Raw genomic sequence first — 110,443 nt, 5'->3', positions numbered from 1 at the left:
CAGTGGTTTGCGGCGTTCAAGGCTCCCAGACGGCGGGATTACGCAGGGACTGGCGATCAATCGTGTACGAATGTGGCGGGTTCGTGTGCAGACCCGCGCGTTAAGAGTAATGACGTTATGGCGGTATTGCCGCGGGGATGCAATGTCCTGCTATCCTACGTGTGAACGAGCTGGAGTGGTTTGGAACGGTGGTCATGAACGATGCGACGGGGGTCGACCCCGAGCTTGAGGTGATTTTTACCCCAGAGGACATCGGCCGGCGGCTCAAGGAGCTGGCCAAGGAGATTTCGAGCGAGAAGCTCGACAACCTCCTGGTGGTCGCGATCCTGAAGGGCAGCTTCGTCTTTGCGGCCGACTTGATCCGGGCGCTGCATGCTGCCGGGCTCGCGCCGGAAGTCGATTTCATGACGCTGTCGAGCTACAAGAAAGCGCGCATCTCGTCGGGGCAGGTGTCGATCCTGCGCGACATGGATCTCGATGTGCGCGGGCGTAATGTGCTCGTCATCGATGATGTGCTGGATTCGGGGCGCACGCTCGCTTTCGCGAAGGATTTGCTGGCGGCTCGGGGAGCGGCGTCGATCCGGACATGCGTGCTGCTAGACAAGCAATTGCCGCGCGCGGTCAATCTCGAGCCTGACTATTACGCTTTCCTTTGTCCCAACGAGTTCGTTGTCGGATACGGTATGGATGTGGCGCACCGTTATCGCGAGTTGCCGTTCGTGGGGCGCGTCGTGCGCCAATAGGCAGAGCATGCCAGTAGGCAAGAGCATGGGGGCACGAGATGGCGAGGATACTGCTTGCCGACGACGACGCCGCGACGCGTGATCTCGTGAGGCGCGCGCTGGAGGCCGACGGGCATAGTGTTCACGTCACGCAGGACGGCAGCGAGGCGCTGGACTGCGTTGAGGGTGCCGGTGCGCAGAAGTTCGATGTGCTGGTGACCGATGTCGAGATGCCGCTGCTCGATGGCGTAGCGCTCGCCGAGCGGGCGCTGAAGCAACCTTCGCTCAGGGTGCTGCTGATGTCGGGCTTCTCCGAGCAGCTCGAGCGAGCCAAGGCGCTGAAGAGCGCACAGGTGGCGGTGATCTCGAAGCCATTCACACTGGAAGACGTGCGCGCCAGCGTTCGCCGGCTCATTGCCTAGTGCGGCGCAGTCGTTGATGCAGGCACTGGTGGAGCCGGGGCAGGTCCCGGCGCGTTCACGGCTCCAGTAACGGGAGCTGCCGCTGACGGAAGCGCTGGCGGCTCGGGCGGGCGGGTGCAGTTCGCCTTGATATTTACTTCGGCCAGACGCTTGCGCTCCGTTCGCGCCCTGGAAAATGGCGAGAACGAAAGCTTCGTCAGCTTATAGAGCTCGTCGGTGAACGTGGCTCCGCAATCGAGCACGAACTGGTGCATCCGGGCCATGCGGCACGCGTCGAGGATCGGCACCACATCCTCGCCCGCGAGCTTACGGTCATAGGCTTTGGTGAGACAGCGGTCGATATCGGCCATGGTGGCAACGAGGTCGTCCTCGAACGATCTTTCGAGCGCGCTGAATTTCAGATCGCCGCCGACCTCTCGGATCACGAAGAGGTTGAGAAGGATATTCTTGTTCCAGTCGACGTATGCTTCGTCATAGGCGCGCTTGCGGAACTGGATCTCGTCCATCGGTGCATTGCGGCGCATCGAAGAGACCACCATGCCGGCGCGAGTGCGGCGGTCGTAGATCATGTTCGCAAGGGTCTCGACTGATTTCCGGCGCGTCTGCTGCGTAGCGTAGGTCTGCGCCAACCAGGCGCCGACGCAGGCGGTGACGATGCCGTTGAGAACCGCCGAAGCGAGCGCGAAGACGATCAGCTGGCGGCGGGTCAGCCTCGCCGCGCGCACCAGCCCGAATCCATACTTGGACATGCCACCCCTCCCGTCACCCCACGGGTGGAGGGAGTATAGCAGACTATCCGCCGGTGACGCTCATGTGGCGTGAAAGCGCTGGGCGGTTGGCGCCGCGATCGATGACGAAGTCGTGGCCCTTGGGCTTCAAAAGCATGCCTTCGTCGATGGCGGCCTGGAGGGCTGCATCGGAGGCGCCGGCGCGCAACGGCTCGCGCAAATCGACGGCGTCCTCTTGGCCAAGGCACATGTAAAGCGTGCCGGTGCAGGTGACACGCACGCGATTGCAGCTCTCGCAGAAATTGTGCGTCATCGGCGTGATGAAGCCGAGGCGCCCACCGGTTTCGCGCACGCGGACATAGCGCGCCGGTCCGCCGCTGTTGTGGTCGATGTCGTCGAGCGTCCAGCGATCGAGCAGGCGCGCGCGGACGATGGACAGAGGCAGATACTGATCGAGGCGGCCACCATCGATCTCGCCGAGCGGCATGGTCTCGATGAAGGTGATGTCATAGCCGCGATCGTGGCTGAAGCGGATGAGATCGTCGATCTCGTCCTCGTTGGTGCCCTTCAGTGCGACGGCGTTGATCTTCACCTTGAGGCCGGCGGCGTCGGCTGCGTCGAGGCCGCGCATCACGGTGGCGAGGTCGCCCCAGCGGGTGATGGCGCGGAAGCGGTCCGGCTTGAGCGTGTCGAGCGATACATTGATGCGCTCGACGCCAGCATTCTTGAGATCAGCCGCAAAGCGCTTCAGCTGACTGCCGTTGGTGGTCAGCGTCAGCTCGTCGAGGCGGCCGGACTGCAGATGGCGCGAGAGCGCCTGGAACAACCAGATGATGTTCTTGCGCACCAGCGGCTCGCCGCCGGTGATACGCAGCTTGCGCACGCCACGATCGACGAAGGCCGAGCAGAGGCGATCCAGCTCCTCGAGAGTCAGGAGATCCCGCCGCGGCAGGAAGCTCATGTTCTCGGCCATGCAGTAGACACACCTCAGGTCGCAGCGGTCGGTCACGGACACCCTGAGGTAGGTGACAGAACGACCATAACGATCCACGAGCGCCGTTTGCGGCTGCTGATTTTGACGGACGCTCACGATTGGCGCGTGCTCCCTGTGCCGACGTGTCATAGATGGTGCGGCAGTTGGCGCTAAGCTAGCGTCCGCTGCCAGCGGTTCAAGGGGATTGTAGCGTTCAGCGCCATTCATTCGGCGGCGCGGGGCCGGAGTGCCGGGCGTTTGCTCCCAAGAATAGGCAGGAGCAGGCAAACATGGCCGCTAGCCCGATGTTTCGCTTGTTAGAATGGCTCGCGAGCCGGGCGGGTGCAAGTCTTGGAGCCGATGCCGGGGGCAGACCCTGGGAGGCCCCTAGCACGGCAGATCGGGCGGGCCGACTGATACCGGCACCGCAGGACGGCCTGGAGCCGGAGGTCGGTCGGTGGTTCAGCGCGTGGGCATTGTGGCTCGCGGTGGGGCTGATCGTGCTGATCCTGCTGGCCGGGTACGTGCGCCGGCGCTGGCGTGGGGCGGGCGAGGAGAGCCCCGGCTGGCTCACCTGGCGATGGCGGCGATGAAGGTGGCGATCTCCTCGGTGTTGTCGAGCGCGAACGAGGGAAGCTCGTCCACCGCCTCCGCGTTATCGGAGGCTATGGCGACGATACGCGTGTCGTTCGCTGCCAGCGGCCTATGCATCTCGGCGGACTGGCGGCGCAGCTCGATCTTGGGGATCGGGGCATCCTTGAAGCCTTCGACGATGACGAGATCGGCATTGGCGACGTGCGCGCTCAGCTCACAGAGAGAGGGCGGCGGTCCGATCTGGCGGCAGCCGGAAATCTCCCAGGCATCGGGCGCAATGACGATGGCTTTCAGGGCGCCGGCGCGCTGGTGTCGCTCGCCGTCGGTCGAGCCGTTGAGCGGTCCGAGGTCGTGATGGGTGTGCTTGACCGTCATGACCTTCAGGCCGCGGCGCGCGAGCAGCGGGATCAGGCGTTCGACGAGCGTCGTCTTACCGGAGTTCTTCCAGCCGACGATGCCGATGAATGCGGGTGGCCTAATCACGGTGTGCCTCCGCCAGGAAAAGAGCGCGTGCCGTTTCAAGATCGGCTGGCGCGTTGACGTTGAAGAAGGGATCGACCTTGGCCGTGCCGACTTCGACGGGTTCGAAATCGGCGACAGCGCAGTCGTGGGAATCGGCGAAGCGGTGCAGCGCACGAATGTCATTTTTCAGCGACTGCAGGACCGAGGGCAGAAGATCGACACGCCACAGGCCAGCGACGGGGTGGCGCTCGCCCGCGGATGCGGCGATCGCGCATGGAGCGCCCTTAGCGATCAGTGCCGCTTTCAGACGAGCAACGAGATCGAGCGGGAGAAACGGTGAATCGGATGGCGCGCTGACGATGAACTGTGCTTCGGGCGTCTCGGATCGCGCCCATTCGATGCCGGCGGCGAGACCGGCCAAGGGGCCGACGTATCCTTCGATGCTGTCGGCGACGACGGGAAGGCAGTAGCCGGAGAAACGGGCGGGATCGCCATTGGCATTAATGACGATGCGTCCGACCTGCGGGCGCAGGCGATGCAGCACGTGCAGCAGCATCGGCTTTCCGGCGATATCCAGTAGGGCCTTTTCACGGCCGTCCATGCGCGATGATCGTCCGCCGGCAAGCAGAACGCCTGTGACCTCACCTTCGGTTTCCATTGTGCGCATCAAAACGATTTAGGATGCGGGCATGGCGCCCGCAAGCCTTGGTGCAGCGCACACCGTTGTGACTGGCAGGCTGGGCGGGATATAAGGGCTTGATCGGACATGGAGAGCCCTCGTGGCGGCAAGAGTCGACCGGCGAAAATTTTTGACAGTGGCCACCGCCGGTGCGGGTGCGGGTATCGCGGCACCCGCCATCGCCCAATCGAAACCGACGATCGAATGGCGGCTGGTTTCGAGCTTTCCCAAGTCGCTCGATACCATCCATGGCGCGGCGGACACGTTCGCGAAGGCGCTGTCCGAGATGTCGGATGGAAATTTTCGCGTGCGTGTGTTCGCGCCGGGAGAGCTGGTCCCCGGTCTCAACGCGGCGGATGCGGTGACGAACGGCAGCGTCGAGGCTGCGCATACCGCGTCGTATTATTATTGGGGCAAGGATCCGACGTTCGCGTTCGGAACCGCGGTTCCGTTCGGTCTCAACTACCGCATGCAGAACGCGTGGATGCATCAGGGCGGCGGCATCGACCTGATGAACGCGTTCTATGCGCGCTACAAGATCGTCGCCTTTCCTGGCGGCAACACCGGTACGCAGATGGGCGGCTGGTATCGGCGCGAGGTGAACACGCCGGAGGATTGGCGCGGCCTAAAGATGCGTATCAGCGGCCTTGCGGGTGCGGTGATCTCGCGCCTGGGCGGCATCCCGCAGCAGATTGCGGGCGGCGATACCTATCCGGCGCTCGAGAAGGGGACGATCGACGCGGCCGAGTGGGTCGGGCCGTATGACGATGAAAAGCTCGGGTTCTCCAGGGTCGCGCGGTATTACTACTACCCGGGTTGGTGGGAAGGGCAGGCGATGCTGCACTTCTTCATCAACCTCGATAAATGGAACGGACTGCCGAAGAACTATCAGGCGATGATCCGCGCGGCAGCGTCGATTGCCGACATCAACATGATGGCGCGCTATGATCTGCAGAACCCGGCGGCGATCCGCCGGCTCGCGATCGGCGGGGCTGAGCCGCGCCCGTTTTCGGAGGCTGTGCTGGACGCTTGTTTCAAGGCTTCGAACGAGGTGTTCGCGGAGCTTTGTGCGTCGAACGCGGACTTCAAGAAAGTGTATGACGCTACGCTCGCGGTGCGCGGCGAGGACTACTTATGGTTCCAGCTTGCCGAGCATACGTACGATACATTCATGATGATCCAGCAGCGCAAGGGCTTGGTCTGAAGATGGGCGCTCCGCCTGTCTCCCAATGGCGCGGCGAAACGCCTGATTAAGGCTCTCGCAGACTTTGTCGGGGTACGCCGGCCGTCGCCGCGTTGCGTAGCGCTTTGCTAATCGATTGGCTGCTAGCTCGTACGGTTCCAAGATGGGGGCCGGGCGTGCGAAGCGAGTATGTGACTTACGATGAAGCGTTGACGGCAACGCCGTTTGTGTTGGCTGTGCCATGATCGCTTCCGGCTTCGCGCACGATTTGACGGTGCTGGGTTCGCTTGGAGCAGCATGCCTCCTCAGTCCCGAGGTGTTTCTGCTCGGCCTGGTGCTGGCAGGCGATGACGCGGGAGCGAAGTCGAAGTCGATTTCCTATTTCATCGGCACCGCGACGGGCATTGCCGCAGCGATGACGATCGGCTTGTCTATCTCGGGAGACGGGCTGCATTTGCGGCATCATCCCTCGTGGCATGCCTTCATCATTCGCGCCGGACTTGGGATCGCGTTGCTGTGGCTCGGCATCGAGCGGGCGCGCGAATACTGGAGACAGTTGCGCGAGCTTGCACCATCGGTCGAAAAGCAGGCGGGGATGCTGAAGCAGGCTCTCGCGCATTGGATGCCGGTCGGCGGAAACAGTCCGCTCAGCCGGGGGCGGGCGCTGTGGCGCTGCTTTGAACTCGGGGCGTTTGTGGGGGCGGTGAACCCGAAGCGGCTACCGATCTGCATTGCTGCGGGGCATCAGATGTCGGCAATGACACCGGCCAGCGCGCAAGTGAGCGGGGCTGTGATTTTTCTGGTGCTGGCCCTGTTGCCGAGCTTCCTGCCGGCGGCTATGGCCGTGTCGGGGCCGGCAGCGGCGCGGCGGCTGCGCGCAAAGTTCGACGCGGTGGTGGAACGTCACGGATTGGCAATCGTGGCGCTGATCCTGATCATTCTCGGGGTGCACTTTCTGCACACGAGTATCGGCGTCTACTCAGCATAGTTATTGGTCAGACCGCTAACCAGTGGCAACCTGGTCTCTTGCGTCGTTATATCTACATAGATATAACGTGCGGGAACTAAGGAGAATGCGGGAGTGGTCGGCTCATCCATGCGTGCCGCGAAGCCGCTTGCCATCGTGCTTGGACTGAACGAGGTCGCTTCGGCGATTGCGGTCGGCCTGCACCATGCGGGCTACGCGGTTTTGATGGCGCACGATCCGGCATTTCCGGTGATCCGGCGGGGCATGTCGTTCTTTGACGCCTTGTTCGACGGCAACGGTTCACTGGGCGGAGTGACCGCAGTCAGCGTCGACAATGTGCTTGCCGCGCGCGCGCAGGTGCGCACCCTGGATCAGATCACGGTCACGCGCCTGGAGCTGTCGGAACTGCTGATCATCGGCGGGATCGATGTGCTGGTCGACGCTCGTATGCATTCCGACGCGGTGACGCCGCAGCTGCGCAAGCTCGCCCGCTTCACCATTGGGGTGGGAAAAGGGTTCGTGTCGGGCGAGGACTGCGATGCAGTGGTGGGGGCGCGCGTTACCGTTGAGGTGGCGCAACGGGAGCGGCGCCACGCGCAGCAGATGCTGCTGATGCGCTCGCCGGAAGCGGGCCGCTGGCATACGCCGCTCGATGTCGGCACGCGCATCTACAAAGGCTTTGCGCTGGGGTATCTGGGGTCGAACATCGTGAAAGCGCCGGTCGACGGCGTTTTGCGCGGCATCGCGCGTGATGACACGAGCGTGCCGGTCGGGGCCGAGCTGGTCGAGATCACGACAGGGCAGGGGACGCGACGCTGGTGGGGGCTCGACGCGCGCGGGGTGCGCATCTGCGAAGAGGTCCTGGGTGCGCTGTCGGTGCTCGGCGCGCTGCGACCGGCACCCTCGCCGTCGAAGCTGAGGCTGGTGCATTCGCGCTAGCCCGCGTCTGGGAGGACATGGGACGCTTGCTGTGCGCCCTGTCAGCTTTTTCCTCAGTACACAAAGGAAAAAGCTCGATATGCTGGCGGGTGAACAAAGCCTCCGGGTAACGGGGCTGGAGCCTGGAGGCGACGTGACAATCGGAGCTTTGCATTCCCTCGCGCTTCGTGGGCTGATTACGGGTGCAGCCCTGCTTTTGCCGCTAACCGTCGAAGACGGATGGTCTTTCGGCTATCCGGCGGCAAATGCCCAAGCTGCGGGTGGGGATTCCGCGACGAGCGAGAAGCAAGCATTCGATGAGGCCAAGGAGCTTGGCACAGTCGAGGCTTGGGACGCGTTCCTGACCAACTACCCGACCGGTTTCCGCGCCGACCTGGCGCGCGCCTACGTTAAGAAGCTGGCCGGTCCTGCGGCGCCCCCAGCTACGCCTCCGTCAGCCTCAGCCGTCGTTGTTTCGCCGGCGCCGGAGCAGCCCGCCGAGGAGCGGTCGTGTTCGGATGTTAGAAAGCTGAAGTCGCAGAAGTCGAAGACCCCGGCGAAGGTACATTTCATCAATCAGTCAGCCGGCACGCTCATCATCCAGTGGATAGACTTCGATGGTGCTCTCAAAGAGTACAGCCAGTTACAGCCCGGCGCGGAAATAGTGCAGGAGACGTTCCTGACGCATCCTTGGATCGCCGCGTACGAGGAAGGCAGCTGCCGGCAGGTGTTCCTGCCTCGAGATGGCACTTCGGTCGCGCGCTTGCTGCCAGAGGATCAGTTGTCAAAGGCCCCATCGCCCAAAGGCACGTCCAAGTCGTCGGATGACGACGATGACGAAGATCGACCGAAGAAGAAATCCGCCAAACCTTCGAAGGCGACCATCGAGCGCCGCGCCAAGGCGGCGTGCGTCGACATGGGAATGGTCTATCTCAACGGCCAATGTGCGCCGAAGACCAAGACCGAGCAAAAGAAGGCAGCGAAGAACAAAAACAAGGCATGCCCAGCGGGCATGTACCGCAATCCATATGGCCAGTGCCAGCCGAACGAGACCGGCGGCTGATCCGAGTACCGGTCGCCGTCGGGCGACGTGCCAGAGCGTGGCTTGCCACGGGCGCTAAGTGATCTTCTTCGCCGTCAGCTGGGCGATGGCCGCGTCGGCGTAAGGTTCGAGCTCGGGCAGTAGGACGACGCTTTCCTGCTCGTTCGGATCGGTACGTGCGATGACGGCGGATATCGGCCGGTCGGAAATGTTGATCGGCAGGTGCGGGACGCCGGCGGGAATGTAGAACAGGTCTCCCGCCTTGGTGATGGCCTGATGCTGCAGCTTGTCGCCGTAGAGCGCGATGGCCTCGCCGTCGAGCACGTAGATCGCTGTTTCGTGGCTCTCATGCATGTGCGCTTTGGCGCGGCCGCCGGGTGGGATCGTGAGCAGGTGCATGCAGATGCCCTTCGAGCCCACCGTTTCGGCGGCGATGCCGTTGAAGTAGGTGAGCCCCTGCTTGCCGTCGTAGGTGTCATCGGGCCGGATCAGCCGGCACGTCGGTTCGGAAGGATCGGTCATGGGGGGCCTCCTCAGAATCTTCTGGCCGGAGTCTAGCGCAATCCGTCTATGGCTTCACGATCACCGGTGGCACGGACATGTCGAGGGTCGGTGCACCGGGACCAGAGCGGTCGGGCGGGGGGGCGCCAGGGATCTGCGGCGGATAAGGCGGCAGCGAGAAGCCCTGCTTCTCGAAAACGCCAGCGGGTGAATGCGGCACGCCGATGCCTTGCTGCGCGCGCGCCGGCGTCGGTGCCGCCTCGTGGCGCACGAGCCCGGGGAAAGTGATCAGCACGCCGACCATGATGAGCTGGATGATCAGGTAGGGGACTGCGCCCCAATAGATCTGTGCCGACGTAACCGGCGGCATGGTGCGGCCGGTGACGCGGTCGACGTAAGGGGAGCGTGGCGCGACCGAGCGCAGATAGAACAGCGCGAAGCCGAACGGAGGATGCATGAAGCTCGTCTGCATGTTCACGGCAAGGATGACGCCGAACCAGACGAGGTCGATGCCGAGCGCCTGCGCTGCCGGCGCGAGCAGAGGAACGATGATGAAGGCGAGCTCGAAGAAGTCGAGGAAGAAGGCGAGGAAGAATACCAGCACGTTGACGAAGATGAGGAAGCCGATCTCGCCGCCGGGCAGCGAGACGAGCAGGTGCTCGACCCAGAGGTGGCCGTTCACGCCATAGAAGGTGAGCGAGAAAATGCGCGCACCGATGAGGATGAACATCACGAAGGCAGACAGCTTGGCCGTGGCCTGGGCCGCCGAGCGCACGATGCCGATGCTGAAGCGTTGCGGGTTGTTCTCGCTGAGGCGCTTGGCGAGTGCGAGCAGCATGGCGCCAACTGCGCCCATTGCGCCGCCTTCGGTCGGAGTGGCGACGCCGATGAAAATGGTGCCGAGCACGAGGAAGATGAGCAGCAGCGGCGGCACCATGACGAAGACCACTTGCTCGGCAAGCGCGGATAGCAGGCGCGGCCCGCCGAAGCGACGGATCAACCAGCTCGCGGCAGCGGTGACGATCGCGAGGCAGATGGCGATCGTCACGGTCAGGATGACGTAGTTGGCGCCCGTGTAGATCGAGCCGCGCATGGAGATCCAGGCGAGAGCGCCGCACAAGGCAGTCAGGACGACCAGTGACGTGTAGCCACGCGAGCCGTCATCCGCCCGGTGACTTATCGCTTCGGCTGGGAGACCGGGTGCGGCGTCCTTCCAGACGAGTGTGACGACAAATACGAACAGCACATAGAGGCCGGTGAGCATCAATCCGGGGATGAGCGCGCCGGTATACATGGCGCCGACGGAGCGGCCGAGCTGATCGGCGAGGACGATGAGCACCAGGGACGGCGGTATGATCTGTGCGAGCGTGCCCGAGGCGGCGATGGTGCCGGTGGCGAAGCGAGGGTCATAGCCATACCGCAGCATGATGGGTAGCGAGATGAGGCCCATCGAAATGACGGAGGCGGCGACGACGCCGGTTGTGGCTGCGAGCATCGCGCCGACGAAGATCACGGCGTAGGCAAGGCCGCCGCGGACGCTGCCGAAAAGCTGCCCGACGGTTTCCAGCAGATCCTCGGCCATGCCGGAGCGTTCGAGAATGAGCCCCATGAAGGCGAAGAAGGGTATCGCCACGAGCGTGTCGTTTGTCATCACGCCGTAGATGCGCTCGGGCAGCGTGCCGAGCAGCGGCCAGGAAAGATTGATGGCGCCGCCGGAATAGGGCGCGAGTTCAACGCCGACGACAAAGAAGATGAGACCGACTGCCGAAAGCGAGAAGGCTGCCGGGTAGCCGAGCAGGAGAAAGGCAATCAGCGCCGCGAACATGATCGGCGCGAGGTTCTGTGCGATCAGCTCAAGCATCCCCCGTTCCCCCCATCCAGCTAGCGCTTTGGCTGCGGGGGAGCATCTGCTGCGATGCTGCGGGCTTCGAGGTGCCCCGCATCGAGCGCCGCGGCGGGGTGACCGACGTCGAGCCGGTCGTCCGGCAGGTCGCCGCGCATAATGGCGATGCGTTTGGTCAGTTCGGAGAGGCCTTGGATGAAGAGGATCGCGAACGCCAGGGGAATGAGGAATTTCACCGGCCACTGCGGCAGGCCGCCGTAATTAGAGGATTGCTCGTTCTGCTCCCACGACGAGAGGAAGAAACTCCAGGACGTGTAGGCGACGAGCGCTGCGGTCGGCAGCAGGAAGAAGAGGTGTCCGACGATCTCTATGGCGTCACGCACGCGGCGCGGCATGCGCTCGTTGATGATGTCGATGCGGATGTGCTCGTTGAGCGCGAGGGTCCAAGGGGCGGCCAGCAGGAACACGGCGGCAAATAGCCACCACTGCAACTCGAGCCAGGCGTTGGAGCTGATGTCGAAGAGTTTGCGGACGACGGCGTTGCCCGCGCTGATGAGCGCGGCGGCGACGATCAGCCAGGCCACCCATTGGCCGATGAGGCGCGTTGCGGCATCAATCGCTCGGCTGAGAGCCAGCAGCGCCTGCATGATGGACGGCTTCCCTAGACTTTTGCGTCTTTTGCGCGGCAGTATCCGGTTTCCGCCGTTGGTCCGATAAACCCGTATATCGAGGCTTACCAGCGACTTCCAGGGTAATGCGCGGCCACGTGACCCGGTAGCGGCCGGGCTGACCGCGCGACCCCATGCAGCTACACGTGAGCGGTTTCTGTGCGCTAAGCAATCTGCCGCTATCTGGCACGGTGATTGAATATGTCACCTTATGGCTTAGATGGCGCACTGTCGCCCGTCACGAAGACCTTAGGAGCCCCGCAGCTATGTCGTTCTCTAAAGATGCCGTTCTGCACGAGCTGCGTCGTATCAAAGGCCCTGACCTGGAGGGCAACATTGTCGATCTCGGCCTCGTTTCGGAGATCCTCGTCAGGGACGACAAGGTCTATTTCTCTATTACCGTGCCGGCGGCGCGCGCTGAGGAGCTCGAGCCGCTGCGCAAGGCTGCGGAGACGGTTGTTGCGAAACTTCCAGGGGTTGCGGGCGTCACGGCAGTGCTGACGGCGGAAGCGCCGGCGGGGGCTTCTTCGCGGCCGTCGGAGAGCGCGCGCGTAAGCGAGGCGCGGGCGCGCGGCGCGACGGGCAATGGCAGCGGTGCGCACGCGCATTCGCATGGACCAGCTGCGGCCCAGAGCGGAGCTGGGCCGAAGCCGATGGCCGAGGTTCCCGGTGTCAAATCGATCATCGCGGTGGCGTCAGGCAAGGGTGGTGTCGGAAAGTCGACAGTCGCGGTCAATCTGGCGCTGGGCCTTGCGGCCGCGGGAAAGAAGGTTGGCATCCTCGACGCCGACATCTACGGGCCGTCGCAGCCGCGCTTGTTGGGTCTGAAGGGACAGCCGCAGGTTGTTTCAGGCAAGACGCTGAGGCCGCTCGAGGCTTACGGCATCAAGGCTATGTCGATGGGTTTCCTCGTCGATGAGGAAACGCCGGTGATCTGGCGCGGTCCGATGGTCGTCGGTGCGCTGAACCAGATGCTGCGTGACGTGGCGTGGGGAGAGAACGGCGATCTCGACGTGCTCGTGATCGATATGCCTCCGGGTACGGGCGATGTGCAGCTGACCATGGCGCAGCAGGTGCCGCTGTCGGGCGCCGTGGTCGTGTCTACACCGCAGGATCTGGCACTGATCGATGCGCGCAAGGGCCTCGCCATGTTCCGCAAGGTCGGCGTGCCGGTGCTGGGCATCGTCGAGAACATGAGCACCTTCATCTGCCCGAAGTGCGGAGAGCGGTCGGACATTTTCGGGCACGGCGGCGCGGAGCAGGAGGCGGCGCGGCTGGGTGTGCCCTTCCTCGGGGCGGTGCCGCTCGATCTCGATGTGCGGTTGCGGTCGGATACCGGGCAGCCGATTACCGCGACTTTGCCCGACAGCCTGCATGCCAAGCTTTTCAAGGACATCGCTGTTCGCACCCTCGATGAGCTGGAGACGGCCAAGCGGAACATGGTGCGCCCGCCGAAGCTGGAAATCACCGATGGCGGGGCGGGGCTCAAGGTGGAGTTCGCCTGCGGGTCAAAGTACGAGCTCACGGCGGAGATGCTGCGCGTGATGAGCCCGTCGGCCGAGGTGCAGGGGCACTCTATCGAACAGCGGGTGACGGTCGGCAACAAGCGCAACGTGAAAATTTCGGAACTGCGGCCGGTCGGAAACTACGCGATCCGCATCGCCTTCAATGACGGGCACGACACCGGCCTCTACACGTGGACCTATCTTCAGCAGCTTGGACGCGAAAAGGAAAAGCGCTGGGGCGAATACCTGGAAGAGCTGGCAAAGAAGGGGCTCAGCCGCGGCTGATGGGGCGTTTGCGCTACAATATGAAGTGGGTTGTGGCTGAATGGTCCCATGTTGCCATCTTGACTTGGGGGCGTTTTTTCTCGATGTTTCTGGCCCATTGAGATGAGCATTTGTGCCGGTTGGCCCGCGGAGGTCCGCCGGCTTTCAGTGCACGACTTACCAGAAGTCACCGTAGGAGAGACAACATCCGCCGACCAATGCGAGCCGCGCCCGAGCGCGAGCCATCCGGACCCCGGATCAATGAGGCAATCCGGTCCCGCGAAGTACGACTGATCGATGAGAATGGCGAGAACGTAGGTGTGGTCAGCCACGCTGATGCATTGGAGCGCGCTGTGAAGGCGGGCCTGGATCTCGTCGAGATTTCGCCTGAAGCGACGCCACCGGTCTGCAAGATCCTCGACTTCGGCAAGTACAAGTATCAGGCGCAGAAGAAGGCGGCCGAGGCGCGCAAGCACCAGAAGATCGTCGAGATCAAAGAGATCAAGATGCGCCCCGCGATCGACGACCACGACTACGACGTGAAGATGCGCTCGATCAAAAGATTCTTCGAGGACGGCGACAAGGTGAAGATCACCCTGCGCTTCCGCGGTCGCGAGATGGCGCACCAGCAGCTCGGCATGCAGGTCCTGCAGCGCGTAAAGGGCGACCTGGAGCCGATTGCCAAGGTGGAATCGGAACCGCGCCTGGAAGGCCGGCAGATGGTGATGGTTCTGGCGCCGCGCTAACGCGCCGACAATCGGTGCCGCGGCCCACGTGCGGTGGAGTGCCGATGGCCCTTGTGCCCACAGTTCGACGCGGTCGCTGGCGAATGCTGGTGGCCGCGTTTTTGTTGACGGCGGGCGCTGCGATGCCGGTTTTTGCGCAGCGTGTCGTTCCGGAGGTGGTGGTGCCGCCGGTGAGTGGTGCTCAACCGATCGTTCCAGTGCTGCCGACGTCGCCTGAACTACGTGTTTTGCCGGTTGCGCCCGCGGCGCCGCAGCTGACGCCGGCCATGCCTTTGGCCCCGAGGACGCCAGCGCCGATTATCCGCTTCCGCTGCGAGGTCGAGCCAGATGCCTCGACGTGCCGGGAGCCGGGCCTGCCAGACGGGGGCGGCGATGATGGCACCTGCGATTGCGCCCGGGATTTCTGCTATCGGGACCCAGCTGGGGTGCGGATCTGCGAGAAGTCCTGAAGGGGCTGAAAAATCGGGCCCCGGGCCGCTTGCGGAATATGGAGCGCGCCCGTATAAGGAGCCCCCAAGTCGCCCGGCGGGGCATGCCGTGGCGGCTTTTATGCTTTGAACACCCTCAACAGGTGGCTCCTCCCGTAACGGGACGTTTCGCGCCGGCCATGCGTCGGTTGAGCGAATTAGGGCCGCCTACGAGTATAGAAAGGATCAGCCAAATGCCCAAGATGAAGACCAAGAGCGGCGCCAAGAAGCGCTTCAAGATGACGGGCACCGGCAAAGTTAAGGCTGCGGCCGCCGGCAAGCGTCACGGCATGATCAAACGCACGACGAAGTTCATTCGCGACGCGCGCGGCACCATGGTGCTGAACGATAGCGATGCGAAGATCGTCAAGAAGTACATGCCCTACGCTCGCTGAGCCTGCTTGCTTTCGAAGCAAGTTTTCGCTCGCACCAGCAACGTCATCTAACGGAGTTCTCATATGGCACGCGTCAAGCGCGGCGTTACCGCCCATGCCAAGCACAAGAAGGTTCTGAAGGCCGCCAAGGGTTACTATGGCCGCCGCAAGAATACGATCCGCGTCGCGAAGCAGGCCGTCGAAAAGGCCATGCAGTACCAGTTCCGCGATCGTAAGCGGAAGAAGCGTACGTTCCGCGCTCTGTGGATCCAGCGCATCAACGCCGCCGTGCGTGAGCATGGCCTGACCTACGGACGATTTATCGATGGCCTCAACAAGGCCGGGATCGAGATCGACCGCAAGGTGCTGGCCGACCTCGCCGTGCACGACGCCGCTGCGTTCAAGGCGCTGACCGAGCAGGCCGCCAAGGCCGTCGAGAAGGCGGCAGCCTAAGGCTCCTCCTCAAAGCTTGTCATCCCCGGCCACGGGCCGGGGATCCAGGCATCCGCTTGCTCCAGCGCAATTGGCACAGTGGATCCTCGGGACAAGCCCGGGGACGACACTTGAGACAAGCTGAGAGAGCGAATGTCTTCGACAGATAACGGTTCCGATCTTCAGGGCCTCGAGGCCGAGCTGCTGGCAGGCATTGCCGGCGCCGGCGATCTTGCTGCCATCGAGCAGGTGCGTATCGCGGTGCTCGGCAAAAAGGGCCGCGTCGCCGAGCTGATGCAGACGCTCGGCAAGCTGCCGCCCGAAGAGCGCAAGGCGTTCGGCCAATCGGTCAACGAGCTGAAGGGGCGCGTTTCCGAAGCGCTCGAAGCACGCAAGTCGACCCTCGAAGGCGAGGCGCTGGCGAAGCGGCTCGAAAGCGAGCGGGCGGATGTTACGCTGCCGGTTCGCCTCGGCCCGGTTGCCGAAGGGCGCATTCACCCGGTCAGCCAGGTCTACGACGAGTGCGTCGAGATCTTCGCCGACATGGGGTTCGCGGTCGCTGAAGGTCCGGACATCGAGAGCGACGACCTCAACTTCACCAAGCTGAACATTCCGCCGGAGCATCCTGCGCGTCAGGAGCACGACACCTTCTATTTCCAGACGAAGGCGGACGGCTCGCGCATGCTTTTGCGCACGCATACGAGCCCGGTGCAGATCCGCACGATGATGTCGCAGAAGCCGCCGATCCGCGTGATCGCGCCGGGGCGCGTCTACCGCTGCGACAGCGACCAGACGCACACGCCGATGTTCCATCAGATCGAGGGGCTCGTCATCGACGAGACCACGCACATGGGGCATCTGAAGTGGGTGCTCGAGGAGTTCTGCAAGGCGTTCTTCGAGGTGGACGAGGTGAAGATGCGCTTCCGCGCTTCGCACTTCCCGTTCACCGAGCCGTCGATGGAGGTCGACGTCGGCGCCGAGGCGATCGGCAAGCCGGGCCAGTGGCTGGAGATTCTCGGCTGCGGAATGGTGCATCCGAACGTGATCCGCAATTGCGGCCTCGACCCGGAGAAGTACCAGGGCTTTGCATTCGGTGTCGGTCTCGACCGCCTGGCGATGCTGAAATACGGCCTCACCGATCTGCGCGCGTTCTTCTCGGGCGATCTGCGCTGGCTGCGCCACTACGGCTTCTCGGTGCTCGACGTGCCGACGCTGTCGGGCGGATTGTCGGGCTAAACAGGGAGTAATCGGCGATGGCTTGGATTACATCCTTCGAGCGAAAGCCAGGGTCCGGCAAGCTGCACCTCACTCAGCTGGTGGGGCATGTGAAGGTATTCGGCAGTGAGACTGGCACTCCTATCGTCCAGATAGATACATTGGGCTCCGAAGATCGCGCGAAGCCCAACAAGCAGAGCCAGACTATTCAAGTTGGCCGAGAGGCTGCTGAGCAACTCTTTCGCATCTTGAAAGAGACGTACGGGTTTGAGGCCTAGATGAAATTCACGTTGAGCTGGCTCAAGGATCATCTCGATACGGACGCTTCGATCGAGGCGCTCGAGGAGAAGCTGTCGGCGATCGGGCTCGAGGTCGAGAGCGTCGAGGATCCGGCCAAGAAGCTTGGTGCATTCCGCGTGGCGCGCATCGTCGAGGCGAAGCGCCATCCCAATGCCGACAAGCTGCAGATCGTGATGGTCGAGACGGAGAAGGGTAAGCCGCCCCTCGAAGTGGTGTGCGGCGCGCCGAACGCGCGCACGGGCCTCGTCGGCGTGTTCGCGCCGCTCGGCACGTACATTCCGGGCTCGGACATCACGCTGGAGAAGAAGCCGGTTCGCGGCGTCATTTCGAACGGCATGATGTGCTCGGCGGCCGAGCTTGAGCTTTCCGACGAAAGCGCCGGTATCATCGAGCTGCCTGAGGACATGGCCGCGCGTGTCGGCGAAGCGTACATCGACGCTGCAGGTCTCAACGATCCGGTATTCGAGGTGAAGCTGACGCCGAACCGTCCGGATTGCACCGGCGTGCGCGGCATTGCGCGCGATCTGGCAGCCGCGGGCATGGGCAAGCTGAAGCCGGAGCCGAAGATCGAGGGCGTCGAGGGGTCCTTCGACAGCCCGGTCGACGTGAAGCTGGAGTTTTCCAAGGACACGGCGAACGCCTGTCCGGTGTTCGCGGCGCGTTATGTGCGCGGTGTAAAGAACGGCCCGTCACCTGCGTGGCTGCAGCAGCGGCTGAAGGCCGTTGGGCTTCGTCCGATCAATGCGCTGGTCGACGTGACGAACTACATCAGCCAGGATCGCGGGCGCCCGTTGCACGTCTATGACGCCGACAAGCTGAAGGGCGCCGTGCGCGCGCGCCTCGGCAAGGCGGGCGAGAAGTTCCTCGCGCTCGACGGCAAGGAGTACGCGGTCGACGAGACGATGTGCGTGATCGCCGACGACAGCGGCCCGCTGGGTCTTGGCGGCGTGATCGGCGGCGAGGAGTCCGGTTCGACCGACGCGACGGTGAACGTGCTGATCGAGAGCGCCTACTTCGATCCGGTGCGCACGGCGCAGACGGGTCGCAAGACCGGCCTCGTGACGGATGCACGCTACCGGTTCGAGCGCGGCATTGATCCCGCGTCCGAACTGCCGGGTCTCGATCTTGCGACCGAGATGATTCTGAAGCTCTGCGGCGGCGAGCCGTCGAAGGCAAAGGTTGCCGGCAAGCAGCCGGACGACAAGCGCGTGATCGACTTCGATTATGCGCGCGTCGCCAAGCTGTCGGGCATCGACATCAAGGATGCCGAGATCAAGACGATCCTCGAAGCGCTCGGGTGCACCATCGCCGGCAAGGGCAAAGCTGCCAAGGTGACGGTGCCGACGTGGCGGCCGGACATTCATGGCGCGGCGGACCTTGTGGAAGAGGTGGTGCGCATCGCCGGGCTCGATCGCATTCCGCTGACGCCGCTGGAGCGTCCGGAAGGCGTGGCGCGACCGGTGCTGACCGATCGGCAGAAGCGCGCACGGCGTGCGCGGCGCACGTTGGCTGCGCGCGGTTTGGTCGAGGCGGTGACTTGGTCGTTCCTTCCCGAGGGCGAGGCGAAAGCGTTCGGCGGCGGCGACAAGGCGCTGGAACTCGCCAACCCGATCTCGGTCGAGATGACGTTCATGCGGCCGGGGCTGCTGCCCGGTCTGCTGACAGCGCTGAAGCGCAACCAGAATCGCGGCTTCGGCGATGCGGCTCTGTTCGAGCTTGGGCAGGCGTATCGCGGCGAGAAGCCTGAAGATCAATACAACTCGGCGACCGGCGTGCGCGCGGGCTCGGCGAAGGCGAGTGGAAGCGGCCGTCATTGGGATGGCGCAGCCAAGAGCGTCGACGTGTTCGATGCGAAAGCCGATGTGCTTGCTGTGCTGGCGTCGCTCGGGTTCGATCCGAGCAAGGCGCAGGTCACGCGCGATGCGCCGGAGTGGTATCACCCGGGCCGCTCGGGGACGCTGCGGCTCGGGCCGAAGACAGTGCTTGCCTACTTCGGCGAGTTGCATCCGGCGGCGCTGAAGGCGCTGGACGTCGAAGGCACTGTCGCTGCGTTCGAGATCTTCCTCGATGCGCTGCCGCCGCAGAAGGCGAAAAGCCGGGCGAAGCCGCGTCTCGAAGCCAACGACCTGATGCCGGTGCGGCGTGACTTTGCCTTCGTGCTCGACAAGGGCGTGGCGGCGGGCGACGTAGTGCGCGCTGCGGCTGGCGTCGACAAGGTGCTGATCCGTGAGGTTTCCGTGTTCGACGTGTTCGAGGGCGGGGCCTTGGAGAAGGAAGGCAAGAAGTCGCTCGGCATCGAGGTGACGCTGCAACCGACGGCTGAAACGCTGACCGACAAGGATATCGAGGCGGTGTCGGCGAAGATTGCGGCGGCCGTGAAGTCGGCGACGGGCGGTGAAATCCGGTCCTGAGCGCTGCAGGTGGCTACGGACTCCTGCGTCCCCTAGCGACGAAGGCCGCGGGATAAATCCGGGGCTTAGCGGTTTTTCAGGAGGTTACGTGCTTCCTGTTCGGGAGTTTTCACTCGCGAGCACGGGGACCCCGACGCAATGATGGACAATCGTAAGTTTCTTATTATTGGATTTTTGCTCTGCGTCGCGGCGGCGCTCGCCTACACGTTCGTGTTCGCCGATCTCCCGTTCGTCACGGCGCCGACTTCGCCGGACGGCGCGCCGTTGGAAATGCCGGCCCCTGCGCCACAGCAGCCCGCGCCATAGTGCCTGCTCGCTGTCGCAAATCAGCCCGGCTATTGAACCGATATATTCGGCCATAGCGTGCTGCGTGTCGGCAGATGGTATAAGCGCGTCGGCCCGTAGGTTGAAACCCCAAGAGGCGCTTGGCGATGACCGAGACGACGACCGCTCCTGATACAACCAAAGTGATGCCCGTCGGCACAGGCGATGCCGACCTGCCGCACATTGTCATCGTTGGCGGTGGTGCTGGCGGGCTGGAGCTCGCCACCCGGCTGGGCGACAAGCTCGGGCGCGACCGCTGGTGGCGCAAGAAGAAGGCGCAGGTGTCGCTGATCGAGCGCGCGCGCACGCACATCTGGAAGCCGCTGCTGCACGAGATTGCGGCCGGTAGCATGGATACGGCGCAGCACGAGCTGGAGTATCAGGCGCAGGGCTATTGGCACGGTTTCAAGTTCCGCTACGGCGAGATGACCGGTGTCGATCGCGAGAAGAAGCTGGTCTACGTCGCGGCGACCTTCGACGAGGAAGGGCGCGAGATCACGCCGGTTCGCTCGTTCCACTACGATATTCTGGTCGTGGCGATCGGCTCGGTGGGTAATGACTTCGGCACGCCCGGCGTTGCGAAGTATGCAATCATGCTCGACACGCCGGAGCAGGCAGAGCGCTTCAACAGGCGGCTGATCAATGCCTGCGTGCGCGCGTATGCGCAGGAAGGGCCGGTCAAGCCGGGGCAGCTCGACGTCGCCATCATCGGTGCGGGCGCGACGGGTACCGAGCTTGCGGCGGAACTGCATCGCACGGCGCGCGGCGTCGTTGCGTTCGGTCTCGACAAGATCGACCCCGAGAACGACATCAAGATCACGCTGATCGAAGCGGCGCCGCGCATTCTGCCGGCGTTGCCGGATCGGATTGCCAACGGTGTCGCCGACACGCTGCGCGATCTCAAGGTGGACATCCTTGCCAATTCGCGCGTGACCGAGGTGACTGCTGAAGGCGTGAAGCTTGCGAACGGCAAGTTCGTGCCATCAGAGCTCGTGGTGTGGGCGGCCGGCGTGCGCGGACCGCAGGTGCTGGCGCACATGGACGGCTTGGAAGTGAGCAAGTCGAACCAGCTGGTCGTCACAGATACGCTGCAGACGACGAAGGACCCGAACATATTTGCGATGGGCGATTGCGCGTATCTGGTGCCGGAAGGTGAGACGATGGCAATTCCGCCGCGTGCGCAGGCGGCGCATCAGGAAGCCTCGCACCTCTACGTAGAGATTCAGCGCAAGCTGAAGGGCGAGCCGCTGCGGCCATTCCACTATCGCGACTTCGGATCGCTGGTGTCACTCGGTCACTATTCGACGGTGGGCAACCTGATGGGCTTCATCGTCGGCGGCAGCTTCATCATCGAAGGGCTGTTCGCGCGACTGATGTATCGCTCGCTCTACAAGATGCACGAGATGGCGCTGCATGGGCCATGGAAGGTGCTGCTCGACTCGCTGTCGCGGTCACTGACGCGGCGCACCGAACCGGTGGTCAAGCTGCACTGATTTGCCGTCGGCAATAGGCAACTGGCGCTGGGTCGTCAGACCTTTGTCATCCCGGGCAAGCCCGGGATGACTTTAATGCGAGCTATCGTCCTTAGCGGCGAGAGCGCAGAGCCGCGAGCAGCTCGGGAGTTGCGTAGGAGTCGGCAGGGAGGCCGAGCTTCATCTGCATGTCCTTGACCGCAGCGCGGGTCTTGGCGCCGGCGAGCCCGTCAATCTTGCCGACATCATAGCCGCGGCGGGTGAGGAGCGTTTGCAGCTCTCTGGTTCCTGCAGCGTCCAGACCATTGGTATTGCCGCGGCCGCGCGACATGGCGGGCGCACCGTCGATCCGGGTAGCGAGATAGGCGGCGGTCGTCGCGTAGCTCAGCGAGTTGTTCCATTCAGTGTAGATGTCGAAGTTCGGGTAGGCGAGGAATGCCGGCCCATTGCGCCCCATGGGCAGCAGAAGCGATGCCTGTAGAGCGTCGGAGGGGACAGCGCTGCCGTCGGGGTACGTGATGCCCCAATCGGCCCACTGCGAGCGCGGCAGCTTGATGGCGAGGTCGGCCTGTTCCCACGGCAGGTCGCGCGTGACCCGCACTTCCTCGAGCCAGGGTTCGTTGGGACGCCAGCCGAGGTTGTGCATGTAGTTGGCGGTCGACCCGATGACATCGTCATCGTTGGAGAACAGGTTGATGCGACCGTCGCCATCATAGTCGATGGCGTAGTCGAGATAGCGCGTCGGGAGGAACTGCGTCTGGCCGATCTCGCCCGCCCACGAGCCGATCATTCCCGACGGGTTCATGTCGCCGCGGTCAATGATTTGTAGAGCGGCGATCAGCTCCTCGGTGAACATCTCGCCGCGGCGGCAATCATAGGCGAGGGCGACGAGCGAGGGCAAAATGGGGAGCTTGCCCATGCCGGCGCCAAAATCGCTTTCCAGCGCCCAGAAGCCGGTGATGACCGAAGCGGGCACGCCGAATTCTTTTGCGGCGCGCTCGAAGGTGGCGCGATGCTCGGCAACCTTGCGCTTGCTCGACTGCACGCGGTTCGGCGTCGCCAGCTTGGTCTGGAAGTCGAGGAACGTCATGACGAAGATCGCACCTTGCTTGCGATCGCGTCCGATGATGTTGGTGGCGAGCGGAATCCCGTCGACGATGGCGATGGACCGGCGGCTGACGCCCTGTGCGGCTGCCTGCTTACGGAAGCGCGCCTTCCATGCTTCGAAGCTCTCGGTGTTGCGGCAGTTATCCTTCGGCGGCGGATAGGGCGGACGCTTATTGGGGTGCGTTGCGTGCTGGGAGACGCCTGGCGCCGCCGCCTTGATGACAGGAGAATGAGTTTTGCCCTGGGGAGGAGCGATTTGCGCTAGGGCAGTAAGGCTGGCGCCGAAAAACATGGCGGCGGCGATAGAAGCCGCGCAAATCTTATTAACGTGCATCACGCGTCCTTTTGGGGGGTTGGCGGTCGGTGGCGGGGTACTCAATGCCGGTGGATGTGGCGACGTCAAGACGTCGCCTGACTTTCGCCCCGAGCATGCCCGCTTCAGGCATTGCCGATCAATACGCCGGCAGCGAACACGATAAGGCCGCCGACTACAACCTCAAATGCAGCACGCAGAAACTTGGTATCCATGTAACGCGAGCGGATCCAGGCGATTATCCATAACTCGATCAGCACAACGGCGATGGCGAGGGCCGTTGCCGCGCGGAAATCACTCAACAAATACGGGAGCGTATGGCCAAGCCCGCCAATCGCGGTCATGGCGCCGGTGACGGCGCCGCGTAGCCAGGGATGGCCGCGTCCGGTGAGCGTGCCGTCGTCTGACAAGGCCTCGGCGAAGCCCATGGAGATGCCGGCGCCGACGGACGCGGCGAGGCCGACGAGAAATGTCTCCCAAGTGTTGGCGGTGGCGAAGGCCGCAGCAAACAGTGGGGCCAGAGTCGAAACCGATCCGTCCATGAGGCCGGCGAGGCCGGGCTGAACGATCTGAAGTACGAACATGCGCCGCTGCACTTCGGCTTCCTCGGCGCGGGCGTCAGGGTTGAGATGCTTTTCGCCGAGGCGGTGGGCGAGGCGCTCGTGGCCAGCTTCGGTGGCCGCAAGATCACCCAGGAGCCTGCGAATTCCGGCGTCCGTCGCGCGGTTCTGGGCGCGCTGATAGAACTGGCGCGTTTCCCACTCGCGCTCCTCGGCCTGTTTACGCACTTTCTCGAGACCGAGCGGGCGGATCAGCCAGATCGGTGCGTGCTGGACGAATCCAGAGACATCCTGCCTGCGGATCAGGGGGATGTGCTCGCCGAAGCGGCGGCGGTAGAGGTCGATCAGCCGCTGGCGGTGCTCATTTTCCTCGGCTGCCAGCTCGGTGAAGATCTTGGCCGAGGCGGGATATCGGTCTTCCAGGCCGCGCGCATATTCGAGGTAGACGCGAGAGTCCTCCTCTTCGAGAGAGATAGCGAGGGCGATGATTTCGCTCTCGTCGAGATCGGAGAATTTGCGCATTGAAGGGCCTCCTCCAGCTTAGATTAGAACTATTCTAATCTTTGCGGAAGGGCGACGCGGGCCCGGGGCGTGCGGCTCATTTGCCGGAAGTGGCTGGGGGGTATGGGGAGGCAGTCGAGACGGCGCCAGGACCGAGTGTGAGCGTCTGGAGCAAGTGCCGGAGGCATTGCGGCATAGAGCGCTGTGTGCGGGCTGCAGATGCCCTTTCAGGGCCGTGAGGTCGATGATATCAAGCGCGCCATGACCGACACCTCGCACATCCGCAACTTCTCAATCATCGCCCACATTGATCATGGAAAGTCGACCCTCTCGGATCGGCTCATCCAGCTGTGCGGGAACGTCGCCGATCGCGAGATGAAGGAGCAAATCCTCGACTCGATGGATATCGAGCGCGAGCGTGGCATCACCATCAAGGCGCAGACGGTTCGCCTCGACTACAAAGCCAAGAATGGCGAGCTCTATCAGCTCAACCTGATGGACACGCCCGGCCATGTCGACTTCGCCTACGAGGTTTCCCGCTCACTGGCCGCCTGTGAAGGCGCGATCCTGGTGGTCGACGCCAGCCAGGGCGTCGAAGCGCAGACGCTCGCCAACGTCTATACGGCGCTCGACAACAACCTCGAGATCCTGCCCGTCCTCAACAAGGTGGACCTGCCGGCGGCGGATGTCGATCGCGTCAAGCAGCAGATCGAGGACGTGATCGGGCTCGATGCTTCTGAGGCGATCCCGATTTCGGCCAAGACCGGCATCAACGTTGCCGCCGTGCTGGATGCGATCGTCGAGCGCCTGCCGCCCCCTTCGGGCGATGAGAACAAGCCGCTGAAGGCTCTGCTGATCGACAGCTGGTACGATGCCTATCTCGGGGTGGTCGTTCTGGTGCGCATCATCGATGGCCGGCTGAAGAAGGGGCAGAAGATCACTCTGATGTCGACCGACGCCAGCTATCAGATCGAGCGCGTCGGTGTGTTTCGTCCCAAGCAGGAAATGCTGGATAGCTTAGGCCCGGGCGAAGTCGGGTTTTTCACAGCGGCGATCAAGCAGGTGGCCGACACGCGCGTCGGCGACACCGTCACCGATCAGCGCAATCCGACGTTGGAGCCGCTGCCGGGCTTCAAGCCGGCGCAGCCGGTCGTGTTCTGCGGTCTGTTCCCGGTGGACGCTGCTGACTTCGCAGACCTGCGCGAGGCAATGGCAAAACTGCGCCTCAACGATGCGAGCTTCTCGTTCGAGATGGAGACGTCGGCGGCGCTGGGGCTCGGCTTCCGTTGCGGCTTCCTCGGCTTGTTGCATCTCGAGATCATCACCGAGCGCCTGGAGCGCGAGTTCAACCTCGATCTCATCACCACGGCGCCGAGCGTCATTTACAACCTCTATCTCACCGACGGCACGATGCTGGAGATGCACAATCCGGCGGACATGCCCGAGACGACGCGCATCGATCGTATCGAGGAGCCTTGGATCAAGGCGACCATCATGGTGCCGGACGACTATCTCGGCGGCGTGTTGAAGCTGTGCCAGGACCGGCGCGGGCGTCAGAAGGATCTCACTTACGCCGGCAATCGCGCGATGCTCGTCTATGAGCTGCCGCTGAACGAAGTGGTGTTCGACTTCTACGATCGGCTGAAGTCGATCAGCAAAGGCTATGCTTCATTCGACTATCAGATCATCGGCTACGAGGAGAACGACCTCGTGAAGCTGTCGATCCTCGTCAACGACGAACCGGTCGATGCTTTGTCGGTGATCGTGCATCGCACGCGCGCTGAAAGCCGTGGCCGGACCATGTGCGAGAAGCTGAAAGAGCTGATCCGCCCGCACCTCTTCAAGATCCCGATTCAGGCCGCGATCGGCAGCAAGGTGATCGCGCGCGAGACAATCAGTGCGCTGCGCAAGGACGTGATCGCCAAGTGCTACGGCGGCGACATCTCGCGCAAGCGCAAGCTGCTCGACAAGCAGAAGGCGGGCAAGAAGAAGATGCGCGAGTTCGGCAAGGTGGAGATCCCGCAGGAAGCCTTCATCGCCGCGCTCAAGATGGACGAGAACTGAGCGCAACTGGCAGCCGCCGACCGCATCAGTCCTAGAGCTGCGACGGAACTTCTCGCCGGAAACGTTGCTTTGACACAAGAGCGCCGCTCGGTTGCCGCCGGCTTGCCATGCGTGCGCGCCAGAATATTGCGCAGTTCGAGCGCCGTCATGCGGCGCGCTGTGATCTCAGAAGGAGCATTTCAATGAAGATGGTGAGATCGGGCATCGCTGCCATCGTTTGCGCCAGCCTGCTCGTGCCGACGCTGCCGCTCGCCGCGGCGCAGGCTGTGCCGATGGCGAAGCCGGCGATCACAAATGCCGACGGTGTTGTAACGCAGGTGCACGGACCTCGTGGGCCGGGTTGGGGCGTCGGCGCGCTGATCGGCGGCATCGTCGGTGGCGCGCTCATTGCCGCTGCCGTGCGCGAGGGGCGCGCGGACGATCGCGACATGCGCCGCTGCGCGCGCGACTTCCCTGAATTCTCATACCGCACGGGCACGTACATCAACCGCTACGGCGAAGAGCGCGTTTGCCCGTATCTGCGATAAGCAGCAGCGCAACAGGCAAGTCTTTTGATGAGGCGCCGACGCAAAATGTCGGCGCCTCGTTGCATTTTTAGGACGCGTACGGCGCATCGACGCAGTGCATTAACCCTGCCGTATTCTCACCACACGATGTGGCACACTGCCGGCCAACCCGGCGGCCGATCTCTGAGGGGACGGCAAGGATAGGGCCCGAAGGACAGCGGGCTATCCGGGGAGCGCGCAGGCTCGATCACCTGTTGGCTGGCGTATGCGGCCGGCAGTGCTGAGCGAGCTGCGAGTGGGAATGGGGAACGTGCTCCAGGAACGAGCCGCCCCGAGTAACTCTACCGAACAGATTCAGGAGTGATCATGATCAAGCGGCTCTCAACCGCAGCGATCGGCGTTGCGCTCGTCTTCTCTGCTACATCCGCATACGCCGCAAAGCCCTACTTTGGCTTCGACGGCCGGACCTACGGTGAACCTGCACAGGCGCCGAACTGGGGGCGCCCCGAAGCGAAAAACGTAAAGCGCGTGGCGGACGACAAGGGCGCGCCGCGCAAATGCCTGACGAAGGCGGCGCACGACCTGCTCGACAAGATCGAGGCGCGGTTCGGTCCAGTGAGGGTGATTTCGACGTGCCGTCCGGGTGCGCGCATCGCCGGCTCAGGACGCATCTCGCGTCACGCCAGCGGCAACGCTGTCGATTTCGATGCGGGCAGCCGGAAAGGCGCGATCATCAAGTGGCTGGTCGCGAACCACAAGACTGGTGGCACCATGACCTATCCGGACATGAGCCATATCCATATCGACATCGGTCAGCACTTCGTTTCGCTGGCTGGTCAGCGGAAATACGCGAGCCGGAGCAGTGGCGGCGGGCGCCGCTACAATGCGAGCTACTCGCGTTCGTACGATGAACCTCGCTCCTACGGGCGTTCGCGCCGCTACGAGCAGGTGTCCTACGAGCGTGGCTACCGCTCGTCGGGCTACTCGGGTGGCTCCTCGGGGACTGGCCGCTACTCGAACGGATACGCTGCCATCTACCGCTAACCGGCGGTCCGAATTGGCTTATCGAGGGTGTCAGGCCGTCCCGGCCTGGCACCCAATTTTTTCCCGGCCGGGGCCGTCCGGGGGGTATTTTGTGCGACTTGCGGGGCCAACACGCCGTAAATTTGCCGCGATCTGGGAAGGGCCAGAGGGGCCCCACAGATGAGAAAGGGTCTTCAGGATGTGGTGGCAAGTCTTGAGAATCATGGGCCTTTATCGACATATTTCGCTTATCTCGACATAGGCATTAGGGGGGCGTATCGAATAGTATCGTCGCCTTGCCTTTCGCAATAGGTCGGTCCATATAGGGCCGATCGAACACGCCTTGGTTTACTCTACGACGGCGCTTTGTGCGTCGACACTGGACGGCTCCATCGCGCGATTTGATGTCCTCTGGCATCCGCTGGAGGGGATTGCCTAATTGCTTTGGAGAGACTTGATGGCAAACGGCACTGTGAAGTGGTTCAACGGCCAGAAGGGCTATGGCTTCATCCAGCCGGATGAAGGCGGCAACGACGTATTTGTGCACATCTCGGCAGTTGAGCGCGCTGGTCTCTCAACGCTTCGCGAGGGTCAGAAGATTTCCTACGAGACCGAGACGGGCCGTAACGGCAAGATCGCTGCAGTCAACCTGCGCCCGCTCTAAAAGAATCGCGGACTTCAATCCGCCTTAAGGGGAGCAGGCGCGTCTGCTCCCCTCCCTTATTTTGGCATGGACGATCAACGCGGCGACCCGTGTTGGTGCAAGCTAAGGAAGCTGATGGCGAAAGAAGAAATGCTCGAGTTTGAGGGCGTGGTGGAAGAGGTGCTTCCTGATGCACGCTGCCGCGTCAAACTCGACAACGGACACGAGGTCATCGCCTATACGTCCGGCCGCATGAAGAAGAACCGCATCCGCATCCTTGCTGGCGACCGCGTCACCATCGAGATGACGCCGTACGACCTTACCAAGGGGCGCATCAACTTCCGCCACAAGGACGTGCGCGCGGGCGGTCCTCCGCCGTCGCAGCGCCCCGGTGGGCCGGGCAACTTCCGTCGCCGCTAATCGCGGGCGGCGCGACTAAAGACAGAATCTGACGACTGTGGGCCGGTGCCGCTTTTGTGCGCCGGCCTTGTCGTTTGTGTGCGCGCGAATGCACGTCGCTTTGCCTGTGTACGGTTGTATGGCGGCTCCATGATTTAGCCGACGGGTGGCCACGCGACTCAGCCATACCTCACGTCATGATGCGTGATGTGAAGTATTGGATTACCCGCCGGTCGGTGGCGTCTGCGCTGGTCGGTGGTGTTGCGATTGTTCTTCTGGCCGCGGTGCCTGCGCGTGAGATCGAGGCCAGGCCGGCGCATGATTTTGGCGCCAACGACAGAGCTATCAGCGGCACGGCGCGTGTGATCGACGGCGACACCATCGAGATCTCCGGCCGCAGGATACGGCTCGAAGGGATCGACGCGCCCGAGCACGGGCAGACGTGTGGACGCCGCTTCTTCGGCACGTGGAATTGTGGCGCGGCGGCAGCTGACGCCTTGCGCGAACTTGTCGATGACCGGAGCGTCATGTGCGAGAGCCAGGGCGACGACAAGTATGGGCGCATGCTCGGCATCTGCTTCGTCGATGGCGCCGACATCAACGCGCAGATGGTGCGCGAAGGCTATGCCTGGGCGTTCGTGAAGTATTCGAAGAGCTACGTGCGCGAGGAAGCCGAGGCGCGTGCGGCGCGCGCCGGGATCTGGACAGGAGACGCGGAGCCAGCGTGGATCTTTCGCGAGAAGCGTTGGGCGGGTGCGGAGTATGCTGCGCCCAACGGCTGCGCGATCAAAGGCAACATCTCCTCGCACGGGTACATCTACTATGTGCCGTGGAGTCCGCGTTACACGCAGGTAAAAATCGAGGTCGAAAAGGGAGAGCGCTGGTTCTGCAGCGAGGCCGATGCCATTGCCGCGGGCTGGCGGGCAGCGTCGGTGCACTAGCTTCGGCGGCCCGGTGCAAAGCGTGCTGATTTAACGGTTCGGAAGGCCGGGGGGAGATAGTCTGCAATCGACTATCTTCCAGGGGAATGCGCAGTGAAATCGACAGGCCCGAGAGCACTCATCGCGGCCATTCTCGAGCATCCGTGGTCGAGCCTGCGCGACTTCGTGCTTCTGACGGCGATCATGCTGTTCTGCGTGCTGATGGCGCAGCAGTATGACATTTTCGGATTTCTCGCTGCGCTCGCCTCGCCACGACGAGAGATATCGCCCGCGGAGGCTGTGCTGCTTGGCGGCATTGGTGCGTTTTGCGTCTTCGTGTTCATCACGCGGCGGATGAACGAATACAACCGCAGCGAAGTCAGCCCAGAAGTGCTGGCGACGGAGATGCGCCTCTTGCGTCGGCTGGCGATGCAGGATCCGCTGACGAGCCTGCCCAACAGACGCGTTCTGCTCGAAGCATTGGAAGTTGCGACGCAGGTGCCGCCGCAGGACGGGCGCGCGCATGCGGTGTTTTTGCTCGACCTCAACGGTTTCAAGCACGTCAACGATCGCTACGGGCATGCCGTGGGCGATGAGGTGCTGCAGGCTGTCGTCGGACGGTTCAGGCGCGTCGCCCGCAACAACGACGTATTCGCACGTCTGGGCGGAGATGAGTTCGCCGTTCTATCGCGCAATGTCGACGAGAAAAGCGCGAGAGAGATCGGCGAGCGATACATCGCGGCGCTCGGCGGAGACGTGCACGCCGGGGGCGTGACGCATGAGATCGGCGTTGCCATCGGAGCCGCGCTGTTCCCCAAGGATGGGGATACGGTCGAGAAAGTGCTGCGGCACGCCGACGTGGCGATGTACCGGGCAAAGTCGGAGCCCAGATCGTCGCTGGTCTTTTTCAGCAGCATCGCCGACCAGGATGCCGGTCGGCGCATACTCGCCTGAGCGATCCGGCCTAGATGGGAAGAATGACCGGCTTGTTTTTGGGGAAGCGCTCGATCGTTTCCACGTCCACGTTGAGTGTTTGAGCCACCATTGCGGGCGGCGTGTGGGCGAGCCAGTCGGACAGCGATACGTCTGAGAAGTATGAGCTGCGGAAGACTTCGAGATAGACCATGTCGGTGAGGCCGGTGTTGCGCAGGTAATGTCCCTGCGAGCGCTTCACGTAGCCGATGTCGCCGGCGTTAAAGTTCTGCGTCACCACCTTCGGGCCGGTCTCGAACACGGTGAGCTCGCCCTCGCCCTCGATGATGTAAAGCCATTCGTCCGCGTTCGGATGCCAGTGCATCTCGCGCATGCCCTTGGGGTGGATGCGCACAAGCGCGGCGGCAATTGTCTTGGACGCGGGGAAGTTGCTGGAGTCGGCGATGCGGACTTCGCCGCCGCGTGTTTTCTTTGCGGGGGCTGCTTCGCTGAGCGGGTAGCTGGAGCGCAACGTCGGCGGGCCGGCGTCTCCTTGAGCCTGCTGCTGATCTTCGGAGAGAGGGCCAGGCACCTTGCCCTGGAAGATGTAGAGATCGTGCAGCGGGATATTCTTGAAGCTCTCGACCGGCACTGCGAAGTTCATGGCGAGCACTTCAGGCGGTGTGTGTGCCATCCATTCGTTGACGAGCAGCGTGTCGTATTCCGAAGCATGGCCGTTGTCGAAGCAGAGGATGAACTCGCAGCCGTCCTCGCCGATGCCCTGCAACGAGTGCGGCAAGCCGGCGGGGAAGTACCAAAGGCCGCCCTGGTGCACGTCCTCGACGTTGGCGCGGCCGTCCTGATCGATGGTGGTGATGCGGCAGGTGCCCTTGGTGACGAACGCCCATTCGGCAAATACGTGCCAGTGCAACTCGCGTATGCCGCCGCGCGTCAGGCGCATATTTACGCCAGCGATCTCTTCGGAGATCTGGAAATCAGCCTGCGTGACCTGACGCGCCCATCCGCCATTTTGAATGCGGCGCGGTGCGTTGTTGAACGAGGCCCAGAACATCGGCAGTGAGCCGACGTCGGTTGGAGGGGGAGAGAGTGCGGCGGGGAACTGGCCGGAAATCGCCGGATTGTTGGGACCGATGATGGTCGTGCTCGAGGGGTTGCCCTCGGTGTTGATCGCGCCTTGAGGCGGTAAATCGGGGTTGCCGAACGTGGCGGCGTGGGCGTGGGTCGCGGCTGTCATCAAGCCACCTGCCGCAGTGCTGACGAGAACGTCGCGGCGCGAAACCTTGTCCATGCATTTCTCCGGTGATGCGTGTGGCGGTCAATCATGGAAAGCCTCGACTGAAAATATCACTTCGGTTGCATGCGACGGCTAGAAAGCTGCCAGCAACAACACTATGAGGCGGCACCAAACTCAATCGCTTGGAACGCTGAAGGTATACGACCCCTGAACAAGAAGAGCTGCTTGCTCGACGCTATAGCGCATCGGTACGATCGCCTCTCCGCCGAAATTGACGGTGCCGTCGCGCGTCCACATCGTCCAGTAGCGGCCGCCGACACCAACGCTGAGCTGTTCGGTCAGCGCGTATTTGAGCATCAGCTCGAGTTGCGCGCCGTTGCCGTTGGCTGATTCCGGGGAGACGAGTGAGCGAAGGATGTGGTCGTCCACGCCGGAGAAATGGACATAGCCGAGGTAGGCCGCATCGGCAGAGAGCGTGATGCCGGGAATGATCTCGATATCCGCAGAAATTCCAAGGCGCAGGGCGCGCCAGGTGTCGTCCTCGGAGATGACGTCGGTGCTGACCGGAATCGGCGTTGGGCAGTCCGAGTGCGGATTGGCGATCTGGTCGCAGCCACGGCCGAGCATGTACTGGTGGAAGATGCTGTAGCCGACAAACGGTGCAAAGCGGAACTGCTCGGTGCGCCAAATGTCGTAGCCGACATCGATGACGCCGTAGCGGATGCGGTCGTCTACCGTGGACAGTGTGTTGGAGTAAGGCACGAAGTCGTCGAAGGGCAGACCCCAATCTTCGTCGTTGAGATGGCCACCGTTGCCATTGCCCTTGCCGACGAAACCTTTGACCATGAGGCCGCTCGGCAGGTCGAGGCGCGCGAACAACTCGGCGCCGTTGGTGTTCATGTCGGAATAGGTGAGGCGTGATGCGAGCGAACTGATGCCTTCGCCCTGGATACCCAAATCCTTTTGAAAGCGTCCCCAGCCGTAGACATAGCGGGCGCCAACTTCGAGTGCGGTGTTGGTGACAGGCTGTGGCGCGCGGACAGGAAGCCAGCCGTCGGCCGGCGTGGCGGTGTGCGGCTCGTACAGGCGGTAGTTCAGTCCAACCTTGAAGAGATGCATCTGAGCCGAGGCATCCGTTGCGGTGGAGGGCACAGCGATGAGATTGGCGGGCGTCGGGTTCGGCGTTGGCTGAAGCGAGCCGACCGGAGTGGCGAAGCCGGAGCCGGCGAAGGAGAGATAATCGTATTCGGCTTTCATCGACCAGCGGCCGCCGATCGCGCGCTCTATGCCGGCGCCCAGCATCCAGCCCCAGTGCATGTGGTCACTTGCGGACGACGGGAAGCCGGCGTTGTTGTTGGTCGTCGCATCGACATCGCTGTGCATCCAAGCGGCGCCTGCCTTGCCGTAGAGAAGCGTCGCGTCATCGCCGACTGTCCAGCCGGCGCGGGCGGAGAGTGTTCCGAGCGCATCGATAATCGCGCGGCAGTTCGCGCTGATGTAGTAGCCAGAATAGGCAAAACAGGTTTCGGTGCCGAAAAGGTCGGCCCAGCTCGCATCTGCCTCCAGACCGAGGAGCGCGCGGCCGACTTGCCAGTTGTAGCCGATCTGTCCGCCGGCCAACGGGCCCGGAGAGCGCACCGTGTCGCCATAGATCGAGGCGCCGAACGGATCGTCGATATCGGTCAGCGTCAGCGCGCCACCGAGGTTGGCGCCGATGTAGGCACCGGACCAATCATAGCGGAGAGCGGTCTCGTCTGCGCTGCTTGGGTCGGCCATCGAAGCGGCGATCAGGAACGCAAGACCCTGCAACGACGCGGCTTGACGGCGCATTGGCTAGATCCCCCGGCGATCATTTCTCTATGCCGCGATTCGCGGGGCTCAAGAAGGTTTCGCGCGTCCTGCACCGGCGTGCTTCCAGACGTGTCGAAAAGCAGGGCAAGCGCTGGTGCGGCGGAGCGTAATGCTAGAACGTAACAGCGGACGTAGAAGGCAAGCGCTTACATTTTTCCCGGTTTGAGCGGCAAAAAGCGGCATGGCTCTCAATGCATAGTGGAGGAAAGACAGGCAACATCAGCTCTCATCTTGAGAGTGTCGTTCGCTTACGTTCCCCCGTCCCGACTGTGTATCGTGTGATTTCTCGCCGCTATAGCGCTTCCTCCAGGGTTCTAGGCCGCGAGCACTTGGGGCCGATGTCGGATACCGTCATCGGCCCCCTTCTTTTCGGCACACGCTACGCAGCGTCTGGATGCCCGGCAGCGCGGAAAGATCGGCGAAGAACTGCTGCATAGAAGTGTCCTGATAACCGGTGAAGCCGGCATACAGCTCGGGGCCGCTGTCGCACTTGATATCGAGCAGAGCCGCCTTCAAGCTGGCACGCGTTCCTGGATTGATGTTGTTGTGCACGATGACGGGCGGTGTCGGCAGACCGTCCATGCGGGCGATCACCTTCGTGTTTTGTGCGTTCGACGGCGTCGACAACCAGACATCCTCGTAGACCATCGTGGCGTCGATTGCGCCAGAAACGACCGCATCGATCTGGCCTTGCCAGGGAGCGACGGGAACCGCATCGAAGAACTGCGTGAGGCGGTAGCCGGAGCGCGAGAGCAGGATTGCGGGGGCGAAGTAACTCGTCGTGCAGTAGGTGTTGATGTAGCCGAGGCGTTTGCCCTGCAACTCTTGCCAGCTGGTCGCGGTGCTCTTTTTGCTGACGATGAAAACAGAGTTTTGGACAGGGCGTCTGGTCTTCGAGGTGAGCGCGCTGGCGAGACCCAGGTAGGGTGCCTTCTGCAGGAAGAAGCAGTTAGCGGACGGAAGATAGGAGAAGCCGAAGAACTGGTCGGCGAGTGCGGTTGTGAGCTCGTCAAGGTCCAGGTACCTCGTAACCGTGCAGTTCGAAGACCGGGAGAACGCTTGCCACGCCGGATCTGCGAAGGGGAATTCGAGGTTTGCATCGAAACCGGCCGTCAATCGCGGCGGCTGTTGCTCACTGGGCGGCATGTCGGCTCCTCTGCCCGAGACATCAGTCCAAGTTAGCGCGTTTAGCGTTACGGACTTTTCGAGCGCGATCGCTGCTGTTGCAAATTGGTAATGGGCCGCCTAATCGCGCAGTGAAGTTCGGGAATATTTTGCAGTGATGTTTGTAAGTCGATCCATGCACGGCTTGTCGCAGACTGGATAGTGTTCGCCGCTTCTGTCGCAGGTAAATTACCGACCAGGAGTAGGTGAATGACTACCCGTTTTGTCGTTGTCGGCAGCCTCGTGGCGCTGGGTACTGTTGCCGCATTTGCGGAGACCGCGGAGCTACCCAAGCGCAAGCCCGGACATTGGCAGCTCACGACGGTTGCGGCGGCTTCCGGCATGACGACTATCGATGTCTGCGTCGGCCCCGATGACAATATCGCCGTGCCTGCGGATAGCGGCGAATGCTCAGAGCCAACGGTTACGCCGGCCGGCAGTGAAGTGATCGTCAATGTCGTGTGCAAGCGGCCGTACGGAAAGCAGATCATGAGCACGGCTTTCGGCGGCGACTTCAACAAGCGCTACCACGCGATCATGAAAATGACGTTCGATCCGCCTGAGGGAATTCCCAACGCTGGCGTGACGATCGACGGCAAGTACATCGGACCGGATTGTCCCCCGGACACCGTAAAGAAGTAGCCGGCTAAGCCGGATCTTCGAGCTTACGCAGTGCCTCAATAGCCTTCGCCTTGTCCAAACCTTCAAGGCGGAGGTTGTAGTATTGCTGCGTTAGCGACGAGAAACTCTCGACGTAACGGCGATCGCCAGGGACCTCGCAAAGCGTCTCGATGATGCTGGGTGCATGCTCGTCGATGCCTTTTTCCTTCAGCATCGTTTCGAGCTGAACAGCGCGGTTGGCGATCATGCGTGGATGATCGCGAAAACGTTGCGCGGCGACTTCCAACCGTTGATGCATTTGCGACACCGCGGGGTCGAGCGGGTCGATATCGCGGCCGGCCTCGCGACTTGCAAGCCAAACATCGGCGTCAGTGGGATCGGTGCGTTTCAACCAAGGGAGCGCATGCAGATGAGGTGCGGGTGCCGACGCAGGCTGTGCGGGCGCACTTGCCTCGATCTCTGGCTCATCGCTGCAGGCGGTTATGACAAGTCCGCTGGCTAGCAAGCATGCAAACAGCAGTGAGCGCCTGCAGCATGATGGCATTCGATTGCGATTATTTACGTTCTTTGCGTGAGCCATATCTGTGTGGTGCGATTGGAAACTCATGGCGACGAATCTTCCCGATGCCTGCGAGACTATGCGCTTGCCGCAGAGGCTTCGCTGATCTTAGCGCCCGGTTGCGATGCACATCGAGGTCAGAAAGTGAAATCGTGTTGCCACTTGTGCCACTGGACTCTTGGAAGTCGACCTAAAGACGCAACAACATTCGCGTTCTAGCTTCGCCCACGGCTGAGCGAAGGTTCCAATTGGCGATATTTCAGTTGGAAGCTCGTTCAACCCCTGCAGCTCCGTCCCGTTTGCGGGAGGGGTCTGCAGCTAAAGAAGGCGGAGATGCCAAAGCGTGCGAACTCATCGCACGACCGGCCTCGGCATCCTCAAGGAGCCGCCTTTTCCTGGGAGCGAAAACGCGAGGGTTTGTTAATGAAAGCACACCTCAAGTCAGGCTTGCTTGCGTCCGCATCTATTGCGGCGCTGGTGGGCTTTGTCAGTGGCGCTAGCGCCAATGACAAGCTCATCGAGCTGTCGAAGAGCAACGAAAACTGGGTCATGACGGGCCGGACCTATGCGTCCGACAACTACAGCCCGATGACGCAGATCAACAAAGAAAACGTGAAGAATCTGCGTGTTGCTTGGTCGTTCTCGACCGGCCTGCTGCACGGTCACGAAGGTACGCCGCGCGTCGTCAACGGCGTGATGTACATCAACTCCTCCTTCCCCAACAATGTTTACGCGTTGGACCTGGAGAACCCCGGCAAGATCAAGTGGCAGCACAAGCCGAAGCAGGATCCGGCTGCTCGTTCAGTCGCTTGTTGCGACCTCGTAAACCGTGGCCTTGCCTATTGGCCGGGTGACGGCAAGACGCCGCCGCTGATCTTCAATAACCAGCTCGATGGCCATGTCGTTGCGCTGAACGCGGACACGGGTGAAGAGTACTGGAAGGTCGAGAACTCCGACATCAAGGTCGGTTCGACGCTGACGGTTGCTCCGTACGTCGTGAAGGACCTCGTGATCGTCGGTTCGTCGGGCGCTGAGCTCGGTGTTCGCGGTTACGCGACGGCCTACAACGTCAAGACTGGCGCCATGGTTTGGCGCAAGTACGCTACCGGTCCCGACGAGGAGATCGGCATCGGCGACGACTTCAACAAGGCCAACCCGCACTATGGTCAGAAGGGCCTCGGCACTGCGACCTGGGAAGGCGACGCCTGGAAGATCGGCGGCGGCACCAACTGGGGTTGGTATGCCTACGATCCGGACCTGAACCTCTTGTATTACGGATCGGGCAACCCGTCTCCGTGGAACGAGACGATGCGTCCGGGCGACAACAAGTGGACCATGACGATGATGGCCCGCGACATCGACACCGGCGAACTCAAGTGGGGCTATCAGAAGACCCCGCACGACGAGTGGGACTATGCCGGCGTCAACGTGATGATGCTGTCCGACCAGAAGGACAAGTCGGGCAAGATGCGCAAGCTCGTTACGCATCCTGACCGTAACGGCATCATCTACACGCTCGACCGTACGGACGGCAGCTTGGTTTCGGCCGACAAGATCGACGACACCGTCAACGTTTGGACGCACGTCGACCTCAAGACCGGTATTCCGGTTCGCAACCCGGAATACGGCACGCGCATGGACCACAAGGCCACCAACGTGTGTCCGTCGGCCATGGGCTACCACGATCAGGCCCACGACTCCTACGATCCGGAGCGCGAGGTGTTCTATCTGGCGATCAACCACATCTGCATGGACTGGGAGCCCTTCATGCTTCCGTACCGTGCCGGTCAGTTCTTCGTCGGCGCCACGCTGTGGATGTACCCTGGTCCGAAGGGTGACCGTCAGAACTACCTTGGTCTCGGCCAGGTGAAGGCGCGCAACGTCATCACCGGTAAGGACAAGTGGGCGATCATGGAGCGCTTCGCAGCCTGGGGCGGCACGATGGCCACCAAGGGCGGCGTGATGTTCTACGGAACGCTCGACGGCTACCTGAAGGCTCGCGACAGCGACACCGGCAAGCTGCTGTGGAAGTTCAAGATGCCGTCTGGTGCCATCGGCTACCCGATGACCTACGAGCATAAGGGCACGCAGTACGTCGCCATCTACTACGGTGTTGGTGGTTGGCCGGGCGTTGGTCTGGTGTTCGACCTGAACGACCCGACTGCCGGTCTCGGCGCTGTGGGTGCGTTCAAGAACCTCCAGAACTGGACGCAGATGGGCGGTGGCCTCCTGGTCTTCTCGCTCGACGGCAAGAGCCCGTACTCGGAGAACGTCGAACTCGACGAGTATCCGCCGGAGATGCCGAAGCTCTGATAACGAGCTGATCGTTCCCGCCAGGTCACTTCGGTGCCCTGGCGGGGCGATTGCCTCACAGCTACCGATCCGTCTCCTCCTCCAACGGTAAGGATGCTGTCTCCAAACACCCGAGCGGTGTGAGCGTTGGCCAAAGAACCAACTTGAACATCAGGCCTGCGCCCGGAGCAGATCTGCTTCAGGAATCATAGCGTAAACATGAGCAAGAGAATCAAAACTCATCACGCAGCGGGGCTGATGCTCTCGTCTGCAGTGGTGCTTATGAGCCTCTCAGCCTCTGCATGGGCCGAGGACTCCAAGTCGGCAACTGCTAAAGCTGCAGACCCTTCGATATTGCGCGTATGCGCCTCCGAAGTCGAAGCACCTTATTCGACGGGCGACGGCGAAGGATTTGAGAACAAGATCGCCAAGGCTCTTGGCCAGGCCATGGACCGCAAGGTCAAGTTCTCCTGGATCAAAAAGCCGGCCATCTATCTTGTTCGAGATCAGCTTGACAAGAAGGAATGCGACGTCGTCATCGGCCTCGATACCGGCGATGAACGCGTGCTGACATCCAAGCCGTACTATCGCGCTCCCTACGTCTTCGTGCTGCGCAAAGACTCGCCGCTCGACATCACGAGCTGGGACAGCCCTGACCTGCTGAAGGCGAACAAGATCGCGATTGCAGCCGACACTCCCGCGCAGGTGATGCTGGAGAAGCTCGGACTGTTCAACCGCAACTTCAACTACATGAAATCGCTCACCGGCTTCAAGAGCAAGCGGAACCAGTACGTCCGCATCGAGCCGCAGCGATATGTCGACGAGGTCGCTTCGGGCAAGGCCGACTTAGCTGTCGTGTTTGCGCCGGAGGTGGCTCGCTACGCGAAGCAGCGTGGCGATCAAGTGAAGCTGGTTGTCATTCCCGATAACGCAACGCGGGGCGACGGCAAGCACATTCCTTTCCACTTCGACCAGTCGGTCGGTGTGCGCAAGGACGATAAGAAACTGCTCGATGAAGTGAATGCCGCGCTTGAGAAAGCGGGGCCGGAAATTGAAACCATCTTGAAGGAAGAAGGCATTCCCCTCGATGCGATTGCCAAGACTCCTGAGGGGCGCGCTGGATGAAGAAGTTTACACGACGACTGCTTGCGGGTGCTGCTATCGCAATGTTTCCGATCGTAGCGCTCGCACTCGATGAGCCTTTCCGCAATACGATTACCGGCGAGCCGCTTGATATGACGTTGGCTCCGAAGGTCGACACGCCGGCGGTGAAGGAGTTCCTCGAGACAGGCAGGAACCCGTACAACGAAGTGAAAGAGTGTCTGCCGCGCGGCGAATATCTCTTCCTCTCCTCGTGCTCTGGATGTCATGGGCATTTGGCGGAAGGCAAAGTCGGCCCCGGTCTCAACGACAATTATTGGACCTATCCAAAGAACAAAACCGATAAGGGCATGTTTGAGACCGTCTATGGCGGTGCTCAGGGCATGATGGGTCCGCACAGCGACAAGTCGATCAACGAGCTGCTGTTGATCATGGCTTGGATTCGTCACCTCTACACAGGACCGGCCAACACCGCGAAGTGGCTAAGCAAAGAGCAGAAGGCGAATTTCACGCCCTATGTGCAGCCGCCAGGTGGTGAGCACGGCGGTACTGCCGAAGAAGCCAAGGCAGCGCCGAACGACAAGTGCGGACCGATGCCTGAATAACGAGATGTTCGCTTCCGGAGGGGCGCGAGCAAAGAAGGCGGGTACACCGCCGAGCTAACTGAACGAAGCCAGGAGGAAACTAGTCATGAAGAAGTTGTTGTTCATCGGCACTGCCGCAGCGGCTCTCGTCGCTGCTACGTCTGCCTTCGCCTACGACGGCACGAAGTGCAAGGCCCCCGGCAACTGCTGGGAGCCGAAGCCCGGCTTCCCGGAGAAGGTTGCCGGCTCGAAGTACGACCCCAAGCATGATCCGGCCGAGCTCGCCAAGCAGGGCGCTTCCGAGCGCGCCATGGAAGCTCGCAACGCGAAGCGCACTGCGCACTTCGTCAAGACCGGTGAGTGGGTCTACGACGTCGACGAGATCTCCGACTAAGTTTTCGGAGTCTTTCCTCGGAGCAGTGCCACGCTAAACCTGCTTCCTCCCGAGGAATCGGGGTGCGGCTACCGCCGCACCCCACGACCCATTTCTGTTTGATTGTAACAGCAGCGGCCGGCGCAGAAGCGGCCCTGATGAGAGGAGCGCCTTTTGTCCCGCGAAAGTGTGACGGCGGTGAGGGATTCCGAGGGAATCGACCTTAGTGCGTGGCGACAGCGTGCTCTCGAATTCGAACGCGAGCTCAACAAAGTCGTTGTCGGACAGCGGCCTGTCGTCAGACTGCTGACAATCGCGATCTTCGCACGTGGCCATGTGCTGCTCGAGGGCGACGTCGGCGTCGGCAAGACGACTTTGCTGCGGGCGGCCGCGCGCGGCCTCGGCGGTGCTTACGAGCGCGTCGAAGGCACAATCGACCTGATGCCCGCGGACATGATCTATCACACCTATATCGGTGAGGATGGTCGTCCGCGTGTCGAACCGGGCCCAGTGATCCGCTACGGCAGCGATCTAACCATCTTCTTTTTCAACGAAATCAACCGTGCGCGCCCGCAGGTGCACTCGCTTTTGCTGCGCCTCATGGCGGAGCGGAGCATCACCGCATTCAACCGCGAATATTACTTCCCCTACCTGCTGGTGTTTGCCGATCGCAACAGGATCGAGCGCGAAGAAACGTTCGAGCTGCCCGCGGCGGCGCGCGACCGTTTCCTCATGGAGATCAATATCTCAACGCCGGCCGACCAGGAGGTCAGACGGCAGCTTGCGTTCGATGCGCGCTTTCACGACAGCGACAAGCTGATCCATGCGGTGCCAGAATCGATCCTCGATCATAAGGCGCTGCCAAAGGTAGCCGCGGTCATTCAAGAGACGATCGAGACGAGCCCGGATCTGGAGCGCTACACGCTGGATCTATGGGAGGCGGTGCGCAATCCGGCGTCGGTCGGCATCGAAATTCCGGACGTGGAGATGGGCCGTCTCATCGCCGGCGGCGCGAGCCCTCGCGGTATGAGCTACCTGTTGCGGGCCGCACGCGTCGCTGCGTGGCTCGATAATCGCACGATGGTGGTGCCGGAGGATCTGCGCTCGGTCTACTTCGTGACGATGGCGCATCGCATCTTCTTCGATCCCATCTACGAGCTGCGGCGCGAGCCGATCGTGCGCGAACTTTGCCGGCAGCTGTTCGAGAGAGTGCCGGCGCCATGACCGACAGGGGCCCGCACGACACTGCGCCGCCGGCAGATATTCCATATCGTCTGCCGTGGCGCAGCTCTAATGTCCGTGTTGGTACCCACCGCGGCAAGCTCGAGGGCGCGGGCGGCTTCTTTCGCGACGTCGTGCCATTGCTGCGCAGCCCCGATCCGCGCCGCATCGATCTGAGGATCAGCGCGCGTGACCCATTCGAAGGGCTCTATGCTCGCCGCTTCGAGCAGAAAACGTCCGTCGTCGTCTACGCGATCGTCGATGTCTCGGCGTCGATGGGGTTTCGCGGCAGCGCGGACAAGATGCGGCTTGCGGCGCAGTTATGCGGAGCTCTGGCGGGTTCGGTGCGGCGCGCTGGTGATGCATTCGGCCTGATCGGCTGCGACGCCGTGGTGCAGAAGGATCTGACGTTTCTGGCGACGCGGGCGCGTGGCAGCGAGATGGAGATGCTGTCCCGACTGCGCTCGTTCACACCGCGGGGAGCGGGCTCGCAAGGTTTCATCGATGCTGCCGGGTTGATCGCGGGGCGGCGCAAGCTCGTATTCCTGATCTCGGACTTTTACATCCCGAGCGAGGAGACGGAGAAGATCTTCGCTGCCTTCGCGCACCACGACATCGTACCTATCGTGCTGTCCGACAGTCTTGAGATCGAAAGGTTGCCTCGGTGGGGGATCATGTCTCTCACCGACCTTGAGGTCGGCCGGCGGCGTCTCGTCGTCATGCGCCCCAGTCTATGGGAGGCGTGGCAAAGGAGGAGCGGACGCCGCCGTGCCGCGCTCAGGTCGATTGCTGCGCGGTTCGGCCGGGCACCGTTCGAGATTCAAGACCGGATCGACTGGGACAGGCTGGGCGCGCACCTCGTGGGTGGCTACGCATGAGGCTGATGTTGCTCCTCTGCGTCGTCTTCGGATTTGCGGCCGGGGCCGGCGCGCAGTCCGTTACGCCATCTGGGACGTCGTCGCTCACGGTCGTCGAGCCGCGGGCGTTCGGCTACTTCATAGGCGATAAGCTGGAGCGCGTGTTCGAGCTGCGCACCGGGCCTGGAGAAGAGCTGGATCTGTCCTCCATTCCGCGGCCTGGCCCGCTCAACTACTGGCTGGAGCTTGCCTCTTCCAACGTCGAGAGCGAGGCTGACGGCGATGGTACGCTGTACAAGCTGACGCTGGTGTACCAGACGTTCTACGCGCCTCTCGATCCGCGCAAACTGACGATCCCCGGGTTTACGCTAACGATCAAGAACGCGCAGGCGACGCGTGAAGTGCAGGTGCGCGATTTCGGCTTCATCACCTCACCCATCCGGCAGCTTTTTGCTGCAGCCAGCCAGAGCAGCGGCAGCGCGGTGGAAGTGCAACCGGATGCGGTTGCGCCACGTCTGGTGACGGGGACTGAACGCACAGCGCTGCTGATTTCAACGGCCACTGCCTTGCTGTCGCTCGTAGGGCTCGCGTGGCACAACGCATGGTGGCCATTCCACAAGCGTCCGCAACGCCCATTCACAGACGCGGCTCGGTTCATCCGGTCGAACGCAGAAACGCTGAGCGGGCCACGGGGCTATCGTGCGGCGCTGTTGAAGTTGCACCGCGCGTTCGACCTTGCTGCCGGACGCCGGGTTCTCGCCGACGATGTGGCGCAATTTCTGTCGGAGCATCCTGAGTTTGCTCCCTACGGCGATGAGGTGAGGAAGCTGTTCGCGTCATCGCGGCGCGCGTTCTTTGCCAACGAGGTCGAGCAGGCGCGGGCGCAGATGCCGTTGCCGGCCCTAGCCGAACTCAGCCAGCACCTCAGCGTCGCTGAGCGGAGGGCGGCATGAACCTCGGGTTCAACTCGCCGTTGGTGCTGCTGTTGCTGCCGCTGGTGCTGTTGCCGGTCATTTTCGCGATCCAGCGCGCGCAGGGCTACCCTTCGCTGGCGGCGGTGGAGACCGATACGCTGTCGCGCGTGATCGACGTGGTGTTGCACCTTTCGGGTGTCGTCGCGCTGGCTGCGCTGCTTGCAGCGCTCGCTGGTATCCATCTCAGCGGGCAGACGGTCGAGCGCGTCGGAGAGGGATCGCATATCGTGCTGCTGCTGGATCGCTCGAGCAGCATGGACGATACGTTCGCGGGGCGCCCGCCGGGCGATGGCGAAGCGTCGAAGTCAGCGGCGGCGCGGCATCTGTTGCGCGATTTCGTCGAGAAGCGCCCGCATGACCGCTTCGGTGTCGCGGCGTTCTCGACCCTGCCGATGTACGTGCTCCCGATCACCAGTCAGCGAGATGCCGTGCTGGGCGCGATCGATGCCATCACGCGGCCGGGCCTCGCCTACACGAACGTGGGTCTCGGACTGTCGCTCGCGCTGTCGATGCATGAAGCCGACCCTACGGCGGCGTCGCGGGCGATCGTTTTGGTTTCGGACGGCGCCGCGGTAATCGATCGTCGGGTGCAGGAGAAGCTGCGCGCACAAATCGCGAAGCGGCCGGTCAATCTTTATTGGCTCTACCTGCGCACGGAGGGGGCGCCCGGCATCTTTGACCCGCCGGGGGAGGACGTTCCGGATACGCCGCAAGCGCTGCCTGAGCGGCATCTCAACATTTTCTTCCAGTCGCTGAAGGTGCCGTACCGCGCTTTCGAGGCCGAGAACCCGAAGGCCGTTGCCGATGCGATCGCGGAAATCGACAAGCTGGAGCGTAATCCGATCCGTTACCAGGAGCGCATTCCAGAGGTCGATCTGTCGAAGATCGCGTACGGCATCGCGGGCGCTGCCCTGCTGTTGCTGACGCTGGCCAAGCTGGCGGAAGTGCAGCTGGACGGCGGTGGGCATCGTGGCGAACGGGCGTCGTCCAGTGTCACTGCTACGCGGCGTGCGGCGGCGATATCGCGTGAGAAAGAGGCAGCCTGACATGCGGATCCCGCTCGCAGGACAGCTACCATCGGTTGGCGTGCTGAAGTCGGCGGCGCTGTGGGTGGTGCTTGTGGCCAGCTGCGCGGTGATGATCAGCGCCGGGGCGCTTTTCGCCTCGAAGCTGAAGACGAACGCCGCCATCGATCAGCTGCGTGCAGGCAAGAACATCGTCATCGATCCGGCGACGGCGTCGCCGGCGCTGCTCGATGCACGCGCGGCATTCCTGCTCAAGCGCGGACGGATTGAAGAGGCGCAGCCGCTCCTGGACCAGGCCCCGCTGCGTGCCGACGACGCGATCCAGATGCGCATGCTCTATAACATGGCCAACGCGCGGATGCGGGCGGCGGTGCGGGAGATCGAGAAGGGCAATTTCGACAAGGCCATTCCGATGGTCTCGCTGGCGAAGTCGGAATATCGCAGCGCGTTGCGGCTCGATCCCGGTAACTGGGACGCGAAGTACAATCTCGATGTCTCCATGCGCCTGGTGCGCGATCTGCCTCAGGCTGTGCCCGAGGACGAGGAGAAGCCGCTCGAGACGCCGGAGAAGCTCTGGACCGACCTGCCGGGAACACCGAAAGGTTTGCCATGAGCCGGGCGACATTCCGAGATCCGCGCTTGTGGCTGGTTGCCGGCGCTCTGCTGCTGGTGCTCGGAGCTATGCTCGTGCCGCGCATCAAGCTGACGCGCGACGTCTACGATGTGGTCGCTGTAGTCGACATTACGACCAGCATGAACACGCGTGACATGACTGTCGGCGGCGAGAAGACGAGCCGGCTGCAGGCGGCGAAGTTCGCGCTGCGCGATACGTTGTCAAAGCTGCCGTGCGGGTCGAGGCTGGGGCTCGGCATTTTCACGGAGCGTCGCACGTTCCTGTTGTTCAATCCCGTCGAGGTTTGTGAGAACTTCGCGGCGATCGACGGGGCAATTGCCATGCTCGACTGGCGCATGGCTTGGGAAGGCGACAGCTACGTTTCGAAGGGGCTCTACAGCGCACTCGACATAGCGCACAGCCTGAAGGCCGATCTCATATTCATTACTGACGGGCATGAACTTCCGCCGCTGCCGTTCAGCGGCCTTGCACCGTTCGATGGCAAGCCGGGCGATGTCGGCGGGCTGATTGTCGGAGATGGCGGGCGCAAGTTCGCACGTTTGCTCAAATACGACGAGGATGGACGCGAGATCGGCACCTACGGCGCGCAGGACGTGCCGCAGGAAAACCGCTCCGGACCGCCGCCGCCGGATGCCGCGTCGCGTCCCGGCTATCACCCGAAATGGGCGCCGTTCGGCAATGCCGTCGTCAATAACAAAGAGCATCTCGCGGTCGTGCGTGAAGCGTATCTCAAGCAGCTCGCTTCTGTGACCGGGCTCACCTACGCGTACCTCGGCGACGACTACAATCTGGTACCTGCATTCGAGGCCGCTGCGCACGGCCGGCCGCTGCTCGTGGCAACTGATGTGAGCGCGGTGCCGGGAAGCTTAGCGCTGGTGCTGCTGCTCGCGCTTTACGGACTTGGCGCGTACCTCGCGCTCAAGAGCTTTGTTTCGTCCTCCTCCACGTCATCCAAAGGAGCCTACTGAATGTCGCCAATGCGTTCGCTCGTTGCCTGCCTCTTCGTCGGCGTGACGGCGGTTGCCGCTCACGCCCACGGTCCGACCCCGCAGAAGGTTGAAGAGAAGATCGACATCGCCGCCCCGCCGGCGAAGGTCTGGGACATCATCAAAAACTTTGCCGACATTGCAACGTGGAACCCGGCTTTGACGAGCAGCACCGGAACGGGCGGCAACGAAAACAACGCTTCGCGCACCATCGTATTCAAGTCGGGTGGCGAACTGGTGGAAGGCCTCGACTACTACAGCGACAAGGAGATGGACTATCTCTATCGCCTGTCGAAGGAGAAGATCGATGTGCTGCCGGTGAGCTCGTACACCGCCGAGATCACCGTGAAGCCGGGACCGAACGATGGTTCGACCGTAACCTGGATGGGCCGCTTCTATCGTGCTGACACAGGCAACGAGCCGGCGCCGGATAAGAACGATGCCGCGGCGATCAAGGCGATGACCGAATACTTCAAGACCGGTCTTGCCGGCCTCAAGGCGAAGGCCGAGGGCAAGTAAGTCATGCACCTTGGGCGCGGCTTCATCGTCTGGCTTGCCCTGGCACTGCTTGTTGCGGCGCCGGCACTTGCAGGCGGTGGGGCCGCGCTGGTGTTTGTCTGTAACCAGGACGCGGCGACGGTCAGCGTCATCGATACATCGTCGAATGACGTGGTGGCGACGATCCCGGTTGCTTTTGCTCCAGCGGGGATTGCCGCGGATCGTCAAGGCGCGATGCTCTATGTCACGCATCCCGAGCGCGGCGAGATCTCGGTCATCGACGCGGCCAAGCGCCAGGTGGTGCGGTTGCTGAAGGTTGGCGGGACGCCGTTCGGGATAACGGTCAGCCAGGACGATACGCTGTTCGTCAGCGACTGGAACAACAATACCGTTACAGCGATCGATCCGCAGTCGGGCAAGGAGCTGCGCAAGGTCGTCGTCGGGCATTCGCCCGCCGGCATCGTGTCGAGCCCGCAAGGTGCGCTCGTCATCGTCGCAAACCGGGAGAGCAACTCGGTGACTATCCTCAATGCGACGACGCTGGGGATCGCGGCGACGATCCCGGTGGGGCGCGCGCCATTCGCGCTGACGGTGTCGCCGGACGGTACGCGTGTCTATGTCGCGAATGTGCAAAGCTCCAACGTTTCGGTGATCAGCACGCAGACGCTGAGCTCGATCGCGATGATCGACGTGGGGCACATGCCTTACGGGCTCGCGACGAGCATCGACGGCAAGCGGCTTTTTGTTGCTAGCCAGAGCACGGGTGTCGTCTCACTCATCGACACGGATGATTTTCGTATTCTCTCGCGCGAGAAGGTTGGCCGCTTTCCAGAAGGCATCGTCATGACGCCGGACGGGAGCCGCGCCTACGTCGCGAATTGGTTCTCGGGCGATGTCTCGGTGCTCGATACGGCCAGCGGCAAAGAGATCAAGCGCATCACGACGGGGGGCGGTGCCCGCTCGCTGGCGGTGGCCTCGTCATCAGCTCGCTCAGCCGAGCATCATCCATGAAAAAAGGCGCCCAAACGCTGGTTTGGATGGGCGCCTCACTGGTGGCGTTGATTTTGGGGGCTTCGGCTGTCGTCGCACAATCCAAGCAGCCGTGCCTCGATGACGCGATGATCGTATTCGATGCCTCGAAGTCGATGGCGGCTTCGGTCGGCGACGAGAAAGGTTTGCGGCGTATCGATGTGGTTCGGTCGGCGCTGGCGAACGTGTTGCCGCGCGTTGCGCCGCGTCGGCGCATGGGGCTGATCACCTACGGCCCTGGATCGCGCGATGCGTGCTCCAACGTTTCGCTGCAATTGAAGCCGACAAGCAATGCCGCGACCCAAATCATGTCGCGGGTCGACGCGCTGAAGCCCGAAGGTCGCAGGCCACTGACGCGCGCGGTGCGCGGGGCGGCCGAGGTGCTCAACTTCCGCAACAAGGCGGCGACGATCATCGTGCTTACGGATGGCGAGGAGACTTGCGGAGCGGATCCGTGCGCGCTGGCTCGCGAGCTGAAGCGGGACGGTGCGGGAACGGTGGTGCACGTCATCAGTTATGAGATCGCGAGCGCGGTCGGGTCGGATGGCGAGTTCGTGTCGCGCTGCTTCGCGGATGAGACCGGCGGCACTTACGTCGATACGAAGACGATCGACGAGGTGAGGAATGCGCTGGAGACGGCACTGTCGTGTCCGCTGATCAGCGATGCGCGGGATGCCATCGGCCCGCGGTGACTGTTTACGCGCTTGGGCGCCGATCGCGTCTTCTGAGAGGCGATAGCCTGACCTCCCGCCGATGGAGAGGTCAGGCGATTTTTGATCAAAGCTTCGGCGGCTCGATCTTCAGACCTTCCTGCAGGCTGAAGGTACCGTCGAAGATGCGCTTATCGGGGGCCTTCTCCAGCGTCACGATATTGCGCGCGGGGATGCCGAGATCCTTGTCGACGTAGACGGTCTGGATGGCCTTCTCTGTGCCGTTGCTGCCGTCGGTCTTTTGCTGGTCGCGTACGGTGCGATAGCCGGTGTAGGTCTTGCCGTCCAAAGTTACGTCGCCGAGGCATTCGTATTTGGATTCGTCCTTCGGTGCGTCGACGACCGTCTCCTGCATCTGCTTGGCGATTTTGTTTGCGAAGTCAGCGGGGACTTCAGCCCAGCCGGCATTGGCCTGATTGCTCCAAGCCTTTCCGTCGACGAGGATCATCTCCATCTTGCCGGGTGCACCAGTTTCCATGGTGACCGACTGATGCATGCGATTGGGCAGCACATAGTCGTTGCTCATGGAGAGGGTGCCGGCCGAGTTGGCGATCTTGGTCTCCATGCGGAAGGCGGCGGACTTGCGCAGTTTGGCAAAGGCGTCGTTGACTTCCGAGGTGCAATCGGCCGCGGCGGATGCGCTGGTCAGTGCCAGCACGGATAATGCTAAGGCTATGTTACGCATTTGTAATTTCTGTGTTTCCCAGGGTTTCCTCTGGGCCGCACGCTGGCACAACAGGCCCTGGCAGTGGTGGCAAACTGCAGGGCAAAAATTCCCGACAGCGCGCTTTGGCGCGCATCTAACGCGGACGTGAAAAGGCCCGCTGCTGGTCAGGCAGCGGGCCGGTCAGACGAGCACGGGAGTTCTCGTTTGGCCTCGCAGGCGATCAGTGTGCCGGCAGTGCGAACTGCACGCCGCCAAACACGGAGACGCCTGGATTGTTGTAGTTGAACGAGGTCACGTAATCCTCGTCCAGCAGGTTCTCGCCGCGAACGTAGGCGATGGTGCCGGGCATGATCTCGTAACCGACCTTGGCGCTGAGCAGGAAGTAATCGTCGACGCTGCCCTTGCCGGTGAGCGGCCATGGGTTGTTGTCGACCGCATCAGCGATGTACTGCCCGGTTACGTTCAGTGTCAGCTTGTCGATCGGCTGCGCGGTGACCCCCATCACGAGACTGTGGCGCGGCAAGCGCGTGACGCGTGAGCCATCAGGCTCTTCGGAGTCGGTATAAGTGTAGCCGGCGTTCAAGGCGGTGGTGGCGGTAAGCCGTGCGACGGCGGTCAACTCCACGCCGTCCGTTTTGGTAACGCCGGAGACTTGCGCGTACTGACCCCAGGGAGCGGTAGACAAGCTGACGAAGCCGATGCGATCGGTGAGGTCCATGGAGAAGTAGGTCGCGCCGAAGCTGAAGCGACCGTTCATGAAGCTCTGCTCTATGCCGGCGTCCCAGCCTTCGCTCGTTTCTGGGGAGAGTGCTGTGTTGCCGTACGCGGAGTAGAGCTCATAGAGGCTCGGCGCACGGAAGCCGGTGCCGTAGCTGGCGTGGAAGCGCGTTTGCGTGCCGGGTAGAACATACGCGGCCGTCAGCCGGTGCGTGTCGTATTGGCCGTAGGTGCTGTGGTCGTCGATGCGGCCGCCGGCGGTGAGGACGAGGCCGTCGATCGGTTCGATGATGAGCTGCGCGTAGGGGCTGACGACATCGACGGTGTGGCGATCGACGGAGTCGGTCTCGATGCCGGTCTGTTCCCAGTCGGTGCCGACAACGAGCGCGAGCTGCTTGTTGAAGCTCAAGACGCCCCGGTATTCGCCTTTGACGCGGTCACCGTCGTACCAGGAGGGCCAGCTGCCATACATGTCGCGGCTGACCTCCATCGCCTGAATGGCGAAGGTATTCACGAACGCGCCGTTGAACAGCGAGATATTCGTGCCGACGCGACCGGCTTGGAGGGACGTGTCGCTGTTGTCGTAATTGTCGTAGCCGCTCGATGTGTCGTACTCGTTGTGGGCTTCCTGTGCTCGACCGGCGAAGAATACCGTGACGCCATCTGCAACCTTGAATTCGCCGCGGCCGGAGATGGTGCCGTTGCGATAGGCGTCATCCTCGGTGCCGAGGCGCGCTGCAGAGAAGCCCTGCGTGTTCACGCCCTGGACGGTGAAGGCGACGTTGTTGCCGCTGGCGTCGGCATAGCCGGCAGAGTAAGCGCCACGCGAGGTATTGTAAGTGCCGTACTCGGCGCTGCCGCTTTGGAAAAGGCCGGGGCGGGTTGCCGATTTGGTATCGATGGAGATGACACCCGCGACGGCATCACCGCCGTAGAGGGTGCTCTGCGGCCCCTTCAAGACCTCGACCTGAGCAACGTCGCCAACGAGCAGATTCTCGAACGCAACGGATGTCTGCGGCCCGGTGGGGTCGCTGATGTCCATGCCGTCGACGAGCACCTTGACGTAGTTCTGGTTGAAGCCGCGCAGCCGGAAAGTCGTCGTTTTACCGGGACCGCCGTTTGTGGTGATGGAGACGCCCGGTACCTGCTGCAGGTAGTCCTGCAGGTAGGTTTTCGACTGTCCGTCGATTTCCTTCTCGGTGATGACGGAGACAGACGAGCCGACCTTGCCGATGTCGGTCGGCGTGCGGTTGGCCGAGAAGACGACCGGGGCGTCGGGATCAGCGCTGGCGCTGGTATCCTTCGTCACCGCGGGCTGCGGTTCGGAAGTCTGCTTTCTCTTGACCTGCTTTTTCTTGGCCGTTGTCTCCACCTCGAGGGGGGGGAGCTCGGAGGATCCCGCCGACTGAGCCACAGCGCTGGTCGCGCAGGCAATGGCGGCGACCGATGCAGCCGTCAAGCTGATGGCCAGAACTGAAGAATATGACGCGGATGAACGCCCCGCCAACAAACGCAAATACAAATTAGCCTCCCGTTATGCTGAACTGAGCCTCGGGAAAGCTGACGCCACACAACGCTTACTACTACGCGCGGAAACAATAGCGCTCTCGCCACAGCGCATGGCTGCGGCCAGTGCAGAGGTTACTGTCTCACTCGGTTAGTGCCGGGAATAGACACCGTAGAAAGACATGCCTGACGTAGCTCCCCTTCGGTTGCACATCAGTCGCCGCTACGGGTTTCCGCTCCACCAAGCATCCCGCATGGCGAATGGGCGACTTGCGGCGGCAGGTCTCCTGGCTCGCGGCTCAAGCGTTTCTTTCCGACCTTCCCGGCGGCCCAACGCGGGCTGCCAGTGGCATATGCGGAAGAAACTTGCCGCTTACAGTTGCGGGAGCAGCCTCGGCTTCGATACCTGACGGCATCACACCGAGTTCCCATTTTCATCGCTGTGCACCGAGGCACGCAGCGAAACCGTCGCGGGGAATAGAGCGCCGGAACATGGGCTCAGAGTCAAGCGAAACTATGCGGGCTCCGGTGCGGTGGTCCGCTCGGTGCACAGCTGCAACACACCATATGTCGCAGGTTGTCATGGGAAGGTTTCGACGCCGGGTGCCGACGATCCGTGTGCGGCGAAGCGGTGGCCGCACACGGACAAAAGCGGATTTATCGTGTGATCTTCAGGCGTTCTCTGTACGGGCTTTGACGAGGCGGCGGGCCATTCCGAACGCGTGCGTGAAATCGAGCATGAGCGCTTCGCGCGATTTCAGCATGCTGCGGAACATTGCCGCCTGCGTCTTGTATTTGATATCGCCGATGGCGAGTGGACCCACCGACGCGATGCTCGTGCCGTCGAGAAGGCGGCCGTTGTCGAACAGGTCGACGCCTTCGATGCCTGACGGGGGCACGGCATTGACGTCGGCGACCACAGCGAGACGGCGAGACTTCGCGAGCTGTTCGGTCGTGAGCACGCGGATGCCAGCGGCCGCAGCACATAGAACGATGTCCGACTGCGCGACGAGCTTGGCTTTATCGCTGTCGCGGGCTGCTGCAACAGGGTGGAGCTCAACACTGAACCGTTCACGGCCGGCGTCGACGAAGGGCTTGAGCGCTTCTTCGCCAATGTGCGACGCCATGGTGACGCGCGCTCCGCACTGAGCAGCGATGATCGATGCGGCGAAACCGACGACGCCAGTGGCGCCAAACACAGCAACATTGGCGTGCTTCAGCGTGCGGCCCGCGTGAGTGCGATAGAGGTCCTCAACGAGCGCAACCATGGCTGCAGCCGTGGTGAACGAACCACCTGGGTCGGCGAAAGCAGACAAGCGGAAGGGCGGGACAAGTGCGGCGTGGGCTGCCGCCAGCATATCGAGCGCGAGCAGCGCGTCCTTGCCACCGATGAAGAGGCCAGTTTTGGCGCCGTATTCGACAGGGCGGGAGAAGATCGCATCCTGCACGAGCCCGGTTGTGTGCTCGAGACGGGCGTTGGTGTGCGGGACAACGACCTTGAAGCCGGCATCAACGGCCATATTCACGTCGAACGGGCTGGCGAATTCCTGCGTCGACAAGAAATGGAGGATCGGCGTCGCCCGGCTACGGGATTTGCGTGGCTTCTTAGCGCTGGCCGGCGTCGGCTGAGCGACATCGTCGAACGCCTTCACTTCGATCGCGTCCGCTTCCGAGACCAGATTGGCTTGATCGTCCATACGCATCAGATACTCCACAGGCGACATGCACAGCCGGCGACGCGGCCGGCAGTTGGGGACTGGGCCTGGCGAGTCGCTGTTGCGCTCATGCGCAATCAGCCAGCTCGCGAGAGCTCCAGGTGTTTCAGGATTTGCATGTCGCGGCGAAGCGACTGGGCCGATCATCGGCTTCATGCGCGCGGAAAGAAATGACTTCCCGGATCGGCCCCAAGCTGGTGTGAGTTAGCGGCGGCCGCAGTTAAACAACGGCAAAGTCGGAAGCGCTCAGTCGCTGGATCGGGCAAGTGATGCGCCATAGCCTTGATGTTCCAATAACGGACTGTTCGTTTTTGGGAAGCGCCGGTCCGGCGATCATCGCTGCATTTCAATCCGAAAACATTTGATTCTGCGGTTCTGTCGCATGGTCCAGGGCATTTTCACCTTAACGAGAGTAATGGTGCGTAGGCTGCTCTCTCCTTCTTCATTGCCGCCGGGAGCAGCCATGGCCCTTTCTCTGAGCTTTCCATCCGCCGCCAGTTCAGCTGAAGCCAAGGCGGCTAAGGCTCGATCGGGCGCCGGCCAGATCGGCATGACCGCGGCGGTATCGATCGGTATCGGCGGCATGGTGGGCGCGGGGATCTTCTCGATTCTCGGCGTGGTGGCGCAAGCTGCGGGCAATGCCATGTGGCTCGCGTTCGCCATCGGTGGCGTCGTCGCACTGCTGTCTACCTACTCGTATGCCAAGCTGGGGGCGACCTACCCTTCAGCGGGCGGTGCCGTGAGCTTCCTGGTGAAGGGATACGGGGACAGCGTGTTCACGGGCGGGCTCAACATCTTCATGTGGGCTGGCTACATCATTTCTCTCGCGCTCTATGCGACCGCGTTCGGCAGCTACGCAGCGACATTCATCACCGACGCCCCGTCGACACTGCTGTTGAAGTCTCTGGCGATCGGCTCGGTGCTTGTCGTCACGTTCGTCAATGCGCTGGGTGCGAAGGTGATGGGGCGCGGCGAGACGATCATCGTCGCCATCAAGCTGACCATCCTCGTCATTTTCGCGGCGGTTGGGCTCTACTTCGTAAAGCCGGGCAATCTCTCGCCGACGCTGTGGCCGGGAGCCGAGTCGGTGCTGTTCGGCGCGGGCGTGTTGTTCATCGGCTACGAGGGCTTCGGCCTCATCACGAATACGGCCGCCGACATGCGCAACCCGAAGAAAATGCTACCGCGCGCGCTCTATACCGCGGTGATTCTCGTCATCCTGCTTTATCTGGCGGTGGCGGTGACGGTGACCGGCAACCTTTCGAACGCGGAAATCGAGCGCACGAAGGACTACGCTCTGGCCGCGGCGGCAAAGCCGTTTCTCGGCGAGATCGGCTTTCACCTCATTGCCGTTGCGGCGCTGTTCTCGACGGCGTCGGCGATAAACGCGACGCTCTTCGGGTCGGCGAACGTCTGCTACATGATCGCGCGCGACGGTGAACTGCCGGCGCGCTTGGCACAGATCGAATGGCGGCAGGCGACGGGTGGCCTGTTGCTGACCGCGGGGCTCGTGCTCGTGGTCATGCTGTGCTTCGATCTGTCGGGGATCGCCATGATGGGTAGCGCTGCGTTCCTCTTGCTCTACGCTGCCGTCAACGGCGGACATCTGCGGCTGCTGAAGGAGACGGGCGCCAATGCCCTCATCGTGTGGCTGTCGATGCTGATTTGCCTCGTGATGTTCGGGATCCTCGGCTACTACACTTATCAGCAGCAACCGGCGGCCCTGGTCGCGCTGGTTGGCATCGGCGCAGGGTCGTTCGCCGTGGAAGCAGTCTATCGGCAGATGACCGGCCGGAAGATCAAGCTGCCGTAGGGGCCTGTGCAGGCGCGGCTGGAGCTACGAACCGGCGGCTTTGGACAGGTTGACGCGTTTGGAAAGCTGTTCCGCTGACTCTACGCGCTCGCTGTAGCGATCGGTGAGATAGGGCGAGATATCGCGCGTCAGCAGGGTGAACTTCACCAGCTCTTCCATGACGTCGACAACGCGATCGTAATAGGCGGACGGCTTCATGCGGCCGGCGTCGTCGAACTCCTGGAACGCCTTCGCGACGGATGACTGGTTGGGGATGGTGAGCATGCGCATCCAGCGCCCCAGCACGCGGAGCTGGTTGACGGCATTGAAGGACTGAGAGCCGCCGCTCACCTGCATCACCGCGAGCGTCTTGCCCTGGGTCGGGCGGACGGCGCCGGAGTTGAGCGGTATCCAGTCGATCTGCGCCTTCATGATCGCGGTCATGGCGCCGTGGCGTTCGGGCGAGCACCAGACCTGCCCCTCTGACCAGAGGGCGAGGCCGCGCAGCTCTTGCACCTTGGGATGATCTTCGGGAGCATCATCGGGCAAGGGCAGGCCGCTCGGGTCGAAGATCCTGGTCTCGGCGCCCATCGCCTGCAGCAGGCGCTCGGCCTCCAATGTGAGGAAACGGCTGTAGGAGCGGGCGCGCAGCGATCCGTAGAGCAGCAGAATGCGCGGCTTATGCGTCGAAACGGCCGCGGGCGGGCTGATGTGCGGTACGCGAAATTCCGCACCAACGACGTTAGGCAGATCGTTGATGCCGTCGGCGGCATTTTTGCTCATCGATTATTTGCTTCCTCTCGCCGGGACGATCTCGCCATCCTCCTTTGTGAACGACCCGATGTCGGCGTTGGGCAGAATGTCGAGCACCACCTCCGATGGCCGGCATAGCCGCACACCAAGCGGCGTCACGACAATGGGACGATTGATCAGGATCGGGTGCTGCATCATGAAGTCGATCAGCTCATCATCGGTCCACTTGTCGTTCGCGAGGCCGAGTTCGCCGTAGGGTGTGCCTTTCTCGCGCAGGATCGCGCGCGGCCGAACTCTCATCGCTGCAAGAAGCTTGACCAGTTCATCACGCGAGGGAGGGTTCTTCAGGTATTCGATGACGCGCGGTTCCTCGCCGCTCTGACGGATTATGGCCAGCGTGTTGCGCGAGGTGCCACAGGCACGGTTATGGTAGATCGTCACGGCCATTCTAGACACGCACCTTTGCTTGGATTCGCCCACGTACGGCACCGCCTGCCTCGTACCAGCCGCGCGATGCATTGACGATCTTCACCACCGACAGCATCACCGGAACCTCGATCAGAACACCAACGACCGTGGCGAGAGCAGCCCCGGAGTGGAAGCCGAAGAGGCTTATTGCAGCTGCGACCGCCAGTTCGAAGAAGTTGCTGGCACCTATAAGGGCCGATGGGGCGGCGACGCAATGCGCTTCGCCTGCCGCCCGGTTGAGCAGGTAGGCCAGTCCGGAGTTGAAATAGACCTGGATGAGGATCGGGACTGCCAGCATGGCGATGATGAGCGGCTGATTGAGGATCTGTTCGCCCTGGAAGCCGAAGAGCAAGATCAGCGTCGTTAGCAGCGCCAGGAGGGACAGGGGCTGCAGCCGCCCGAGGAGGGTACCAAGTGCCGGCTCACCACCGGCCGAGAGTACGTTGCGGCGGATGAGCTGGGCGACGATCACGGGCACGACGATGTAGAGCAGCACCGACAGCACCAGCGTCTCCCAGGGGACGGTGATGGCTGACAATCCGAGCAGCAGACCGACCAGCGGCGCGAAGGCGAACACCATGATCACGTCATTGAGTGCCACCTGGCTGAGCGTGAAGTGTGGCTCGCCGTTGGAGAGGTTGCTCCACACGAAGACCATGGCCGTGCACGGCGCAGCAGCCAGGAGAATTAGCCCCGCGATGTAGCTGTCGATCTGATCGGCTGGCAGATAGGGGCGAAACAGCCAGCCGATGAACAGCCAGCCGAGCAACGCCATGGAAAATGGCTTGATCGCCCAGTTGATGAAGAGTGTCACGCCGATGCCGCGCCAATGCTCGCGCACTTTGCCGAGTGCGGCGAAATCGATCTTCGCCAACATGGGGATGATCATCAGCCAGATCAGCACCGCGACCGGCAGGTTGACCCTGGCGATCTCGGCTGATCCGACTGCTTGGAAGAAGGCCGGAAAGAAGTGCCCGAGCGCAATGCCCAGAACAATGCAGAGTGCCACCCAGACAGTGAGATAGCGCTCGAACGTCGACATGGCAGGTTTGTCCTGCGGAACGTGAGAAGCCACCGAGGTCATTACGCCTTCTCCGTCTCGGTCGTCATCTGCACGCGGCCGATGTCGTCCAGGCGCTGCTGTAGCGAAAGCTTGTCGAGAGACTGCAACGGAAGGTTCACGAAAATGCCGATGCGTTGATAGAGCATTCTGTGCGTATCGGCGAAGGCCAGACGCTTCTCGGTTTCCGTACCTTCTGCCGCGGATGGATCGGGGAGGCCCCAATGCGCGCTGACGGGTTGGCCGGGCCAAAAGGGGCACGTCTCGTTAGCGGCGTTGTCGCAGACGGTGAATACGAAATCGAGCTGCGGTGCGCCGGGTGCGCTGAACTCTTCCCAGGATTTGGAGCGTAGGCCCGACGTGTCGTAGCCGAGCTGCTGCAACAGTTCGACGGCGTAGGGATGGACGCGTCCGGTTGGCTGGCTGCCGGCGCTGTAGGCCTTGAATTTTCCCGCTCCTAGCCGGTTCATGACAGTTTCGGCGATGATGGATCGGGCGGAATTATGCGTGCAGAGAAAGAGCACATTGAGCGGTTGCTGGGTCATGGTTTGCCTCCCTTACTCGAACAGAGTGACTTTCCTTTTTTGAATGTCGTGCCGCACAGCTCGGGCTGACCCTGGCAACAGTCTTCGGTCAGATATTCGAGCAGTTTGCGCATGCCTTCGACGTTGACCGCGTAGCGCACGTATCGGCCATGCCGACTAGCGTGCAGCAGACCAGAGCGATCCAACTCCTTCAGGTGGAACGAGGTTGCTGTCGGCGTCGCGCCGATGGCTTCCGCGATCTCGTAAGCTGCAAGGCCGTTCGGGCCCTGCCGCACCAAGCGGCGGAAGATGCCAAGGCGCTGCTCATGCGCGAGCGCTGCCAGAGATGTGACGGCTTGCTTTGTGTTCATTACTCATGAATACAATGATCGTTGAATTATTCAACCGAAAAATTCGGGGCTAGCTGGCTTGCTTTGACCACTGGTTGCCTGGGTGAAACGGACGCCTGCCATCGTGACGCGACGCGCTGGCGTGCGCCGGCAAGGCTTCAGCCGCATCGAAGCCGCGCTCAACAGGTATGAAGAGGACGCGGTCGAGTTGTTCAGGGCGCGGGCTTAAGGGCGATAATTGGCGGCGCGGCGTGGGCACGTGCGCGGCAATCGCTCAGCTCCGTTGCACCTGAGACAGCGGCGCTTCGGCGCGGAGCACAAGGCCTTCCGGACGAAAATCGCAATCGACCTTGCCGCCTAGGCCCATATTTATGATGCGTGAGCCGAAGCCTTTGCTGGCGGGCTGTTTGACAGTGGGGCCACCGCTCTCTGTCCAATGCAAAATGAGCGAGCCGCTATGGACCTCAAAGCGGACTTTCACCCGTCCGGAGTCCTGCGATAGCGCCCCGTACTTTTCGGCGTTGGTGGCAAGCTCGTGCAGCAATAGCGATAAGGAGAGAGCCGTCTTGGGGCCCACCTCGACGTTACAGGTTTGCAGATCAATTTTGCTGCGGTCTGAAATGAGAGACAAGGCCGTTTCGGCAATCGATTTCACCGACGCTTTAGTCCAGCCGCCGTTCGTCAAGGCCTCGTGCGCCAGCCCCAGGGCGTTCAGCCGGTTTTCGAACGTGTCCAGCGTCTCTCGATCGACCGCCGGTTTCAGGGTTTGCCTAGCGATCGCTTGCACTACTGAAATAGTGTTCTTCAATCGGTGAGTGAGTTCTTCGCTCAGTAACTTTCTATGGGCGTGGGCGTCCACTGTTTGCGTCGTCTCGACGACAGTGTCCATCATTCCGCCAATCGATCCGTCGGCCATTCGAAGTGGCGAATAGCAGAACGTGAAATAGGCCTGTTCGGGCCGGTCATAGCGCTCAACGACGAGAGGGAAGTTTTCGACGAAGACTGCTTCGCCCGCGTACGCCTGCTCGACCATCGAACCGATTTTCGGCCATGCCTCGTGCCAAATCTCGGCGAAGGACTTTCCGAGCGTACTTGGCTTGTCACCGAGGATCGGCAGGAAGGCGTCGTTATAAATTGTGGTCAGGCCCGGGCCCCACACGATCGCGCTTGGGAATTTGCAATCCAGCAAGTAGCCGACGGCCGACTTCAGCTCGGATGGCCATGTGTCGACATCGCCTAAAGCTGTGGAGCTCCAGTCGAACTCGCGGACGCGCTGGGCCATCCCAGCCCCGGACGGTGCGAAGCGAAATTTCGGCATGAGACACGAGGCTCTAAAGCGAGGAGAACGCCTACTTTCTAGAATAGTTTCGTGCAGGCAAGTAGTGCATCGGGCTCTCGAGAGCCGGCTAAAACCGAGCCAACTTGGAGCAAAAGATGCCAGGCCGTCGGTGATCACGGTCGACTGGTGTTGTCGGAGTCCCCAGGGGCGGGCTGTCGGCGGCGGCGATCTGCCGCGAAATGGTCACTCGGCCGGCAGGCGGCATTCAAAGGTCCGAATGGCGCATCCAAGTGGAGAAAGTTCGAACTCTTTGCTTGCCGCTCTGGAAGACTTTGAGGCTCAATTGACAGAGTGTGCCGAGGCCTTGGAGCTGGAACCATAGTATATTGCCGGGCCGACAATGGGAAGAAGCCGTCTCCTTTCCTGTTCGCAATGACTGCCCCGATCGCCTGCCGTTATCCAAAGTTCGTCGCGCGCGAGACGGCTTCCCAGGCGGTGATCTCTGCCTTCATCTGATCCAATTTCTTCCCAACGAGATCCAGCGCATCGTCGCCCAAATAGAGCCGGGCTGGCGGATCATCGGACGCGATCAACTTGAGCAGCGCCTGCGCCGCCTTCGCTGGGTCACCAGGCTGTTTGCCGCTCTTGACCTGCCGTGCTGCGCGGATCGGGTCGATCACCGCATCGTAATCGGGGATGCTTCGCGGCGTGCGATCCATAGACCGCCCGGCCCAATCGGTTCGGAATTGGCCCGGTGCGAGTGCAGTCACATGGATGCCGAACGGTTTCACCTCCTTGCCGAGTGCTTCAGAGATGCCTTCGAGGGCGAACTTGCTGCCGCAGTAATAGGAGATGCCCGGCAACGTGATGAATCCGCCCATCGAGGTGACATTGATGATGCGGCCGGAACGGCGCTGCCGCATTCCTGGTAATACAGCTTTCATCATCGCGACCGCGCCGAAGACGTTGGCAGCGAACTGCCGGATGAGGTCGTCCATAGACGACTCTTCCAATGCGCCCTCATGACCATAACCGGCATTGTTCACTAGAACTTCGATGGGACCGCCCAGGCGCTCCGCTTCGGCCAGTGCAGCAGGGATGGCAGCGTAGTCCGTGACGTCGAGCAGCAACGCGTGGGCGCGGCCGGGCGCTTTCGCCTCGAAGTCTGCGGCCTTTTCCGCGCTGCGTAGTGTTCCCACGACGCGGTGTCCCGCCGCCAGAGCGGCGTCGGCAAATGCCGCGCCGAGGCCGGAGCTTATGCCCGTTATCAAGAAGGTCTTTGGGGACTGCGCCATGCTGCGACTCCTGTGCCTCTATCAGCATTTACATATCATGCTCTATGATCTATATCATGATATAGATATTTCGATTTGGTGGTCAATAGCACTAGGGACCGCATGACGGATACCGTCCCTTCCCTGCGCGAGCGCAACCGGCAACTCGTCAGAGATGTTGTCCTCGATGCCGCCGAACGGCTGCTGGCGCGGGACGATGCGGGAGATTTTTCGATGCGGGCCTTAGCGCTGGAGGCTGGCGTCGGTTTCGCGACACCGTTCAATCATTTCGGCAGCAAGAACGCGATTATGCAGGCGCTCTCGGCGCGGATAATCGACCGCATGTCCGATCGGTTCAGAACCGATGCCCCTTCCGGCAACGCAATCGATCGCGTTCTGGCTATGGCCCAGATTGCGGTTACGCTTTTGCTGGAGCAGCCGAAGGTCTATCGCACCGTCGTCGGCTCGCTCAGCGCTCCTAACACCGGTACCAGCGCAGTGCACAAGCGTTCCCGAGCTCTGTGGGCGGAGGCCCTGGGCAAGTTCGATGGCATCGCGCCTTCAAGCCGCAGCACCGCTGAGGCATCCCTCGCCGAGCAAATTGCCTTTACTATCCGCGGCTGCCTCTCGTTCTGGATTGCTGGCGAAATTGACGATGCTGAGCTGCACCGTAAAGTGTGCGGCGCAATCTCCACGGTGCTTCTTGGATTTGCGGGCCCCGCCCACCGGAGTGCCCTTCAGGACACCATCAGAGCAGCCGGTCAGAACCGCTGATCGACATCCGGGGTACCTGCCCGCTTCAAGGCGGATCGCGACGACGACGCAGTCGCGCGATCTCCGTTATTCGCCTGTTGCTTGTAGGCGGACGCTTCGCTCGACTTCCGCCCAGAGGATGATTTGAAGCGTGCTAAACTGGCGCGGCCCAGAGGACCGCATTGGCGCACCCGAAGGGATTCGAACCCCTGGCCTCTGCCTTCGGAGGGCAGCGCTCTATCCAGCTGAGCTACGGGTGCTTGAAGGCGCTAGATAGCCTATTCATCCGGTTCGGGCAAATGCGGCGCGAGGTATCGCGGGGGATGCCCGAGGCGTGCGCGGAAGCGCTTTATCCTGGTGTCTCAATCCCCATATGACTGGTGCCGGTGTGCTGACCGGCCGGCCACGAGCCCCTATAGTCCGGCTTCAGGCAGGACCAGAACCCAATCCATGAGCGATACCAAGAGCAAAGCCAAAACGGCTTCGACGTCGACCGTGCCCGATGGAGAGGCGACGCCCATCATCAAGGGCAGTCATGTCTATCTGATCGACGGGTCGGGCTACATCTTCCGCGCCTTCCATGCCTTGCCGCCGCTGACGCGCCCGTCGGACGGGCTGCCGGTCGGGGCGGTGCATGGGTTCTGCGCGATGCTGTGGAAGCTGCTGCGTGAAACCAAGGCTTCGGAGGCGCCGACGCATCTTGCGGTGATCTTCGATGCCTCGCGCGAGAACTATCGGAACGCGATCTATGATCAATACAAGGCGAACCGGCCCCCGCCGCCGGACGAGCTCATCCCGCAGTTTCCGCTCATTCGCGACGCGGTGAAGGCGTTCAACGTCGCTTGCCTGGAGCTGGAAGGCTACGAGGCGGACGACCTCATCGCCACGTACGCCCGCGAGGTGGTCGAGGCGGGCGGCGACGTGACGATCGTCTCGTCCGACAAAGACCTGATGCAGCTGGTGCAACCCGGCGTCGTGATGTTCGACGCGATGAAGTCGAAAAAGCTCGGGCGCGATGAGGTGATGGAGAAGTTCGGCGTGCCGCCGGAGAAGGTTGTCGACGTGCAGTCGCTGGCAGGCGATTCGACTGACAACGTGCCGGGCGTGCCGGGGATCGGCATCAAGACGGCGGCAGAGCTGATCAACGAATACGGCGACCTCGATTCCCTGCTGGAGCGCGCAGGCGAGATCAAGCAGCCGAAGCGGCGCGAGAAGCTGATCGAGTTTGCGGACCAGGCCCGGGTCTCGCGCGAGCTGGTGCGATTGAAACAGGATGTGCCGGGGCTAATCGGCGCCGACGCGCTGGGCGTTCAAGATCCGCAGCCGGAGACGCTGCTGGGCTTCCTGCAGCTCATGGAGTTCAACACGCTGACGCGGCGCATTGCCGAGGCGCTGGGCGTCGAGGCGCCAGCACCGGTTGCCGTGTCGGTCGGCTCGACGGTGCCGACGAAGGGACGGAAAGCTAGCGCCGGGCCGGCTGCCGCAGCCAGCGGGGAGGCGATAGCTGAATCGCCAGTGGCAGGCTTGGCCGAAGTCGCGCAGCGGGCGCGGGCGCCATTCGATCGCTCAAAGTATGAAACCGTAACGACGCGCGAGCGGCTCGAAGCGTGGATCGGCAAAGCATACGATGCCGGGCATGTCTCATTCGACACCGAGACCACGTCGCTCGATCCGATGGTGGCTGAGCTGGTCGGTTTCTCGATGGCGTTGGCGCCGGGTGAAGCGTGCTACGTGCCGCTCGGCCATCGCGCGGCGTCGGATGCCTTCGACTTCGGCAGTCATGACGGCATCCAGCAGATTCCGGTGGTCGATGCGCTGGTGCTGCTGAAGCCGCTGCTGGAAGACCCTTCGATCCTGAAGATCGGGCAGAACATCAAGTTCGACCTCAATGTGCTGGCGCAGCACGGGATCAATGTCGCGCCGGTCGATGACACGATGCTGATGTCGTACGCGCTCGATGCGGGGCGCGGCTCGCACGGCATGGACGATCTGGCCATGAAGCACCTTGGGCATACGTGCATAACCTTCGATCAGGTGATCGCGCATGTGCCGGGGAAGAAAAAGTCGGAGCGCACGTTCGCGCAGGCGCCGCTCGACAAGGCGACGGAGTATGCGGCCGAGGATGCCGACGTCACGTTGCGGCTGTGGATGCTGCTGAAGCCGCGGCTTGCGGCTGAGCGCGTCGCAACCGTCTATGAAACGCTGGAGCGGCCGCTCATTCCGGTGATCGCGGAAATGGAGCGCGCAGGCATCCGCGTCGATGGCGGCATTCTTTCGCGGCTGTCCTCGACGTTCGCGCAGGGCGTGGCGCGGCTGGAGGAGGAAGTGAACGGGCTTGTCGGGCACAAGTTCAACCTCGGATCGCCGCGGCAGCTCGGCGAGCTGCTGTTCGACCGGCTGCAGCTTCCGGGCGGCAAGCGCACCAAGAGCGGACAATGGGAGACGCGTGCGGGGCTGCTCGATGATCTCGCCGCGAACGAAGATCTGCCGGATGATGCGCGGCGGCTGATCAACACCATGCTGGAGTGGCGGCAGCTGACGAAGCTGCGCTCGACCTATACGGACGCGCTGCCCAGCTACGTGCACGGCGGCACGGGACGCATCCACACGAGCTATGCTCTAGGCGCGACCACGACAGGGCGGCTCGCCTCGTCGGAGCCGAACCTGCAGAACATCCCCATCCGCACGAAGGAGGGGCGCGAAATCCGCACGGCGTTCATCGCCGAGCCGGGCAAGCAGCTGATCTCGGCCGACTACAGCCAGATCGAATTGCGCGTGCTGGCGCACATCGCCGATATCCCGCAGCTCAAGAAGGCGTTCGACGACGGGCTCGACATTCATGCCATGACGGCATCGGAGATGTTCGGGGTGCCGGTGGAGGGGATGCCGAGCGAGGTGCGGCGGCGCGCGAAGGCGATCAACTTCGGCATCATCTATGGCATCTCGGCGTTCGGGCTCGCCAACCAGCTGGGCATCGCGCGCGAGGAGGCGGCGGCTTACATCGCCACCTATTTCGAGCGGTTTCCGGGTATTCGCGCGTACATGGACGAGACCAAGCGCGTGGCGCACGAACGCGGCTTCGTGGAGACAATCTTCGGGCGGCGCATCCATTACCCCGAAATCAATACGCGCAACCCATCGATGCGCGGGTTCCTCGAGCGCGCGGCGATCAACGCGCCGATCCAGGGCTCGGCCGCCGACATCATCCGCCGGGCGATGATCCGAATGCCCGAGGCACTGGAAGAGGCTGGACTCCGGTCGACGCGAATGCTCTTGCAGGTGCACGACGAACTCGTGTTCGAAGTGGCGGAAGCCGAGGTGCCGAGCGCTCTCGCAATCGTGAAGAGGGTGATGGAAGGCGCGGCGCTACCGGTGGTGAAGCTCAAGGTGCCGATCCATGTCGACGCAAAAGCCGCTGATAATTGGGAAGCAGCGCACTAAAGCCGACGCAACATTATAACCGTATCAGGGCGGCTTATATCTGGCACAAGAAAACGCGATTGGCGCGTATCGACGCGGTTGCCTAGATAATTCGCACAGGCCTGATGAATAGGTCGTCCGGCCGTTGAGGAGGAAACAAGATGAAGGTTTGGAGCAAGCCGGCCGTTCGCGAGCAGGAAGTTGGCCTCGAGGTCACCTCCTACATGCCGGCCGAGATCGACATCATCTAAGTCGATTTCTGCACTGAAGGAACGGTGACGGCGGTCCGACTGGGCCGCCTTTTTTTTTTTGCGCGTCACTCGCGTTGATGAGCGATTGTCTTGCGGGAAGGGCGCGCGAGTTGATGGCCGCGCCATTGGCGCGGGGCGCTTTGCGCCCTGGTCGCCTTCGGCGACGAAGCTGGTGGGAACGTGGAACGCGCTTGCATTCTCTCTACGCCAAACGGGCGTAGGCCGGGAGGTGGCTTGGCGGCTAGAGCGTCGATTGAAGTTTAGTGCTGCGGGGAGATCGATGACAGGAAAGCGATGATGCGCTTGCGCGTTTCCGGATCGGAGATCCCGTTGAAGGGCGGGCTCATCGCGTTGCCGGGCACAACGGCTCCCGGATTAGCGATCCATTGATCGAGCACCGTTGGCGTCCAGGTGATGCCGGAATCCTTCATCGACATGCTGTAGCTGAAGCCCGGCTCTGTTCCCGCCTTGCGGCCTACGACGCCATAGAGCGAGGGGCCGATGCGATTGTCGTCCTTCACGAACGAATGACATTCCCGGCAGTGATCGTTGAAGGCGATCTCAAGATCTTCCGCGTGTGCGGCCAAGGGCGCCAGCAGGGTCGTCAGAAATAGTCCAATCAGTGGACGTCCCATCAGGCGTCTCCTCCGTTATGGTGGGGAGACTGGCAGAGAGGCGCTAACCACGCCCTAAGCCAAGCGCTCAACTGACGGCTTCCAGGTTTAGAGGTGCTCAACGATCTGCGTCGACGCTGCCGATCCCAGGATCAGCAACAACGTCGGCGCTACGCACAAACCAGATCGCGCCATCCTCGCGCTCCACCTCGAGATACTTGCTGAAGCCTTGTGCGAGCCGGGGCTGCTCCAACAGCCGTTCGCCGGAGTAGAGGGTGATGCAGCCGGCTGGCATGCCTGCGGTTTTGTGATGAGAGGCGGGCGCAGCATCGAGGTCGATCAGCGTCTGGCTGTGCTGGCAGGCGATGACGTTGGGGCTTTTGACCATCCAGACTTCGGCGCTCGCCGGGCTGGCGAAGATCGACGCCATTATTCCGGCGATTGCTGCCCGGCGGATCATCGTCGCGTCCACGCGATCGTCAGACCGGCGAGACGGCTACGGCCGGGTGATGCATGCGGCGCGCGGTGCGTCCGGTCGGGAGATCGCCGCGCTCGTATTCGACAGCGCGAATGAACTCGCGAATGCGCGGCTGAATCTCAGTGCGCCAGCGCGTGCCGTTGAAGACGCCGTAGTGGCCGACGCCTTCCTGCATGTAATGAACCTTCAGATCGTCAGGAATGTTGGAGCACAGGTCGTGAGCGGCCTGCGTCTGGCCGATGCCGGTAATGTCGTCGCGCTCGCCCTCGATGGTCATGAGGGCGGTGTCGCGAATCTCCGAGCAATCGACGCGCACACCATGGTGGGTCATCGTGCCGTTTGGCAGCGCATGATCCTGGAATACCGTCTTCACGGTCTGCAGATAGAACTCGGCGGTCAGGTCCATGACCGCGAGATATTCGTCATAGAAGTCCTGGTGCTGCTTGACGCTATCGCAGTCGCCTTTGACGAGGTTCTTGAACAGGTCGACGTGCGCATTCATGTGGCGTTCGAGGTTCATCGTCATGAAGCCGGTGAGCTGCATGAAGCCCGGGTAAACGGGGCGCATGAATCCGGCGTGCGGCAGCGGAACGGTGGAGATGACGTTGTTCTCGAACCAGGAGAGCGAGCGGCTTTCGGCAAGCTTGTTGACGGCGGTGGGATTGCGGCGCGTGTCGATCGGGCCGCCCATGAGGATCATCGATGCCGGCTGGCATGGATCGTCGGTGGCGGCCATGTGCGCGACAGCAGCGAGCACCGCGACAGTCGGCTGGCAAACGCCCATAACATGCGTGTCGGGTCCGAGCACGCGCGTGAACTGGATGATGTGGTCGATAAAGTCGTCAAGGTCGAAGCGACCCATGGCGAGCGGGATGTCGCGCGCATCGGACCAATCGGTGATGTAGACCTCGTGGTCGGGCAGCATCGCCTTGACCGTGCCGCGCAGAAGCGTCGCGTAATGGCCCGACATGGGAGCGACGATGAGCACCTTGGGATCGTGGCGGATGCCGGTCAGCGCGTTCTCGTCGCGCTTGAAGTGGACGAGGCTACAGAATGGCGTCGCTGCGACGATGCGTTCGTGCACGTCGACCTCGACGCCGCCGACGCGTGTCGTCTTAAGGCCAAACTCAGGCTTACCATAGCGGCGGGTGACATTCTCGAAGAGCTCGCAAGCTGCCGCGAGGTGTCGGCCGTACGGAGTCATGGCAAAGGGATTGAAGGGCATGTCGAGCATGCTACGCAGACCGCTCACGCCGACGCGGAGCGGTGAGAGAACCGTGTGAGCCAGTTCATAGGCGTAGTAGTGCATCCTTCGTGCCCTCCGCTGCGCCGCAGCATTTTACGCATCTCGGCGCGTGGTCAGCGTCACATGGCTGTCAGAGCCATAGGCGATCATATAGGGTTTCGGTCGCAAAACTGTTCCCTTCTGGACACTTATTGCCAACCGATTCGGCATGGTTGCCAAGAAATTAAGCAAGTGAACCGGTGTCGCGGCTTCTGCAGTGCACCACAATCGGCCATTTTCCGGGGTTTGCTGTAGGTTCGCGCGTCGAGGTGCTTAGGGCCAATCGACGAAAACAGGAGCCAATCGAGGCTTTCATGAACAACTCGAGGCCGCCGGCCAGGGGAACGCAGCCGCCGCCGCGTCGCCAGACGCTGGGTGATCAGCGCTATGGGGCCAACCTGCCATATGGGTTTCAGGGCGAGCGCAGACCGCCGGCACCGCCGCCGCGGGGCTCGTCGTGGGTGCGCTCAGTGCTGCTCTATGGCGGCGTTGCGGTGCTGGCACTCGGCGTGTTCGGCGCGACTGTGCTCGTCATGTCGGCGCCGACCGATTTCATCCGCCGCGAGATCATTGCTCGGGTGAAGTCGGAGACTGGACGAGATCTGACGATCGCGGGGCCGGCCTCGTTCACGTTCTTCCCGTCACTAGGGCTGCGGCTCAACGGCGTGTCGCTGTCTGCGCCTCCCGGCATGGGCGGAGCGCCGCTGCTGAAAGCCGAAAGCTTCGACGTCGGCGTCAAGCTGATGCCGCTCCTGCGGCAGGAGATCGTCGTCGACCGCCTGGTGCTGAACGAACCGGTGTTCTCTCTGCGCGTCGATGCCGATGGGCGCAGAAACTGGGAGATGGCTAGCGCGGCGATGCCATTCCGCTTTGCCGGCGGTGGCGAGACTGGTGGCTGGCTGAGTGGTGCGCGAGAGCTGATCGCGCCATCGGCCCATGCGGCGCCACGCGAGCTGGCGGCTGTGTCGCTCGACGACATTTCGATCATCAACGGCGCGGTGCGCTACAACGACGAGCGGAATGGCGCGTGGGGCCACTTCGACGGCATCAACGCGCGCTTCTCTCTGCCGGGGCTCGATCAGCCGCTGGTCGGCAGCGGCGATTTCCTCGCAGATGGCGAAACCTTCAGATTCAAGAGCACACTTGCGACGCCTGCCGAGCTTGCGGCGCGGCGTTCGGCCAAGCTCGTGCTCGACGTTTCGGGAACGCCGCTGTCGTTCGGCTATGACGGCACGATCGGCGGTGACCAAGCGGGGGGAATGCTGAAGGCGGATTCGCCTTCACTGTCGGCGCTCGCGCAGTGGTGGGGCACGCCAGTGTCGCCCGAGGCCGGTGCCGGAGCGGTGTCGTTGTCGGCCGTGCTCAATGCGACGGCCCGCACAGTGGAGCTGACGAACATCGACCTGAAGGCCGGGCGCACGGCGGCTGCCGGCGCGGTCAGCTTCGAGGAGCGCCAGGGTGCGCGTCCGCACGTGGGGGCCGATCTCAGGATCAGCGGGCTCGACGTGGCGGCGCTGCCGCTCGGTGCCGACCTGCGCGCTACCGCCGGTCAGGGGCGCTCCGTACCGGCTCCGACGCCGCTGTCGCTCGATGCGCCAGCGCCGGCGGAGGAGCCGCAGTCGATTGACGACCTGCTGAACCAGCCGCAGCCGGGGCCGCGGGTCAAAGGCTATACACAGCGCGCGGCAGGGCCGTGGAGTTCGGAGCCGATCGACATCAAGGCGCTCGGGCTCGTCGATGCCGATGCCCGGCTGCAACTCGTCGACATCACCTATGGGCGCACCAAGATCGATACGGCGCGGGCGACTGTCGACCTCAAAGATCAGGTGGCGCGCATCGATCTGGCCGAGCTGCGCCTCTACAACGGCCTCGGCAAAGGGCAGGTGACGCTGGACGCGACCCAGAGCGAGGCGGCGTTCACTTCAGACATCTCGCTGACAGGCGTCAATGCCGGCAGGCTGTTGCGGGATTCCGCCAAAGTCGACTGGCTCGATGGGACGGCGGACGTGTCGTGGAAGGTGAGTGGGCGCGGGGCGAACGAAGCTGCGATCGTCAACTCGCTCAATGGTTCCTCGCGCGTTGCGGTCAACAACGGCGCGGTGATGGGCTTCGATCTGGGCGGTGCTCTTGATGAGCTGTCGGAGGGCGGCATCCCGGATTTCAATTACGACCGCACGAAGCGGACGACATTCCGGTCGATGACCGGAAGCTTTGCGATCGCCAATGGCATCGCCAGCAACAGCGACCTGAAGCTCGACAGCCCGCACCTGCATGCGACGGGCGCGGGCTCCGTCGACCTGCCGCAGCGTTCGCTCGACTACACCGTGAAGCCGAAGCTCGTCGCCAACCTGAAGGGCGATGGTGGCGAGAAGGACGCTGCGGGCATCGAGGTGCCGGTGCACATCACCGGCTCGTGGCAGCAGCCAAAGTTCCAACCAGACATCGCCGGCGCGCTGAACAGCCAAGGCACGGTCGATGCGGTGAAGCAAATCGGCAAGCAGCTCAAGGGAAAGAACGCAGGCGAAGTCGTCAAAGATCTGTTCGGAAAGAGCGAGGATGGCGGGCCATCAAAGGCGCAAAAGCTCCTCGATGGGCTGTTCGGAAAGAAGTGAGACGGCAGCGCGAGAGGGCGCGCGTTCAACTCGTCGCAGCCTGCAGAGAGCCCCTGCAAAACCGCTACGCGGATGCGCGACGAAAAATTTTGCCCGCAGGGGCAAAATTCTTCTTGCGTAGGGGGGGGGTTGGCCTCATATGACCCCTCTCCGTTCGTCCACCTGCCCTTAAGGTCGAGGTTTTCCAGAACCCCCAAGGTAAGGAGCGGACGGGTCACCTCTATCTGCTGGTTGGGGAGGGTCATATGGCCTTTAATGACACCCTCTTCCAATTGGGGATGGACTTGACTCGTTCAAGCACCGCCCAAGAGGAAGATCGTCGTGTAGCTGCGCCTGTAGCGCACGAAGACCATGCGCAGGTTGCGCATGACGACAGGAAAGACTTCTTCGTCGAGCGAAACGGGAAGCGCTTCGCAGGAACCCACCTCATCGTGGACCTGTTCGGTGCTCGACGGCTCGACGATCTCAAGCACATCGAGGCAACGCTGAAGCGGTGCGCGAAGGCAGCGGGTGCAACCCTGCTGAACCTTCACCTGCATCACTTCACGCCCAATGGTGGCGTGTCGGGCGTTGCCGTTCTTGCGGAGAGTCACATCTCCATCCACAGCTGGCCCGAGGCCGACTATGCGGCTCTCGACGTCTTCATGTGTGGGGATGCCGAACCGGAGAAGTGCATTGAGATCCTGCGAGAGGCTTTCAGTGTCCGTGACGTCGTGGTGAAGACTCATCACCGCGGCTCGGAGCTGTCTGATCTTAAGTGGCAAGCCGCCGCGCAGCACAAAAGCGCGTCGGTTCGACTGAAAGGCGTTAGGCGGCCGAAGCGCGCAGCTTAAGCTTGCGCGGAATGGCCCTCCCCGCCTTTCCGGTCACGTTTCTGCCTTGTCCTTAGGCGACGCAGTGGCGAATATGCCGCTGCGTCGCCGATGGATTCGGCTCGGCCGGCTCAGCAGGGGATCTTCGATGCTGCGCGCCCTATTAACCCTCGCTCTCTCCGCGCTCCTCATGGTGCGGGTGGTGCCTGCCGGCGCGCAGGAGCAGGGGCTTGGCGGCAGCTTCATCACGCCGTTTCCAGAGAATGACGTCTATCAGGTGGAGCTCGTCGGTGACTGGCTGGCCGAGGGATTGCTCGGCGGTCTGGTGCAGGCCTTCAGCGGCCAGGGCGTCTCGATCGCACCGAAGCGCTATGACCTTCCAGGTCTCATGCGCAGCAACTCCACCACCGAACTCGGGGCGCTGGAGCAGGCGTTCACCTCCGATCCAAGCCATATCGCCATCGTCATGGTCGGCGCACAGGACCGCTACAGCCTCAACCGGCGGCGGTCGGCCGAAAACATCGATGAGTGGCGCAACGAATACGCTGCACGCATCGACCGCGTGATGCGGGCCCTGAGGAAGGGCAACCGCGCTGTCTATTGGATCGGTCTGCCCAACATGCGCCGCTGGCAGGACAACGAGCGCGCACAGCGGATGAATGACGTCATTCGCGAGCGCGCCTATCTCAACGGCGTCCGCTACATCGACGCATATGCGAGCTTCATCGATGAGAACGGCGGCTACAGCGATTGGGGCCCGGATATCACCGGCAAGAGTCGCAGGTTGCGCGACCCTGATGGTGTGCACTTCAGCGAGGCCGGCTACCTGAAGCTGGCGCATTTCGTCGAGCGTGAGCTGAAGCGCGACATCGCCCAGGCGCGCACGGAGCGCTCGATCCCGCTCGCTGGCGATGCGGCCGAGCAGTCGCGCGTCAATCCGGAGAAGGTGCGGCTGCGTGCCGAAGAGGCTGCGCGCGAGCGTGCTGCGAAGAACGCCAAAGGCGGTTCGGGCTCGGCTGCGATGGCGAACGCCGGCAATGGCGATGGCAGCGCGCGCGACCAGCGGCTGGAAACCGGCAAGGTCGATATCCGCATTCCCGGTCCTGAAGGTACCGAGCAGGTGGTGACGGTCGATATCGTGCGTCCCGCCATTCCCGCTTCCATCGTGGCGCTGGTCACGCGCAAGCAGAGCAACGACAAGGCGGCGTCGATGGGCGACGTGCTGGTCGATCAGATCCCGGGCGGCTTGACGGTGATGAGTTCGATCACGCCGGCGCGCAACTCAGATCCGACGCGACGGCGTATGTCACCGACGCAGAGCGCTTACTTCCGCGTGCTGGAGAAGGGCGAACGTCTGCCGCCGAAGCCAGGCCGCGCCGACGATTTCACCTGGCCGCGCGTGCAGCCCACAGCGTCGGCACAGGTCGGCGAGCCTCCGGCGATGGTGCCCGGCGATGGGTCTACGGGCAGCAATCGGTAGTTTTCTTTTTGAGGCTGACACTCGCTGAGAAGCTTGGGGGCTTGCTCGCGCTTAGAGGCCCGCGGGCCGGCATCGAGGCTCTCTCAGCGGCGGTGCTTGTGGCGCCTGTGGTAACGGCGGCAGCGTTCGAGGCCGAGGTCACAACTGATCCTGCGGCCGCCGACGTAGCCGATTGCGCCGCCGCCAACAAAGCCGACAGGGCCGGCGATGAGACCGCCGGCTACAGCGCCGACAGCAGTACGCGTTGCGCGGCTGGCGGCATCTGCCGTAGCACTCATGGCGATGATGGCTGCCGCAGTGATCGCGGCTGTAGCAAACTTTTGCATTGATGATCCCCCTGGTGCAGGCGCTTCGCCGAGCAGCGCTAAAGCTACCGGCTAAGCCCCAACGTCCGTAGGCGGTCATCGTTCCAGCAATTGGTGTCGTGGTTGCGGCAACCCAAGCCTCGGGACCAGCCCGAGGCTCTCTACTGTGGCGTAGCGCGACCCCAGCTCAGCGCGGCAGGAGGCTTTTGCCCATGAGGAATCTGTCGATCGACTGGGCTGCCTGACGGCCCTCGCGGATCGCCCACACGACGAGCGACTGTCCGCGGCGGATGTCGCCGGCGGCGAATACCTTAGACTGGCCCGGAACCTTGTAGTCCTGCTCGTTGGCTTCGATGCCCTTGAAGCGGCCGCGTGCGACGACGGGCAGGCTCAGCTCCTTGACGATGTCGTCGTCGACCGGCCCCGAGAAGCCCATCGCGAACAGCACAAGGTCGGCCGGCAGCTCGGCTTCGGTGCCGGGGATCGGCTGAAGTTTTTGGTCGACGTGTACGTAGTGCAGCTTCTTCACCTTGCCGTCCTCGCCGGAGAAGTGCGTGGTCGAGACCGAGTACTCGACCTTCGCGCCTTCGGCTTGGCTGGTGGAGATGCGCAGCTTCAGCGGCCAGTGCGGCCAGGAGAGCGCCTTGTTCTCCTTCTCGGGCGGCATCGGCATGATTTCGAGCTGAGTGACCGACTTGGCGCCCTGACGCAGTGAGGTGCCGATGCAGTCCGAGCCGGTGTCGCCGCCGCCGATGACGATGACGTGCTTGTCCTTGGCGAGGATTTCCTTCGCGTCGGTGATGGCAGGCGGAACCTCGCCAGAAACACGGCGGTTCTGTTGCGGCAGGAAATCCATGGCGAAGTGCAGGCCGTCGAGATCGCGGCCGGTCGCGGCGGTGAAGAAGTCGAACGGCTTTTCGGAGCCGCCGGCAAGCAGCACGGCGTCGTAGCTGTCCTCGAGTTCCTTGGCAGTGATCGTCTTGCCGACGTGGACGTTGCAATGGAAGGTGACGCCTTCGGCTTCCATCTGCTTGACGCGGCGGTCGATAAGCGCCTTTTCCATCTTGAAGTCAGGGATGCCATAGCGGAGCAGGCCGCCGGGCTTGGAGTTCTTCTCGTAGACGTGGACGTCGTGGCCGACGCGGGCGAGCTGCTGGGCGGCGGCGAGGCCGGCCGGGCCGGAGCCGACGATGGCGATGCGCTTGCCGGTCTTGGTCTCGGGGGGCTGCGGGCCGATCCAGCCCTCCGCGAAGCCGCGGTCGGCGATGGCGCACTCGATGGTCTTGATGGCAACCGGCACGTCATCGATGTTGAGCGTGCACGCAGCCTCGCACGGCGCGGGGCAAACGCGGCCGGTGAACTCGGGGAAGTTGTTGGTCGAGTGCAGGTTCTGCGCCGCCGCCTTCCAGTCGGAGTGGTAGACGAGGTCGTTCCAGTCGGGGATCTGGTTGTTCACCGGGCAACCGGTGTGACAATAGGGGATGCCGCAGTCCATGCAGCGGGCTGCCTGGACTTTCGTTTCCTCGGTGCTCAGCGGCTCGACGAACTCGTTCCAATGCTTGAGGCGTTCGGCGACGGGCGCATATTTGCGCTCCAGCCGGTTGAACTCGAGGAAGCCCGTAACCTTTCCCATACCCGTTCCCTATTCGCGGCGGCGAGCACTCACGGCTCGCCGTTGGCCTCGGCCATCGTTGCGTGGAGAGGCGAAATTCCTCAAGCCTTGGCCAACTTCAAACCGATCTCGATCTTATCGAGACCGTCCTTATCGGCCGCCTGCGCCTTGGCCATGGCGATAAGTGCCTTGCGGTACTCGACCGGCATAACCTTTTTGAACTTCGGCAAGTAACCGCGCCAGTCGGCGAGGATGGCTTTCGCCTTGGCCGAATTGGTGTAGTGCGCATGACGGGCGATGAGCGTGTAGAGGCGCTCGGCGTCGTGCTTGGTCATGTCGCTCATGATGTCGACGAGGCCGTGGCTTTCCAGGTCGCCCTGCTGGCCCATCAAGCGCTGCATGATCTCTTCCTCGGCCTCGATGGGCTCGAGTTCGACCATGGCCATGTTGCACTTCTGCTCGAAGTTGCTGGATTCATCGAGGACGTAGGCGATGCCGCCCGACATGCCGGCCGCGAAGTTGCGCCCGGTCTGGCCGAGGACGACGACGACGCCGCCGGTCATGTATTCGCAGCCGTGATCGCCAGTGCCTTCGACGACGGCGGTGGCGCCGGAGTTACGCACGGCGAAGCGCTCGCCGGCGATGCCGCGGAAATAGCACTCGCCGGTGATGGCGCCGTACATCACCGTGTTGCCGACGATGATGCTTTCCTCAGGCTTGATGCCGGAAAGAGCATTGGGTCGGACGATGATCTTGCCGCCCGAGAGGCCCTTGCCGACGTAGTCGTTGCCTTCGCCGACGAGGTCGAGCGTGACGCCGTGTGCAGCCCAGGCGCCGAACGCCTGTCCGGCGGTGCCGGTCAGCGTCAGCCATATGGTGTCCTCGGGCAGGCCGGCGTGGCCGTAGCGTGCGGCGACCTCGCCCGACAGCATGGCGCCGGCGGAGCGGTCGACGTTGACGATCGGCAACTCGGCCTTGACCGGCTTCTTGGACGTGAGAGCAGGCTGAGCGATAGCGATCAGCTTGTTGTCGAGCACCTTCTCGAGGCCGTGGTCCTGGGATTCGCAATGATAGACGGCGACCGACTTCGGCATCTTCGGCTTGTAGAAGACCTTGGAGAAGTCGAGGCCGCGCGCCTTCCAGTGCTGGATGGCGCGATCCTTGTCGAGGGCTTCGGTCTGGCCAACCATCTCGTCGAACTTGCGGTAGCCGAGAGCGGCCATGTACTCGCGCACTTCTTCGGCGACGAAGAAGAAGTAGTTGATGACGTGCTCGGGCTTGCCCTGGAACTTGGCGCGCAGGACCGGGTCTTGCGTGGCGACGCCGACCGGGCAGGTGTTGAGATGACACTTGCGCATCATGATGCAGCCGGCGGCGATCAGCGGGGCCGTGGCGAAGCCGAACTCATCGGCCCCCAAAAGCGCGCCGACGACGACGTCGCGACCTGTGCGCAGGCCGCCGTCGACCTGAACGGCGATGCGGCCGCGCAGACGGTTGAGCACGAGAGTCTGATGCGTCTCGGCGAGGCCGATCTCCCAGGGAGAACCGGCGTGCTTGATGGAGGTGAGCGGGGAAGCGCCAGTGCCGCCTTCGAAGCCGGAAATGGTGACGTGGTCGGCGCGTGCCTTGGCGACGCCGGCGGCGACGGTGCCGACACCGACCTCAGAGACGAGCTTCACCGAAATGGCGGCGCGCGGGTTCACGTTCTTCAGGTCGAAGATGAGCTGGGCCAGATCTTCGATCGAGTAGATGTCGTGGTGCGGGGGCGGCGAAATGAGGCCGACGCCCGGGGTCGAATGGCGCACCTTGGCGATGACCTTATCGACCTTGTGTCCGGGCAGCTGGCCGCCTTCGCCGGGCTTTGCGCCCTGCGCCATCTTGATCTGGATCATGTCGGAGTTGGCGAGATACTCCGTCGTCACGCCAAAGCGGCCGGAAGCCACCTGCTTGATGGCCGAGCGCATGGAGTCGCCGTTGGCCATCGGCTGGAAGCGATCGGTCTCTTCGCCGCCTTCGCCGGTGTTCGACTTGCCGCCGATGCGGTTCATGGCGATGGCGAGCGTCGTGTGCGCCTCGCGGCTGATGGAGCCGTAGGACATGGCGCCGGTGGCGAAGCGCTTGACGATCTCGGATGCGGGCTCGACTTCCTCGATCGGCACGGGCGTGCGGCCGAGCGCTTCGGCAGAGCGAATGCGGAACATGCCGCGCATGGTCATGAGCTGCTCGGACTGCTCGTTCACCTGCTTGGCGAACGCGCGGTACTTATCCGGCAGGTTGCCGCGCACGGCGTGCTGCAGGTCGGCGACGACCGAGGCGCGCCAAACGTGAGATTCGCCGCGCACGCGGAAGGCGTATTCGCCGCCGACGTCGAGGGCGTTATCCAGCACAGGCACGTTGCCGAAGGCAGCTGCATGACGGTCGACCGTCTCTTGCGCGATCTCGCGCAGGCCGACGCCTTCGATCTGCGTGTGCGTGCCGGTGAAGTACTTTTTCACGAACGATGAGCGCAGTCCGACAGCGTCGAAAATCTGTGCGCCGCAGTACGACTGATAGGTGGAGATGCCCATCTTGGCCATCACCTTGAGGATGGCCTTGCCGACCGCCTTGATGTAGCGCGTCTTCACTTCTTCGGGCGTGATGCTCTCGTCGATCTCGGGGAGCATCGCTTCGAGCGTCTCGAAGGCGAGATAAGGGTTGATCGCCTCGGCGCCGTAGCCGGCAAGGGTGCAGAACTGATGCACCTCGTTGGCTTCGCCCGTCTCGACGACGAGACCGACGGAGGTGCGCAGGCCCTGCTTGATCAGGTGGTGGTGAACCGCCGACGTCGCGAGCAAGGAAGGAATAGGAATGCGGTCCGGTCCGACGGCGCGGTCGGACAGGATGATGATGTTGTATTCCTTCGAGCGCACGGCCTCCTCGGCTTCGGCGCAGACGCAGTCGAGCGCCGGCGCCATCCCCGCGGCGCCCTTCTCGGCGGCGTAGGTGATGTCGAGGGTGATGGACGAGAACTCGTTGTCCTTCACCTCGCCGATCTGGCGGATGCGCTCCAGATCCTCGTTGGTGAGGATCGGCTGATAGACCTCGAGGCGCTTCTGGCGCGAGGTGCCTTCGAGATCGAGAATGTTCGGGCGCGGGCCGATGAACGAGACGAGGCTCATGACGAGCTCTTCGCGGATCGAGTCGATCGGCGGGTTCGTCACCTGAGCGAAGTTCTGCTTGAAGTAGGTGTGCAGCAGCTTGGACTTCGACGACAGCACCGAGATCGGCGTGTCGGTGCCCATCGAACCAATGGCTTCCTGGCCGCTCTGCGCCATTGGCATCATGAGCAGCTTGAGGCTCTCCTGCGTGTAGCCGAACGCCTGCTGCATATCGAGCAGAGAGACGTTGGACTTCTTCGCGGTCGAGCGGCTCTTGGGAAGCGGAAGGTCAGAGACGAGAATCTGCGTGCGCTTCAGCCACGTCTCATACGGGTTGGAAGCGGAGATCTCGGCCTTCAGTTCCTCGTCGGAGACGATGCGTCCCTTTTCGAGGTCGATGAGCAGCATCTTGCCGGGCTGCAGGCGCCACTTCTGGACGATCTTTTCCTCGGGGATCGGGAGCACGCCCGATTCAGAGGACATGACGACGAGGTCGTCCTTGGTGACGAGATAGCGCGCGGGACGCAGGCCGTTGCGGTCGAGCGTGGCGCCGATCTGGCGCCCGTCGGAGAAGCACATCGCGGCCGGGCCGTCCCAAGGCTCCATGAGACAGGCGTGATACTCGTAGAACGCGCGGCGCTTGCGATCCATAGTCGGATTGCCAGCCCAGGCCTCGGGAATGAGCATCATCGCGGCGTGCGTTAGCGAGTAGCCGCCGAGCACGAGGAATTCGAGCGCGTTATCGAAGCAGGCGGTGTCCGACTGGCCTTCATAGGAGATGGGCCACAGCTTGGAGATGTCCTCACCGAACAGCGGGGACGACACCGACGCCTGGCGCGCCGCCATCCAGTTGACGTTGCCGCGGAGCGTGTTGATCTCGCCGTTGTGCGCGACCATGCGATAGGGGTGCGCGAGCTTCCACGATGGGAAGGTGTTGGTCGAAAAGCGCTGATGCACGAGCGCCATTGCCGATACGCAGCGCGGATCGGAGAGGTCCTTGTAGTAGGCCTTCACCTGGTAGGACAGGAACATGCCCTTGTAGACCAGGGTGCGCGAAGACAGCGACACGGTGTAGTGGCCGATGTCGCGGTTCTTGTAGGCCTGCTGGATCGAGTTGGAGACGATCTTGCGCGTCAGATAGAGGCGGCGCTCGAAGTCGTCCTGATCGAGGATGGTCGAGGGGCGGCCGATGAACACCTGGCGGTGCACTGGCTCGGTGGCGATGACCAGCTCAGACATAGACGAGTTGTCGACCGGCACGGAGCGCCAGCCGATCAGCTCAAGGCCCTGCTCCTTGACGATGCGCGTCCAGACGCGCTCGCAATGGGCGCGCAGGCGCTCGTCGCGCGGCATGAAAATGTGGCCGACGGCATAGCGGCCCGGCGGGGGCAGGGAGAAGCCGAGCTTCTTGCACTCGTCCTTCAGGAAGTCGTGCGGGATCTGAATGAGGATGCCTGCGCCATCGCCCGCGAGCGGGTCGGCACCCACGGCACCGCGATGCTCGAGGTTGGCGAGAATCTGCAGAGCGTCGGAGACGATCTGGTGCGATTTGCGGCCCTTGAGGTCAGCGATGAAGCCAACGCCACAGGAATCGTGCTCGTTCGCAGGGTCGTAAAGGCCCTGAGCCGGCGGCGTTGCGTTCTCGATCATGTCGGCTTCGAATTCGCTCATTTCTCGGGTCTTCGTCATACTGCGACCTCGGTGCGGGGACGCTGCATTCAGCACTATGCTCAGGGCGGATAGCTTGGTGAGCCGCGAAAGATCGATTGATCGGTCTCAAGCGGCGTTAGTCAAGAACGTCAGATGAAGCGGAGCGGTATTGCTGGGGGATGCTGCCCGGGCGCTGCAGTTGGACCTTGAGCGATCCTGCAGGGGCCAAGCGGCCCGCATCTTCGAACACCTCGCTCACTCCCGCCGCTATGGCAGCAGCAGCCGAGCCCCGCCAGGCACCCGCTGCCACGATCCATAAAGGACAGGAGTACTGACCTTTCAGCCGAGCTTCGCAGATTTCTGCCGCCTACACAATAGCAGCGAGGCGTCAATGGCCGAGGGATTCGCAGAAAGGGCGGCCGCCGACTTGGGCGACCGCCCCCTGGGGAGCTTCACGCGGGTAAACTTGACGTTTCTGGCTCGGCCTTAGGCTGTGGTTGCCTCGATCTGCTTCTGGCCGACGCCGATGGAGATGGTGCGCGGCTTCATCCGCTCGGGAAGATTGCGGACGAGGTCGATGTGCAGCAGGCCGTCGGTGAAGTCGGCGCCTTTCACTTCGACGTGGTCGGCAAGCTGGAAGCGGCGCTCAAACGAGCGGGCGGCAATGCCCCGATGCAGGAACACGCGATCCTTCTTCTCGGGTTCTTTCTCGCCCGAGACGACCAAGGTCTGTTCTTTGACCTCGATCTTGAACTCATCCTTGTTGAAGCCGGCGACCGCCATGGTGATGCGATAATCGTTCTCGCCGAGGCGTTCGATGTTGTACGGCGGGTAGCCGTCGGAAGCCTCAAGACCGCTGACGCCGTCGAGCAGCTTGGCAAGACGGTCGAAACCAACGGTGGAACGATAGAGAGGGGCAAAATCAAACTGTCGCATGACATATCCTCCGAAGTTGAGCGACATGCAGTTGCGTCCGCCGTGATGGCCGGACGACCACTTTGTGGCGCACCCCCGAGGGGCATGCGCACAGTCTGTATTTAGGAGCGCCCGAAGGCGGTTCAAGGCGCCGGTACGCGTTAGGTCGACGGGCTGTGGCGCGGGGTCTCAAGTCACTTTGCGGCAACAGGAAACCAACACCCTTCAGGTGCGGTTCATGTAGCGAGGGTCACCCTCGCGGGGCTTTGGGAAGCAGCCGCAACCTTCCTCTCCAAGGAGTCTTTACACATGTCAGCGTACGCCCGTCTCGCCGCGGCATCTGCGCTTGCCGTGTCACTTGCCTTTACCGCACTGCCGGCCAATGCGGCCGATCTTTACGAGCCGCCCTACGATGGATACGGCGAAGGACCTCCACCCCGTGGCGACCGTTACGCCGATGTCCCCGATGACTTCGAGCCTCCCTATCCACCGCGCTTCCGGGAGCGCGGGTGCATTCCGCGCGATGTCGCGCGCGATCGCCTGCGCGATGCCGGCTGGTACGACTTCCACGCGCTGGAGCCACGCGAGGACGTGGTATTGGTGAAGGCGCGGCGCGGGCGCGGGCGGTTGTTCGACCTGACGATCGATCGGTGTTCCGGGCAAATCGTCGATGCGCGGCCGCTGGGACCGCGGATGGGGCCTTATGCCTGGGGACCACCGCGCCGGCACTGGGCGCCATACTAAAAGCCTCCGGCCGCTCAATCGCGCTAGCATGGCCGCAACTCTTCGCCGCCTGTATGATGGCGGCGAAGAGTCGTGCAATGCCCAAGGAGGCGCGATGCAACTCGTGGCGCTCGCCAAGAACCCGGTCCCAAGCGGGGGAACCGTCGGAACTTTTCATGGCTATGACGGGGCCGAGCTACGCTATGCGCGTTGGGACGCGACCCGGCTGCCGCGACGGGGAACCGTGTGTCTGCTGCCGGGGCGCGCCGAGTTCATCGAAAAATACTTCGAGGTCATCGCCGATCTGAGACGGCGCGGTTTCGCGGTCGCCACGATGGATTGGCGCGGGCAAGGTGGATCGCAGCGGATGCTGGCCAATCCGCGCAAGGGGCATGTGCGCGGCTTCTGGGAGTATGACCGCGATCTCATCCGCTTCATGAAGGACGTCGTGCTGCCCGACTGCCCGCCGCCGTTTATCGGCCTGGGACATTCGATGGGCGGCAATATTCTGCTGCGCAACGCGACAATGCCGGGGCTCTGGTTCGAACGACTGGTTCTGACGGCACCGATGATCGCGATCGCCGAAGAATCACTTGGCACTACGGCTCGGCGGGCGCGCATCTATTCCGAAGTTGCCGCGCTAATGGGGATGTCGACCGCCTATGTGGTCGGCGGTTCGGACGACCTCTATGCGATGCGCAAGTTCGAGGGGAATGCGCTAACGTCCGATCCGGAGCGGTGGCAGCGAACGAAGGCGGTGCTCGAACTCAGGCCGTCGCTCGGGATCGGCTCGCCGACGGTGGGCTGGCTGCGCAGCGCGCTGAGGTCTTGCCACATGCTCAAGGCGGCCGATTTTCCCTCGCAGATCAATATTCCGCTGCTGATGTTCGCGGCCGGCAACGACAGCGTCGTGTCGACCCGGGCCATCGAGGACTTCGCCGTCCGCGCCAAGGTCTCCTCGTGCATCCTGATGCCAGGCTCGAAGCACGAGATTCTGCAGGAGAATGATGCGGTGCGCACGCGTTTCTGGGCTGCGATCGATGCCTACCTGGGCGTCGAGATGAAGGTCGCCTAAGCCGAAGCTACGCTGGTGGGAGTGCCGTTGGCTCAGCCGGCGAGCAGGGCCAGGGCCTCGGCGTGCACACGCGGATCGCCCGCGGCGATGATGCATCCACCTTCGGTCGCGGGGCGGCCGTCCCAGGTGGTGACGATGCCGCCCGCCTTCTCGATGATCGGGATGAGAGCAACGATGTCGTAGGGCTTCAGGCCGGATTCGATGACGAGGTCGGAGAAGCCGGCGGCTAGCAGGCAATACGCGTAGCAGTCGCCGCCATAACGCGTCATGCGCACGCGGGCTTTGACGCGCGCGAAGGCGTCGGCCTCGTATCCGGTGGCAAAGAGATCCGGGTGCGTGGTCGAGAGGATGGCGTCGGACAGCGACGCACAGGGGCGAGTCCTGATCTCCTTTGCCGGCGTATCGGCAGTGCGGACGTAAGCTGCGTCCTGGCCGGACCAGAAGCGCTCGCGGGTGAACGGCTGGTCCATGATGCCGAGGACCGGGGCGCCGTCATCGAGCAATCCGATGAGCGTGCCCCACAGGGGCCAGCCCATAATGAAGGCACGTGTGCCGTCGATAGGGTCTACCACCCAGCGGAGGCGGGCGTCGGCGCGCGTGGTGCCGTGCTCCTCGCCGACGAAGCCGTGCTCCGGCCAAGCATGGGCGACCAGTTCGGCGATGACGCGCTCGCCGGCCTGGTCAGCGGCGGTCACGGGGTCGAAGTCGCCGCCGTCCGCTTTATTGCTGACGCCAATGGGCGTGCGAAAATACGGGCGAATGGCGTCGCCAGAAGCGTCAGCCAGGCTCTGAGCGAAATCGATGAGCGCCTGCAGATCTATCTGAGTCCGATTTGCCACAGTATTTCGCCCGCCCCGATAAGGTTAGATCTCAGTATAAGACCCGCCAAACACGGCGGTTAGTCTGCACGTTGTAGTGCGCATCTTTCATATATGTGTCCGACAATCAATTGCTGTTGCCGTCTAGTGACATCATACCCTCAATGCGGGACCAAGCGTCGCTCTTCCGTTGATTGCAGATGCGAACAGTCTCATATGTGAAGTGCGCGGTGGCGCTGGTCGCTCCAGACTACCGTTAGCCCACTTGGGCGTTTCCTCCCTAGACTTGGGCCGTTCGTTCGCCGGACGGCCTTTTTTCACGTTTGGGTGGTAGGAATGTACTGCTCGACTTCTAGAGGTGTGACTGGTAGCCGAGATTTGCATGGGCCCCTGATTTTGGAAGGGCAGCTCTGCAAAAAATGCATTTGATTATGCTGCGTCGCACCAGTAACTTTTGCGATGCGACATCGTGAGCTTGCTCCGGTGTTGTAGCCCTCCTTGGGCGTTTCCTCCCTAGACTTGGGCCGTTCGACACCCGAACGGCCCTTTTTTCTTGCCCGCCGCCCATCGGCGGCGCGCTGACGGCCGGGCGTCTGCCGTTTGCAGCGATTATCCTAGGTTCTTCGGGCGCTTTTCGTGGCCGCTCCGCGTGCGGCACGCGGCGACGGTGAGCTATACGTTGTGCGCTGCAGCATGATTGTTTTGCATAGCTTTGCAATGCAGCGAGGGTTGCTCCCTATTCAGCTGCCATGCGGTGCTCGAGCAGAGCGGGCAAATCGTTGAACAGCGGCGCGGCGAGGCTGAGCAGGTCGCGCTGCAAATCAGCGAAGCCGGCCGTGGGGAGCAGCTTCATCTCGTCCAGGTAAAGGCCGCGGTTGATCTCGATTTGCACGGCGTGGACGTCGCGCGCGGGACGTCCGTAGTGCTCGGTGATGTAGCCGCCGGCGTATGGCCGGTTCATGTGCACTTCGTAGCCGAGGCTCGTGAGGGCATCCTTCAGGAAGCGCGTAATGCGGCTGTCGGCCGAGGCGCCGAAGCGATCGCCAAGGACGATATCGGGGCGTGGGCCGCCGGACGGCGCCATCGAGGCGGAGGGCATCGAGTGGCAGTCTATCAGAATGGCATAGCCAAAACGCGTGCGGGTCGCCTCGACGAGTTCGCGCAAGGCCTGATGGAACGGGACGTAGAGATGCTCGACGCGGGCAAGGCCGGCGCTGAGGGGGAGCTTGTCGCGGTAGATCTCCTCGCCGTCGGCGACAATACGGGCGATTGTGCCAAGGCCGCCGACGACACGCACCGACTGGGTGTTTGCGAATTCGGGCGGCGGTTCGTCGAAAAGGTCGGGATCAAGCTCGTAAGGCTCGCGGTTTACGTCGAGGAAGGCGCGGGGAAAGCGCGCCGTGATGAGGGGCACTCCGCACGCAGCGACGGGCATGAATAGTTGATCGACGAGGCAGTCCTCAGACTTGCGCAGCGAAAGCGGGTTGAGGCGGGAAGAAGCGATAAAGCTATCGGGATAGATATTGCCGGAGTGGGGAGAGCAAAGAACGAATGGGGCAATGGGAGTTGCCGGCGCGCTCACTTGGTAAGGCGGCAACAACTCGGGGGGGACAGGATGACCGTCGCGGGCGGGCATGCTTCTTGCGGTATCCCTCTTCGCTGACCGGCGCCGGCTCAATTCGGTTCAGGACAGACGGCTTGGTCGCTGCCGGAATAGCGCACTACTGAAAGAAGGCGTAACAACCAGTGTCATCCGGCCTTGCTCACTGTGCCAACGTCGCCGCATTATGTCCACTGGTGGGCGCTAGTGCTCCGTTTCTCGTTGCGGAGGGCGAAACGGGCTCGGCAGGTTCCTGCCGGACACTTCACCAGCCGTTTACCATAGTCGAATCACAGTCGGGGCCGCGCGTGGCATCGACCGGCGCATCCAACTGACAGTTTCAGAGTAGCCATGACCGCAAAGCCCTCTAGTGTAACGATTTCCCGCATCCTGCTCGCCGAAGACGACGATTCGATGCGCGGCTTCCTGGTCCGGGCCCTGAAGAAGGCGGGCTACGATGTCATCGCGTTTCCCAACGGGGAAGAAGCGTTCGAGCGGCTGAAATCGGAGCCGTTCACGCTGCTTTTGACCGATATTGTGATGCCGAAGATGGATGGGATCGAGCTGGCCCGCCGGGCGAGCGAGTTGGATCCGGACCTCAAGATCATGTTCATTACGGGGTTTGCCGCCGTCGTCCTCAACAGCGACAACTCGGCACCCAAGGACGCGCGAGTCCTCTCCAAGCCCTTCCATCTGAAGGATTTGGTGCGTGAAGTGGACCGTTTGCTGGCCGCTTAGAGCAAGATCTCGCCAAACCCTGCAATCAGCTGTTGACCTTGCGGGGGGCGAACGCATAGAAGCACGCCTCTGGGGCGCGTAGCTCAGCGGTAGAGCACTACCTTGACATGGTAGGGGTCACAGGTTCGATCCCTGTCGCGCCCACCATCCTTTGATCACTCGGTGTTGAGATGAAAGTTCGGAATTCGTTGAAATCACTGCGCGGCCGTCACCGCGCCAACCGCCTCGTCCGTCGCAAGGGCAAGGTGTACATCATCAACAAGGTGCAGAAGCGCTTCAAGGCACGGCAGGGCTGAGCGGCGAATCTTCGCCACCTTTTGACGCCCATGCTGCTACGTCCTATTGTAGCCGGATGCGCAGCACCATGCCTCGCCTCTTCATCGCCCTCGGTCTTTGCGGCCTCCTGGCCGCTGCAGGCTCCTTCGGCGGACAGATGTCCGCCAAGGCCCAGAGCCTCCCGGGCGCCGATCAGCTGAAGCCTCTTCCAGCGCCGCACAACGACCTGCCGCCGATTCCGGCGCCGCCAGGTGCGGTGTTCCCGTCGGCGAAGCCGGCGATGCCCGCTGACAAGCCGGTGCCGGAAGATCGGGAGGCGCTGCTCTCAGAACTTTATTCGCACCTTGCGCAAGCGCCGAGCGAGGCGGATGCGGCTCCCATCGAGCAGGCCATCGAAGGCGTCTGGCAGCAGTCTGGCAGCGATACCGTCGGCGTTCTAATGAGCCGGGCGGCGAAAGCGTTCAACGACAAGGACGATGAGCTGGCGTTGCAATTCCTCGATGCGGTTGTCGAGCTCATGCCCGACTACGCCGAGGGGTGGAACCGGCGTGCGGTTGTGCAATTCCGGCTCGACAATTACGAAGCTGCGGTTGGTGACCTGCGGCGCGCACTAGCGCTCGATCCGCACCATTACAAAGCGCTCGACGGGCTGGCGCGCATTCTGCGTGACACCGGTCAGAAGAAGGCAGCACTGAAGGCGTATCGCGAGATCCTGAAGATCAACCCCCATCAGAGCGGCGCCAAGGAAGCCATCGACGAGCTATCGGTCGAGGTCGAGGGGCAGGGGATATAGTCTCTTTGGTTGTTGGGTGACACAGCTTCTCAAAGCCCGTGTCACCGCTCAGCGGATCTCGGTCGAGGGGGCGCCGTTCTCGTCGACGAAGGCGATGCGGATCATGTTGGTGGCGCCGGGCGAGCCAAACGGCACGCCAGCGGTGATCAGCAGTCCACCGTGCGGTGGAACAAATCCTTCGTCGAAGGCGATGCGGCAGGCTTTGCTGACCATGTCAGTCAGCGTCGCCGGGTCGCCCGTCATCACCGAATGCAGGCCCCAGACGAGCGAAAGCCGCCGCGCTGTCGATTCAACGGGCGTCAGGCCCATGATCGGCAGGTTGGGGCGCTCGCGCGTGACGCGCAGGGCGGTCGAACCGGTCGCCGTGTAGCAGACGATGGCAGACAGCTTCACCGTGTCGGCGATGGCGTGGGCTGCCGTGGCGATGGCGTCGGCGCCGGTTGGCTGCGGGGCCGTCTGGGTGGCGTGGATAATCGAGTCGTAGCCCGGGTCTGCTTCCACCTCGATGGCGATGCGATCCATCATCTGGATTGCCTCGATCGGGAACTGGCCGACGGCTGATTCAGCCGACAGCATGACGGCATCAGCACCGTCGAACACGGCGGTAGCGACGTCCGAAACCTCGGCTCGGGTCGGGACTGGCGAGGAGATCATGCTTTCCAGCATCTGCGTCGCCACGACGACTGGCTTACCGGCAGCTCTCGCCTTGCGGGTGATCTGCTTCTGCAGACCGGGCACGCGCTCGACCGGCATTTCAACGCCGAGATCGCCGCGCGCGACCATCAGGCCGTCGGCGGCCGCAACGATGGCGTCGAGATCGGCAATGGCGGACGGCTTCTCGATCTTGGCGAGGATGGCGGCGCGATCACCGACGACCTTGCGCACCTCTTCCACGTCCTCGCCGCGCTGGACGAACGACAGCGCAATCCAGTCGATGCCGAGCTTGAGGATGTAAGAGAGGTCGGCGCGATCCTTTTCGGTGAGCGGGCCAATCGGCAAGAGGGTATCAGGAAGACTGATACCCTTGCGGCTCGACAGGGCACCGCCCACCAGTACCTCGGCGGCGATGGAGCCCTGCTTCTTCTCGATGACGCGCATGCGCAGCTTGCCATCATCGAGCAGCAGCGTGTGGCCGGGCTCGACGGCGGCGAAAATCTGCGGGTGGGGCAGGAAGACGGATTCGGAGTTGCCAGGCTGCTCGGTGCGCTCGAAGCGGAAGATGGCGCCGTCGTTCACGAAGACGCGGCCGCCGGCGAATTCGCCGACGCGGAATTTCGGGCCCTGCAGGTCAGCGAGGATGCCGATCGGATGCCGGTGGCGCTTTCCGACCCAGCGAATGGAGTTCTGCAACGCACGCGCGGTGTCGTGCGAAGAGTGGCTCATGTTGATGCGGAACACGTCGACGCCGGCCAGGAAGAGCCGTTCGATCATCTCAGTGGCCGAGGAGGCGGGACCTAAGGTCGCGACGACCTTGACCCTTCTTTTGCGTCTCATTTTTCACTCGCCTCGGGGTCGGTGAGGCGGATGGTCCACTCCTGCGACTCGCCCGTATCGACTTCAAAGAAACCGGTGCGCTTATAGCCGCGCTTCTGACAATCCTGAACCCCGCGGATGGCAAAAGATTTTTCGTCGGTGCACATGAAGTTCGTGCCGACCCATTCGCCGCCGCGGTCATAGTCTAGGGCGTGAACGTAAATAAACCGGCTCGGCACTGCCCCTTTAAGGAGCGTTTCACAAGTTTGAGAGGCGATATTCCACCAGCCTTCCGTGGCCCAACCGGTCGCGTCCTGATAACCGACGGCGACGCCGACGCGACTTGAGGTCGAGTTGCAGAGTTTGAGATCAGCGTGAGCTTGCGCAGAGAAACCGAGCAGCGGCAGGAGCAGGCAGGCCGCATAGCCGGGCCTTCGATGCCACCACTTCTTGTTTCCCCGTTCGGCCGACACTTTGGACTGCTCCGCTCGCCTATGCAATTCGTTCTGCCGGTGGTGCGTCACCGCGCTCGGTTCCGCTGAGAGAGCGGTTGTGGCGAACAGAAATGTTAATCATGCGGCGGGCCTTGGAGACTCGCCCCGACAAGGCAGGGTGCAGTGTTTGTTTTACAGGAACTTGGCGGCATTGCGGTTGACCGCGGCACAGACGCGAAGCGGCACGCGTTGCCACGCCCCGTCCGCGGCCTTCGACCAATGATCGATACGCCGAAACGCCGATAGCGGTCATTCTAGCCCGTCCCCCTGCCCGAACGCTGGTTTGCGCAATCGCGTTTGCCGCGTCAAGCCTTCCTCCGACGCGGGTAGTTCGGTCGGGTAGTGTTTGAAATGCCTCTGGGTAGTTTTCGTGACAGCGCTGCAAAGCTATATAAAGGCGATGCCTGACTCCGACGGCCACGGTGGGTTGCTGCTCGCCGACCCCCTTGTCACCGACAGCTATGAAGTGGTGCCGGGCCGGCTCGATGCTGGTCTCTTGGTCATGTGCGACCACGCCACCAACGCGCTCCCGCTCGAGTACGGTACCCTGGGGTTGCCCGCTGGCGAGCTGGAGCGGCACATCGCCTATGACATTGGTGCGGCGGCCGTTACCCGCCATGTCGCTCGGCTGCTCGGGGCGCCTGCAATCCTGACGCGGTTTTCACGATTGCTGATCGACCCCAACCGGGGACTCGATGACCCGACGCTGATCATGCGCATTTCCGATGGCGCGGTGGTGCCTGGGAATCGGCATCTCGATACAGCGGAGCGCGACCGGCGCGTACGCCAGTATTACGAACCCTATCATCAGCGCGTCGACAACCTGATCGAGGATTGCGTCGGGGCCGGTGTGCCGCCAGCGCTGCTTTCGATCCATAGCTTCACAGATAACTGGAAGGGCGTGCCTCGGCCTTGGCACGGGGCGATCCTATGGGATCGCGACTACCGGTTCTCGGTGCCGCTGCTGGATGCGCTGCGCGCGGATCCGGAAATCGTCGTGGGTGAGAACGAGCCCTACGACGGCAAGCTCGCGGGCGACTGCATGTGGCAGCACGGCACGCGCCGCGGCATCGCACATACCATCATCGAGATCCGCCAGGACCTCATTCGCAACGAGGAAGGGCAGCTCGCGTGGGCAGCGCGGCTTGCGGAAGCGGTGCAGGCGGTGTTCGCTCGGACCGAGTTGCGCGAGGCAATGCACGCAGTGCAATACTTCGGCTCGCATACCGACACGGATGGGGCCCCGCCCTATACGGTGCACGAGGGCACAGGATGAGCGACATCGACCCCAAGACCACGACCGAACTCGAGGCGGCAGCGTTCCGCCGGCTGGTTGCGCACCTGCGCGAGCGCACCGATGTGCAGAACATCGACTTGATGAACCTGGCAGGGTTCTGCCGGAACTGCTTGTCGAACTGGTATCAGGACGCAGCGGCTGAGCGCGGCATTGAAGTTTCGAAAGACGACGCCCGGGCGCTGATCTACGGCATGCCATACAAGGAATGGCAGCAGCGCTATCAGACCGAGGCCTCGCCAGAAGCTAAGGCAAAGTTCGCCCAGTCGAGCGCGGGTGGTCATAAGTAGTTTTAGGTGACACGAGCGGCGGCAAGCTTGTTGTGCGGCTGCTTGTTCCGCAAGGTGATAGCCGCGTCATTGGGCGCGGGGCCCCTTGGGCCCTTGCCGCTGACGCGGCCAAGATGCGTGCCCGTGCACAATGTCATCCGCGGGCTTGTCCCGAGGCCCCACTCATCCGCTTGTGCGCCGGAAGTTGTGGTGCTGTGGGTCCTCGGCATAAAGCCGAGGATGACAGCGGAGTTGCGTGTTGCGAACTTTGTGGATCGCCGAGAGGGATGCGGAAGGTTTGTGAAGTGTGACACACAAACCGCAGGGGCAATTGAAGATTTCTATGGATGGCTCGCGGGCTCGCCTTGAAGGGGCAAGGCGGGGCGAATAGCGTTTCTTCTCCTTTATCACGTATGGAGAAGAGGGATGACGACGCTACAGGCCTCGGCGCAAAAGCAGCTGCGTCAGCTCGTTGAGCAGATCGAGCGGCTCGAGGAAGAGAGGAAGGCGCTCGCCGGCGATATCCGCGACAAGTTTCTCGAGGCCAAGGGGCTTGGGTTCGACGTCAAGGTGCTGCGCCAGGTGGTGCGGCTGCGCAAGAAGAGCGCAACCGAGCGCCAGGAAGAAGATGCGGTGCTCGAAGTCTATCTGCACGCGCTGGGCATGCTCGGCCAGGATGACGGCGCGCACGATGCCGCCGTTGCAGCTATGATCGCCGCAGAATAATTGCGTGAGTGCCGCAGCGTCAGGCGCGCTGCGGCAACTGGGCGAACTCGTGCACGGCCGGCAGCATCCGGCTCTCGGTATCGACGATGAACCTAGCGGTGATCTTCACCGCCTCGTCGAGCACGCGTGCACAGCTTTCGGCCGTGATCCACTCGGTCGATTCCTCATCGAAGACGAGACGCATGTCGTCGGCAACGCTCCACGTGCCGACGTGCTGGCGTGATGTCGCCCCGTTACGAGTATGGGCGACGAGAATCTCGTCGCCCTTGGAGATGAAGAACCAGGATGGCAGCGGGTCGGCATTGAGGCGCTGCGCCAGCGCCTGCAACACGGTCCTGCCGACTTCCCGCCTTGTGGCTGCTTCCTCGGTTTCTTTGCGGCTTCTTTCACGCTCGCTGGCGAGCGCCTCGGCCAGTGTCATGATTTCCCCCGTCTACGTTGTACTTTCTGATGTCTGATCAGGTGCTGCGAAGCGGCCAACGTCGCCGTTGAGGCGATTGCGCTCGATGACCTCGGGATCGAGAACCGGAATGAGCTCGTTCGGGTCCTTCGTTAGCTTGACGCGGCCATCGAACTCAGCGCCCTCAGCGATCATGAGCTTCTGATGCGTGATGTCGCCTTCGACCTGCGCACCTGCCTGAAGCTTGACTGAGACGGCGCAGATCGATCCACGCACGCCGCCGCGCACTTCGATGGCTTCTGCGCACACCATGCCGACCACAGAGCCTTCCTCGGTGATGACGACCTGCTTGCCGTGCACGTTGCCGCGAATGTCGCCGTCTACCTGCAACTTGTTGGCGGAGATGATCGTAATGCGATCGCCGAGAATGGTGAGATCAGTGCCGATGACCGATGTTCCGCTCGGTGCCGTCGCAGATCTTTCAAACGGTGAGGGCGCAGAGCGCGGCGCTGGTGAGGCCGGCGTCGCTGTGAGGGGCGTCGGCCCGAGCTTGGGTTGCGGCAGACCGTTCTTAGTGGGATCGGTGTTGAACACGAGGTCACCTCCAGCGCTCATCGCGCATCCATTACATGAAAACAAATTGGTGCTTTCCCCGCTGGCTGTATCGGTCACACACATCCGCGGCGTTTTTTTGTCGGCGCCGCGTCAGAACGTGGTGCGCCTCACAAACGCCGCGCGCAGTGATGATGGTGCGCGCCATGCCAACAGGGGGCCAAGCTCATGGATAAAAACGAGATCGTCGTGCAGACGCTCGCGAGCATTCAGAGCACGGCGGTGAAGATTGCAGCCATGCCAGCGCATGTGCGCGATGAAGCGCTCGACGAGGCCCATCGCGCCTACGCCAGTGCCATGCACAATATCGGACAGGACAATGTCGCGGCGGGGCGCTGGGTGGAAACGGTAATGACCGCCGTTCGCGTGCTCGTGATGGAGATCGATCGTAACGGCGGGAGCGGGCCAAAAGGGTAGCGGCACCGGCCCATTGGGGTTCTATGCGCGCTTTTTCTGTTTGGAAGAGGCGATGTTTAGCGCACCGGCGGCGCGAATGAGCGTCTTGAAGGCCTTAACGTCGATCTTATCGCCTTCATGCAGATCGATGGCGCGGCGCGCGTTGCCATCGAGGCTGGAGTTGAACAGCCGCGTAGGATCGGGCAGCGATGCGCCTTTGGCGAACGTCAGCTTCACGACGTTCTTATAAGTCTCGCCGGTGCAGATGATGCCAGCGTGCGACCAGACCGGGACGCCTCTCCACTTCCATTCCTCGACGATCTCGGGGTTGGCCTCGTGAATGAGGGTGCGAACGCGGGCGAGCATCTCACCGCGCCAATCGTCCAACTCGTCTATTCGTGCATCGATGAGCCGGGCGGGATCGATAGCTTGCTCCGCCTTGGCGGCGGCAAACGTCTTCGACTTTGCAGCGGCGGTCTTGGCTGGGGCTTTTTTCATGGTGGTGGAACAACGAGGCTTCGCTAATGCAACGCATCGTGAGCGATCAGAATTGCGTGAGTTAGTGGTGACGATGTGGCGCTGTGCGTTGATCATGCCTCGGCTTGGCCGCACAATGCCTGCAGCAGCGCGAGTGTGAGCAAATGCGTCCGCAGCAGCTTCAGTCCTCCCGTAGCGGTGTTCTTTCGCGTCTCGACGACGTGGAGCTGGTCGCGGCTCTGCTCGAGCGCTCGGCTGGCGGCACAAGTGCATTTTGCGCTGAGCGCGGGGCGCCAATGGCGCCCGTTCCCGCGGAGAGGCTGCGCTGGCATCTGCGTGTGCGTGAGGCCAGCGCTAGCGGCTTCACAAAAGCGCAAAGGAAACTGCGGGCCACGGCGCGAGCAGCGGTTCATCCACGCATCATCGCGGGTATCAGAGCCGTCGCGCACTTCGTCATCGACCTGGTGCGCGTGCTGTTGGCCGTAGCGTCGGGGCTGGTGGCGGTGGCCGTCGCGGTTATGCTCGCAGCGCCACCAAACTAGGGGCTGAGGTCGCCCTGCGGATCGCTGCTGCCATAGACGGCGGCGCAGGTGCGGTCGTCTTCCAGTTTCTTGGCGAGATCGGTCGCGCCGCCCGGTGCCTTGCCGGCCTGATGGTCGATGTGGCGCTGCTCGCACCACTGCCAGCGTGGATCGGACTTGGACGTGACGGGGGCGGCGTTCTTGTCGATCGAACCGGTTTCGATCGCCGATTGGGTCGGCCTGACGGCTGCTTCACGCGTCTGCGTTTGCCGGCGCGCGACGTTGGTGTCGGACTTGGCGCGGCGATAGCTCTTCGTAACCTGGCCGGAGCGGATCGCGTCGGCCGCACAGCCGCCGAGAAGCCCGGTCGCCACAACGCCGATCACCAGCCAGTTCATGCGGATTTTCGGCAGCATTGCCTGTCCCCCAAGTGACGCGCGCAGCAGAATCACGCTGGCGACGCTTCCATCCGGGCTATCTGATTTGCCGAAGGGCCGACAGGATCGAGGGCACAGATCGGGTCCAAGTGACCTATTTTATTGTGCAAATCCCCCGTGTAGCGGCGGCTGCCATGGCCATATCGCAGTTGCGAAGCTGAATAGGGCGTCCACTGCATTAATGCTGGCGGTGAAGTAGGCAAATCAGCGAAGCTGTGAATCTCGTGTATTCGCAAGGCAGTGCGTGTGGATGGGCGCTTTTTTTGAGGAGACGCCATGTCACGCAAGCGGGGGCATACCTTAGAGAGCCTCAACGACAGCGCGGTCACGTGGTTCTTCATCGGGCTTCTGATGATCGCAGGAATTGCCGGTCTGCTCGGTCAGCTCGTGACAAGCTGACGCTGAGGGCCGCCGGATCGCAAAGCCGGGCTCGATAGCTCACCGCACGCGGGAGCCTGAGCGTGTGCGCGCTCGCGGATGTGTACGGAGCTTGCCGGGTCAAGTCCGTGCGCGCGGCGGCGCGGAGGCGGACCCAATTCTTACGTTTATCTCACCTGCTGTCGCATAATGCGAAGCCAAGGCGCCCCCGGGCGGCAATTTGGCCGTCCTTGGACGTGCGTTCTTGACGAAATCGGAAGTGGTTCGCCCTACGGTACGCGCGCGGGCCGCCCCATCTGAGATATGTGGCCAAGCCCAACGTCTATAGGGGAGAAGTTCATGAGCCAGGATCTCATCGCCGATACCAGAAGCAAGCTCGACGATCTGGAGCAGCGTATCAAGGCAGCCCGCGTCGCCCCCGGTGCGACTGGCGAGCTGAGCGATGCTGCGCAGAAGGATTGGGAAAAGATGGTCGAGATGCACAGCGACATCCGTCGCAAGCTCGACGCGCAGCCCGATCATCCCGTGGGCGTGGTCGAGGGCATGCGGTACGACGTCGACATTCTGCGCACCACCTTCGAAAAGTGGGTGGCCAAGGTCGAAGGCAAGTTCGACGAATAAGTTCTAGCTGACACAAGCGGCGTGCGCGCAGTTTTCGGTATCGTGCGAGGAGCGCCTGCTTCACGCGATAGCGTGCGGACAAAAAAATACGGTGGTCGATTGCTCGACCACCGTATCGATACCGCAGTAAATCGACAGCTTAGATGATGTCGATTTCGGCCGGCATATAGGAAGTGACCTCGAGGCCAACTTCCTGCTCACGCACCTGCGGCTTGTTCCAGGTCTTCATGGGTAGTTTCCTCCTTAAGCGGAGGACGAAAAAGGGCTTCGTCCCCCCAACAGCGGTATAAGTTGCCGCACCCGAGGCTGCAACCGGATTCTTGCGCTTTTGGTTATGGATATGCGGCTTTGCTCGACGACTGGGCAGCCTTCGCAGTGCACCAGGACAAGTGGCAATACGGATTACTGACCTTCCGCGTCGTCGCCCTGGTTCCACTTCTTGACCGAGGTCAAGATCGAGGGGCGGCAGGGACCCAGCGGACCCTCGACCATCGAGGTTTCCTCGCCGCGCATTCCCGCGTCGCGATAGTTCTTATCGCAGTATGCCTTTTGTGCAGCTTCGAGCTCAGCCTTGGACTTTTGCTTCGCTGCGTCGGGGTCGTTAATGCCAGCGATTTCCGTCGGGGCGGGCGCCTGCCCGGGGGCCGGCAAGTTGTCGAGCGTCGGCGGCACCACGAGCGGCGCACGCTCCGCGAGCTTGGGATCGCCACCCTTGACCTTGGTGCCATCGGACAGGCCGACGGCGTCGAAGATGCCGCCGTTGAACTGAATGTCGTCGGTTCCGCAACCGGTTAGCGCCAGCGATAAGCCGGCTGCAAGCAGCGGCAGGATCGGGCTGGAAGTACGGAATTTCGGCGGCATGTCTTTCCCCCGGGGCGCCTCTTCGCGCTCTCAATCCCGCGCAAACTCTAGAGCCTTGTCGTGCCTCTTATCGGAAAACCGGTTCCCACTTTTCCCGAAGCACTCTAGGCAGCGCTTTGCGCTAATGCACTGCGCTACAACGACTTTGCGGCGTCTTTGCGACTCGCCAACAGGGAGTCATATAGCAGCCCTATGACGCCCGCCACAATGGCCACATCGGCGATGTTGAAGACATACCAATAGAAGCCGAAGGCGTGCATCGAGAAGAAGTCGGCGACCCCACCAAGGACCAGGCGGTCAATCGCATTGCCGATGGCGCCGCCCATGATGAGGCCGAGCGAGATGGCCAGCAGCCGGTTCGAGGCGCCCCTGGCGAGCCAGATCCACAGTGCGAGCGTTGCCAGCAGTCCGAAGCCCGCCAGCATGATCTGGCCGGTGTAGCTCTCCTGATCGAACATGGAATAGCTGATGCCGATGTTCTTCACGTAGACGAGGTCGAGGAACGGGGTGACGAAGACGCGCCCTTTGTCCTCAATGTCGTAGATGTGCAGCATCCACCATTTGTGCGCCTGGTCGATGGCGAGCGTTGCCATGAACACGATGAGGCCGAGGCGCGAGTAGGGGCCCCAGAGCCAGTTGCGCGAGGCGGACGTCTCAGCGGTCATATGGCACCTTCGGCGCGGGCATCGAATTCGCGGACGGCTTCGGCATCACGAGGCGACAGCTCGGGGAACTCCGGGTCGGCGCCGACGTCGGGAAGTACGCGCCAGGAGCGCGCGCACTTCTTGCCCTCGGCGAGCTTTGGCACGACGCCAACGCCAGCAACGTCGGGGAGCGTGAAGGCGTCCTCGGGAGGGGCTTTGGCGATGAGCCGCGCCTGACTGGTAATTGCGACCTCGGCCAGGTCGACGCCTTCGAGGGCGCGCAAGAGGTCGGGGTCGGCAACGTAGACTTCGGGCGCTGCCTCGAGGCTGGAGCCGATGCGCTTGGCGGCGCGCTCCAACTCGAGCGCGCCAGTGACGACGCGGCGGACGTCGCGCACCTTATTCCACTTGGCAGCAAGCTCGTCGTCGCGCCAGGACTTGTCCGGCTCGGGGAAGGTTTCGAGATGGATCGAGCCTTCGCGACCGGGCTGGCGCGCGAGCCATGCTTCTTCGGCGGTGAACGACAGGATCGGTGCGAGCCAGGCAACGAGCGCCTTGAAGATTTCGTCGATGACGGTGAGCGCGGCGCGGCGCTTCATGCTCGAATACGGCTCGCAGTAGAGCGTGTCCTTGCGGATGTCGAAGTAGAACGCCGAAAGCTCGGTGTTCATGAACTGCGACAGCACGGCGACGATCTTGCGATAGTCGTAGGCGAGGTAGGCGGCGCGCACTTCCTCGTCGAGCTCGATCAGGCGATGCAGCATCAGCCGCTCGAGCTCGAGCTCGCGCATATCCTTGAACTTAACGCGCTCGTCTTCGTCGAGGTGGGCCAGAGCGCCGAGCATCCAGCGCAGCGTATTGCGCAGCTTGCGGTACGCTTCGGCGGCGGACTGCACGATGGCTGGTCCGAAGCGAATGTCGTTGGTGGTATCGGCCGAGGCGACCCACAGGCGCAGGATGTCGGCGCCGGATTTCGCCATCACGTCCTGCGGCGAGAGCGCGTTGCCCTTCGACTTCGACATCTTCTCATCCCCCTTTTCGTCGAGGATGAAGCCATGCGTCAGCACCACGTCATAAGGTGCGCGCCCGCGGGTGCCGCACGATTCCAGCAACGAGGACTGGAACCAGCCGCGGTGCTGGTCGGAGCCTTCGAGGTACATGACGCGATCCTTGCCGCCGTCGCGTACGCGCTTGACGCCGGCGAGGGTCGGGAAGTGCTGCGGGTCTTCCAGCGTGAAGGCATGCGTCGAGCCTGAATCGAACCAGACATCGAGGATGTCGCGCACCTGCTCCCAGTTCCAGGGATCGTCGACGAGGCCATCGAGGAAGCGCTCGGTCGCGCCATCCTCGAACCAGACGTCGGCGCCGCGCTCGGAGAAGGCGCTGGTGACGCGCGCGATCAGCTCCTTCGACTTGGCGAACTTCTGCGAAGGGATGATGTCGCCCGTTTCCTTGTGGCGGAATACGGTGATTGGGACGCCCCAGGCGCGCTGACGCGAGACGACCCAATCGGGGCGTCCGTCGACCATGCTGCGGATGCGGTTCTCGCCCGTGCCCGGCACCCACTCGGTTTCCTCGATCGCCTTGAGCGCGAGCTGGCGCAGAGTCTGGTTGTTGCCCTTGGGGATGCCCTTCACGGGCTTATCCATGGCGATGAACCACTGCGGCGTGTTGCGGAAGATGACCGGCTTCTTGGAGCGCCAGGAGTGCGGGTACTGATGCTTGACGCGGCCGCGCGCGATGATGTTGCCAGCGTCGGCCAGCGCCTTGATGACGGCGTCGTTGGCGTCGCCCTTGTCACCCTTCTCGGTGAGCACGCGCTTGCCGGTGAAGCCCGGCGCCTCTGCAGTGAGCACGCCATCGGCGTCCACGGTGAAGGGGATCGTCGTGTCGATGCCGCGGGCCTGCAGCGCCTTTTGGCTGGCGACCCAGATGATGTAGTCGTCGGCGCCGTGGCCGGGTGCGGTGTGCACGAAGCCGGTGCCGGTATCGTCGGTGACGTGATCGCCGTCGAGCAGGGGCACGTCGAAGGTGTAGCCGAGCGCGGCGAGCGGGTGCGCGGCGATGAGACCGGCCAGCTCATTGGCTGACACCTCAGCGCGGCGCTCGAAGGCATCGACTTTCGCGGACTTCATCACGTCGGCGGCGAGCTTGTCGGCAAGGATGAGCTTATCGCCAACCTTGGCCCAGTTGCCCTCGGGCGCGGCGGTGATCTCGTAAAGGCCGTAGCTGATCTTGGATGAGAACGAGATCGCTCGGTTGCCGGGGATGGTCCATGGGGTCGTCGTCCAGATGACGACCGACGCGCCGGTGAGCGGACCTTCGCTCGTGATGGGGAACTTCACCCAGATCGTGTCGGACTGATAGTCCTGGTACTCGACCTCGGCCTCGGCGAGCGCGGTCTTCTCGACGACCGACCACATCACGGGCTTGGAGCCGCGATAGAGCGTGCCGTTCATGGCAAACTTCATCAGCTCGCCTGCGATTACGGCTTCGGCCGGATAGTCCATCGTCTTATAGGGATGGTCCCAGTCGCCGATGACGCCGAGGCGCTTGAATTCGCCGCGTTGCACGTCGATCCAGTGTGCCGCGAACTCGCGGCACTCGCGGCGGAACTCGTTGATCGGCACGGCGTCCTTGTTGCGGCCCTTGGCGCGGTAGCTCTCCTCGATCTTCCATTCGATCGGCAGGCCGTGGCAGTCCCAGCCGGGCACGTAGTTGGAATCGAAGCCCAGCATCTGCTGCGATTTGACGACGAGATCTTTCAGGATCTTGTTGAGCGCGTGGCCGATGTGGATGTTGCCGTTGGCGTAGGGCGGGCCATCGTGCAGCAGGAACTTCGCGCGGTTGCGGCCCTTCTCGCGCAGGCGCTCGTAGAGGCCGATTTCGGCCCAGCGGGCGAGCAGGCGCGGCTCGAGGTCGGGTAGACCGGCGCGCATCGGAAACGGCGTTTCGGGCAGGAACAGCGTTTTGCCCCAGTCGCGCCCGGCGGCATCGCCCTCTGCCTGCGCGGAGGCGGCGGCATCGCCAGCGGCCTGCTTGTGTTTGTCCTTGGCAGCGTTGTCGCCGCCATTGTCCTTAGCCATGGTCTCAATCTTCCCGGTTCGGCTTCCGGCGTCATCTGGCCGGCGTTCTAGCAACATGGCCCACGGTTATCTAGGCAAACGGGCCGGCGCCCCCAACCGTCATGCCGGCGCTGGCCGGCACCCACGCCAACTTCAGCGTCGGATCGGGTGAAGTGGTGGGCGCGGTTTCGGCCTGGTTGTCCCTTCTGGCAGCTTAGTTGCTGAGAATTGCGTGGATCCCGGCCTGCGCCGGGATGACGTTCAAGTTGGCTTTGGCGACACCCTACGTGGTGGCGAGGATGTCGCGGGCCTGGGCGACGTCCTTTTGCATCTGCTCCACGAGGGCCTCGCTCGAATCGAACTTCCGGTCGGCGCGGATGAAGTCGATGAACTCGACCTCGATGACCTTGCCATAGAGATTGTCATCGAAATCGAACAGGAAAACCTCGAGCACCGGCATGCCATTATCGTAAGTCGGGCGCGTACCGAGGTAGGCGGCGGCGTCGTGGCGCGCGCCATCGACGATGACGCGGACGGCATAGATGCCGTGGCCGAGGGCGGTTCCACGGGGCAGCGGAATGTTGGCGGTGGGAAAGCCGAGGCCGGTGCCGCGCTGGGCGCCGCCAACGACGGTTCCTTCAACGCGCCAGGTGCGGCCGAGAAGCTCTGCCGCGCCTTTGACGTCACCCTGGGCAAGACGCAGCCGAATGGCGCTCGAGGAGAACACCTCTCCACCTTCGGCGACGGGCGGAATGATGGTCACGCCAAAGCCTGCCCGGTCTGCGACCTCGCGCATCGTTTCGGGTGTGCCGCTGCGCTGGTGGCCAAAGAAGAAATCATAGCCGATCACCACATGGCGGGCGCCAAGGCCATTGACGATGACATCGTCAATGAAGTCGACGGCCGATAGCCCGGCGAGGGCCTTGTTGAAGTCGAGCACGACGGCGAGATCGAGTCCGTCCGCTTCGAGGAGGCGCAATTTCTGCGGTAGCGGGGTCAGGTGAAAGTGTGGCTCTTCGGGATGGAAGAACTCGCGCGGGTGCGGTTCGAACAGGATCGCGCCGGAGGGCGCGCCGATCTGCCGCCCAGTTGCGGCGGCGACGCGCAGCAGCTCCTGGTGACCGCGATGTACGCCATCGAAATTACCGATGGCGAGCACGGCTCCGCGCGCTTGCGCCGGCACCTCGTTATAGCCGTGGACGATGAGCATAGTGCCTCGGCGGGACCAGATTGCTCAGATGGACAGGGCTTATCGCAGCTTCAAGCCGGGCGGGTTGGAACCATGAGCACGGCCTCGCCCTGTACGACGGCCTTGCCGTTGACGGCGCAGACGCAGTCGAAGCGGGCGCGCTTCTTTTCGGGGATCAGCTCAGCCACCTTGACCGTAGTGACGACAACGTCGCCGATTTTGACCGGCGCCTTGAAGTTCAGGGTCTGCGAAATGTAGATCGCCCCAGGGCCCGGCAGCTCCATGCCGAACACGGCGGAGATGAACGCGGCGGAGAGCATGCCGTGGGCGATGCGTTCCTTGAAAATAGTGCCGGCGGCGTAGTCCGCGTCGATGTGAACGGGGTTCCGGTCGCCCGAGACGTCGGCGAAGGCACGGATGACGTCGGCGGTCACCGTGTTGGAGGTGCTCGCCTCTTGCCCGACGCTAAGGTCTTCGAAATAAACGCTCTTCGGCGTCGTGCCCATGCTTAATCCCTTCCCGTTCGTGGTGCCGTCCCCGCGGCCGGCGGCACACTATCTGCGCTGCACCAGCGGGGCAACTCGGGCGGACGAGCGGAGGTTGGAAGGATCTGCAACCGGGGGCGGCCATGTTGCCGTCGGAGGCCCTAGGGTCTATAAGGCGCGCATTCCCCAGTTGCCCCAGAAAAGATTTGGCCCTGCGGACCGACGCAGGAAGCCGGAGGTTAAGCCCCTATGAGCGACCGTAGACCCCTGATGCCCAAGGCGACGGCCGTATGGCTCGTCGAGAACACCTCGCTGACGTTCGACCAGATTGCCTCGTTTTGCGGGCTGCACGTCCTGGAAGTGAAGGGTATCGCCGACGGCGATGTGGCTCAGGGCATCAAGGGCCTCGACCCTGTCACCTCGGGTCAGCTGACGCGCGAGGAAATCGAGGGAGCGGAGGAGAATCCGGCCCGGGCGCTTCGCCTCGCCGAGCCGAAAGTGGTGGTGCCGGAGACCCCCACCCGGAAGGGCCCGCGCTATACGCCGGTGTCGCGCCGCCAGGACCGTCCGAACGCCGTCGTCTGGCTGCTGCGCAACCACCCGGAGCTGAAGGACAGCCAGATCATGCGTCTGGTCGGCACGACGAAGCCGACCATCCAGCAGATCCGCGACCGCTCACACTGGAATGCGGCGAACCTCACCCCGCAGGACCCGGTAACTCTCGGACTTTGCTCGCAGATCGATCTCGATGCCGAAGTGAAGAAGGCGGCGCGCCGGGTGGAGCGTGAGCGTAAGGACATGCCTGACCTGGAGCAGGCCGGCACGCTTCTGCCGACCGAGGAGACGACGGCCGAGCGCCGCGTCGAGATCGTGCAGCCCCGCCACGCGGAGGAGCGCGAGGAGACCGAACAGGAAGAGCAGGCCCGCGTTTTCGCCAAGCTCAAGGAGCTGTCGGGCGGGGAACGCCGCGACGAGGAAGAAGATCAGTAGATTTTAGGCGACACAAGCTGAGAGAAGCTTTGTGTGCGGTGAGCGCTGTGCAGGCTGATGGCCGCGCCTAAGGCGCGGGGCGCCTTGCGCCCTTGCCGCCTTGCGGCCAAGGGGTATCGACTATCCCGACGTCATCCTCGGGCTTGTCCCGAGGACCTAGCTAACCCAATGCGGTAGGCTGCGGAAAACGCGGCGCTTTGGATCCTCGGCACGAAGCCGAGAATGACAGTAGGCCCTTATGGGCCTGAGCGGCATGGCGAGTGTGGAGGCCTTCAGTCGGCAATTGGCCGCGCCGCCGTGCAATGAGCGCAGAAAAGCCCGCGCCGCGAATTGCGCGGCGTCAGGCGGCTGCAGCACTGAGCGACATCCGCGTGCCCACGCTATTCAAGTGCGAGGGGCACCACGACAATCAACAGCATCAGCAGGATCCACAATGCGATCGTCTGCTGTTTGAGTTCACTCATGGCCATCTCCCACTGCGGACCATGCGGTAGGAACAGACTAACGCCTTCCTTTCCGTCGCAACAGCTGGGTAAGCGAAGATTTTTGAGGATGGGCACAGCCATCTTCGCCCAGCAATTGGGCAATGGGATATCGGCATTGCCGGGCGGGAGCGCTTTCGCTAGCGTCACTGCGAATAAGCGGATACCCCGCGTGCACTTAGCCACCGAGCGCCGGCCCCAAACATGCCCTCCAATCCGTTCAATGAAAACCTCGAGAAGAACCGCGCCAACTACCAGCCGCTGACACCGCTGCAGTTTTTGCAGCGCGCGGCCCTCGTCTACCCGAACCATCTGGCCATCATTCACGGGTCGCAGCGTTTTACTTACGGGGAGTTTTATGCCCGCTGCCGACGGCTTGCGTCGGCGCTGGCGGCGCGCGGGATAGGCGAGGGCGATACGGTTTCGGTGATGCTGGCGAACACGCCGGCCATGCTGGAGGCGCACTACGCGGTGCCTATGCTGGGGGCGGTGCTGCATACGATCAACACGCGGCTCGATGCGCCGATCGTAGCTTTCCAGCTCGATCATGCCGATGCGAAGTTCTTCATCACCGACCGGGAGTTCGCGCCGCTGTCGAAGGCTTCGCTGGAGCTGGCGAACGTGAAGCCGCCGGTGGTCGACTACGACGACAAGGAATTCCCGCAGAGCGGCGAGCGGTTGTCAGACGTCGAATACGAGGACTTCATCGCGGCGGGCGATCCGGAATTCGAGTGGTCCATGCCCTCGGACGAGTGGAATGCGATCTCGCTCAACTATACGTCCGGTACGACCGGCAACCCGAAGGGCGTCGTCTACCATCACCGCGGCGCGGCGCTGATGTGCTACGCCAACAACCTCGAAGCGGGCATGGGCCAGCATCCCGTCTACCTGTGGACGCTGCCGATGTTCCACTGCAACGGCTGGTGCTTCCCGTGGTCGCTGTCGGCGGTTGCCGGCACGCACGTGTGCCTGCGCTGGGTGCGCGCCAAGGCGATGTACGACGCGATTGTCGAGCACCGGGTGACGCACATCTCGGGCGCGCCGATCGTTATGGCGACGCTGCTCAATGCTTCGCCGGACGAGAAGCGGCCCATCGAGCACAAGGTGTCGTTCAATCACGCTGCGGCTCCGCCGCCGCAGGCGGTGATGGACGCGATGGCCGCGGCCGGCTTCCACCTGACGCATCTCTACGGACTCACCGAGACGTATGGCCCGGCGGTCGTCAATGAGTGGAACGTCGACTGGAATGGGCTCGACGAGGCCGGGCGGGCGTTCAAGCGGACGCGGCAAGGCGTGCGCTATCTGGCGCTCGAAGATCTCACCGTGATGGACCCAGCGACAATGCAGCGGGTGCCAGCTGATGGCGAGACCATCGGTGAGGTCATGTTCCGCGGCAATATCGTGATGAAGGGCTACCTGAAGAATCCGAAGGCGACCGATGAAGCCTTCGAAGGCGGATGGTTCCACTCGGGCGACCTCGGCGTGCTCTATCCGGACGGCTACATCCAGCTGAAAGACCGCTCGAAAGACATCATCATCTCAGGCGGCGAGAACATCTCATCGATCGAGGTCGAGGACGTGCTCTACAAGCATCCGGCCGTCGCTTATTGCGCGGTCGTTGCCAAGCCGGACGACAAGTGGGGCGAGACGCCGTGCGCGTTCATCGAGCTGCGTCCAGGCATGGATGCGACGATGGACGAACTTATGGATTGGTGCCGCGAGCGGCTGGCGAAATACAAGTGTCCACGGCACATCGTGTTCGCGGAGGTACCGCGCACGTCGACGGGCAAGATTCAGAAATTCAAGCTGCGCGAGATGGCGAAGGACGCGTGAGCAAAATCGAAGGCGCGCGGCTGGTGCTTTGCGCGCGGATTGCTCTTATGCCGGCCCGGGAGAAGGCGAGCGGTGACCGCTCGCCTGGTCATTGGGGGGAGTTTTGCTAGTGGCGGGTTTCGCCTCCGCTGAGACGAGTGATCTCGTCTTTGAGTTTCAGCTTTTCCAGTTTCATACGATAGATTTCTTGGTCATCCGAACCAGGGCGGGTGACCGCTTCTTCAATTCTACGCTCGAGAAGTTTGTGCTTCTCCGCTAGCTCTGCGATGTGAGCTGCAAGCGCCATCATGGTCCTCCATGAGCTGTTGAAGAGACATAGTAGCGTGCCAGATGATTGTGGCGTTGTCCAACCCGAGAACGATTTAGGTGATGCGTAATTTTTGATGAAAATGGGAACTCGCGCCAAGCCGCGCTTATCGCTATTGCGGCAGCGACAAAGACGTCTTAAGCGCTCGTCTGGCGTGCCAAGTGCTTGCTATCGAGTAGGAACAGGCCGATAGTCCGCGCGCTCGCACGGTGTTTAAGAGGGGCATTGACCGAGCCGGCCAATGAAACGCATCGACGAGAGAGAGCTTCGGGACGAACTGGTCAGGCTCAGAGCGGAGCACCGCGAGCTGGACGACCAAATCATTTTGCTTGAAGAGTCGTCCACGGCGGATCAGTTGCTGGTGAAACGCCTGAAGAAGAAAAAGCTCGCCATCAAGGATCGCATGATGGCGATCGAGGACCAGCTTCTCCCTGACATTATCGCCTAGCCGTTCATTGCTGCGTCCTTATGAATGACGGCCGTTCATGCGGTGCTCGAAGGCCAGTCGCACAGGCTAAGCGGCCAGGCTTTGAGGGCGACAAAGCGCTTGTCTTAAGCGTCTGGCTCCTGTAATCCCGCGCTTTCTTTCGGCCGGACGCAGCGAAAATGAGCACCGCAAACGCCGTCGTCGGTATCATCATGGGCAGCCAGTCCGACTGGCCGACGCTCAAGAAAGCCGCCGAAATCCTTGACGAGCTGAAGGTTCCTTACGAGACGCGGATCGTGTCGGCGCATCGCACGCCCGACCGTCTCTATGAGTATGCGAAATCGGCGAAGTCGCGCGGCCTGAAGGTGATCATCGCGGGGGCTGGCGGAGCGGCGCATCTGCCGGGAATGACCGCGGCAATGACGCCGCTACCGGTGCTCGGGGTGCCGATCCCGGTGACGGCGCTTAACGGGCAGGATGCGCTCTACTCGATCGTGCAGATGCCGGCTGGCATTCCGGTCGGCACTCTTGCGATCGGCGAGCCGGGTGCGAAGAACGCGGGCCTTCTCGCGGCGCAGATCCTCGCCATTTCCGATGCTGCTCTGATGGGGCGCATCGAAGCCTATCGCGCGGCGCGGACGGCGAGCGTCGCCGAAGCGCCGAAGTGAGGTTTGCGGTTCGATGAAGGCGCTACCTCCCGGCTCGACCATCGGCATTCTCGGCGCCGGCCAGCTCGGCCGCATGCTGTCGATCGCAGCCGCGCAGCTCGGCTTCAAGTGCCACATCTACAGTGACGTTGCAGGCCCCGCGTCGGACGTTGCCGTGGCGACGACCATCGGGCCGTACGAGGACCTCGACAAGATCGCCAAGTTCGCGGCGCAGACCGACGTCGTCACCTATGAATTCGAGAACGTGCCCGTAGAAGCGGCCGCTGCGGTGGAGCGTGTTCGGCCGGTGCGCCCGGGACTCAAGGCGCTGGAAGTGGCGCAGGACCGCTTCAAGGAAAAGAGCTTCATTGCTTCGCTGGGGCTGCCGTTGCCGGCGTTCGCCGCGGTCGATAGCGCTGACGATTTCGCAGCCGCAATCGAGACGGTGGGGGCGCCGTCGATCCTGAAGACGCGTCGGCTCGGCTATGACGGTAAGGGGCAGGCGCGCATCGCGAGCGCGGACGAGTTGCCGGCGGCGTTCGAGGCAGTCGGGCGTGCCCCGGCGACGCTCGAAGCGATGGTGCCGTTCAAGTACGAAGTTTCTGTGCTGCTGGTGCGTGGGCTCGATGGCGTGAGCCTCGCTTACGACATTCCGCAGAACCATCACGAGGGGGGCATCCTGCGGACGTCCACTGTGCCGAGCATACTGCCACCGGAGCATCAGAGGCTGGCGCTCCAGATCGCAGGCAGTTTGGCTGATGCGCTGGCCTATGTCGGCGTGATCGGGGTGGAGATGTTCTACGTGGGCGAGGGGCCGCAACCCTTGCTGCTCAACGAGTTCGCGCCGCGGGTGCACAACTCCGGACACTGGACCATGGACGCGTGCTCGGTGGGACAGTTCGAGAATCACATCCGGGCGGTGGTCGGCTGGCCGTTGGGGGCGACGGGGCGGCATTCGGACTGTCAGATGACCAATCTCATTGGCGACGACGTCGCGGCCTGGCCGGATTTGGCTGGGGAGGCAGGGGCTTGCCTGCACCTCTACGGGAAGAACCAGGCCCGTCCCGGGCGCAAAATGGGGCACGTCAACCGGCTCACGGCGCGGTCGGAGATGGGTAAATAGGTCCTTTCACGCGGCGGATGGACAATTTAACCGCCTTTTGCTAGTGAAGCGCCCATCCACAAGGGCAGACGGGATGTCGGTGGCTCGGCCGCCGCTCTCTATGCCGTATTCTTATTGGTCAAAAGGTCAGGCAAAGGAAGCAACCGCTTGCAGGTTCTCGTCCGCGACAACAATGTCGATCAGGCTCTCAAGGCGCTCAAGAAGAAGATGCAGCGCGAGGGCATTTTCCGTGAGATGAAGCTCCGCAACTATTTCGAGAAGCCCTCCGAGCGTAAGGCTCGCGAGAAGGCTGAGGCCGTGCGCCGCGCCCGTAAGCTGGCTCGCAAGCGCGCTCAGCGTGAAGGCCTGCTGCCTGGCAAGGTGGCGGCTCCGGCTGCTGCTGGTCCGCGCCGCTAAACGATCTCTGCTCCTGACCGAGCGATCATGATGCGCCCTGAGCCTATGCTCACGGGCGCATTTGTCGTTTTTCGAGTGACGCGGCTGAAATAAGCTTTGCATGCGGCTGACCGCGCGCAAGCGGATGGCCGGCACCCGCCGGGCGCACTTGGCGCCTGAGCATGACGCGCTTCGCTTGCCGTGCTGGCGTTTGACGCTTGGCGGCCGCCCTCAGATGCTACACGCTGTCCGCACCGCGGCTCCCCGCGGATAATTGATGGGGTGAGCATGACGAATTTCTTTTCCTATTCGATTTGTGTGGCGGTTGCGGCTTTTGCTGTTCTCGGCGTCGTCTGCTCCGGCTCGGCTGGTGCCGAGGAACTCGCGTTCCGCACGCCGTCCAACAATATCCATTGCATGGTGGAGCCGCTGCTCGAGCCAGGCGATCCGCCGCTGCTTCGTTGCGATGTCATGCAGCGTGACAATGCGGATCCGCCGATGCCCGCCGACTGCGATGCAGATTGGGGCACGGCGTTCTACGTGACGGGTCGCGACGAGCCGGGCGCGCGAATGTGCGCGGGCGATACCGTCAAGGGAACAGCCCCGGTGCTGCCATATGGCGGCACGTGGCGTGGGGCCGGCTTTGAGTGTCTGTCAGAGACGAGCGGTCTCACGTGCCATAACGGCAGCGGCCACGGATTTTCCCTGTCGCGGCGCGTGCAGAGACTGTTCTGAAGGGGCTTACTGCGCTGCGCCTTCGATGCGCTGATCGGTTTCGCGCATCTCATCGTTCATCACCGCGTCGATCCAACGGAACATCTCATCGTACGACCCGTGGATGTGATGATCGGAGTGGCCGGCGCGCGGGAAGGTCACGATCTCCTTTGGCGCATTGGCTGCGTTGTAAACGGCGCGGCCCATCTCGACTGGAATAACCCGGTCGGCCTCGCCATGCAGGATGAGAAGCGGCGCAGTTACGCTCGGCAGGTAGCGCACCGTTTCATAGCGATCAAATACGAACGGGCGCACCGGCAGATAAGGGTACTCCAGCACGGCGACGTCCACGATGGAGGTGTACGGCGCATCGAGTACGAGGCCGGCAATCTCATTGGCCGCGGCAAGCTGCACGGCGACGCCGGAGCCAAGCGACTCCCCGTAGACGAAGATCTCACCGGGCGCGATGCCGTCGGCGATCAGCGCATTGTAGGCAAGCTGCGCATCGGCGACGTTGTTGCGTTCGCTCGGCGAACCGGTCGATCCGCTGTAGCCGCGATAGCTCATGAACATCACGCCATAGCCGCGCGAGACGTAGCGGCGAATGCGCTCGGCGCGGGTTGCCAGATTTCCGGCATTGCCATGGAAGTAGAGGATCGTGGGCTGGCCGGGTGCCGCTTTCGCGAACCACGAGATAAGTCGCGCGCCGTCGGGTGCATCGATGATGCGCTCCTTGACGCCGGGCAAGTTGAACGTTGCCGGAGCTACGCGTTGGGCGTCGGGGAAATACATAAGGCGGCGCTGCAGGGCGAATGCCGCGACCGCGACGATGGCATAGACGGCAAAGAGCCCCGTCACGAGCATCATGATTAGCTGCATGCGCTGTCAATCCGCTCGGCCAAGGTCGGTTCCCAAGTTCCGATCATCCGCTTCAATTTAGCCCGGCATGGCGCCGAGAGCGAAGCCCGATGACGATATTTGCATAACAAGTTGGCGTAAGGCTTTGCCAAACCCGGAAATTTCTATCAATCGGAGATGCAACTCACGGGCGAATGCGAGGGAAACGCGTGCGTGGACTCGGGGGGCTCAGGTTGAGGCTCAGGCGGCGAGGGCGGTCACCGGGTCGACATATGGCAGGCCCAACGCCGCGGCGACCGCAGGGTAGGTAATCTGCCCTCCGAATACATTGAGGCCGGCGAGCAGATGCGGGTCGGTGCGCAAGGCGGCGAGCGTCCCCTTGTCGGCGAGTTCGAGTACGAAGGGCAGCGTCGCGTTGTTGAGTGCGAATGTCGATGTGCGCGCGACGGCGCCTGGCATGTTCGCCACGCAATAGTGCACGACGCCGTCGACGACATAGCTCGGGTTGGCGTGTGTCGTCGGATGCGATGTTTCCGAGAAGCCGCCCTGGTCGATGGAGATGTCGACGATAACGGAGCCGCGTTTCATCTCCTTCACCAGCTCCTTAGTGATGAGCTTGGGCGCGGCGGCGCCCGGCACGAGCACCGCGCCGATAACGAGATCGGCTTGCAACACGTAGTCCTCGATCGCTTGACGCGTTGAGAAGATGGTGTTGAGCGAGGCGGCGAACTGCTGGTCGAGCGCATAGAGGCGCTCGATGTTCACGTCGATGCACGTCACCGCGGCCTCGAGGCCGATGGCCATGCGCACCGCATTGACGCCGGCAACGCCGCCGCCAATAACGACTACGTTCGCGGGTGCGACACCCGCTGAGCCGCCGAGCAACATGCCACGACCGCCCTGCTCCATCTCCAGGCAGTGTGCGCCGGCTTGGATCGACATCCGCCCGGCAATCTCGCTCATCGGCGAGAGCAGAGGCAGTCCCCCGCGCACGCCGGTCACCGTTTCGTACGCAATGGCTATGACTCCAGAGCGCATCAGGTCTTTGGCTTGCTCGGGGTCGGGCGCGAGGTGAAGATAAGTGAAAAGCGTCTGTCCGGGGCGGAGCATTGCGCGCTCGACGACCTGCGGCTCCTTCACCTTCACAATCAGATCTGCAGCGGCGAACACTTCGGCGGCGTCCGGCAGGATGGTGGCGCCTGCACGGCGGTAATGGTCGTCGGTGATATCTATGCGCTCGGCTGCGCCCGATTGGACGAACACCTCGTGCCCGTGAGCGACGAGCTCGCGCACCGACGCGGGGACAAGGCCGACGCGGTACTCGTGGACCTTGATTTCCTTCGGCACGCCGATGCGCATTCTGTGAGTCCTCTATTGGGTTGGCGGCCCTCAGCCTATTGGGGCGCTTCAGGCGGGCCAACCGGCGATTATCGCCTCTCCCCAACCTTGCAGCTGCGAAATACAGCTCTTGGTTGTCAGCTGGTTGAAGGCTAAGCGCAAAAAAATAGCGCGGCGGGGCCGCGCTATTTTCCAATTGAGTTAGAGCGCTCAGTGCGTTTTGAGCCAGTTGTCGACGGCCTTCTTCACCTGGTCCTTGGCGAAGCCGTAGCGCGATTGGATCAAGCCTTCGAGCTGTTCGCGGTTGCCGTTGATCTGCGCCAGATCGTCGTCGGTGAGCTTGCCCCACTGCTGACGAACCTTGCCCGAGAACTGCTTCCAGTTGCCTTCAACGCGATCCCAATTCATCGCTCATCTCCCTGGTTTATCGCCGGTCCGGAACGCGAGGCGTTCGCCGGCGGCGGGATAGTCTGCAGCCATGGCTGAACAAGTGACGTAGGGATCGGGCAGCAATTGAAGCAATTTGCGCTTGTGCGCGCGGCGGGTATTTCAGCCAGTCATCATTTCGCCGAACTCTGGGTCCGGTTATGGGGGTGAGCGGGAACGATATCTCTTGAGATATCATGGGGGTATGCATGCCGGTTCCCGCGCGGCGCCATGAGGCGCCTTCACCCGAACGCTATAGCTTCGACTTTGTGCGAGAGCGACCCGACGACACACTGGGGCCGCTCGACGCCGGGGAGCCGATCTACCCGCCGCGGCAGCGCGGCAGCAGCATGCTGAGCGCGAGCCTGGTGCTGCTGGTACTGTTCGGTGGCAGTTGGCTGGTGCTCAATGCACCGGGCGATTGGCTCGCGCAGGTGGGGGAGCGCGCGGCCCAGCTGATGCGGATGCTCGATAGCCGAAGCTCGGTGATGGGGGAAGCCAACATGGCGGCCAGTGCGCCGATGGGTGCGCCCGTTCCGCCGCCAGCCGATGAACCCGGCGATGCGGCAATGGTGCCGATGGCCGAGCCGCATGCGACGATCGCCGTCGATGCGCCCGTGCCGCCCGATGCGGCGCCGGTCGAAACGGCATCGATCGATGAAGCGGCGCCTGAGGAAGATGGCGATCCGCAGCCGCTTCCACCGCCGCAGGTCGATCCGAAAGATCCCTACCAGCGGCGGGCGATGGCGGCGGGGCTGCACCCCGATCTTTCGCGCGCATTGCTGGCGCGTTTGACGGCGGCGGACTATCGAAATGCGGCGTATGCCGTCGACACTGCAATTGCCAAGACCGCAAATGGAGCGGAGTTCGTATGGCCGCGCCAGCGCAAGCCGGAGCAGGCGCTATTTCGCGTGCAATTCGTGAAGGGGGCGGTGCTGGGGTGTCGCCGCTACGTCGTCACGGTGTCGAAGGACGGCTGGTTGACGACAGCGCTGCCGATGGAGCGCTGCTCGCCCGGAGGGGATGGGAAGAAGACGAGCAGCGGCGAGCAGCAGCAGCGGTCCGACGTCAGCGCTCGTTGAGCTGACGCTGGCAGATCTCGCGCCACTTGCTCTTGGTGATGTGGGTGCCGGTGTCCCAGGTATCCATGCACTGGGCGAGCTTCTCTTTGTTGCTCAGTCCCTTCGACTCGGTGTCAGGGGACACGGTTTCCGCGCCGGCCTTATAATTGCGCG

The 110,443-nt window shown here is 62.8% G+C and carries 113 protein-coding genes, 2 tRNA genes and 1 riboswitch (1 of these 116 only partly in view); of the genes, 65 read left to right on the top strand and 50 right to left on the bottom strand.

The features are described from left to right. Positions 1-194: 194 nt before the first annotated feature. Together hpt and NDB2M4_RS01350 are read left to right on the top strand one after the other, a co-directional pair. Complete coding sequence (hpt, locus tag NDB2M4_RS01355; protein WP_072371606.1) at positions 195-743, top strand: hypoxanthine phosphoribosyltransferase; 549 nt, start codon at positions 195-197, stop codon at positions 741-743. Positions 744-781: 38 nt separating this feature from the next. Next, the gene (locus NDB2M4_RS01350) at positions 782-1,144 is read left to right on the top strand and encodes a response regulator (protein WP_072369179.1); all 363 of its coding nucleotides are present in this window, start codon (positions 782-784) and stop codon (positions 1,142-1,144) included. On the opposite strand, the gene NDB2M4_RS01345 is transcribed toward NDB2M4_RS01350, so the two are convergent. The 4 genes from NDB2M4_RS01345 to mobA form a co-directional block, all read right to left on the bottom strand. Further along, entirely contained in the window at positions 1,141-1,893 is a 753-nt protein-coding gene (locus NDB2M4_RS01345; RefSeq protein WP_072369178.1) for a hypothetical protein, read from the bottom strand. The genes NDB2M4_RS01350 and NDB2M4_RS01345 overlap by 4 nt on opposite strands. 43 nt (positions 1,894-1,936) lie before the next feature. Continuing rightward, positions 1,937-2,995, bottom strand: a complete 1,059-nt coding sequence (moaA, locus tag NDB2M4_RS01340; protein WP_083555610.1) for a GTP 3',8-cyclase MoaA — start codon at positions 2,993-2,995, stop codon at positions 1,937-1,939. A gap of 420 nt (positions 2,996-3,415) precedes the next feature. Further along, the gene (mobB, locus tag NDB2M4_RS01330) at positions 3,416-3,922 is read right to left on the bottom strand and encodes a molybdopterin-guanine dinucleotide biosynthesis protein B (RefSeq protein WP_171987996.1); all 507 of its coding nucleotides are present in this window, start codon (positions 3,920-3,922) and stop codon (positions 3,416-3,418) included. Beyond that, complete coding sequence (gene mobA, locus NDB2M4_RS01325; RefSeq protein WP_210186502.1) at positions 3,915-4,559, bottom strand: molybdenum cofactor guanylyltransferase MobA; 645 nt, start codon at positions 4,557-4,559, stop codon at positions 3,915-3,917. Before mobA ends, mobB begins: the two co-directional genes overlap by 8 nt. 121 nt (positions 4,560-4,680) lie before the next feature. Between mobA and NDB2M4_RS01320 the strand changes: the two genes are divergently transcribed. From NDB2M4_RS01320 to NDB2M4_RS01305, 4 genes are all read left to right on the top strand, one after another. After that, a complete protein-coding gene (locus tag NDB2M4_RS01320) occupies positions 4,681-5,784 on the top strand; it encodes a TRAP transporter substrate-binding protein (protein ID WP_072369175.1) in 1,104 nt (367 codons plus the stop codon). 220 nt (positions 5,785-6,004) lie between these two features. Continuing rightward, positions 6,005-6,751 (top strand): GAP family protein, encoded by a 747-nt coding sequence (locus tag NDB2M4_RS01315; protein WP_072369174.1) that lies wholly within the window; start codon positions 6,005-6,007, stop codon positions 6,749-6,751. A gap of 93 nt (positions 6,752-6,844) precedes the next feature. Next, positions 6,845-7,669, top strand: a complete 825-nt coding sequence (locus tag NDB2M4_RS01310; RefSeq protein ID WP_139247044.1) for a xanthine dehydrogenase — start codon at positions 6,845-6,847, stop codon at positions 7,667-7,669. Between the two features lie 133 nt (positions 7,670-7,802). Then, positions 7,803-8,711 carry a VHL beta domain-containing protein gene (locus NDB2M4_RS01305; RefSeq protein WP_139247043.1) on the top strand — a complete coding sequence of 303 codons (909 nt, stop codon included), beginning with the start codon at positions 7,803-7,805 and terminating at the stop codon, positions 8,709-8,711. 54 nt (positions 8,712-8,765) lie between these two features. On the opposite strand, the gene NDB2M4_RS01300 is transcribed toward NDB2M4_RS01305, so the two are convergent. From NDB2M4_RS01300 to NDB2M4_RS01290, 3 genes are read right to left on the bottom strand one after another with little or no spacing between them, the layout of a single operon-like run. Then, a complete protein-coding gene (locus NDB2M4_RS01300) occupies positions 8,766-9,212 on the bottom strand; it encodes a cupin domain-containing protein (protein WP_072369171.1) in 447 nt (148 codons plus the stop codon). Positions 9,213-9,258: 46 nt separating this feature from the next. Then, entirely contained in the window at positions 9,259-11,052 is a 1,794-nt protein-coding gene (locus NDB2M4_RS01295; RefSeq protein ID WP_072369170.1) for a TRAP transporter large permease, read from the bottom strand. Positions 11,053-11,072: 20 nt separating this feature from the next. Then, the gene (locus NDB2M4_RS01290; protein WP_072369169.1) at positions 11,073-11,681 is read right to left on the bottom strand and encodes a TRAP transporter small permease subunit; all 609 of its coding nucleotides are present in this window, start codon (positions 11,679-11,681) and stop codon (positions 11,073-11,075) included. A 287-nt stretch (positions 11,682-11,968) separates the two neighbouring features. Here NDB2M4_RS01290 and NDB2M4_RS01285 point away from each other — a divergent pair, with 287 nt between their 5' ends. The 9 genes from NDB2M4_RS01285 (at position 11,969) to NDB2M4_RS01245 (ending at position 21,233) form a co-directional block, all read left to right on the top strand. Continuing rightward, positions 11,969-13,492: a P-loop NTPase gene (locus NDB2M4_RS01285; RefSeq protein ID WP_072369168.1), complete on the top strand. Its 1,524-nt coding sequence runs from the start codon at positions 11,969-11,971 to the stop codon at positions 13,490-13,492. Positions 13,493-13,677: 185 nt separating this feature from the next. Continuing rightward, on the top strand, positions 13,678-14,217 hold the full coding sequence (infC, locus tag NDB2M4_RS01280) for a translation initiation factor IF-3 (protein ID WP_244536059.1): 540 nt from the start codon (positions 13,678-13,680) through the stop codon (positions 14,215-14,217). A gap of 661 nt (positions 14,218-14,878) precedes the next feature. Further along, the gene (gene rpmI, locus NDB2M4_RS01270; protein ID WP_072369165.1) at positions 14,879-15,079 is read left to right on the top strand and encodes a 50S ribosomal protein L35; all 201 of its coding nucleotides are present in this window, start codon (positions 14,879-14,881) and stop codon (positions 15,077-15,079) included. A 63-nt stretch (positions 15,080-15,142) separates the two neighbouring features. Beyond that, a complete protein-coding gene (gene rplT / locus NDB2M4_RS01265) occupies positions 15,143-15,511 on the top strand; it encodes a 50S ribosomal protein L20 (RefSeq protein ID WP_072369164.1) in 369 nt (122 codons plus the stop codon). A 132-nt stretch (positions 15,512-15,643) separates the two neighbouring features. Further along, complete coding sequence (pheS, locus tag NDB2M4_RS01260) at positions 15,644-16,726, top strand: phenylalanine--tRNA ligase subunit alpha (RefSeq protein WP_072369163.1); 1,083 nt, start codon at positions 15,644-15,646, stop codon at positions 16,724-16,726. 17 nt (positions 16,727-16,743) lie between these two features. Beyond that, a complete protein-coding gene (locus NDB2M4_RS01255) occupies positions 16,744-16,983 on the top strand; it encodes a hypothetical protein (protein WP_072369162.1) in 240 nt (79 codons plus the stop codon). Further along, positions 16,984-19,416, top strand: a complete 2,433-nt coding sequence (gene pheT / locus NDB2M4_RS01250) for a phenylalanine--tRNA ligase subunit beta (RefSeq protein ID WP_072369161.1) — start codon at positions 16,984-16,986, stop codon at positions 19,414-19,416. Between the two features lie 138 nt (positions 19,417-19,554). Next, on the top strand, positions 19,555-19,722 hold the full coding sequence (locus tag NDB2M4_RS20120; protein WP_171987995.1) for a hypothetical protein: 168 nt from the start codon (positions 19,555-19,557) through the stop codon (positions 19,720-19,722). 164 nt (positions 19,723-19,886) lie between these two features. Further along, positions 19,887-21,233: an NAD(P)/FAD-dependent oxidoreductase gene (locus tag NDB2M4_RS01245; protein WP_072371597.1), complete on the top strand. Its 1,347-nt coding sequence runs from the start codon at positions 19,887-19,889 to the stop codon at positions 21,231-21,233. Between the two features lie 91 nt (positions 21,234-21,324). On the opposite strand, the gene NDB2M4_RS01240 is transcribed toward NDB2M4_RS01245, so the two are convergent. Further along, positions 21,325-22,653: a lytic murein transglycosylase gene (locus NDB2M4_RS01240; protein ID WP_072369160.1), complete on the bottom strand. Its 1,329-nt coding sequence runs from the start codon at positions 22,651-22,653 to the stop codon at positions 21,325-21,327. Positions 22,654-22,757: 104 nt separating this feature from the next. Further along, positions 22,758-23,714 carry an iron exporter MbfA gene (mbfA, locus tag NDB2M4_RS01235; protein ID WP_072369159.1) on the bottom strand — a complete coding sequence of 319 codons (957 nt, stop codon included), beginning with the start codon at positions 23,712-23,714 and terminating at the stop codon, positions 22,758-22,760. A 240-nt stretch (positions 23,715-23,954) separates the two neighbouring features. On the opposite strand from mbfA, the gene lepA reads away from it, so the two are divergent. From lepA to NDB2M4_RS01200, 7 genes are all read left to right on the top strand, one after another. Beyond that, the gene (gene lepA / locus NDB2M4_RS01230; RefSeq protein ID WP_072371594.1) at positions 23,955-25,757 is read left to right on the top strand and encodes a translation elongation factor 4; all 1,803 of its coding nucleotides are present in this window, start codon (positions 23,955-23,957) and stop codon (positions 25,755-25,757) included. Positions 25,758-25,939: 182 nt separating this feature from the next. Then, entirely contained in the window at positions 25,940-26,284 is a 345-nt protein-coding gene (locus NDB2M4_RS01225; RefSeq protein WP_072369158.1) for a hypothetical protein, read from the top strand. 345 nt (positions 26,285-26,629) lie between these two features. Continuing rightward, entirely contained in the window at positions 26,630-27,307 is a 678-nt protein-coding gene (locus tag NDB2M4_RS01220; protein WP_072369157.1) for a D-Ala-D-Ala carboxypeptidase family metallohydrolase, read from the top strand. Between the two features lie 436 nt (positions 27,308-27,743). Further along, complete coding sequence (locus NDB2M4_RS01215) at positions 27,744-27,950, top strand: cold-shock protein (protein ID WP_072369156.1); 207 nt, start codon at positions 27,744-27,746, stop codon at positions 27,948-27,950. A 114-nt stretch (positions 27,951-28,064) separates the two neighbouring features. Further along, on the top strand, positions 28,065-28,349 hold the full coding sequence (gene infA, locus NDB2M4_RS01210; RefSeq protein ID WP_072371591.1) for a translation initiation factor IF-1: 285 nt from the start codon (positions 28,065-28,067) through the stop codon (positions 28,347-28,349). A 176-nt stretch (positions 28,350-28,525) separates the two neighbouring features. Further along, positions 28,526-29,269 carry a thermonuclease family protein gene (locus NDB2M4_RS01205; protein WP_244536018.1) on the top strand — a complete coding sequence of 248 codons (744 nt, stop codon included), beginning with the start codon at positions 28,526-28,528 and terminating at the stop codon, positions 29,267-29,269. 93 nt (positions 29,270-29,362) lie between these two features. Next, a complete protein-coding gene (locus NDB2M4_RS01200; protein WP_072369155.1) occupies positions 29,363-30,202 on the top strand; it encodes a GGDEF domain-containing protein in 840 nt (279 codons plus the stop codon). Positions 30,203-30,212: 10 nt separating this feature from the next. On the opposite strand, the gene NDB2M4_RS01195 is transcribed toward NDB2M4_RS01200, so the two are convergent. The 3 genes from NDB2M4_RS01195 to NDB2M4_RS01185 all read right to left on the bottom strand — a co-directional run bounded on the left by NDB2M4_RS01195 (position 30,213) and on the right by NDB2M4_RS01185 (position 34,412). After that, on the bottom strand, positions 30,213-31,469 hold the full coding sequence (locus tag NDB2M4_RS01195; RefSeq protein ID WP_072369154.1) for a cupin domain-containing protein: 1,257 nt from the start codon (positions 31,467-31,469) through the stop codon (positions 30,213-30,215). A 120-nt stretch (positions 31,470-31,589) separates the two neighbouring features. Next, positions 31,590-33,245 (bottom strand): outer membrane beta-barrel protein, encoded by a 1,656-nt coding sequence (locus NDB2M4_RS01190; protein WP_072369153.1) that lies wholly within the window; start codon positions 33,243-33,245, stop codon positions 31,590-31,592. 372 nt (positions 33,246-33,617) lie between these two features. After that, a complete protein-coding gene (locus NDB2M4_RS01185; RefSeq protein ID WP_083555605.1) occupies positions 33,618-34,412 on the bottom strand; it encodes a phosphate/phosphite/phosphonate ABC transporter substrate-binding protein in 795 nt (264 codons plus the stop codon). A 228-nt stretch (positions 34,413-34,640) separates the two neighbouring features. Here NDB2M4_RS01185 and NDB2M4_RS01180 point away from each other — a divergent pair, with 228 nt between their 5' ends. After that, positions 34,641-35,072: a DUF3617 domain-containing protein gene (locus tag NDB2M4_RS01180; RefSeq protein WP_072369151.1), complete on the top strand. Its 432-nt coding sequence runs from the start codon at positions 34,641-34,643 to the stop codon at positions 35,070-35,072. 4 nt (positions 35,073-35,076) lie between these two features. On the opposite strand, the gene NDB2M4_RS01175 is transcribed toward NDB2M4_RS01180, so the two are convergent. After that, positions 35,077-35,442: a hypothetical protein gene (locus NDB2M4_RS01175; RefSeq protein ID WP_083555602.1), complete on the bottom strand. Its 366-nt coding sequence runs from the start codon at positions 35,440-35,442 to the stop codon at positions 35,077-35,079. 591 nt (positions 35,443-36,033) lie between these two features. Between NDB2M4_RS01175 and NDB2M4_RS01170 the strand changes: the two genes are divergently transcribed. The 13 genes from NDB2M4_RS01170 to NDB2M4_RS01110 all read left to right on the top strand — a co-directional run bounded on the left by NDB2M4_RS01170 (position 36,034) and on the right by NDB2M4_RS01110 (position 47,876). Further along, the gene (locus NDB2M4_RS01170; protein ID WP_072369150.1) at positions 36,034-37,923 is read left to right on the top strand and encodes a methanol/ethanol family PQQ-dependent dehydrogenase; all 1,890 of its coding nucleotides are present in this window, start codon (positions 36,034-36,036) and stop codon (positions 37,921-37,923) included. A gap of 198 nt (positions 37,924-38,121) precedes the next feature. Further along, a complete protein-coding gene (gene moxJ / locus NDB2M4_RS01165) occupies positions 38,122-39,027 on the top strand; it encodes a methanol oxidation system protein MoxJ (protein WP_083555600.1) in 906 nt (301 codons plus the stop codon). 41 nt (positions 39,028-39,068) lie between these two features. Beyond that, positions 39,069-39,608 (top strand): cytochrome c(L), periplasmic, encoded by a 540-nt coding sequence (gene moxG / locus NDB2M4_RS01160; RefSeq protein WP_244536058.1) that lies wholly within the window; start codon positions 39,069-39,071, stop codon positions 39,606-39,608. Between the two features lie 85 nt (positions 39,609-39,693). Continuing rightward, the gene (locus NDB2M4_RS01155; protein WP_072369148.1) at positions 39,694-39,981 is read left to right on the top strand and encodes a methanol dehydrogenase; all 288 of its coding nucleotides are present in this window, start codon (positions 39,694-39,696) and stop codon (positions 39,979-39,981) included. Positions 39,982-40,134: 153 nt separating this feature from the next. Continuing rightward, positions 40,135-41,184, top strand: coding sequence for an AAA family ATPase (locus NDB2M4_RS01150; RefSeq protein WP_244536017.1), 1,050 nt, complete (start codon positions 40,135-40,137; stop codon positions 41,182-41,184). Next, on the top strand, positions 41,181-42,059 hold the full coding sequence (locus NDB2M4_RS01145; RefSeq protein ID WP_072369147.1) for a DUF58 domain-containing protein: 879 nt from the start codon (positions 41,181-41,183) through the stop codon (positions 42,057-42,059). Before NDB2M4_RS01150 ends, NDB2M4_RS01145 begins: the two co-directional genes overlap by 4 nt. Before the next feature lie 5 nt (positions 42,060-42,064). Beyond that, positions 42,065-42,991, top strand: coding sequence for a nonribosomal peptide synthetase MxaA (locus NDB2M4_RS01140; RefSeq protein ID WP_139247042.1), 927 nt, complete (start codon positions 42,065-42,067; stop codon positions 42,989-42,991). Continuing rightward, positions 42,988-44,058 (top strand): vWA domain-containing protein, encoded by a 1,071-nt coding sequence (locus NDB2M4_RS01135; RefSeq protein WP_072369145.1) that lies wholly within the window; start codon positions 42,988-42,990, stop codon positions 44,056-44,058. The genes NDB2M4_RS01140 and NDB2M4_RS01135 overlap by 4 nt, the downstream gene beginning before the upstream one ends. A 1-nt stretch (position 44,059) precedes the next feature. Continuing rightward, positions 44,060-44,650: a hypothetical protein gene (locus NDB2M4_RS01130; protein ID WP_083555597.1), complete on the top strand. Its 591-nt coding sequence runs from the start codon at positions 44,060-44,062 to the stop codon at positions 44,648-44,650. Further along, positions 44,647-45,639: a VWA domain-containing protein gene (locus NDB2M4_RS01125; protein ID WP_072369144.1), complete on the top strand. Its 993-nt coding sequence runs from the start codon at positions 44,647-44,649 to the stop codon at positions 45,637-45,639. The genes NDB2M4_RS01130 and NDB2M4_RS01125 overlap by 4 nt, the downstream gene beginning before the upstream one ends. Next, entirely contained in the window at positions 45,640-46,176 is a 537-nt protein-coding gene (locus NDB2M4_RS01120) for an SRPBCC family protein (RefSeq protein ID WP_072369143.1), read from the top strand. It begins immediately after the preceding gene. Positions 46,177-46,179: 3 nt separating this feature from the next. Further along, complete coding sequence (locus NDB2M4_RS01115) at positions 46,180-47,166, top strand: YVTN family beta-propeller repeat protein (RefSeq protein WP_083555594.1); 987 nt, start codon at positions 46,180-46,182, stop codon at positions 47,164-47,166. Continuing rightward, positions 47,163-47,876, top strand: a complete 714-nt coding sequence (locus NDB2M4_RS01110; protein WP_072369142.1) for a vWA domain-containing protein — start codon at positions 47,163-47,165, stop codon at positions 47,874-47,876. The genes NDB2M4_RS01115 and NDB2M4_RS01110 overlap by 4 nt, the downstream gene beginning before the upstream one ends. 85 nt (positions 47,877-47,961) lie before the next feature. On the opposite strand, the gene NDB2M4_RS01105 is transcribed toward NDB2M4_RS01110, so the two are convergent. Together NDB2M4_RS01105 and NDB2M4_RS01100 are read right to left on the bottom strand one after the other, a co-directional pair. Then, positions 47,962-48,579, bottom strand: coding sequence for a hypothetical protein (locus NDB2M4_RS01105; RefSeq protein ID WP_072369141.1), 618 nt, complete (start codon positions 48,577-48,579; stop codon positions 47,962-47,964). 202 nt (positions 48,580-48,781) lie between these two features. After that, entirely contained in the window at positions 48,782-50,587 is a 1,806-nt protein-coding gene (locus tag NDB2M4_RS01100) for a TonB-dependent receptor plug domain-containing protein (protein WP_072371570.1), read from the bottom strand. A gap of 124 nt (positions 50,588-50,711) precedes the next feature. Between NDB2M4_RS01100 and NDB2M4_RS19890 the strand changes: the two genes are divergently transcribed. After that, positions 50,712-50,939 carry a hypothetical protein gene (locus tag NDB2M4_RS19890; protein WP_139247041.1) on the top strand — a complete coding sequence of 76 codons (228 nt, stop codon included), beginning with the start codon at positions 50,712-50,714 and terminating at the stop codon, positions 50,937-50,939. Positions 50,940-51,043: 104 nt separating this feature from the next. Next, a riboswitch (cobalamin riboswitch) is annotated at positions 51,044-51,269 on the bottom strand. A gap of 186 nt (positions 51,270-51,455) precedes the next feature. Here NDB2M4_RS19890 and NDB2M4_RS01095 read toward each other — a convergent pair. Beyond that, positions 51,456-52,487, bottom strand: coding sequence for a methylenetetrahydromethanopterin dehydrogenase (locus NDB2M4_RS01095; protein WP_244536016.1), 1,032 nt, complete (start codon positions 52,485-52,487; stop codon positions 51,456-51,458). Between the two features lie 475 nt (positions 52,488-52,962). Between NDB2M4_RS01095 and NDB2M4_RS01090 the strand changes: the two genes are divergently transcribed. After that, on the top strand, positions 52,963-54,312 hold the full coding sequence (locus tag NDB2M4_RS01090; RefSeq protein WP_083555592.1) for an APC family permease: 1,350 nt from the start codon (positions 52,963-52,965) through the stop codon (positions 54,310-54,312). A 24-nt stretch (positions 54,313-54,336) separates the two neighbouring features. On the opposite strand, the gene arsH is transcribed toward NDB2M4_RS01090, so the two are convergent. The 7 genes from arsH to NDB2M4_RS01055 form a co-directional block, all read right to left on the bottom strand. Continuing rightward, a complete protein-coding gene (gene arsH, locus NDB2M4_RS01085) occupies positions 54,337-55,074 on the bottom strand; it encodes an arsenical resistance protein ArsH (RefSeq protein ID WP_072369140.1) in 738 nt (245 codons plus the stop codon). A 3-nt stretch (positions 55,075-55,077) separates the two neighbouring features. Continuing rightward, positions 55,078-55,491 (bottom strand): arsenate reductase (glutaredoxin), encoded by a 414-nt coding sequence (gene arsC / locus NDB2M4_RS01080; RefSeq protein ID WP_072369139.1) that lies wholly within the window; start codon positions 55,489-55,491, stop codon positions 55,078-55,080. Position 55,492: 1 nt separating this feature from the next. Further along, positions 55,493-56,554 carry an ACR3 family arsenite efflux transporter gene (gene arsB / locus NDB2M4_RS01075; RefSeq protein WP_072371561.1) on the bottom strand — a complete coding sequence of 354 codons (1,062 nt, stop codon included), beginning with the start codon at positions 56,552-56,554 and terminating at the stop codon, positions 55,493-55,495. A 41-nt stretch (positions 56,555-56,595) separates the two neighbouring features. Then, on the bottom strand, positions 56,596-57,117 hold the full coding sequence (locus NDB2M4_RS01070; protein ID WP_072369138.1) for an arsenate reductase ArsC: 522 nt from the start codon (positions 57,115-57,117) through the stop codon (positions 56,596-56,598). Further along, positions 57,114-57,467, bottom strand: a complete 354-nt coding sequence (locus tag NDB2M4_RS01065; RefSeq protein ID WP_072369137.1) for an ArsR/SmtB family transcription factor — start codon at positions 57,465-57,467, stop codon at positions 57,114-57,116. Before NDB2M4_RS01065 ends, NDB2M4_RS01070 begins: the two co-directional genes overlap by 4 nt. Positions 57,468-57,720: 253 nt before the next feature. Further along, positions 57,721-58,728, bottom strand: coding sequence for a sensor histidine kinase (locus tag NDB2M4_RS01060; RefSeq protein ID WP_171987994.1), 1,008 nt, complete (start codon positions 58,726-58,728; stop codon positions 57,721-57,723). A gap of 452 nt (positions 58,729-59,180) precedes the next feature. Next, entirely contained in the window at positions 59,181-60,020 is an 840-nt protein-coding gene (locus NDB2M4_RS01055) for an oxidoreductase (RefSeq protein ID WP_072369135.1), read from the bottom strand. Between the two features lie 102 nt (positions 60,021-60,122). On the opposite strand from NDB2M4_RS01055, the gene NDB2M4_RS01050 reads away from it, so the two are divergent. Then, the gene (locus NDB2M4_RS01050) at positions 60,123-60,773 is read left to right on the top strand and encodes a TetR/AcrR family transcriptional regulator (RefSeq protein ID WP_072369134.1); all 651 of its coding nucleotides are present in this window, start codon (positions 60,123-60,125) and stop codon (positions 60,771-60,773) included. A gap of 162 nt (positions 60,774-60,935) precedes the next feature. On the opposite strand, the gene NDB2M4_RS01045 is transcribed toward NDB2M4_RS01050, so the two are convergent. Further along, positions 60,936-61,012 (bottom strand) — tRNA-Arg (locus NDB2M4_RS01045). 190 nt (positions 61,013-61,202) lie between these two features. Between NDB2M4_RS01045 and polA the strand changes: the two genes are divergently transcribed. Both polA and pqqA (NDB2M4_RS01035) read left to right on the top strand, forming a co-directional pair. After that, positions 61,203-64,193, top strand: a complete 2,991-nt coding sequence (gene polA, locus NDB2M4_RS01040) for a DNA polymerase I (protein WP_083555589.1) — start codon at positions 61,203-61,205, stop codon at positions 64,191-64,193. 140 nt (positions 64,194-64,333) lie between these two features. Beyond that, the gene (pqqA, locus tag NDB2M4_RS01035; RefSeq protein WP_068459738.1) at positions 64,334-64,423 is read left to right on the top strand and encodes a pyrroloquinoline quinone precursor peptide PqqA; all 90 of its coding nucleotides are present in this window, start codon (positions 64,334-64,336) and stop codon (positions 64,421-64,423) included. 260 nt (positions 64,424-64,683) lie between these two features. On the opposite strand, the gene NDB2M4_RS01030 is transcribed toward pqqA (NDB2M4_RS01035), so the two are convergent. The 3 genes from NDB2M4_RS01030 to phaZ form a co-directional block, all read right to left on the bottom strand. Next, on the bottom strand, positions 64,684-65,058 hold the full coding sequence (locus NDB2M4_RS01030) for a c-type cytochrome (RefSeq protein ID WP_072369133.1): 375 nt from the start codon (positions 65,056-65,058) through the stop codon (positions 64,684-64,686). A gap of 97 nt (positions 65,059-65,155) precedes the next feature. Beyond that, positions 65,156-65,497, bottom strand: a complete 342-nt coding sequence (locus NDB2M4_RS01025; RefSeq protein WP_139247040.1) for a hypothetical protein — start codon at positions 65,495-65,497, stop codon at positions 65,156-65,158. 19 nt (positions 65,498-65,516) lie between these two features. After that, positions 65,517-66,824: a polyhydroxyalkanoate depolymerase gene (gene phaZ / locus NDB2M4_RS01020; RefSeq protein ID WP_072369131.1), complete on the bottom strand. Its 1,308-nt coding sequence runs from the start codon at positions 66,822-66,824 to the stop codon at positions 65,517-65,519. A gap of 290 nt (positions 66,825-67,114) precedes the next feature. Here phaZ and NDB2M4_RS01015 point away from each other — a divergent pair, with 290 nt between their 5' ends. From NDB2M4_RS01015 to NDB2M4_RS01005, 3 genes are all read left to right on the top strand, one after another. After that, the gene (locus tag NDB2M4_RS01015; protein WP_072369130.1) at positions 67,115-69,412 is read left to right on the top strand and encodes an AsmA family protein; all 2,298 of its coding nucleotides are present in this window, start codon (positions 67,115-67,117) and stop codon (positions 69,410-69,412) included. A 245-nt stretch (positions 69,413-69,657) separates the two neighbouring features. Next, positions 69,658-70,245, top strand: a complete 588-nt coding sequence (gene speD / locus NDB2M4_RS01010; RefSeq protein WP_072369129.1) for an adenosylmethionine decarboxylase — start codon at positions 69,658-69,660, stop codon at positions 70,243-70,245. A gap of 127 nt (positions 70,246-70,372) precedes the next feature. After that, the gene (locus tag NDB2M4_RS01005) at positions 70,373-71,704 is read left to right on the top strand and encodes an SGNH/GDSL hydrolase family protein (RefSeq protein ID WP_083555586.1); all 1,332 of its coding nucleotides are present in this window, start codon (positions 70,373-70,375) and stop codon (positions 71,702-71,704) included. Between the two features lie 83 nt (positions 71,705-71,787). On the opposite strand, the gene NDB2M4_RS01000 is transcribed toward NDB2M4_RS01005, so the two are convergent. From NDB2M4_RS01000 to NDB2M4_RS00985, 4 genes are all read right to left on the bottom strand, one after another. After that, entirely contained in the window at positions 71,788-72,030 is a 243-nt protein-coding gene (locus NDB2M4_RS01000; protein WP_072369127.1) for a hypothetical protein, read from the bottom strand. 166 nt (positions 72,031-72,196) lie between these two features. Further along, positions 72,197-73,642 carry a glutamate synthase subunit beta gene (locus tag NDB2M4_RS00995; RefSeq protein ID WP_072369126.1) on the bottom strand — a complete coding sequence of 482 codons (1,446 nt, stop codon included), beginning with the start codon at positions 73,640-73,642 and terminating at the stop codon, positions 72,197-72,199. An 80-nt stretch (positions 73,643-73,722) separates the two neighbouring features. Next, positions 73,723-78,429 (bottom strand): glutamate synthase large subunit, encoded by a 4,707-nt coding sequence (gene gltB / locus NDB2M4_RS00990; RefSeq protein WP_244536057.1) that lies wholly within the window; start codon positions 78,427-78,429, stop codon positions 73,723-73,725. A 465-nt stretch (positions 78,430-78,894) separates the two neighbouring features. Further along, complete coding sequence (locus NDB2M4_RS00985) at positions 78,895-79,344, bottom strand: Hsp20 family protein (protein ID WP_072371555.1); 450 nt, start codon at positions 79,342-79,344, stop codon at positions 78,895-78,897. Between the two features lie 288 nt (positions 79,345-79,632). Here NDB2M4_RS00985 and NDB2M4_RS00980 point away from each other — a divergent pair, with 288 nt between their 5' ends. Further along, positions 79,633-80,067 (top strand): hypothetical protein, encoded by a 435-nt coding sequence (locus NDB2M4_RS00980; RefSeq protein WP_072369124.1) that lies wholly within the window; start codon positions 79,633-79,635, stop codon positions 80,065-80,067. A 94-nt stretch (positions 80,068-80,161) separates the two neighbouring features. Then, complete coding sequence (locus NDB2M4_RS00975; RefSeq protein WP_072371552.1) at positions 80,162-81,121, top strand: alpha/beta fold hydrolase; 960 nt, start codon at positions 80,162-80,164, stop codon at positions 81,119-81,121. 32 nt (positions 81,122-81,153) lie between these two features. Here the strand turns inward: NDB2M4_RS00975 and hisN are convergent, their stop codons facing one another. Beyond that, a complete protein-coding gene (gene hisN, locus NDB2M4_RS00970) occupies positions 81,154-81,960 on the bottom strand; it encodes a histidinol-phosphatase (RefSeq protein WP_244536015.1) in 807 nt (268 codons plus the stop codon). A 715-nt stretch (positions 81,961-82,675) separates the two neighbouring features. Beyond that, on the bottom strand, positions 82,676-83,575 hold the full coding sequence (locus NDB2M4_RS00965) for an N-formylglutamate amidohydrolase (protein WP_072369123.1): 900 nt from the start codon (positions 83,573-83,575) through the stop codon (positions 82,676-82,678). Between the two features lie 315 nt (positions 83,576-83,890). Here NDB2M4_RS00965 and NDB2M4_RS00960 point away from each other — a divergent pair, with 315 nt between their 5' ends. From NDB2M4_RS00960 to NDB2M4_RS00945, 4 genes are all read left to right on the top strand, one after another. Continuing rightward, positions 83,891-84,277 (top strand): cell cycle two-component system response regulator CpdR, encoded by a 387-nt coding sequence (locus NDB2M4_RS00960; protein WP_072369122.1) that lies wholly within the window; start codon positions 83,891-83,893, stop codon positions 84,275-84,277. Between the two features lie 72 nt (positions 84,278-84,349). After that, positions 84,350-84,424: transfer RNA gene (locus NDB2M4_RS00955), tRNA-Val, on the top strand. Positions 84,425-84,447: 23 nt separating this feature from the next. Next, entirely contained in the window at positions 84,448-84,573 is a 126-nt protein-coding gene (gene ykgO, locus NDB2M4_RS00950) for a type B 50S ribosomal protein L36 (RefSeq protein ID WP_072369121.1), read from the top strand. A 68-nt stretch (positions 84,574-84,641) separates the two neighbouring features. After that, positions 84,642-85,346, top strand: coding sequence for a tetratricopeptide repeat protein (locus NDB2M4_RS00945; protein ID WP_072371547.1), 705 nt, complete (start codon positions 84,642-84,644; stop codon positions 85,344-85,346). 48 nt (positions 85,347-85,394) lie between these two features. Here NDB2M4_RS00945 and pyk read toward each other — a convergent pair whose 3' ends face one another. Both pyk and NDB2M4_RS00935 read right to left on the bottom strand, forming a co-directional pair. After that, positions 85,395-86,840: a pyruvate kinase gene (pyk, locus tag NDB2M4_RS00940; protein WP_072369120.1), complete on the bottom strand. Its 1,446-nt coding sequence runs from the start codon at positions 86,838-86,840 to the stop codon at positions 85,395-85,397. Beyond that, positions 86,837-87,232 (bottom strand): DUF1036 domain-containing protein, encoded by a 396-nt coding sequence (locus NDB2M4_RS00935; RefSeq protein ID WP_072371544.1) that lies wholly within the window; start codon positions 87,230-87,232, stop codon positions 86,837-86,839. Before NDB2M4_RS00935 ends, pyk begins: the two co-directional genes overlap by 4 nt. Positions 87,233-87,683: 451 nt before the next feature. Between NDB2M4_RS00935 and NDB2M4_RS00930 the strand changes: the two genes are divergently transcribed. The 3 genes from NDB2M4_RS00930 to NDB2M4_RS00920 all read left to right on the top strand — a co-directional run bounded on the left by NDB2M4_RS00930 (position 87,684) and on the right by NDB2M4_RS00920 (position 89,602). Next, positions 87,684-88,589, top strand: coding sequence for an N-formylglutamate amidohydrolase (locus NDB2M4_RS00930; protein ID WP_244536014.1), 906 nt, complete (start codon positions 87,684-87,686; stop codon positions 88,587-88,589). Further along, the gene (locus tag NDB2M4_RS00925; RefSeq protein WP_072369119.1) at positions 88,586-88,897 is read left to right on the top strand and encodes a DUF1244 domain-containing protein; all 312 of its coding nucleotides are present in this window, start codon (positions 88,586-88,588) and stop codon (positions 88,895-88,897) included. The genes NDB2M4_RS00930 and NDB2M4_RS00925 overlap by 4 nt, the downstream gene beginning before the upstream one ends. A gap of 405 nt (positions 88,898-89,302) precedes the next feature. After that, positions 89,303-89,602 (top strand): DUF2312 domain-containing protein, encoded by a 300-nt coding sequence (locus tag NDB2M4_RS00920; RefSeq protein WP_072369118.1) that lies wholly within the window; start codon positions 89,303-89,305, stop codon positions 89,600-89,602. A 19-nt stretch (positions 89,603-89,621) separates the two neighbouring features. On the opposite strand, the gene NDB2M4_RS00915 is transcribed toward NDB2M4_RS00920, so the two are convergent. Beyond that, positions 89,622-90,023, bottom strand: a complete 402-nt coding sequence (locus NDB2M4_RS00915; RefSeq protein WP_072369117.1) for a hypothetical protein — start codon at positions 90,021-90,023, stop codon at positions 89,622-89,624. Positions 90,024-90,035: 12 nt separating this feature from the next. After that, a complete protein-coding gene (locus NDB2M4_RS00910) occupies positions 90,036-90,617 on the bottom strand; it encodes a bactofilin family protein (protein WP_072369116.1) in 582 nt (193 codons plus the stop codon). A gap of 165 nt (positions 90,618-90,782) precedes the next feature. Here NDB2M4_RS00910 and NDB2M4_RS00905 point away from each other — a divergent pair, with 165 nt between their 5' ends. Continuing rightward, positions 90,783-91,031 carry a hypothetical protein gene (locus NDB2M4_RS00905; RefSeq protein ID WP_072369115.1) on the top strand — a complete coding sequence of 83 codons (249 nt, stop codon included), beginning with the start codon at positions 90,783-90,785 and terminating at the stop codon, positions 91,029-91,031. 21 nt (positions 91,032-91,052) lie between these two features. Here NDB2M4_RS00905 and NDB2M4_RS00900 read toward each other — a convergent pair whose 3' ends face one another. Further along, entirely contained in the window at positions 91,053-91,508 is a 456-nt protein-coding gene (locus NDB2M4_RS00900) for a DUF1801 domain-containing protein (protein ID WP_072369114.1), read from the bottom strand. A 143-nt stretch (positions 91,509-91,651) separates the two neighbouring features. Between NDB2M4_RS00900 and NDB2M4_RS00895 the strand changes: the two genes are divergently transcribed. Then, positions 91,652-92,029 (top strand): hypothetical protein, encoded by a 378-nt coding sequence (locus tag NDB2M4_RS00895; RefSeq protein ID WP_072369113.1) that lies wholly within the window; start codon positions 91,652-91,654, stop codon positions 92,027-92,029. Here the strand turns inward: NDB2M4_RS00895 and NDB2M4_RS00890 are convergent. Continuing rightward, a complete protein-coding gene (locus NDB2M4_RS00890; protein ID WP_072369112.1) occupies positions 92,026-92,424 on the bottom strand; it encodes a hypothetical protein in 399 nt (132 codons plus the stop codon). The genes NDB2M4_RS00895 and NDB2M4_RS00890 overlap by 4 nt on opposite strands. A 297-nt stretch (positions 92,425-92,721) precedes the next feature. On the opposite strand from NDB2M4_RS00890, the gene NDB2M4_RS20560 reads away from it, so the two are divergent. Continuing rightward, complete coding sequence (locus NDB2M4_RS20560) at positions 92,722-92,844, top strand: hypothetical protein (RefSeq protein WP_280173518.1); 123 nt, start codon at positions 92,722-92,724, stop codon at positions 92,842-92,844. Positions 92,845-93,162: 318 nt separating this feature from the next. Next, positions 93,163-93,444 (top strand): hypothetical protein, encoded by a 282-nt coding sequence (locus NDB2M4_RS00885; protein ID WP_072369111.1) that lies wholly within the window; start codon positions 93,163-93,165, stop codon positions 93,442-93,444. 139 nt (positions 93,445-93,583) lie between these two features. On the opposite strand, the gene pqqA (NDB2M4_RS00880) is transcribed toward NDB2M4_RS00885, so the two are convergent. The 6 genes from pqqA (NDB2M4_RS00880) to NDB2M4_RS00855 all read right to left on the bottom strand — a co-directional run bounded on the left by pqqA (NDB2M4_RS00880) (position 93,584) and on the right by NDB2M4_RS00855 (position 99,709). Then, positions 93,584-93,673 (bottom strand): pyrroloquinoline quinone precursor peptide PqqA, encoded by a 90-nt coding sequence (gene pqqA / locus NDB2M4_RS00880; RefSeq protein ID WP_068459431.1) that lies wholly within the window; start codon positions 93,671-93,673, stop codon positions 93,584-93,586. A 173-nt stretch (positions 93,674-93,846) separates the two neighbouring features. After that, the gene (locus NDB2M4_RS00875; RefSeq protein WP_072369110.1) at positions 93,847-94,305 is read right to left on the bottom strand and encodes a hypothetical protein; all 459 of its coding nucleotides are present in this window, start codon (positions 94,303-94,305) and stop codon (positions 93,847-93,849) included. Between the two features lie 134 nt (positions 94,306-94,439). After that, positions 94,440-94,970: a signal peptidase II gene (lspA, locus tag NDB2M4_RS00870; protein WP_072369109.1), complete on the bottom strand. Its 531-nt coding sequence runs from the start codon at positions 94,968-94,970 to the stop codon at positions 94,440-94,442. Beyond that, entirely contained in the window at positions 94,967-98,035 is a 3,069-nt protein-coding gene (gene ileS, locus NDB2M4_RS00865) for an isoleucine--tRNA ligase (RefSeq protein WP_072369108.1), read from the bottom strand. The genes lspA and ileS overlap by 4 nt, the downstream gene beginning before the upstream one ends. Positions 98,036-98,297: 262 nt before the next feature. Next, on the bottom strand, positions 98,298-99,224 hold the full coding sequence (locus NDB2M4_RS00860; protein ID WP_072369107.1) for a bifunctional riboflavin kinase/FAD synthetase: 927 nt from the start codon (positions 99,222-99,224) through the stop codon (positions 98,298-98,300). A 50-nt stretch (positions 99,225-99,274) separates the two neighbouring features. Next, positions 99,275-99,709, bottom strand: coding sequence for a MaoC family dehydratase (locus tag NDB2M4_RS00855; RefSeq protein ID WP_072369106.1), 435 nt, complete (start codon positions 99,707-99,709; stop codon positions 99,275-99,277). Positions 99,710-99,937: 228 nt separating this feature from the next. On the opposite strand from NDB2M4_RS00855, the gene NDB2M4_RS00850 reads away from it, so the two are divergent. Together NDB2M4_RS00850 and NDB2M4_RS00840 are read left to right on the top strand one after the other, a co-directional pair. Next, positions 99,938-100,678 (top strand): DUF1013 domain-containing protein, encoded by a 741-nt coding sequence (locus NDB2M4_RS00850; RefSeq protein WP_072369105.1) that lies wholly within the window; start codon positions 99,938-99,940, stop codon positions 100,676-100,678. 686 nt (positions 100,679-101,364) lie between these two features. Beyond that, the gene (locus NDB2M4_RS00840; RefSeq protein ID WP_072369103.1) at positions 101,365-102,993 is read left to right on the top strand and encodes an acyl-CoA synthetase; all 1,629 of its coding nucleotides are present in this window, start codon (positions 101,365-101,367) and stop codon (positions 102,991-102,993) included. A gap of 106 nt (positions 102,994-103,099) precedes the next feature. Here the strand turns inward: NDB2M4_RS00840 and NDB2M4_RS00835 are convergent, their stop codons facing one another. Further along, a complete protein-coding gene (locus tag NDB2M4_RS00835; RefSeq protein WP_348533025.1) occupies positions 103,100-103,282 on the bottom strand; it encodes a YdcH family protein in 183 nt (60 codons plus the stop codon). Between the two features lie 259 nt (positions 103,283-103,541). On the opposite strand from NDB2M4_RS00835, the gene NDB2M4_RS00830 reads away from it, so the two are divergent. From NDB2M4_RS00830 to NDB2M4_RS00810, 5 genes are all read left to right on the top strand, one after another. Beyond that, positions 103,542-103,748, top strand: coding sequence for a DUF465 domain-containing protein (locus NDB2M4_RS00830; RefSeq protein ID WP_072369102.1), 207 nt, complete (start codon positions 103,542-103,544; stop codon positions 103,746-103,748). A gap of 158 nt (positions 103,749-103,906) precedes the next feature. Continuing rightward, positions 103,907-104,395, top strand: a complete 489-nt coding sequence (purE, locus tag NDB2M4_RS00825) for a 5-(carboxyamino)imidazole ribonucleotide mutase (RefSeq protein WP_072369101.1) — start codon at positions 103,907-103,909, stop codon at positions 104,393-104,395. Between the two features lie 13 nt (positions 104,396-104,408). Then, on the top strand, positions 104,409-105,497 hold the full coding sequence (locus tag NDB2M4_RS00820; RefSeq protein WP_072369100.1) for a 5-(carboxyamino)imidazole ribonucleotide synthase: 1,089 nt from the start codon (positions 104,409-104,411) through the stop codon (positions 105,495-105,497). A 147-nt stretch (positions 105,498-105,644) separates the two neighbouring features. Continuing rightward, positions 105,645-105,893, top strand: a complete 249-nt coding sequence (rpsU, locus tag NDB2M4_RS00815) for a 30S ribosomal protein S21 (RefSeq protein ID WP_072371535.1) — start codon at positions 105,645-105,647, stop codon at positions 105,891-105,893. A 267-nt stretch (positions 105,894-106,160) separates the two neighbouring features. Beyond that, positions 106,161-106,607 (top strand): DUF6636 domain-containing protein, encoded by a 447-nt coding sequence (locus NDB2M4_RS00810; RefSeq protein WP_072369099.1) that lies wholly within the window; start codon positions 106,161-106,163, stop codon positions 106,605-106,607. A 6-nt stretch (positions 106,608-106,613) separates the two neighbouring features. Here NDB2M4_RS00810 and NDB2M4_RS00805 read toward each other — a convergent pair whose 3' ends face one another. The 3 genes from NDB2M4_RS00805 to NDB2M4_RS00795 form a co-directional block, all read right to left on the bottom strand. Continuing rightward, positions 106,614-107,465 (bottom strand): alpha/beta hydrolase, encoded by an 852-nt coding sequence (locus NDB2M4_RS00805; RefSeq protein WP_072369098.1) that lies wholly within the window; start codon positions 107,463-107,465, stop codon positions 106,614-106,616. A 219-nt stretch (positions 107,466-107,684) separates the two neighbouring features. After that, a complete protein-coding gene (ald, locus tag NDB2M4_RS00800; RefSeq protein ID WP_072369097.1) occupies positions 107,685-108,803 on the bottom strand; it encodes an alanine dehydrogenase in 1,119 nt (372 codons plus the stop codon). A gap of 189 nt (positions 108,804-108,992) precedes the next feature. Next, positions 108,993-109,190: a CsbD family protein gene (locus NDB2M4_RS00795; RefSeq protein WP_072369096.1), complete on the bottom strand. Its 198-nt coding sequence runs from the start codon at positions 109,188-109,190 to the stop codon at positions 108,993-108,995. A 227-nt stretch (positions 109,191-109,417) separates the two neighbouring features. Here NDB2M4_RS00795 and NDB2M4_RS00790 point away from each other — a divergent pair, with 227 nt between their 5' ends. Next, the gene (locus tag NDB2M4_RS00790; protein WP_072369095.1) at positions 109,418-110,290 is read left to right on the top strand and encodes a hypothetical protein; all 873 of its coding nucleotides are present in this window, start codon (positions 109,418-109,420) and stop codon (positions 110,288-110,290) included. Here the strand turns inward: NDB2M4_RS00790 and NDB2M4_RS00785 are convergent. Continuing rightward, positions 110,277-110,443, bottom strand: partial view of a hypothetical protein gene (locus tag NDB2M4_RS00785; RefSeq protein ID WP_072369094.1) — the 3' portion only. Its footprint extends 175 nt past the window's final position; only the last 167 of its 342 coding nucleotides appear in the window; the start codon falls outside the window, past its right edge; it ends in the stop codon at positions 110,277-110,279. The two genes, NDB2M4_RS00790 and NDB2M4_RS00785, sit on opposite strands and share 14 nt — an antisense overlap.

This window comes from Hyphomicrobium sp. NDB2Meth4, assembly GCF_900117445.1.
Taxonomy (GTDB): domain Bacteria; phylum Pseudomonadota; class Alphaproteobacteria; order Rhizobiales; family Hyphomicrobiaceae; genus Hyphomicrobium_A.
The sequence above is the reverse complement of the archived record's forward strand: the minus strand, read 5'-3'. Positions and strand labels throughout refer to the sequence as shown.

Coding starts and splice junctions, on each gene's coding strand:
- pyk (WP_072369120.1), bottom strand. CDS start 86,840: ATGAGACGCAAAAGAAGGGTCAAGGTCGTCGCGACCTTAGGTCCCGCC.
- NDB2M4_RS00980 (WP_072369124.1), top strand. CDS start 79,633: ATGTCAGCGTACGCCCGTCTCGCCGCGGCATCTGCGCTTGCCGTGTCA.
- NDB2M4_RS01005 (WP_083555586.1), top strand. CDS start 70,373: ATGCTGCGCGCCCTATTAACCCTCGCTCTCTCCGCGCTCCTCATGGTG.
- NDB2M4_RS01050 (WP_072369134.1), top strand. CDS start 60,123: ATGACGGATACCGTCCCTTCCCTGCGCGAGCGCAACCGGCAACTCGTC.
- NDB2M4_RS00995 (WP_072369126.1), bottom strand. CDS start 73,642: ATGGGAAAGGTTACGGGCTTCCTCGAGTTCAACCGGCTGGAGCGCAAA.
- NDB2M4_RS01090 (WP_083555592.1), top strand. CDS start 52,963: ATGGCCCTTTCTCTGAGCTTTCCATCCGCCGCCAGTTCAGCTGAAGCC.
- mobA (WP_210186502.1), bottom strand. CDS start 4,559: ATGGAAACCGAAGGTGAGGTCACAGGCGTTCTGCTTGCCGGCGGACGA.
- NDB2M4_RS00820 (WP_072369100.1), top strand. CDS start 104,409: ATGAAGGCGCTACCTCCCGGCTCGACCATCGGCATTCTCGGCGCCGGC.
- rpmI (WP_072369165.1), top strand. CDS start 14,879: ATGCCCAAGATGAAGACCAAGAGCGGCGCCAAGAAGCGCTTCAAGATG.
- NDB2M4_RS01140 (WP_139247042.1), top strand. CDS start 42,065: ATGTTGCTCCTCTGCGTCGTCTTCGGATTTGCGGCCGGGGCCGGCGCG.
- NDB2M4_RS01180 (WP_072369151.1), top strand. CDS start 34,641: ATGACTACCCGTTTTGTCGTTGTCGGCAGCCTCGTGGCGCTGGGTACT.
- NDB2M4_RS00790 (WP_072369095.1), top strand. CDS start 109,418: ATGCCGGTTCCCGCGCGGCGCCATGAGGCGCCTTCACCCGAACGCTAT.
- NDB2M4_RS00960 (WP_072369122.1), top strand. CDS start 83,891: ATGACCGCAAAGCCCTCTAGTGTAACGATTTCCCGCATCCTGCTCGCC.
- NDB2M4_RS01030 (WP_072369133.1), bottom strand. CDS start 65,058: ATGGGACGTCCACTGATTGGACTATTTCTGACGACCCTGCTGGCGCCC.
- NDB2M4_RS01225 (WP_072369158.1), top strand. CDS start 25,940: ATGAAGATGGTGAGATCGGGCATCGCTGCCATCGTTTGCGCCAGCCTG.
- ykgO (WP_072369121.1), top strand. CDS start 84,448: ATGAAAGTTCGGAATTCGTTGAAATCACTGCGCGGCCGTCACCGCGCC.
- NDB2M4_RS00840 (WP_072369103.1), top strand. CDS start 101,365: ATGCCCTCCAATCCGTTCAATGAAAACCTCGAGAAGAACCGCGCCAAC.
- NDB2M4_RS01190 (WP_072369153.1), bottom strand. CDS start 33,245: ATGCGCCGTCAAGCCGCGTCGTTGCAGGGTCTTGCGTTCCTGATCGCC.
- pqqA (WP_068459738.1), top strand. CDS start 64,334: ATGAAGGTTTGGAGCAAGCCGGCCGTTCGCGAGCAGGAAGTTGGCCTC.
- NDB2M4_RS01070 (WP_072369138.1), bottom strand. CDS start 57,117: ATGACCCAGCAACCGCTCAATGTGCTCTTTCTCTGCACGCATAATTCC.
- lspA (WP_072369109.1), bottom strand. CDS start 94,970: ATGACCGCTGAGACGTCCGCCTCGCGCAACTGGCTCTGGGGCCCCTAC.
- NDB2M4_RS01245 (WP_072371597.1), top strand. CDS start 19,887: ATGCCCGTCGGCACAGGCGATGCCGACCTGCCGCACATTGTCATCGTT.
- NDB2M4_RS00965 (WP_072369123.1), bottom strand. CDS start 83,575: ATGCCCGCCCGCGACGGTCATCCTGTCCCCCCCGAGTTGTTGCCGCCT.
- ald (WP_072369097.1), bottom strand. CDS start 108,803: ATGCGCATCGGCGTGCCGAAGGAAATCAAGGTCCACGAGTACCGCGTC.
- rplT (WP_072369164.1), top strand. CDS start 15,143: ATGGCACGCGTCAAGCGCGGCGTTACCGCCCATGCCAAGCACAAGAAG.
- NDB2M4_RS01350 (WP_072369179.1), top strand. CDS start 782: ATGGCGAGGATACTGCTTGCCGACGACGACGCCGCGACGCGTGATCTC.
- NDB2M4_RS00885 (WP_072369111.1), top strand. CDS start 93,163: ATGAGCCAGGATCTCATCGCCGATACCAGAAGCAAGCTCGACGATCTG.
- pheT (WP_072369161.1), top strand. CDS start 16,984: ATGAAATTCACGTTGAGCTGGCTCAAGGATCATCTCGATACGGACGCT.
- NDB2M4_RS01055 (WP_072369135.1), bottom strand. CDS start 60,020: ATGGCGCAGTCCCCAAAGACCTTCTTGATAACGGGCATAAGCTCCGGC.
- NDB2M4_RS01285 (WP_072369168.1), top strand. CDS start 11,969: ATGTCGTTCTCTAAAGATGCCGTTCTGCACGAGCTGCGTCGTATCAAA.
- moaA (WP_083555610.1), bottom strand. CDS start 2,995: ATGACACGTCGGCACAGGGAGCACGCGCCAATCGTGAGCGTCCGTCAA.
- NDB2M4_RS00835 (WP_348533025.1), bottom strand. CDS start 103,282: ATGATGGCGCTTGCAGCTCACATCGCAGAGCTAGCGGAGAAGCACAAA.
- NDB2M4_RS00875 (WP_072369110.1), bottom strand. CDS start 94,305: ATGCCGCCGAAATTCCGTACTTCCAGCCCGATCCTGCCGCTGCTTGCA.
- NDB2M4_RS01295 (WP_072369170.1), bottom strand. CDS start 11,052: ATGCTTGAGCTGATCGCACAGAACCTCGCGCCGATCATGTTCGCGGCG.
- NDB2M4_RS01015 (WP_072369130.1), top strand. CDS start 67,115: ATGAACAACTCGAGGCCGCCGGCCAGGGGAACGCAGCCGCCGCCGCGT.
- NDB2M4_RS00900 (WP_072369114.1), bottom strand. CDS start 91,508: ATGAAAAAAGCCCCAGCCAAGACCGCCGCTGCAAAGTCGAAGACGTTT.
- NDB2M4_RS01345 (WP_072369178.1), bottom strand. CDS start 1,893: ATGTCCAAGTATGGATTCGGGCTGGTGCGCGCGGCGAGGCTGACCCGC.
- polA (WP_083555589.1), top strand. CDS start 61,203: ATGAGCGATACCAAGAGCAAAGCCAAAACGGCTTCGACGTCGACCGTG.
- lepA (WP_072371594.1), top strand. CDS start 23,955: ATGACCGACACCTCGCACATCCGCAACTTCTCAATCATCGCCCACATT.
- NDB2M4_RS01185 (WP_083555605.1), bottom strand. CDS start 34,412: ATGCCGCCCAGTGAGCAACAGCCGCCGCGATTGACGGCCGGTTTCGAT.
- NDB2M4_RS19890 (WP_139247041.1), top strand. CDS start 50,712: ATGGCGGCGACCGATGCAGCCGTCAAGCTGATGGCCAGAACTGAAGAA.
- NDB2M4_RS01000 (WP_072369127.1), bottom strand. CDS start 72,030: ATGCAAAAGTTTGCTACAGCCGCGATCACTGCGGCAGCCATCATCGCC.
- NDB2M4_RS01095 (WP_244536016.1), bottom strand. CDS start 52,487: ATGCGTATGGACGATCAAGCCAATCTGGTCTCGGAAGCGGACGCGATC.
- NDB2M4_RS00855 (WP_072369106.1), bottom strand. CDS start 99,709: ATGGGCACGACGCCGAAGAGCGTTTATTTCGAAGACCTTAGCGTCGGG.
- NDB2M4_RS00890 (WP_072369112.1), bottom strand. CDS start 92,424: ATGCTGCCGAAAATCCGCATGAACTGGCTGGTGATCGGCGTTGTGGCG.
- NDB2M4_RS20560 (WP_280173518.1), top strand. CDS start 92,722: ATGTCACGCAAGCGGGGGCATACCTTAGAGAGCCTCAACGACAGCGCG.
- NDB2M4_RS01290 (WP_072369169.1), bottom strand. CDS start 11,681: ATGCAGGCGCTGCTGGCTCTCAGCCGAGCGATTGATGCCGCAACGCGC.
- NDB2M4_RS01115 (WP_083555594.1), top strand. CDS start 46,180: ATGCACCTTGGGCGCGGCTTCATCGTCTGGCTTGCCCTGGCACTGCTT.
- NDB2M4_RS01135 (WP_072369145.1), top strand. CDS start 42,988: ATGAACCTCGGGTTCAACTCGCCGTTGGTGCTGCTGTTGCTGCCGCTG.
- NDB2M4_RS00905 (WP_072369115.1), top strand. CDS start 90,783: ATGGATAAAAACGAGATCGTCGTGCAGACGCTCGCGAGCATTCAGAGC.
- NDB2M4_RS01255 (WP_072369162.1), top strand. CDS start 16,744: ATGGCTTGGATTACATCCTTCGAGCGAAAGCCAGGGTCCGGCAAGCTG.
- phaZ (WP_072369131.1), bottom strand. CDS start 66,824: ATGCACTACTACGCCTATGAACTGGCTCACACGGTTCTCTCACCGCTC.
- NDB2M4_RS01110 (WP_072369142.1), top strand. CDS start 47,163: ATGAAAAAAGGCGCCCAAACGCTGGTTTGGATGGGCGCCTCACTGGTG.
- NDB2M4_RS00805 (WP_072369098.1), bottom strand. CDS start 107,465: ATGCAGCTAATCATGATGCTCGTGACGGGGCTCTTTGCCGTCTATGCC.
- arsB (WP_072371561.1), bottom strand. CDS start 56,554: ATGTCGACGTTCGAGCGCTATCTCACTGTCTGGGTGGCACTCTGCATT.
- infA (WP_072371591.1), top strand. CDS start 28,065: ATGGCGAAAGAAGAAATGCTCGAGTTTGAGGGCGTGGTGGAAGAGGTG.
- NDB2M4_RS01170 (WP_072369150.1), top strand. CDS start 36,034: ATGAAAGCACACCTCAAGTCAGGCTTGCTTGCGTCCGCATCTATTGCG.
- moxG (WP_244536058.1), top strand. CDS start 39,069: ATGTTTCCGATCGTAGCGCTCGCACTCGATGAGCCTTTCCGCAATACG.
- NDB2M4_RS00920 (WP_072369118.1), top strand. CDS start 89,303: ATGACGACGCTACAGGCCTCGGCGCAAAAGCAGCTGCGTCAGCTCGTT.
- NDB2M4_RS01215 (WP_072369156.1), top strand. CDS start 27,744: ATGGCAAACGGCACTGTGAAGTGGTTCAACGGCCAGAAGGGCTATGGC.
- NDB2M4_RS00895 (WP_072369113.1), top strand. CDS start 91,652: ATGCGTCCGCAGCAGCTTCAGTCCTCCCGTAGCGGTGTTCTTTCGCGT.
- arsH (WP_072369140.1), bottom strand. CDS start 55,074: ATGAGCAAAAATGCCGCCGACGGCATCAACGATCTGCCTAACGTCGTT.
- NDB2M4_RS00985 (WP_072371555.1), bottom strand. CDS start 79,344: ATGCGACAGTTTGATTTTGCCCCTCTCTATCGTTCCACCGTTGGTTTC.
- NDB2M4_RS00925 (WP_072369119.1), top strand. CDS start 88,586: ATGAGCGACATCGACCCCAAGACCACGACCGAACTCGAGGCGGCAGCG.
- NDB2M4_RS00945 (WP_072371547.1), top strand. CDS start 84,642: ATGCCTCGCCTCTTCATCGCCCTCGGTCTTTGCGGCCTCCTGGCCGCT.
- NDB2M4_RS01220 (WP_072369157.1), top strand. CDS start 26,630: ATGATCAAGCGGCTCTCAACCGCAGCGATCGGCGTTGCGCTCGTCTTC.
- NDB2M4_RS00860 (WP_072369107.1), bottom strand. CDS start 99,224: ATGCTCATCGTCCACGGCTATAACGAGGTGCCGGCGCAAGCGCGCGGA.
- NDB2M4_RS01300 (WP_072369171.1), bottom strand. CDS start 9,212: ATGACCGATCCTTCCGAACCGACGTGCCGGCTGATCCGGCCCGATGAC.
- NDB2M4_RS00910 (WP_072369116.1), bottom strand. CDS start 90,617: ATGAGCGCTGGAGGTGACCTCGTGTTCAACACCGATCCCACTAAGAAC.
- pqqA (WP_068459431.1), bottom strand. CDS start 93,673: ATGAAGACCTGGAACAAGCCGCAGGTGCGTGAGCAGGAAGTTGGCCTC.
- pheS (WP_072369163.1), top strand. CDS start 15,644: ATGTCTTCGACAGATAACGGTTCCGATCTTCAGGGCCTCGAGGCCGAG.
- NDB2M4_RS01120 (WP_072369143.1), top strand. CDS start 45,640: ATGTCGCCAATGCGTTCGCTCGTTGCCTGCCTCTTCGTCGGCGTGACG.
- mbfA (WP_072369159.1), bottom strand. CDS start 23,714: ATGCGCAAATTCTCCGATCTCGACGAGAGCGAAATCATCGCCCTCGCT.
- purE (WP_072369101.1), top strand. CDS start 103,907: ATGAGCACCGCAAACGCCGTCGTCGGTATCATCATGGGCAGCCAGTCC.
- ileS (WP_072369108.1), bottom strand. CDS start 98,035: ATGGCTAAGGACAATGGCGGCGACAACGCTGCCAAGGACAAACACAAG.
- NDB2M4_RS01315 (WP_072369174.1), top strand. CDS start 6,005: ATGATCGCTTCCGGCTTCGCGCACGATTTGACGGTGCTGGGTTCGCTT.
- hpt (WP_072371606.1), top strand. CDS start 195: ATGAACGATGCGACGGGGGTCGACCCCGAGCTTGAGGTGATTTTTACC.
- NDB2M4_RS00830 (WP_072369102.1), top strand. CDS start 103,542: ATGAAACGCATCGACGAGAGAGAGCTTCGGGACGAACTGGTCAGGCTC.
- NDB2M4_RS01060 (WP_171987994.1), bottom strand. CDS start 58,728: ATGGCCCAGCGCGTCCGCGAGTTCGACTGGAGCTCCACAGCTTTAGGC.
- NDB2M4_RS20120 (WP_171987995.1), top strand. CDS start 19,555: ATGATGGACAATCGTAAGTTTCTTATTATTGGATTTTTGCTCTGCGTC.
- NDB2M4_RS01130 (WP_083555597.1), top strand. CDS start 44,060: ATGCGGATCCCGCTCGCAGGACAGCTACCATCGGTTGGCGTGCTGAAG.
- gltB (WP_244536057.1), bottom strand. CDS start 78,429: ATGAGCGAATTCGAAGCCGACATGATCGAGAACGCAACGCCGCCGGCT.
- NDB2M4_RS00975 (WP_072371552.1), top strand. CDS start 80,162: ATGCAACTCGTGGCGCTCGCCAAGAACCCGGTCCCAAGCGGGGGAACC.
- NDB2M4_RS01065 (WP_072369137.1), bottom strand. CDS start 57,467: ATGAACACAAAGCAAGCCGTCACATCTCTGGCAGCGCTCGCGCATGAG.
- NDB2M4_RS01105 (WP_072369141.1), bottom strand. CDS start 48,579: ATGCGTAACATAGCCTTAGCATTATCCGTGCTGGCACTGACCAGCGCA.
- NDB2M4_RS01125 (WP_072369144.1), top strand. CDS start 44,647: ATGAGCCGGGCGACATTCCGAGATCCGCGCTTGTGGCTGGTTGCCGGC.
- NDB2M4_RS01195 (WP_072369154.1), bottom strand. CDS start 31,469: ATGGACAAGGTTTCGCGCCGCGACGTTCTCGTCAGCACTGCGGCAGGT.
- NDB2M4_RS01240 (WP_072369160.1), bottom strand. CDS start 22,653: ATGCACGTTAATAAGATTTGCGCGGCTTCTATCGCCGCCGCCATGTTT.
- NDB2M4_RS00850 (WP_072369105.1), top strand. CDS start 99,938: ATGAGCGACCGTAGACCCCTGATGCCCAAGGCGACGGCCGTATGGCTC.
- NDB2M4_RS00810 (WP_072369099.1), top strand. CDS start 106,161: ATGACGAATTTCTTTTCCTATTCGATTTGTGTGGCGGTTGCGGCTTTT.
- NDB2M4_RS01155 (WP_072369148.1), top strand. CDS start 39,694: ATGAAGAAGTTGTTGTTCATCGGCACTGCCGCAGCGGCTCTCGTCGCT.
- NDB2M4_RS00795 (WP_072369096.1), bottom strand. CDS start 109,190: ATGAATTGGGATCGCGTTGAAGGCAACTGGAAGCAGTTCTCGGGCAAG.
- moxJ (WP_083555600.1), top strand. CDS start 38,122: ATGAGCAAGAGAATCAAAACTCATCACGCAGCGGGGCTGATGCTCTCG.
- NDB2M4_RS01025 (WP_139247040.1), bottom strand. CDS start 65,497: ATGATCCGCCGGGCAGCAATCGCCGGAATAATGGCGTCGATCTTCGCC.
- arsC (WP_072369139.1), bottom strand. CDS start 55,491: ATGGCCGTGACGATCTACCATAACCGTGCCTGTGGCACCTCGCGCAAC.
- NDB2M4_RS01145 (WP_072369147.1), top strand. CDS start 41,181: ATGACCGACAGGGGCCCGCACGACACTGCGCCGCCGGCAGATATTCCA.
- NDB2M4_RS01205 (WP_244536018.1), top strand. CDS start 28,526: ATGATGCGTGATGTGAAGTATTGGATTACCCGCCGGTCGGTGGCGTCT.
- NDB2M4_RS00915 (WP_072369117.1), bottom strand. CDS start 90,023: ATGACACTGGCCGAGGCGCTCGCCAGCGAGCGTGAAAGAAGCCGCAAA.
- speD (WP_072369129.1), top strand. CDS start 69,658: ATGGCCTTTAATGACACCCTCTTCCAATTGGGGATGGACTTGACTCGT.